Source organism: Chryseobacterium sp. GTID13 (assembly GCF_056172655.1).
On record NZ_JAOCMB010000002.1, the window covers coordinates 692,058 to 807,400 of the forward strand.

96 protein-coding genes and 15 pseudogenes (2 of these 111 cut by a window edge) are annotated in these 115,343 nt (G+C 38.6%); 50 read left to right on the forward strand and 61 right to left on the reverse strand.

The window, feature by feature from the left end; translation table 11 throughout:
- The 8 genes and pseudogenes from N4G44_RS03455 to N4G44_RS03490 all read left to right on the forward strand — a co-directional run.
- A protein-coding gene (locus N4G44_RS03455) for a hypothetical protein (protein WP_474924628.1) crosses the window boundary here: on the forward strand, positions 1-90 show its 3' portion. It extends 546 nt beyond the left edge of the window; only the last 90 of its 636 coding nucleotides appear in the window; its start codon lies beyond the left edge, outside the window; the stop codon is at positions 88-90.
- Between the two features lie 191 nt (positions 91-281).
- On the forward strand, positions 282-1,778 hold the full coding sequence (locus N4G44_RS03460; protein WP_474924629.1) for a hypothetical protein: 1,497 nt from the start codon (positions 282-284) through the stop codon (positions 1,776-1,778).
- 78 nt (positions 1,779-1,856) lie between these two features.
- Entirely contained in the window at positions 1,857-3,992 is a 2,136-nt protein-coding gene (locus N4G44_RS03465) for an endo-beta-N-acetylglucosaminidase H (protein ID WP_474924630.1), read from the forward strand.
- A gap of 56 nt (positions 3,993-4,048) precedes the next feature.
- The gene (locus tag N4G44_RS03470; protein WP_474924631.1) at positions 4,049-6,463 is read left to right on the forward strand and encodes an endo-beta-N-acetylglucosaminidase H; all 2,415 of its coding nucleotides are present in this window, start codon (positions 4,049-4,051) and stop codon (positions 6,461-6,463) included.
- A 140-nt stretch (positions 6,464-6,603) separates the two neighbouring features.
- Complete coding sequence (locus N4G44_RS03475; RefSeq protein WP_474924632.1) at positions 6,604-6,948, forward strand: hypothetical protein; 345 nt, start codon at positions 6,604-6,606, stop codon at positions 6,946-6,948.
- Positions 6,945-7,478, forward strand: a complete 534-nt coding sequence (locus N4G44_RS03480; RefSeq protein ID WP_474924633.1) for an ROK family protein — start codon at positions 6,945-6,947, stop codon at positions 7,476-7,478. Before N4G44_RS03475 ends, N4G44_RS03480 begins: the two co-directional genes overlap by 4 nt.
- Before the next feature lie 4 nt (positions 7,479-7,482).
- Positions 7,483-9,752: pseudogene (locus tag N4G44_RS03485) on the forward strand (GH92 family glycosyl hydrolase).
- A gap of 48 nt (positions 9,753-9,800) precedes the next feature.
- Complete coding sequence (locus N4G44_RS03490; protein WP_474924634.1) at positions 9,801-10,298, forward strand: cupin domain-containing protein; 498 nt, start codon at positions 9,801-9,803, stop codon at positions 10,296-10,298.
- A gap of 336 nt (positions 10,299-10,634) precedes the next feature.
- On the opposite strand, the pseudogene N4G44_RS03495 reads toward N4G44_RS03490, so the two are convergent.
- The 5 genes and pseudogenes from N4G44_RS03495 to N4G44_RS03515 form a co-directional block, all read right to left on the reverse strand.
- Positions 10,635-13,318 (reverse strand): annotated as a pseudogene (locus tag N4G44_RS03495) (TonB-dependent receptor domain-containing protein).
- A 68-nt stretch (positions 13,319-13,386) separates the two neighbouring features.
- Entirely contained in the window at positions 13,387-13,665 is a 279-nt protein-coding gene (locus N4G44_RS03500; protein WP_474924635.1) for a hypothetical protein, read from the reverse strand.
- Positions 13,666-13,764: 99 nt separating this feature from the next.
- Positions 13,765-14,391, reverse strand: a complete 627-nt coding sequence (locus tag N4G44_RS03505) for a hypothetical protein (RefSeq protein WP_474924636.1) — start codon at positions 14,389-14,391, stop codon at positions 13,765-13,767.
- Between the two features lie 80 nt (positions 14,392-14,471).
- Positions 14,472-15,157: pseudogene (locus N4G44_RS03510) on the reverse strand (response regulator transcription factor).
- Positions 15,158-15,318: 161 nt separating this feature from the next.
- Positions 15,319-16,865, reverse strand: a pseudogene (locus tag N4G44_RS03515) (sensor histidine kinase).
- 202 nt (positions 16,866-17,067) lie between these two features.
- Between N4G44_RS03515 and N4G44_RS03520 the strand changes: the two are divergent.
- Positions 17,068-17,556 carry an SRPBCC family protein gene (locus N4G44_RS03520; RefSeq protein ID WP_474924637.1) on the forward strand — a complete coding sequence of 163 codons (489 nt, stop codon included), beginning with the start codon at positions 17,068-17,070 and terminating at the stop codon, positions 17,554-17,556.
- A 257-nt stretch (positions 17,557-17,813) separates the two neighbouring features.
- Here N4G44_RS03520 and N4G44_RS03525 read toward each other — a convergent pair whose 3' ends face one another.
- From N4G44_RS03525 to N4G44_RS03545, 5 genes are all read right to left on the reverse strand, one after another.
- Complete coding sequence (locus N4G44_RS03525) at positions 17,814-18,155, reverse strand: hypothetical protein (RefSeq protein WP_474924638.1); 342 nt, start codon at positions 18,153-18,155, stop codon at positions 17,814-17,816.
- A gap of 8 nt (positions 18,156-18,163) precedes the next feature.
- Positions 18,164-18,337, reverse strand: coding sequence for a hypothetical protein (locus N4G44_RS03530; protein ID WP_474924639.1), 174 nt, complete (start codon positions 18,335-18,337; stop codon positions 18,164-18,166).
- Positions 18,338-18,392: 55 nt separating this feature from the next.
- Entirely contained in the window at positions 18,393-20,438 is a 2,046-nt protein-coding gene (locus N4G44_RS03535; protein WP_474924640.1) for a S9 family peptidase, read from the reverse strand.
- Positions 20,439-20,601: 163 nt separating this feature from the next.
- Entirely contained in the window at positions 20,602-21,342 is a 741-nt protein-coding gene (locus tag N4G44_RS03540; protein WP_034724052.1) for a uroporphyrinogen-III synthase, read from the reverse strand.
- A gap of 12 nt (positions 21,343-21,354) precedes the next feature.
- A complete protein-coding gene (locus N4G44_RS03545) occupies positions 21,355-22,023 on the reverse strand; it encodes a DUF4271 domain-containing protein (RefSeq protein ID WP_474924641.1) in 669 nt (222 codons plus the stop codon).
- A 78-nt stretch (positions 22,024-22,101) separates the two neighbouring features.
- Between N4G44_RS03545 and N4G44_RS03550 the strand changes: the two are divergent.
- The 4 genes and pseudogenes from N4G44_RS03550 (at position 22,102) to N4G44_RS03565 (ending at position 25,498) form a co-directional block, all read left to right on the forward strand.
- Positions 22,102-22,817: pseudogene (locus N4G44_RS03550) on the forward strand (polyprenol monophosphomannose synthase).
- Complete coding sequence (locus N4G44_RS03555; RefSeq protein ID WP_474924642.1) at positions 22,814-23,185, forward strand: DUF4296 domain-containing protein; 372 nt, start codon at positions 22,814-22,816, stop codon at positions 23,183-23,185. The pseudogene N4G44_RS03550 and the gene N4G44_RS03555 overlap by 4 nt, the downstream one beginning before the upstream one ends.
- 59 nt (positions 23,186-23,244) lie before the next feature.
- Positions 23,245-24,374: pseudogene (tgt, locus tag N4G44_RS03560) on the forward strand (tRNA guanosine(34) transglycosylase Tgt).
- Positions 24,375-24,443: 69 nt separating this feature from the next.
- A pseudogene (locus N4G44_RS03565) lies at positions 24,444-25,498 on the forward strand (LptF/LptG family permease).
- On the opposite strand, the gene N4G44_RS03570 reads toward N4G44_RS03565, so the two are convergent.
- Positions 25,492-26,208, reverse strand: coding sequence for a biotin--[acetyl-CoA-carboxylase] ligase (locus N4G44_RS03570; protein WP_474924643.1), 717 nt, complete (start codon positions 26,206-26,208; stop codon positions 25,492-25,494). The pseudogene N4G44_RS03565 and the gene N4G44_RS03570 sit on opposite strands and share 7 nt — an antisense overlap.
- A gap of 85 nt (positions 26,209-26,293) precedes the next feature.
- Between N4G44_RS03570 and rsfS the strand changes: the two genes are divergently transcribed.
- From rsfS to N4G44_RS03625, 11 genes are all read left to right on the forward strand, one after another.
- Positions 26,294-26,662 carry a ribosome silencing factor gene (gene rsfS / locus N4G44_RS03575; protein ID WP_040993372.1) on the forward strand — a complete coding sequence of 123 codons (369 nt, stop codon included), beginning with the start codon at positions 26,294-26,296 and terminating at the stop codon, positions 26,660-26,662.
- A gap of 16 nt (positions 26,663-26,678) precedes the next feature.
- On the forward strand, positions 26,679-28,694 hold the full coding sequence (ftsH, locus tag N4G44_RS03580) for an ATP-dependent zinc metalloprotease FtsH (protein ID WP_474924644.1): 2,016 nt from the start codon (positions 26,679-26,681) through the stop codon (positions 28,692-28,694).
- 136 nt (positions 28,695-28,830) lie between these two features.
- The gene (locus N4G44_RS03585) at positions 28,831-29,412 is read left to right on the forward strand and encodes an LUD domain-containing protein (RefSeq protein ID WP_048501305.1); all 582 of its coding nucleotides are present in this window, start codon (positions 28,831-28,833) and stop codon (positions 29,410-29,412) included.
- A 24-nt stretch (positions 29,413-29,436) separates the two neighbouring features.
- Positions 29,437-30,309, forward strand: a complete 873-nt coding sequence (locus N4G44_RS03590) for a phosphatidate cytidylyltransferase (protein ID WP_474924645.1) — start codon at positions 29,437-29,439, stop codon at positions 30,307-30,309.
- Positions 30,310-30,313: 4 nt separating this feature from the next.
- Entirely contained in the window at positions 30,314-30,967 is a 654-nt protein-coding gene (locus N4G44_RS03595; RefSeq protein WP_048501303.1) for a phosphatidylserine decarboxylase family protein, read from the forward strand.
- Between the two features lie 233 nt (positions 30,968-31,200).
- Complete coding sequence (locus N4G44_RS03600; RefSeq protein WP_474924646.1) at positions 31,201-31,614, forward strand: transposase; 414 nt, start codon at positions 31,201-31,203, stop codon at positions 31,612-31,614.
- A 3-nt stretch (positions 31,615-31,617) separates the two neighbouring features.
- Positions 31,618-31,893 (forward strand): helix-turn-helix domain-containing protein, encoded by a 276-nt coding sequence (locus tag N4G44_RS03605; RefSeq protein WP_474924647.1) that lies wholly within the window; start codon positions 31,618-31,620, stop codon positions 31,891-31,893.
- Positions 31,894-32,487: 594 nt separating this feature from the next.
- Entirely contained in the window at positions 32,488-33,231 is a 744-nt protein-coding gene (locus N4G44_RS03610) for a helix-turn-helix transcriptional regulator (RefSeq protein WP_474924648.1), read from the forward strand.
- A 176-nt stretch (positions 33,232-33,407) separates the two neighbouring features.
- Positions 33,408-34,433: a hypothetical protein gene (locus tag N4G44_RS03615; RefSeq protein ID WP_474924649.1), complete on the forward strand. Its 1,026-nt coding sequence runs from the start codon at positions 33,408-33,410 to the stop codon at positions 34,431-34,433.
- Positions 34,433-35,200, forward strand: a complete 768-nt coding sequence (locus N4G44_RS03620; RefSeq protein ID WP_474924650.1) for a hypothetical protein — start codon at positions 34,433-34,435, stop codon at positions 35,198-35,200. Before N4G44_RS03615 ends, N4G44_RS03620 begins: the two co-directional genes overlap by 1 nt.
- Positions 35,201-35,289: 89 nt before the next feature.
- Positions 35,290-36,060: a sterol desaturase family protein gene (locus N4G44_RS03625; protein ID WP_474924651.1), complete on the forward strand. Its 771-nt coding sequence runs from the start codon at positions 35,290-35,292 to the stop codon at positions 36,058-36,060.
- On the opposite strand, the gene N4G44_RS03630 is transcribed toward N4G44_RS03625, so the two are convergent.
- From N4G44_RS03630 to N4G44_RS03645, 4 genes are all read right to left on the reverse strand, one after another.
- Positions 36,057-36,401, reverse strand: a complete 345-nt coding sequence (locus N4G44_RS03630; RefSeq protein ID WP_474924652.1) for a DUF1801 domain-containing protein — start codon at positions 36,399-36,401, stop codon at positions 36,057-36,059. The two genes, N4G44_RS03625 and N4G44_RS03630, sit on opposite strands and share 4 nt — an antisense overlap.
- 27 nt (positions 36,402-36,428) lie before the next feature.
- Positions 36,429-38,261 carry an ABC transporter ATP-binding protein gene (locus N4G44_RS03635; protein ID WP_474924653.1) on the reverse strand — a complete coding sequence of 611 codons (1,833 nt, stop codon included), beginning with the start codon at positions 38,259-38,261 and terminating at the stop codon, positions 36,429-36,431.
- A gap of 191 nt (positions 38,262-38,452) precedes the next feature.
- Positions 38,453-39,373 carry a M28 family peptidase gene (locus tag N4G44_RS03640; protein WP_474924654.1) on the reverse strand — a complete coding sequence of 307 codons (921 nt, stop codon included), beginning with the start codon at positions 39,371-39,373 and terminating at the stop codon, positions 38,453-38,455.
- 370 nt (positions 39,374-39,743) lie between these two features.
- Positions 39,744-40,133 (reverse strand): DUF4293 family protein, encoded by a 390-nt coding sequence (locus tag N4G44_RS03645; protein ID WP_474924655.1) that lies wholly within the window; start codon positions 40,131-40,133, stop codon positions 39,744-39,746.
- Between the two features lie 145 nt (positions 40,134-40,278).
- Between N4G44_RS03645 and rho the strand changes: the two are divergent.
- Both rho and N4G44_RS03655 read left to right on the forward strand, forming a co-directional pair.
- Positions 40,279-42,089, forward strand: a pseudogene (rho, locus tag N4G44_RS03650) (transcription termination factor Rho).
- A 471-nt stretch (positions 42,090-42,560) separates the two neighbouring features.
- A complete protein-coding gene (locus N4G44_RS03655) occupies positions 42,561-43,157 on the forward strand; it encodes a superoxide dismutase (protein WP_260540813.1) in 597 nt (198 codons plus the stop codon).
- 71 nt (positions 43,158-43,228) lie between these two features.
- Here the strand turns inward: N4G44_RS03655 and N4G44_RS03660 are convergent, their stop codons facing one another.
- Positions 43,229-43,648, reverse strand: coding sequence for a DUF6146 family protein (locus N4G44_RS03660; protein WP_474924656.1), 420 nt, complete (start codon positions 43,646-43,648; stop codon positions 43,229-43,231).
- Between the two features lie 55 nt (positions 43,649-43,703).
- On the reverse strand, positions 43,704-44,891 hold the full coding sequence (locus N4G44_RS03665; RefSeq protein ID WP_474924657.1) for an endonuclease/exonuclease/phosphatase family protein: 1,188 nt from the start codon (positions 44,889-44,891) through the stop codon (positions 43,704-43,706).
- 245 nt (positions 44,892-45,136) lie between these two features.
- On the opposite strand from N4G44_RS03665, the gene N4G44_RS03670 reads away from it, so the two are divergent.
- Positions 45,137-48,004 carry a carboxypeptidase regulatory-like domain-containing protein gene (locus tag N4G44_RS03670; protein WP_474924658.1) on the forward strand — a complete coding sequence of 956 codons (2,868 nt, stop codon included), beginning with the start codon at positions 45,137-45,139 and terminating at the stop codon, positions 48,002-48,004.
- A gap of 36 nt (positions 48,005-48,040) precedes the next feature.
- Entirely contained in the window at positions 48,041-49,432 is a 1,392-nt protein-coding gene (locus tag N4G44_RS03675; RefSeq protein WP_474924659.1) for a M949_1556 family lipoprotein, read from the forward strand.
- A gap of 334 nt (positions 49,433-49,766) precedes the next feature.
- Here the strand turns inward: N4G44_RS03675 and N4G44_RS03680 are convergent, their stop codons facing one another.
- From N4G44_RS03680 to N4G44_RS03705, 6 genes are all read right to left on the reverse strand, one after another.
- Positions 49,767-49,976, reverse strand: coding sequence for a hypothetical protein (locus N4G44_RS03680; RefSeq protein ID WP_474924660.1), 210 nt, complete (start codon positions 49,974-49,976; stop codon positions 49,767-49,769).
- A 156-nt stretch (positions 49,977-50,132) separates the two neighbouring features.
- Complete coding sequence (locus N4G44_RS03685) at positions 50,133-50,603, reverse strand: DUF6702 family protein (RefSeq protein ID WP_474924661.1); 471 nt, start codon at positions 50,601-50,603, stop codon at positions 50,133-50,135.
- 58 nt (positions 50,604-50,661) lie between these two features.
- Positions 50,662-51,414 (reverse strand): LOG family protein, encoded by a 753-nt coding sequence (locus N4G44_RS03690; protein WP_474924662.1) that lies wholly within the window; start codon positions 51,412-51,414, stop codon positions 50,662-50,664.
- 8 nt (positions 51,415-51,422) lie between these two features.
- A complete protein-coding gene (locus N4G44_RS03695) occupies positions 51,423-52,136 on the reverse strand; it encodes a nucleotidyltransferase family protein (RefSeq protein ID WP_474924663.1) in 714 nt (237 codons plus the stop codon).
- 77 nt (positions 52,137-52,213) lie between these two features.
- The gene (locus tag N4G44_RS03700; protein ID WP_474924664.1) at positions 52,214-52,630 is read right to left on the reverse strand and encodes a RapZ C-terminal domain-containing protein; all 417 of its coding nucleotides are present in this window, start codon (positions 52,628-52,630) and stop codon (positions 52,214-52,216) included.
- 130 nt (positions 52,631-52,760) lie between these two features.
- Positions 52,761-53,780 (reverse strand): aminoglycoside phosphotransferase family protein, encoded by a 1,020-nt coding sequence (locus N4G44_RS03705; RefSeq protein ID WP_474924665.1) that lies wholly within the window; start codon positions 53,778-53,780, stop codon positions 52,761-52,763.
- A gap of 217 nt (positions 53,781-53,997) precedes the next feature.
- Here N4G44_RS03705 and xrtF point away from each other — a divergent pair, with 217 nt between their 5' ends.
- Complete coding sequence (xrtF, locus tag N4G44_RS03710) at positions 53,998-54,528, forward strand: exosortase family protein XrtF (RefSeq protein ID WP_474924666.1); 531 nt, start codon at positions 53,998-54,000, stop codon at positions 54,526-54,528.
- Positions 54,515-54,951, forward strand: a pseudogene (locus tag N4G44_RS03715) (exosortase F system-associated membrane protein). Before xrtF ends, N4G44_RS03715 begins: the two are co-directional and overlap by 14 nt.
- 84 nt (positions 54,952-55,035) lie before the next feature.
- On the opposite strand, the gene N4G44_RS03720 reads toward N4G44_RS03715, so the two are convergent.
- The 19 genes and pseudogenes from N4G44_RS03720 to N4G44_RS03810 all read right to left on the reverse strand — a co-directional run bounded on the left by N4G44_RS03720 (position 55,036) and on the right by N4G44_RS03810 (position 79,731).
- On the reverse strand, positions 55,036-56,037 hold the full coding sequence (locus tag N4G44_RS03720) for a cation diffusion facilitator family transporter (RefSeq protein WP_474924667.1): 1,002 nt from the start codon (positions 56,035-56,037) through the stop codon (positions 55,036-55,038).
- 51 nt (positions 56,038-56,088) lie between these two features.
- A complete protein-coding gene (locus N4G44_RS03725; protein WP_474924668.1) occupies positions 56,089-57,081 on the reverse strand; it encodes an aspartate-semialdehyde dehydrogenase in 993 nt (330 codons plus the stop codon).
- 66 nt (positions 57,082-57,147) lie between these two features.
- Positions 57,148-57,579: a hypothetical protein gene (locus N4G44_RS03730; protein ID WP_474924669.1), complete on the reverse strand. Its 432-nt coding sequence runs from the start codon at positions 57,577-57,579 to the stop codon at positions 57,148-57,150.
- 84 nt (positions 57,580-57,663) lie between these two features.
- The gene (locus N4G44_RS03735) at positions 57,664-60,357 is read right to left on the reverse strand and encodes a TonB-dependent receptor (RefSeq protein WP_474924670.1); all 2,694 of its coding nucleotides are present in this window, start codon (positions 60,355-60,357) and stop codon (positions 57,664-57,666) included.
- A 209-nt stretch (positions 60,358-60,566) separates the two neighbouring features.
- Entirely contained in the window at positions 60,567-61,427 is an 861-nt protein-coding gene (gene nadC, locus N4G44_RS03740) for a carboxylating nicotinate-nucleotide diphosphorylase (RefSeq protein WP_474924671.1), read from the reverse strand.
- 12 nt (positions 61,428-61,439) lie between these two features.
- Positions 61,440-63,011: an L-aspartate oxidase gene (gene nadB, locus N4G44_RS03745; protein ID WP_474924672.1), complete on the reverse strand. Its 1,572-nt coding sequence runs from the start codon at positions 63,009-63,011 to the stop codon at positions 61,440-61,442.
- A 30-nt stretch (positions 63,012-63,041) separates the two neighbouring features.
- Complete coding sequence (locus tag N4G44_RS03750) at positions 63,042-63,668, reverse strand: NAD(P)H-dependent oxidoreductase (RefSeq protein WP_474924673.1); 627 nt, start codon at positions 63,666-63,668, stop codon at positions 63,042-63,044.
- 130 nt (positions 63,669-63,798) lie between these two features.
- On the reverse strand, positions 63,799-65,385 hold the full coding sequence (locus N4G44_RS03755; RefSeq protein WP_474924674.1) for a T9SS type B sorting domain-containing protein: 1,587 nt from the start codon (positions 65,383-65,385) through the stop codon (positions 63,799-63,801).
- 134 nt (positions 65,386-65,519) lie between these two features.
- Positions 65,520-66,059, reverse strand: coding sequence for an L-type lectin family protein (locus N4G44_RS03760; protein WP_474924675.1), 540 nt, complete (start codon positions 66,057-66,059; stop codon positions 65,520-65,522).
- A 250-nt stretch (positions 66,060-66,309) separates the two neighbouring features.
- Positions 66,310-68,562 carry a T9SS type B sorting domain-containing protein gene (locus N4G44_RS03765; RefSeq protein WP_474924676.1) on the reverse strand — a complete coding sequence of 751 codons (2,253 nt, stop codon included), beginning with the start codon at positions 68,560-68,562 and terminating at the stop codon, positions 66,310-66,312.
- 158 nt (positions 68,563-68,720) lie between these two features.
- Positions 68,721-69,197: a ribonuclease HI gene (gene rnhA, locus N4G44_RS03770; RefSeq protein WP_474924677.1), complete on the reverse strand. Its 477-nt coding sequence runs from the start codon at positions 69,195-69,197 to the stop codon at positions 68,721-68,723.
- A 79-nt stretch (positions 69,198-69,276) separates the two neighbouring features.
- Positions 69,277-70,865, reverse strand: a pseudogene (gene dnaB / locus N4G44_RS03775) (replicative DNA helicase).
- 203 nt (positions 70,866-71,068) lie between these two features.
- Complete coding sequence (locus tag N4G44_RS03780) at positions 71,069-73,192, reverse strand: T9SS type B sorting domain-containing protein (RefSeq protein WP_474924678.1); 2,124 nt, start codon at positions 73,190-73,192, stop codon at positions 71,069-71,071.
- Positions 73,193-73,292: 100 nt separating this feature from the next.
- Complete coding sequence (locus N4G44_RS03785) at positions 73,293-75,431, reverse strand: T9SS type B sorting domain-containing protein (protein ID WP_474924679.1); 2,139 nt, start codon at positions 75,429-75,431, stop codon at positions 73,293-73,295.
- A 91-nt stretch (positions 75,432-75,522) separates the two neighbouring features.
- A pseudogene (locus N4G44_RS03790) lies at positions 75,523-76,757 on the reverse strand (MFS transporter).
- 93 nt (positions 76,758-76,850) lie between these two features.
- Complete coding sequence (locus N4G44_RS03795) at positions 76,851-77,213, reverse strand: hypothetical protein (RefSeq protein WP_474924680.1); 363 nt, start codon at positions 77,211-77,213, stop codon at positions 76,851-76,853.
- A gap of 69 nt (positions 77,214-77,282) precedes the next feature.
- A pseudogene (locus N4G44_RS03800) lies at positions 77,283-78,781 on the reverse strand (GH3 auxin-responsive promoter family protein).
- A gap of 130 nt (positions 78,782-78,911) precedes the next feature.
- Positions 78,912-79,160 (reverse strand): hypothetical protein, encoded by a 249-nt coding sequence (locus tag N4G44_RS03805; protein WP_474924681.1) that lies wholly within the window; start codon positions 79,158-79,160, stop codon positions 78,912-78,914.
- 178 nt (positions 79,161-79,338) lie between these two features.
- On the reverse strand, positions 79,339-79,731 hold the full coding sequence (locus tag N4G44_RS03810; RefSeq protein WP_474924682.1) for a hypothetical protein: 393 nt from the start codon (positions 79,729-79,731) through the stop codon (positions 79,339-79,341).
- Between the two features lie 259 nt (positions 79,732-79,990).
- On the opposite strand from N4G44_RS03810, the pseudogene mfd reads away from it, so the two are divergent.
- The 8 genes and pseudogenes from mfd to pth all read left to right on the forward strand — a co-directional run bounded on the left by mfd (position 79,991) and on the right by pth (position 88,807).
- A pseudogene (mfd, locus tag N4G44_RS03815) lies at positions 79,991-83,358 on the forward strand (transcription-repair coupling factor).
- A gap of 355 nt (positions 83,359-83,713) precedes the next feature.
- Positions 83,714-84,535, forward strand: coding sequence for a hypothetical protein (locus tag N4G44_RS03820; protein ID WP_474924683.1), 822 nt, complete (start codon positions 83,714-83,716; stop codon positions 84,533-84,535).
- Between the two features lie 6 nt (positions 84,536-84,541).
- Positions 84,542-85,357 carry a hypothetical protein gene (locus N4G44_RS03825; protein WP_474924684.1) on the forward strand — a complete coding sequence of 272 codons (816 nt, stop codon included), beginning with the start codon at positions 84,542-84,544 and terminating at the stop codon, positions 85,355-85,357.
- Positions 85,358-85,364: 7 nt separating this feature from the next.
- The gene (locus N4G44_RS03830; RefSeq protein ID WP_474924685.1) at positions 85,365-86,108 is read left to right on the forward strand and encodes a hypothetical protein; all 744 of its coding nucleotides are present in this window, start codon (positions 85,365-85,367) and stop codon (positions 86,106-86,108) included.
- Between the two features lie 149 nt (positions 86,109-86,257).
- Positions 86,258-86,419, forward strand: a complete 162-nt coding sequence (locus tag N4G44_RS03835; RefSeq protein WP_474924686.1) for a hypothetical protein — start codon at positions 86,258-86,260, stop codon at positions 86,417-86,419.
- Positions 86,401-87,129, forward strand: coding sequence for a hypothetical protein (locus tag N4G44_RS03840; protein WP_474924687.1), 729 nt, complete (start codon positions 86,401-86,403; stop codon positions 87,127-87,129). Before N4G44_RS03835 ends, N4G44_RS03840 begins: the two co-directional genes overlap by 19 nt.
- Before the next feature lie 97 nt (positions 87,130-87,226).
- On the forward strand, positions 87,227-88,159 hold the full coding sequence (locus tag N4G44_RS03845) for a hypothetical protein (protein WP_474924688.1): 933 nt from the start codon (positions 87,227-87,229) through the stop codon (positions 88,157-88,159).
- Between the two features lie 84 nt (positions 88,160-88,243).
- On the forward strand, positions 88,244-88,807 hold the full coding sequence (gene pth / locus N4G44_RS03850; protein ID WP_474924689.1) for an aminoacyl-tRNA hydrolase: 564 nt from the start codon (positions 88,244-88,246) through the stop codon (positions 88,805-88,807).
- Between the two features lie 142 nt (positions 88,808-88,949).
- On the opposite strand, the gene N4G44_RS03855 is transcribed toward pth, so the two are convergent.
- From N4G44_RS03855 to N4G44_RS03900, 10 genes and pseudogenes are all read right to left on the reverse strand, one after another.
- Positions 88,950-89,585 (reverse strand): carbonic anhydrase, encoded by a 636-nt coding sequence (locus N4G44_RS03855; RefSeq protein ID WP_474924690.1) that lies wholly within the window; start codon positions 89,583-89,585, stop codon positions 88,950-88,952.
- 45 nt (positions 89,586-89,630) lie between these two features.
- Positions 89,631-91,222, reverse strand: a pseudogene (locus N4G44_RS03860) (SulP family inorganic anion transporter).
- 139 nt (positions 91,223-91,361) lie between these two features.
- On the reverse strand, positions 91,362-91,661 hold the full coding sequence (locus N4G44_RS03865) for a hypothetical protein (protein WP_474924691.1): 300 nt from the start codon (positions 91,659-91,661) through the stop codon (positions 91,362-91,364).
- Positions 91,662-91,684: 23 nt separating this feature from the next.
- Positions 91,685-92,353 (reverse strand): carbonic anhydrase, encoded by a 669-nt coding sequence (locus tag N4G44_RS03870; protein ID WP_474924692.1) that lies wholly within the window; start codon positions 92,351-92,353, stop codon positions 91,685-91,687.
- A gap of 342 nt (positions 92,354-92,695) precedes the next feature.
- A complete protein-coding gene (locus tag N4G44_RS03875; RefSeq protein WP_474924693.1) occupies positions 92,696-97,036 on the reverse strand; it encodes a T9SS type A sorting domain-containing protein in 4,341 nt (1,446 codons plus the stop codon).
- Positions 97,037-97,044: 8 nt separating this feature from the next.
- On the reverse strand, positions 97,045-97,626 hold the full coding sequence (locus N4G44_RS03880) for a hypothetical protein (protein ID WP_474924694.1): 582 nt from the start codon (positions 97,624-97,626) through the stop codon (positions 97,045-97,047).
- A 371-nt stretch (positions 97,627-97,997) separates the two neighbouring features.
- Positions 97,998-98,549: a serine acetyltransferase gene (locus N4G44_RS03885; RefSeq protein ID WP_474924695.1), complete on the reverse strand. Its 552-nt coding sequence runs from the start codon at positions 98,547-98,549 to the stop codon at positions 97,998-98,000.
- 10 nt (positions 98,550-98,559) lie between these two features.
- Complete coding sequence (locus N4G44_RS03890; protein WP_474924696.1) at positions 98,560-99,273, reverse strand: glycosyltransferase; 714 nt, start codon at positions 99,271-99,273, stop codon at positions 98,560-98,562.
- Between the two features lie 17 nt (positions 99,274-99,290).
- Complete coding sequence (locus N4G44_RS03895) at positions 99,291-99,710, reverse strand: hypothetical protein (RefSeq protein ID WP_474924697.1); 420 nt, start codon at positions 99,708-99,710, stop codon at positions 99,291-99,293.
- Positions 99,711-100,274 (reverse strand): DapH/DapD/GlmU-related protein, encoded by a 564-nt coding sequence (locus N4G44_RS03900; protein ID WP_474924698.1) that lies wholly within the window; start codon positions 100,272-100,274, stop codon positions 99,711-99,713.
- Between the two features lie 43 nt (positions 100,275-100,317).
- Here N4G44_RS03900 and N4G44_RS03905 point away from each other — a divergent pair, with 43 nt between their 5' ends.
- Both N4G44_RS03905 and N4G44_RS03910 read left to right on the forward strand, forming a co-directional pair.
- Positions 100,318-101,292: a ketoacyl-ACP synthase III gene (locus N4G44_RS03905; protein WP_474924699.1), complete on the forward strand. Its 975-nt coding sequence runs from the start codon at positions 100,318-100,320 to the stop codon at positions 101,290-101,292.
- A 29-nt stretch (positions 101,293-101,321) separates the two neighbouring features.
- On the forward strand, positions 101,322-101,555 hold the full coding sequence (locus tag N4G44_RS03910) for a phosphopantetheine-binding protein (protein ID WP_040993432.1): 234 nt from the start codon (positions 101,322-101,324) through the stop codon (positions 101,553-101,555).
- A gap of 127 nt (positions 101,556-101,682) precedes the next feature.
- Here N4G44_RS03910 and N4G44_RS03915 read toward each other — a convergent pair whose 3' ends face one another.
- Genes N4G44_RS03915 through N4G44_RS03930 form a run of 4 tightly spaced genes read right to left on the reverse strand, consistent with a single transcriptional unit; the run spans position 101,683 to position 104,239 of the window.
- On the reverse strand, positions 101,683-102,852 hold the full coding sequence (locus N4G44_RS03915) for a glycosyltransferase (protein WP_474924700.1): 1,170 nt from the start codon (positions 102,850-102,852) through the stop codon (positions 101,683-101,685).
- Complete coding sequence (locus tag N4G44_RS03920; RefSeq protein WP_474924701.1) at positions 102,852-103,355, reverse strand: hypothetical protein; 504 nt, start codon at positions 103,353-103,355, stop codon at positions 102,852-102,854. Before N4G44_RS03920 ends, N4G44_RS03915 begins: the two co-directional genes overlap by 1 nt.
- Positions 103,331-103,690 (reverse strand): glycosyltransferase family 2 protein, encoded by a 360-nt coding sequence (locus N4G44_RS03925; RefSeq protein WP_474924702.1) that lies wholly within the window; start codon positions 103,688-103,690, stop codon positions 103,331-103,333. Before N4G44_RS03925 ends, N4G44_RS03920 begins: the two co-directional genes overlap by 25 nt.
- Positions 103,691-103,696: 6 nt before the next feature.
- On the reverse strand, positions 103,697-104,239 hold the full coding sequence (locus N4G44_RS03930) for an acyltransferase (RefSeq protein WP_474924703.1): 543 nt from the start codon (positions 104,237-104,239) through the stop codon (positions 103,697-103,699).
- A gap of 104 nt (positions 104,240-104,343) precedes the next feature.
- Here N4G44_RS03930 and N4G44_RS03935 point away from each other — a divergent pair, with 104 nt between their 5' ends.
- The 10 genes from N4G44_RS03935 (at position 104,344) to N4G44_RS03980 (ending at position 112,053) form a co-directional block, all read left to right on the forward strand.
- Entirely contained in the window at positions 104,344-105,114 is a 771-nt protein-coding gene (locus N4G44_RS03935) for a class I SAM-dependent methyltransferase (RefSeq protein ID WP_474924704.1), read from the forward strand.
- A 130-nt stretch (positions 105,115-105,244) separates the two neighbouring features.
- Complete coding sequence (locus N4G44_RS03940; RefSeq protein ID WP_474924705.1) at positions 105,245-106,273, forward strand: acyltransferase family protein; 1,029 nt, start codon at positions 105,245-105,247, stop codon at positions 106,271-106,273.
- Positions 106,274-106,303: 30 nt separating this feature from the next.
- Entirely contained in the window at positions 106,304-106,426 is a 123-nt protein-coding gene (locus tag N4G44_RS03945) for a hypothetical protein (protein WP_474924706.1), read from the forward strand.
- 17 nt (positions 106,427-106,443) lie between these two features.
- Complete coding sequence (locus tag N4G44_RS03950; protein ID WP_474924707.1) at positions 106,444-108,171, forward strand: HAD-IIIC family phosphatase; 1,728 nt, start codon at positions 106,444-106,446, stop codon at positions 108,169-108,171.
- Positions 108,168-108,329: a hypothetical protein gene (locus N4G44_RS03955; RefSeq protein WP_474924708.1), complete on the forward strand. Its 162-nt coding sequence runs from the start codon at positions 108,168-108,170 to the stop codon at positions 108,327-108,329. Before N4G44_RS03950 ends, N4G44_RS03955 begins: the two co-directional genes overlap by 4 nt.
- 32 nt (positions 108,330-108,361) lie before the next feature.
- Positions 108,362-109,075 carry a class I SAM-dependent methyltransferase gene (locus N4G44_RS03960; protein ID WP_474924709.1) on the forward strand — a complete coding sequence of 238 codons (714 nt, stop codon included), beginning with the start codon at positions 108,362-108,364 and terminating at the stop codon, positions 109,073-109,075.
- 4 nt (positions 109,076-109,079) lie between these two features.
- Positions 109,080-109,319, forward strand: coding sequence for an acyl carrier protein (locus N4G44_RS03965; RefSeq protein WP_260540758.1), 240 nt, complete (start codon positions 109,080-109,082; stop codon positions 109,317-109,319).
- Positions 109,319-109,696: a VOC family protein gene (locus N4G44_RS03970; protein ID WP_474924710.1), complete on the forward strand. Its 378-nt coding sequence runs from the start codon at positions 109,319-109,321 to the stop codon at positions 109,694-109,696. Before N4G44_RS03965 ends, N4G44_RS03970 begins: the two co-directional genes overlap by 1 nt.
- Before the next feature lie 395 nt (positions 109,697-110,091).
- A complete protein-coding gene (locus tag N4G44_RS03975; RefSeq protein WP_474924711.1) occupies positions 110,092-111,120 on the forward strand; it encodes an MBOAT family O-acyltransferase in 1,029 nt (342 codons plus the stop codon).
- Between the two features lie 6 nt (positions 111,121-111,126).
- Entirely contained in the window at positions 111,127-112,053 is a 927-nt protein-coding gene (locus N4G44_RS03980; protein ID WP_474924712.1) for a hypothetical protein, read from the forward strand.
- Between the two features lie 159 nt (positions 112,054-112,212).
- On the opposite strand, the gene N4G44_RS03985 is transcribed toward N4G44_RS03980, so the two are convergent.
- The 5 genes and pseudogenes from N4G44_RS03985 to asnB all read right to left on the reverse strand — a co-directional run.
- Positions 112,213-113,151, reverse strand: a complete 939-nt coding sequence (locus N4G44_RS03985; protein WP_474924713.1) for a glycosyltransferase family 2 protein — start codon at positions 113,149-113,151, stop codon at positions 112,213-112,215.
- A 2-nt stretch (positions 113,152-113,153) separates the two neighbouring features.
- Positions 113,154-114,089 carry a glycosyltransferase family 2 protein gene (locus N4G44_RS03990; protein ID WP_474924714.1) on the reverse strand — a complete coding sequence of 312 codons (936 nt, stop codon included), beginning with the start codon at positions 114,087-114,089 and terminating at the stop codon, positions 113,154-113,156.
- A complete protein-coding gene (locus tag N4G44_RS03995) occupies positions 114,086-114,787 on the reverse strand; it encodes a glycosyltransferase family 4 protein (protein WP_474924715.1) in 702 nt (233 codons plus the stop codon). The genes N4G44_RS03990 and N4G44_RS03995 overlap by 4 nt, the downstream gene beginning before the upstream one ends.
- Before the next feature lie 23 nt (positions 114,788-114,810).
- Entirely contained in the window at positions 114,811-115,236 is a 426-nt protein-coding gene (locus N4G44_RS04000; protein ID WP_474924716.1) for a hypothetical protein, read from the reverse strand.
- Positions 115,236-115,343, reverse strand: a pseudogene (asnB, locus tag N4G44_RS04005) (asparagine synthase (glutamine-hydrolyzing)) (it continues 1,694 nt past the right edge of the window). The gene N4G44_RS04000 and the pseudogene asnB overlap by 1 nt, the downstream one beginning before the upstream one ends.

Below are 115,343 nucleotides of genomic sequence, written 5' to 3' on the forward strand. Positions count from 1 at the left end.
TTACAGAAGGAGTCTATTTTCCTTATTGATAACTGGTGCTCAGAATATGAACAGAAGATCCGAAGGCTGGGCGGAATAGGCTTTTTTTAGGCGGGATAGGTCCTGACGGGCATATTGCTTTCAACATCAAAGGTTCCGATCCTTATTCCACAACAAGGCTCACTTCCACTAATTTTGAGACACAGGCCGTAGCGGCAGGAGATCTTGGAGGCATTGAAATTTCCAAAGAAAGACTGGTAATTACCATTGGTCTGGAAACCATTACCTATAACAAGAACGCAGTGGCCATTATCTTTGCAGCCGGAGAAGCAAAGGCTCCCATGATAAAAAATGCACTGGAACTTCCGCCGTCCAACCTTTATCCTGCTTCTGTTCTTGCATGCCTTCCGAATGGCAGGTTTTACATTACATGGGGAGCTGCCGGGATGCTGAATGATTATATTGATGATTATTACCGATCAGGAAGCTGGTCCCAGGAAAAAACAGACAAAGCTGTCATGTCCCTGACCCGGAAGCTGAATAAATATGCGGAACATCTTACATTGCAAGACCTCAGGGAAGACCAGTATACACAGCTTATTCCTGATCTGGGGGAACATACAGTTCCGTCAGTCATTGATTCTATCACCAATAAAATCAAAAGAGGAACAGAAAAACTCAGTAGCGAAGTTTTTTACCATACGGGACCCCACCATGATGATATTTCTTTAGGATTGCTGCCTTATATTCATTATCAGTCGCGTAACGAGACTAATGAATCCCATTATTCGGTGCTTACCTCGGGATTTACAGCGGTAACCAATAAGTTTTTAATAAAGCTCCTTGATGATACTTTTTCTTTTCTTCAGAAAGGAGAAATAGAAATGCTGAAATATCCGGATTTCTTTGAAACAGGATACAAAAATAAAAAAGATAAGGATGTTTATCATTACCTGATTAACATTGCCTCCGGGAATGCTTATGAAAGATCCAGAGCTGTTTCCCACAGGATGGTAAGAAATATCGTTGAGCTGTGGGATCTGAAAAACACCCGCGATCTGGAAAGAAAGATCAGCGAAATTATTTCTACCGTAAATTTAAGTTATGACGGTCAGAATCCCGAGCTTAAGATCCGTATTTTGAAAGGAATGATCCGTGAATATGAAGAAGAGCTGGTTTGGGCACATTTTGGGGTAAGAACCAAAAATGTCCACCATTTGAGGCTGGGTTTCTATACCGGAGCTATTTTTACAGAGAAACCCAACAGGGAAAGAGATGTTATTCCTGTGCTGCAACAGCTTAGGGATATTAATCCTACAGTAATAAGCCTGGCTTTTGATCCGGAAGGTAGCGGCCCGGACACCCATTATAAGGTACTGCAGGCAATTGCTGAAGCAGTAAGGGAATGGGGGAAAGAAAAAGACCTTTCAGATGTTAAAATCTGGGGATACAGAAATGTCTGGTATCAGTTTAATGCAGCCGATGTGACCCATATTTTTCCGGTATCGCTGAATGCGATGAGTACGATGGACGAAAGTTTTACCAACAGCTACATGAGCCAGGTGGATGCTTCTTTTCCAAGTTACCGTTACGACGGCAAATTCAGCCATCTTTCCATTCAGACCTGGGTAGAACAGTTGAAAGATGTTCAGCTGGTTTTAGGAAAGCCTTATTTCTACAACAATGAAAGTCCGCGCCTCAGGGCTACACATGGACTGCTCTTTTTCAAAGAAATGGGTGTGGAAGAGTTTCTGAAATCTGCGAGGGAGCTGGAGAAGTCAACGGAAGGAATTTTCTGATTTTAATTGATGCTGCAAAATTAAATTTCAACGACGAAATTTTAGATAATACCAAACAACATTTAATAAAAAAACATTATGAAAAAAGCCATTACTATGTTGATCGTAATGATCATTCATGCCATTCCTGTGCTGAATGCGCAGCAGCTTAGCCCTACGGGAATATGCTATGTAGAAGTAAACAACAACAATATCCTGAATGCGGGTTCATACAAACTGCAGACATCAGGTAAATATTTGTTTAATGTCGTCAATATTTTTGCTGCCAATATCAATTATGATACGGGCAGAGGCAGACCCTACCTATACTGTAACAATAACGTTACAAAAGTCCTGACCAATGCAGATACCTACATAAAACCGCTTCAGGCAAAAGGAATGAAGGTAGTGCTGACTATTTTGGGAAACCATCAGGGAGCAGGGATTTGTAATTTTCCAACCCGTGAATCAGCTAAGGATTTTGCCCAGCAGCTTGCCCACACTGTGAATACTTACGGTCTGGACGGAATCGACTTTGATGATGAATATTCCGATTATGGAAATAATGGAACAGGACAGCCCAATGCAAGCTCTTTTGTGATGCTTGTACAGGAATTAAAAGCCTTATTGCCGGATAAAATGATTACTTTTTATTACTATGGACCGGCATCTTCAAGACTTTCATGGAACGGACTTAGAGTAGGAGACTATGTCAACTACAGCTGGAATGCGATGTACGGAACTTTCTCTGCACCAAACGTCCCACCCCTTACCAATGCACAGATCTCTCCGGCAGCTGTTTGGCTGGGAAATACTTCCAATTCCACTACAACCAGCCTGGCTACCCAGACGAAGAACGGCGGATACGGAGTATTTATGTGGTATGATCTGCACGGAACCAATGAAACATCACAGCTTTCAGCCGGTACACAGACACTGTATGGAGAACAGACGATCTTAAGCACAGCTTTACAGTCATGGACGCAGGGAACCAATTGTGATGCCCCTATAGGATTATTTACAAGCAACCTTACGGGAACAAGTGCCAAATTAAACTGGTCGGCAGTAGGAACCAGCACCTATGATGTAGATTATAAACCGGCTGCTTCTGCCACATGGACGAACGCTGCAACGGGTACCACTGCTACCTCCGTAACCATTTCAGGATTGACAGCCAATACAGAATACGACTGGAGAATCAGAACGAACTGCAGCGTAAAGAGTACCTATATGTTTGCTCCCAGATTCAACAGCGGGACAGGAACAGCTCCTTCCGGATCTACCTCTCTTTCCCTTGATGGAAGCACAGAATCAGGTGCAGCGGGAAACCTGAACTTAACCGGTTCGGCATTATCGTTGGAAGGCTGGATAAAGCCATCTTCTTTTAAATCTGCATCACCTTATATTTCGTCTCTTTGGGGAACGGAGGTAAGCGACAGCAATTCTGCATTTTTAAGACTGGGCGATGCCAATATTGCCAATAATAAGCTTCAGTTTGTTTTGAGCATCAATAATGTACAGCAAAAGTTAACCGCTGCCACAGCATTGAATGCCAACACATGGTATCATGTTGCGGCAACTTATGATGGCTCAACCATGAAAATTTATATCAATGGAGTTCTTGATGCGAGCAAATCCCAGACGGGGAGTGTCAATTCTAACGGAGCATTTAATGTAGGATATTTGTATAATACATCAAGGAATTTCAATGGTAAAGTAGATGAGGTACGTGTTTGGAAAAGAGCATTAAGCCAGACAGAAATCAGCCAGAATATGTGTAATGTGACCCTTCCGGCTACTTCTCTTGCTGCTTACTGGAAATTTAACGAAGGAAGCGGTTCATCTGTTCAGGACAGCTCAGGAAACGGAATTACCCTGACATTAACGGGAGTGGATGCTTCCAACTGGGGAACAGATATACCATGTCCGGCAGGCTCTGCGGCAGCAAGAAATCAAATTGCAACAGGCTTGGAAGAGGTTACAGCTAAAAAACAGGTAAAATTATACCCGAATCCTGTAAGCAAATCTTCTCCGTTTACAGTTTCAGTTCCGGAAGAATACAACAAAGGGAAATTAACGGTATATAGCCTTACCGGTAACCCTCTGGACATAAAAACCATCAATACAGGAGATCAGCAGTATGATCTTTCAAGGCTTAAAGAAGGCACTTATATTATCCAGTTTGAATCTCAGAATGGTGGCCTTAAGCAGACTGAAAAATTAATTATAAAATAAAAAATCACCATCACCGGGCTCCGGCCCGGTGGTTTTACCGAAACTAAATTAATACTATGAAAAACAAATCTATTCTTGCCGCCCTGATCTTACTGGTCGTTCATGGGGTATCCTTGCTTAAAGCCCAGCAGCTCAATCCTGTAGGGGTCTGCTATGTCGAAGTGAACAACAATAATATGCTGAATGCAGGATCGTATACTTTACAGAATACAAACAGACAGCTTTTTGATGTGGCTATTATCTTTGCCGCCAATATCAACTATGATGTTTCCAAAAGCAGAGCTTATATTTCGAATAACAATAACGTAACTAAAGTACTGAATGACGTCAATACCTACGTTCGTCCCTTACAGCAGAAAGGAATTAAAGTACTTCTGGACATCCTTGGAAACCACCAGGGAGCCGGAATTTCAAATTTTCCGACCCGGGAAGCCGCACGTGATTTCGCACAACAGCTCGCTCATACTGTATATACCTATGGTTTGGATGGGGTGGATCTTGACGATGAGTATGCCGGCTACGGAAACAACGGAACGGGCCAGCCCAATAGCAGCTCTTTCGTCATGCTGCTGCAGGAGCTTAAACTTGCCATGCCTGATAAGCTGATTACTTTCTATTATTTAGGACCTGCCACTTCAAGACAAAGCTACAACGGTGATGCCGCCGGAAATTATATCAATTACAGCTGGAATCCTTATTATGGAACGTACAGTGCGCCTTCCGTGCCGCCTCTTACCAAGTCCAAGCTTTCTGCCGCCGCTACATGGATACAGAATTCAAATCCTCAGTCTACTTCTGCTGCTACACTTTCCACTTTGGCTACCAATACAATCAATGACGGTTACGGCGTTTTTATGTGGTATGACCTTAACGGAGTTAATAATGCAAGCTATTTAAGCACCGGATCGAATATTCTTTACAACGAAAATACCCTTCTTACCGGGCCGCTTTATTCCTGGAGCCAGGGGACCGCTTGTGATCCACCTCTTGGGCTGGAAGCGGCTAACCTTACAGGAACTTCAGCTACCTTGAAATGGACTTCAAACGGAAGCATAACCTATAATATTGATTATAAACCTGCCAATTCAACCACCTGGATCAATGCGGCCAATAATTATTCAGGAAGCAGCATTACCATCAGCGGTTTGACAATGAATACGGAATACGACTGGAGAATCCAGTCCAATTGCTCTGCAACACTTACCAGTACCTATTTATTTGCACCAAGATTCAATTCGGGAAACGGATGCGCAACGCCTTCAGGCCTGAAATCCGGAAGCTTTTTGGGAACGACCACTAATGTGTCATGGGATGTGGTACCAGGTGCATCTTCATATAATTTACAATACAAAACAGCTGCAGCCACTACATGGATTGATGTTCAGAATATTTTTGCAAATTCTTATACCCTTCCGGGCCTTACAGAAAATACAAACTATGTCTGGAAAGTACAGGCTGTATGCGGAGGAGGCAATATAAGTACCTATTCTGCCGAAGCTTCATTTAACAGTGGATTTGCTCCTGTACAGAGTCCCGGGGCGAGATCCCTCTCTTTTAACGGAAGCACCAACTACCTGAATGCTGGGCAGTTTAATCTTAGCGGAAATGCTATAACGTTCGAGGGTTGGGTAAAAGTAAATGCCTTTAAAACAGCGTTTCCCTATATTTCATCGGTAATTGGCATTGAAGTGGGCGATAATAATTCTGCAATGCTGAGATTTGGCGACGGAAATCTGGCCAATAACAAGCTGCAGTTTATATTAAGCTTCGGATCTGCCCAGGTAAAACTGAACAGCGTTGCAGCATTAACAACCAATACATGGAATCATATAGCTGCCACCTACGATGGATCAACCATGAAAATCTATATCAACGGGGTTCTTGATGCCAGTGTAGCGGCTTCCGGAAATTTTACGGCAAACGGAATACTTTATCTTGCAAGGAACTATGATAATTCGCGTACCCTTAACGGATTTCTGGATGAATTCAGAGTTTGGAAAAGAGCATTGACTGCTTCAGAAATTCTTGCCAACAACTGCAACGTTCCGGCCGCTTCTCCCAACCTTGAAGCGAACTGGAAAATGAACGAAGGCAGCGGAAACGGAGCCCTTGATGCTACGGCAAACACTCATTTCGCAACTCTGGTCAATATGTCAGCGACAAACTGGAGAACAGATGTAGCCTGTGCCGCAGCGCTTTCCACGAAAGATATTGATTCAGAAAAAAATAATGTAGCTTCTGTATATCCCAATCCGGTTAAAAAAGGAAATGATATTCACTTTACGATTAAAGATAAAACTGCCGGCGAAATTGCTTTATATGATATGGCAGGAAATTTAATCATAAACCGGAAAATTGATAAAAATGATACGCTGATCAGTACCGGGAATTTATCAGCAGGAACTTATATTTATAAGATCAATTCAAAAGACGGTAAGATGAAATCTTCAGGAAAGGTGATCATAGAATAAAAAAATTAATCCTCAACAGGCGTATAAAAAGTAGAAATAAAATTAGGGGATTTTAGGATGGCAGACGGGAGGTAATGACTTTCCTGTCTGTCCCTTTTAATGAAAAAGCATAATTTACAGAACATAAAGAAAAGAATATAATGCAGAATATAGTAGGAATAGACATCGGCGGTTCGCACATCACGATGGCGCAGGTTGATCCTGAAAAACGTGAAATTATCAGTTCTACCTATGTAAGAGAACATGTTGACTCCTTCGGGGCACGCGAAACCATTTTTTCTGCCTGGATCTCAGCCATCGAAAAAGTGATCCATAACCTTGTCAGAAATGAGCTTCTCATCGGTATAGCCATGCCGGGACCTTTTGACTATGAAAATGGAATTTCGCTGATGCAGCAGGGAAAATTTATAGATATTTATCAAGTCAATATCAAAGACGAATTAGCCCGGAGACTTTCCGTTTCCCCGATCAGATTCATTTTGTGAATGATGCGGGAGCTTTTCTTGAAGGAGAAGTGTTTGGCGGCTGTGTACAGGAGTATAAAAAGATTTTTGGTGTAACCCTCGGAACAGGTCTGGGAACGGCGTTCTATGATGGAGAAACAGCTTCGGATGAAGATTTATGGGATTCGCCTTTCAAAGATTCTATCTGTGAAGATTACCTGGCAACACGCTGGTTCGTTAATCAGTATGCCGCTTTGACCGGTGGAACCATATCAGGAACCAAAGATTTATTGGATCAGCCCGAAGAAATACAAACCAGAATGTTTAATGACTATGCAGATTCGTTTGCCGAATTTATAGTGAAATACGTAAAGGATTACAATCCCGAAGTACTGGTCATAGGCGGAAATATTGCAAAAATATATCCTTATTTTAAAAAGAGGTTAAATCAGCATTTGGCAGAGCATAAAATCGATCTTCCTATTAAAATTTCTGCTATTTTTGAAGATGCGGCTATTCTTGGTGCTGCAGGGTATGCTTTGAAGAAAGCCAGGATCAATTTAACAAAATGATATCATGAAGTTTTTATTCTCAAGTTTTTTTATTCTATTCAATATTTTGGCATTTGGCCAGGAAATATCCCTTGCTGATTATGTAAACCCTTTAATGGGAACACAGTCCAAACCTTCCTTGTCCAATGGAAATACCTATCCCGCCATAGGGCTTCCCTGGGGAATGAATCTGTGGACTCCGCAAACGGGGAAAATGGGTGATGGATGGGCATATACCTACGATGCAGACAAAATAAAAGGCTTTAAACAAACCCACCAGCCATCTCCCTGGATGAATGATTATGGTGCTTTTGCAATCATGCCGGGTGTGGGTAAACTAAAATTTAAAGAAGAAGAACGGGCAAGTTGGTTCAGCCATAAAGCTGAGGTGGCGAAGCCTTACAGCTACAGCGTTTATCTGGCCGATATTAATGTTACTACAGAGCTTACTCCTACAGAAAGAGCAGCTTTCTTCAAATTTGATTTTCCTAAGACAGACAGCGCCTATATCGTTATTGATGCCCTGAATAAAGGATCTTACATCAAAATCCTTCCTAAAGAAAGAAAAATTCTGGGGTATACCACTAAATATTCCAGAGGAAAATATAGCAATTTCAAAAACTATTTTGTTGTCCAGTTTGATAAGGATTTTGATCTGACGAACACCTGGAAAGACAGTGTTCTTGTGAAAAACCAGCTGGAAATCACCAGTGATCATGCCGGTGCCATTGTTGGTTTTAAATTGAAAAACAAAGAAAGCGTTTACGCAAGAACAGCGTCCTCATTCATCAGCTTCGAGCAGGCAGAACTTAATCTTAAAAGAGAAATCTCAGACAGGAATTTTGAACAGGTAAAAACAGATGCAAAAAATATCTGGAACAAAACCCTGGGAAAAATTGAAGTAAAAGGGGGTACGGATCAGCAGATGAGAACCTTTTATTCCTCGCTGTACAGAACTTTATTCTTTCCTCAGAAATTATACGAAATTGACGCTCAGAACAAAATAAAACACTGGAGCCCTTATAACGGGAAGATCTTAGACGGGAAAATGTTCGCAGGAACCGGCTTCTGGGATACCTTCCGTGCTCTTTACCCTTTCCTGAACCTTGTATATCCAGGTATGAATGTAGAAATGCAGGAAGGTTTAGCCAATACGTTCAAGGAAGGAGGTTTTCTTCCGGAGTGGAGCAGCCCCGGATACTCTGATATTATGATCGGGAACAATTCTGCCTCAGTGGTTGCGGATGCTTATATCAAAGGACTTCGCGGATATGATGTGGAAACCCTTTGGCAGGCTGTAAAACACGGAGCCAATAATGAAGGCCCGATCGATGCTGTAGGCCGTAGAGGAGTGGAATATTACAATACTTTAGGCTATGTTCCTTATGATGTAAAGATCAATGAAAATGCTGCCAGAACCCTGGAATATGCCTACGATGATTTTGCTATTTATCAGCTGGGAAAAGCATTGGGAAAACCGGCTTCGGAAATTGATATTTATAAAAAAAGAGCGTATAATTATAAAAATATGTTTGATCCGCAGACAGGCCTGATGCGCGGTAAAAACAAAGATGGAAAATTTCAGTCGCCATTCAATCCGTTTAAATGGGGGATGCCTTTACCGAAGGCAACAGCTGGCATTATACCTGGTCTGTTTTCCAGGATATTGACGGTTTATCCAAGTTGATGGGCGGGAAAAAGAAATTCGAAGCCAAACTGGATGAGGTATTCTCACTTCCGCCGGTATTTGATGACAGCTATTACGGAAGTGTGATCCACGAGATCCGCGAAATGCAGATTATGAATATGGGGCAGTATGCTCACGGAAATCAGCCGATCCAGCATATGATCTATCTGTACAATTATGCCGGGGCGCCTTATAAAACTCAGTATTGGGCAAGACAGGTGATGGATAAACTTTATTATGCAACGCCGGATGGCTACTGTGGGGACGAAGATAATGGTCAGACTTCCGCCTGGTACGTATTTTCTGCCTTAGGATTTTATCCGGTGACTCCAGCTACAGACCAGTATGTTTTGGGAGCACCGCTTTTCAAAGAAGCTGTGATTCATTTGGAAAACGGCAAGAAAATTGTAATAAATGCCGCGGAAAACAGTGCAGAAAACCTATACGTTAAGTCATTAAAAGTAAATAATCAATCATATTCGAAGAACTGGCTGAGTCACAAAGAATTGATGAAAGGGGCTGTCCTGGAATTCCAGATGGACCATACGCCAAATAAAGAAAGAGGATCACAGGAAAAAGATTTTCCTTATTCGATGTCGAAAGAATAATCATCACAACCTTTATATTTAAAAATAATTTAGAAAGAAATACAATTTATGAATGCAGAGAAAACAGAAATATTCGATAAAGTAGAAAAAACGCTTGAATCACAGGGATTTACTATCGCGTCAAAGGATAATACCAGACCTTGGGGTGGATTTTTCGTGATCGATGAAAACCAGGCGCAGGATTTTGCCAATCAGTATTTTGACGGGATTGATGTAGAAAGCCTGAAAATAGGAGGAAAACTAAGCCCAAAGATTCTTGTTGTTGCCCCGAACGCCCGTTTAAGCTGGCAGTACCATCACCGCAGAGCCGAGATCTGGCAGGTCGTGGAAGGTACGGTTGGAATAAAAACCAGCAATACCGATGAAGAGGGCGAGCTGAAAGAATACCGTCCAAAAGATCAGATCAAGCTTCAGCAGGGGGAAAGACACAGACTGATAGGTTTAGACGGATGGGGCGTAGTGGCTGAAATATGGCAGCATACCGATGCCTCAAATCCTTCAGATGAAGATGATATTGTAAGAGTACAGGATGATTTCGGAAGATAGATATCTGTAAAAATAAAAAAGACTGTTTTTAAAACAGTCTTTTTTTGTGTCAAAATAACCTATAAACCAAGTTTACTTTTTTAAATATTTGTGTTTTTTTAATTTTTCAAATGTTTAAGGTTATTCCTACATCTGTATTTTATTTCATCATTTTTGTTCTTGTAAACGTTCCCGTTTGGAATTACTATCATCATTCTTATTGGGTTGGTTTTACAGTTACAAAGTAACAATATTCTAAAATAAAATTTCCTATAAACAGTGTCGATATTTATCGACATCTTGTAGAAGTTTATCGACAGAAATCATCGATATCCATCATAAACTTTGTTTGAAAGCTTAGAAAGTTACATCCAGTCCCACATAAAAGTTAGCTTTCATGATAGGCGCATATACCATTCCTCCGTCAAAATAATTTCCAAAAGGATTCCTGAAATCTACAATGGCATTTTTCTGATAATAAGACGTAAGGTTTTCACCTCCTGCATAAGCCCTTAGCTTTTTATTGAAATTCCTGGAGATCTGAGCATTCAGTACAGCATAAGAATCAGAGTACGCAGCAAGCTGAAACTCTGCCGGATTGCTTGTTGTATCAGGAAGCCTTTGTTTTCCTACCCAATTCAGCGTTGTATCAAAGCTCCAGAATCCTCCTTTATTGCTTTTATTGGTTGAATAGGCAAGGTTTACAAAGCCTCTGTGTTTCGCCATGAACGGAACTTCTCTTCTGCCGTTCAGATAATCAGCCTGAACATCATAATATTTGTAGGCCAGCCTTACATCAAAATTTTTGAAAGGTGTAAGATCCCACTGGGTCTGGAAAGAATTGGCAAAAGACTTTCCTTCCAGATTATAAAAGGTAAGCTGCTGTGGAGAACGGTCGAGGTCAACAAGCACCTGATCCTGGAAATCCGTTCTGAAAAAATCTGCAACAACCGAAGATTTTCTTCCGAAAAGCTTAAACTCCTGTTGTAAGCTTGCCCCATAGTTCCATGCTATTTCCGGTTTCAATCCATAAATATTTCCGCCATTCTGTAAGATCTGAATGCTTCTGTTCGATGCGAAATACTGTTGGTTTTCAGCAAAAACATTAGCCGTTCTGAACCCTCTCCCTGCAGAAAGTCTTAAGATGGTCTGGGGGTAAAATCATATTTAAAATTAAGTCTCGGGGTAAACTGGGTTCCTGCCAGATTATGGAAATCTGCTCTGGCTCCTGCTACTAAAGTATACTTTAATCCTGTTAATGTATATTCTGCAAAAATTCCCGGAACGATCTCATTTCTCTTCATATCGTCTGTTAAATAAGTTTCCTCATAACCGTCATATAAAAAGCTGGCTCCGGCCTTGTACTTATGGTTGGTATTCCCGATAATGCTTTCAAAGATTAAATTTGAATAATAGGTATGCTGTTTCCCGGCATAATTTCTCAGTCCGAAAAAGCTGTCCTGCTGATGGTAAACATACTGATTCATCCATCCCAGGCTTTGGTAAGGCTTTCCTTTGAAGATATATCCTGTTTTATTCCAGACCTGGAATCTCGAAATATTAATGCCTACCCCGTAAGCTCCCTGCTTGTCCTGACCCAGTTTCTTATCAAAACCAATTTGTCCGGCAGTCCTTTCATCCCGGATAAAATTGATTCCGAAATGCGATCCGAATCCCGATTTTTCAAGATCATTATAATTAAGGAGATATGCTGCATTAATCTGCGTTCCTTTCGGTCTGTCAAGAAAAGTATCGTGATTCATGTCCGTATCCCCGAAAGTTCCGTTTCCATGCAGTAAAAAGGTCTGTGACCATTTCTCATTGATAGGGGAGACACTGGTAATATTGGCTTCCGCTCTTCCGTTGAAATCAGCGAAGATATTTAATGAAGTTTCAGGTTCTTTGGCATTTTTCAGAAGTTCTGTATTGATCTGTCCCGTGATGCTTTCATAGCCGTTCGTTACCGTACTTCCGCCTTTTGTCAGCTGGATACTCTCGATCCATCTTCCGGGAATGAAATTCAGCCCGTAGGCCGAAGCCAGCCCTCTGATTTCAGGAAGGAGTTCCTTGGTTAAGCTGGTGTATTTTTGGTCAAGACCGAGCATTTTAAGCTGTTTGGTACCGGTAACCGCATTACTGAAAGAAACATCTACAGTTGCGTTGGTTTCAAAGCTTTCAGACAGGTTACAGCAAGCTGCTTTTAATAATTCTTTCTTATCAATATTAAAAACAAGACCCGCTTCCTTTTTACTTAATGCCGTGGCAGCCTTCGAACCGGTAACTGTTACCCCTTCAATGCTTTTTTCGGGCTGTTCATGAGTTTCATTAAGGGCTGCTGCATGTTCCTTATGATCGTCGTGTTTTGCACCTTCTTCATAGTGGACATTTGGATTGGCTTCTCCGAACGGAATATCCCTGTCGTACAGGCAACATCCGGGAAGGCTTTTGTAAACCGTATCGGAGGCTTTGTATTTTTCATTGTCATGTCCTGCATCGGCAATTGCTTTTAAAATTTTATCCGATGAGGTTTTTGAAGGATCAAAATCTAAGGTTACCGTTTGTTTTTCCGCACTCCATTCTGCGGAATCTGCACCGGCTTCTTTTGCGGTTTTTTCTATTCTTGCTTTACATGAAGCACAGTTTCCTTTTACATAAAACTCATTTTCTTTTTTTAAATGATGCTGATGAGCTTCTGCAATGGAAGGCTGAAGATCTCTTTCATAGTGGCAGCATCCCGGCAGACTTTTATAGGTTTCGTCGGAGGATTTGAATTTTTCATTATCATGGCCTGCTTCGGCTACTTTCTTTAAAATTTCATCTGTAGAAACCTTGCTGTCAGTTTCCAATGTTAAAGTTTGAAGATCAATAGAATACACAGCAGTTTTAGCACCTGCCTTTCTGGCTGCTGTTTCTATTCTGGATTTGCACATATCGCAATTTCCCTTGACTTTAAACTGGCTTTTTGAAAGATTTTGAGCAGATATAAAGTGTGCAGACAGGATCATTATACCAAGTATAAACCTGGAAATATATAATTTCATTTTGTTTAAAAATTTAGATTAATTAAAAACGGTCCATTAAATTATTTAACGAACTCACTGTGTGATAATTAACCTATTTTTGGCGGCTGCCAGATTTCTTTTAAACGGTCTGATAAATGGGGTGGTGAATAATGGAACTGTGGATTCTTATTAGCCTTGTAATAAGACAGTTCAAAGTGTAAATTCTTCGAAAAAGGGGTCTCTATGTAAGTATAGCATGCAACACATGTTGAGCAGCAGTCGTCATTACATGAAGACTTTGTTGTATTGTTTTTGCTGTCTTTGGAAGAGTGGTTTTTGCAGCAGTCGCTTTTGCCGGTCTCTGCTTTACAGCAGGTATCCTGCATAGATTGAGAGTAGAAGCTATCTTTGGGAACCAAAAAATTCCCAGACAAAAAATAACTGCAAATAGGTGAAACAGCTTCATCTCTGCAAAAATACAAAAATTAAGACAATGGATCACCAACTTTTAAGGCACAATTGTGCCAGGGTTCTCCATGTGCAGGATTAAATTTAGGTTTTTCACCGGTTGGTGCCGGTGCTGTTACCGGGCCGGGAACATTCTGTGCAGCACTCTGAACAGGCTGTGGTGCCGGAGCGGGTTTACTGTTGAGAGGCTGTCCTACAGGAATATCACATCTGTGGCCTGGCTGTCCGTGTGGAGGGTTCATTCCAGGAGCTGTCTTAACAGGTTTTGCATTATTGTCGATCGCCACTTTGCCTGCTGAGATGGAATTGGCATCTATTTTAATGGAATTGTTAGGGTTTTGGCCGGGTGTTGTCTGGATAGTCGCCGGATTTACATTGAGCGGCTGCCCTACAGGGATATCACATCTGTGGCCAGGCTGCCCGTGGGGAGGATTTTTAATTCCCGGAACTACTGTGGCAGAAGCCGGATTTGGGTTAGACTGTACGCCTGCCTGATCCATCAGTGCAGTTTTGGAAGTTGAATTAATTGCCACATTGGGCTGCTGAATACCCGCTTCTTCTTTTATATAAGTGGGTCTTTCATCTTTTTTGCAGGAAACAGCTAATGTTGAAATGGCAATAACGCCTAAGAATGTATTTTTCATATCCCAATCGGTATGAAACAAAATTAGCAAAACATTTTTAATTGTTTTGCTAATTTTATATTTATAATTGGTATTTAGACTTAATTTTTAACCAAAAGCCTGAATCCTTCACCATGAACGTTGATGATTTCCAATCCTTCGTCATCTTTTAAAAGCTTACGGAGTTTGGCAATATATACGTCCATACTTCTTGCGGTAAAGTAATTTTCTTTTTTCCAGATTTTTCTCAATGCAAGGTCTCTCGGCATGAAATCGTTTCTGTGGATACAAAGAAGTTTCAGCAGTTCATTTTCTTTTGGAGAAAGTTTGTATTCTTTATCGCCTACTTTCAGCTGTCTCAGCATAGAGTCGAAGAAAATATTGCTGATCTTGAACTGCTCCTGCTCTTCATTTTCCAAAGTAGAGCTTCTCTGCAGGATAGCTTTGATCTTGTATAAAAGAAGTTCCGTATCAAACGGCTTTGTGATATAATCATCTGCACCCAATTGGTATCCTTTAAGGATATCTTCTCTCATATTTCTTGCCGTAAGGAATATGATAGGGGTATTTTTATCAATTTTTTTACGTCTTCAGCTAATGAAAACCCATCTTTCTTAGGCATCATTACATCAAAAATACAGATATCAAACTCATTTTCTGTAAATTCTTTCAAGCCCTGCTCTCCATCAGTTGCAAGGGTTACCTCAAAGTTGTTGATCGTTAAATAATCCTTCAGCACAGCCCCGAAACTCTGATCATCTTCTACTAATAATATTCTGTTGCTCATGATTTTAATAATTATAAATTAATAATTAAAAATTAAGAATGAACGTTCTCACTCTATCTTCCTATATTTTGTTATTTGGTTTCTATTTTATTATTGATAAATGATGATCGATTATTGATTCTTTGCGGAAATTTTATCATTCATCACTTATCATTTATACTTTAGCTCATCGGCAGCTTGATCGTAAACGTACTCCCTTTATCTTTATGAGATTCTACGAGGATCTGCCCTTTATGAAGCTCTACAATTTTCTTTACATAAGAAAGTCCCAGTCCCTGTCCTTTTACATTGTGAATGTTACCGGTCTCTTCCCTGAAGAATTTTTCAAAAATTTTGGTTTTGTTCTGGGTTTCCATTCCCATTCCTTTATCGGATATTTCTATGATGTACCAGTCTCCTTCATTTCTTGTTTTTACATCAATCTCAGGGGCTTCCGGTGAGTATTTGTTGGCATTATCCAGTAAATTTACCAGCATATTTGAGATGTGGAATTCATCTATTTTGAAGATATAATTGGTCGCATTGAATTCCTGTCTCAGGGAACCATTTCTCTGCTGAACAATAAGGTTGAAAGATTCTGTTGTTTTCTTGATCAGCTCCCGTACATTGGTTTCTTTTAAGAATAATTCTACCTCGTTTCTTTCCAGCTTAGACATATTCAGGACGTTTTCTACCTGCTTTTTCATCCTTAAATTTTCCTGCTTGATCAGCTCCGAATAATATTTTACCTTATCGGGATTGGTTGCAATCTTGTCATTGGCCAAAGAATCCGTGGCTACGGAAATCGTTGCCAGAGGGGTCTTGAACTCGTGAGACATATTATTAATGAAATCTGTCTTTACTTCCGCCAGCTTCTTCTGTCTCATCATATAGTTGATGGAAATAATATAAATTCCAAGAATGGTCAGCAATGACAGGAAAGTTCCCAGGAGCATCGGCCAGTTGTTCATGGCAAGGGAGTATTCTTTTTTAGGAAATACCAAAGCCAGACTGTATAAAGTCCGGTCTTTTGTGTCTGTGAAAAGGGGATATGAATAGGTATTATTATCCTTTTTTCTTTGTAAGCTTTGTTTACAATACTGGTGAGGTTATTGTTTTTATCGGTAACTCCATATCCGAACTTTGCGGAAATCCCCCTTATTTTCAGTTCCTTGGTGATCACTGAATCAAGAACCTTATCGTCAACCCTTTTTGTAATAGGTAGATTATTTCCGTAAATCTTAGCAAATTCCTTTATGGTGTAATCTCCGTTTTCAATATCATTATTGATCTCTGCGGTAAGCTGCTCAGGTTTGGTAGTGTCCCTTTTTATTTTGTACGCGGCTTCGTCACTGTAAAGAGTGGTCCATTTTATAGAATCTCCTCTCTGAGAAATAGGAAGCTGTGTTTTTTCTATAATATTTTTGGAATAGATGATCTGCCTTTGGGTTCCGGAATCCTCTACCTGCTGTATCGTAGTCAGAGAGGGTTGCTTACTGTTGGCAAGTATATTATTTCTGAAATTTTTATTGTTTTCATTCATGTATTTTTCCACCTCAATTTCAGAAACATTTTTTACAGTGCTTTCTAATGCGGTATATACTTTGCTTGAGAAATCCTGTTCCAGGACATTGTAATATCTTTTCAGCCAATAAAATTGGAGCGTAACAAAAACAATCAGTGAGATTGTCATAAACACCGAAATTATTGGGATGAATTTATTATTCATTATTTGATTTTAATATATATTGGAGAAAATGAATGTTAAAATTAATTATTTTAAGACTTCATAAACAAAAAACGAGCCAAAAAATTGTATAATTTCTCTTAAAAGGGAGTTTTTTAACAATTATTTATGAATTTAAAATTACTTGTCCTATGGAAAGTCCTGTAAACGTTTAAATAGCTAGCTTTAATAAAAATAATTATTTATGGAACCTGATATCATTTTTAACAAAGATTTTGATTCGAACAGCGTATATGTCATGAAAATATATGATGCTGATGTTTCAAAAGTATGGGATTATTTTACCAAATCGGAATTATTGGATCAATGGTGGGCCCCGAAACCCTGGAAATGTGAAACCAAAACACAGGATTTCAAAGATGGAGGAACCTGGCTGTATTCAATGGTTGGCCCGGAAGGGGAAAGACATTATGCAAAAGTAAATTACGGTGAAATTATGGAGCACCGAAGCTTTGATGGAGTAGATGCTTTCTGCGATGAAAACGGAAACATCAATGAAGACTTTGCACAGTCGAAATGGCTGTTCGGCTTTACGGGAGTGGAAGAGGGTACAAAAGTGACCATCAATATTCACTTTCCAACCCCTGAAGCTATGAAGCAACAGCTGGAAATGGGATTTGAAGAGGGATTTAAAATGGGACTGACACAGCTTGCTGATTTGCTGATACGATGATGTGCTGATTGGTTGATTTGCTGATTTGATGATTGGTTGATGTGATGATTTGTTGATTTGCTATATTAATCCTTTAGGTTTGGCTAAAGCCTTTGGATGTTTGAAAAAGCAAAACGGGCTAAAGCCCGTTTTTATTAAATATTTTGTGGATATTTTGTATCGGATGGAGGTGTAATAAATACATATTGTCTATATATTTTCCTCCATTGTTGCATTTCTGCATCTACACATCATCACATCAACCAATCATCACATCATCAAATCAGCTCTTCTTCCTGAAAATATTGTATAATCGCTTTTTTCATCAGAAGAGACTGTTCGTTCGGCTTTAGTTCCGGAAGCTCTTCCAGCTTGTCAAAATGAGGATAACCATCATCATCGTAATGGCTAAATTTGTAATATCCAAAAGGTTCCAGCAGCCTGCAAACTGCAATATGGATTAAATTTACCTTATCATCTTTCGTGAATTTCTGCTGACCGCTTCCCAGCTCCTGAAGACCTATTAAAAATAAATAAGTTTCAATGGGAGCATCCTTTTCGGTGTCAAAATTTTCTATAAAGAACTGTTCTATTTTTTGCCAGTATTCGGATTCATTCATAGTATTTGTCATTTATTTTCTTCAGCTTTTTTTGCATCTTCTTCTCTTGCCTTTTCAAGAAGCTGCTGAAGTTTTTCTTCCTGCTTTTCTTTAAAAGTTTCCCGTTTTTCTGCTCTGCGGATCTTATCTTTCTGTATCAGATAATAAATAATGGCTATTGCAAAGAAACTTAATAATAACATGGTTTTGTGTTTTTAAAGCTGGAAAAATTAAAAACTATTTTTTATCAATTATCATCTATCGATTATTATCTATCTTCAGTAAAAACGCATATTCCAGCGCATCTTCTTTCAGGGATTCAAATCTTCCGCTTGCTCCGCCGTGGCCCGAGCTCATATCCGTTTTGAATAGTAAAAGATTATTATCTGTTTTCAGCTCTCTTAATTTTGCAGTCCATTTTGCAGGTTCCCAATATTGTACCTGGGAATCGTGAAGGCCTGTTGTGATCAGCATGTGAGGATAGTCTTTCGCTTCCACATTGTCATAGGGCGAATATTCCTTCATGTACTGATAATATTCTTTATCATTCGGATTTCCCCATTCATCATATTCCCCGGTTGTCAGTGGAATGGTTTCATCCAGCATTGTGGTCACGACATCTACAAACGGAACCTGTGCTACAATTCCGTTAAAAAGCTTTGGCTCATAATTGACCACAGCTCCTACAAGAAGTCCGCCGGCGCTTCCACCCATCGCATACATATGTTGTGATGATGTATAATTTTCTTTAATTAAATGTTTTCCTGCATCAATAAAATCGAAGAAAGTATTTTTCTTGTAAAACATTTTTCCGTCCTCATACCATTCTCTTCCCAAGTATTCTCCACCACGGATATGAGCAATAGCGTAAATAAACCCTCTGTCTAAAAGGGAAAGTCTTACATTGGAAAAGCTGGCATCCACGGTATGTCCATAACTTCCATAACCATATAAAAGCAATGGGGTGTCTGCAGATTTCTTCGTGTCTTTATGATAAACCAATGAAATAGGAATTCTTGTCTCTCCATCCCTGGATTCTGCCCAGATTCTTTCGGAAATATAATTCTCAGGGAAGAATTTTCCTCCGAGAACTTCCTGCTGTTTCAGAAGATGAGTGGTTTTCTTCCTCATGTTATACTCATACGTTGAGCTTGGCTGTGTCAATGATGTATAGCCATAACGCAGGACTTCCGTGTCAAACTCCATATTGATCCCGATATAAGCAGTATAGGTAGGATCAGAAAAAGGAAGGTAGTAGGCTTCCTGGGTTTTCTCATCAATGATCTTGATCTGCAGAAGCCCTTCTTCTCTTTCCTCAAGAACAAGGTAATCCCTGAAGATTTCAAAACCTTCCAGCAGAACTTCGGGACGGTGCGGAATTACATCTACCCAGTTTTCCATCCCGCAGTTGTTGATTTTTGTTTTTACAATTTTAAAATTGATGGCTTCGTCTGCATTCGTGATGATATAGAATTCATCTTCGTAATGCTCTACCGAATATTCTAGATCGTCTATTCTGGGTTGGATAATTTTCCACTCTGCAAAAACATTGTCTGAAGGAATGAATCGGTGCTCATCGGAAATGGTACTTGAGCTTGCAATAAAAATGTACTCCATCGACTTTGTTTTGAAAACATTCACATCAAAAGTATCATCCTCTTCATGGAAAATCAGAACGTCTTCTGCAGAATCAGTTCCCAGTTTATGACGATAAACCTGGAATGCGCGCAGGCTTTCATCCTTTCTGATGTAAAAAACGTGTTCATTGTCGTTCGCCCAGACAGCTTTTCCCGTAGTGTTGTGAATCTGGTCCGGTAAAATTTCTCCGGTTACAAGATTTTTAAAATTAATGGTATAGATCCTGCGGCTTACGTTGTCTGAAGAAAAAGAAACCAGCTTATTATCCGGGGACACAGCAACGCTTCCTACTTCAAAATAGTTTTCGCCTTCTGCCAGAATATTAACGTCAACAATAATTTCCTCAGTATTATCGAGGCTTTTATGCTTTCTACAGAAGATAGGATATTCTTTTCCTTCCTCATAGCGTACAATATACCAGTATCCGTTAAAGAAATAAGGAAGAGATTCATCGTCTTTTTTATAGCGGGCTTTCATTTCTTCGAAAAGCTCTTCCTGAAAAGCTTCCGTGTCTTTCATCATAAGCTCTGAGTAGGCATTCTCCTCTTCAAGGTATTTTATGACTTCAGGATTTTCTCTTTCATTAAGCCAGAAATAATTGTCAATTCTTCTGTCACCGTGTTTCTCTAGTATTTTTTCTATTTTTTTTGCCTGTGGAGCTTTCATTCAAATATTTTAAATTTATGGCTTGGTGGATATCCTTATCAGTTTCTTTTCTTAGAAGTTACTGATGGTATTTATTCAATATTAATTTTTGTTCAAATTTAGTTAAAAAAAACCATCTTTCCTGTATTGAAAAGATGGCTGTTTTTATCTTAATAAATAAAGACTATTTATGAAGTGCTTTAATGTACTTTTCAAGGGCCATAGTCATCGATGGGGTTTCCTTTGTAGGAGCCATAAGATCTACCTTTAAGCCTGCTTCTTCTGCAGCCGCTAAAGTCGTATTTCCGAAAACACCGATTTTTGTTTCCTCCTGTTTGAAGTCCGGGAAGTTCTGCTGAAGAGATTTGATTCCCTGCGGGCTGAAAAAGATCAGCATATCATAATCCTTGGCATTGATATCCGTAAGATCGCTGCATACCGTTCTGTACATAATTGCTCTTGTCCAGTCTACATTTGCTGTTTCCATTGTTTTCACAATATCCGGGCTTAAGACATCTGAAGATGGCAGAAGGTATTTTTCAGTTGGAAATTTTTTAAACAGAGGCAGAAGGTCCGAGAAGTTTTTCTCCCCAAAGCTGATCTTTCTCTTTCTATAAACAATATGTTTCTGAAGATAGTTGGCAATTGCCTCAGACTGGCAGATGTATCTCATCGTATCCGGAACGGCAAAACGCAGTTCTTCGGCAAGTCTGAAGTAATGGTCTATCGCATTTTTGCTGGTGAAAATAATCCCGGTAAACTGCGTCAGATCTATCTTCTGAGTTCTGAGTTCTTTGTTGTCAACTCCTTCGACGTGGATGAAAGGACGGAAATCAATCTTTATTTTTTCCTTCTTTGCTATATCCAGATATGGAGAAGACTCACTAGGCGCTGGTTGAGAAACCAATATAGACTTTATTCTCATCATTGACTTTTATTAAAAAAATAACAACTTCCAAAGCAGCAATAAAGGTGCGATTTGGAGGGTGCAAATATACAAAAATTTATAATACCATTTTTCGGGAAGTATGTTGTTTTTGTGAAACAAATAGAAGAAAATCTTAAAAACCGCGACAAATGCAAAGAATCCGAAATAATATAAAAATATTTTATTTCTGTCTACGGGGAAATAATAGTGGGTTACACACAAAATTATCAGTAAAAATGACAGGATGAAGTAAAATTTTGTGGAGGTAAAATAAAAAACAGGCCATTTTCTGCCGTCACCTATACTTTGGTAAAATAAAAATCCCAGGGCAGATTTTGAGGCATAAAAAAATATGACCGCGAGCAAAGTATACCCGAATTTATTAAGCTGATATCCGAAAATCTGCAAATCACCTATATATTTTGGTACTATAGGAATGTATTGTGAAAGTAAAGCAGACAGGGTAAGCGCTGTCACACATGAAGTGATTATCCAGCTCGGAAGGTTATTGCTGGCATCAAAATATTTCTGAAGCAGAAAATCTTTCAGGCTGGCATCCCTTTCGATAATGTTCATCATGAAAACATATAAGAATATGCATCCTATTAAAATAAAGATTACCCAGTCATTATTCTCAGGTATTCTTACATGGTTTATGAAATTTTGTGATAACAGCAAAAGGAATATTTTTTTGCAAAATTATAGATTATTTTGTATAAAATAAAAAGGTTAAATAAACTATCTTTGCAAACTGAAATGAAAAAACTCGTCATTATCCCTACCTATAACGAAAAGGAAAATATTGAAAATATTATTTCCGCGGTTTTTGCATTGGAGGACGATTTTCATATTTTAGTTGTGGATGATTCTTCTCCGGATGGAACGGCCGATATCGTAAGGGAGCTGCAAAAAAGTCTCCTCATTATCTTCACCTGTCGGTAAGGCATGTTAAAGACGGTTTGGGAAAAGCTTATATCCATGGATTTAAATGGGCCATCGAAAATAAATATGACTATATTTTTGAGATGGATGCCGATTTTTCACATAATCCGAATGATCTGCCAAGACTTTTCGAGGCTTGTCTGAATGCAGATATGGCGATCGGGTCACGGTATTCAAAAGGGGTAAATGTGGTAAACTGGCCTATGGGGCGGGTATTGCTGTCTTATTTTGCCTCCAAATATGTCCGGTTTATTCTGGGACTTCCCATTCACGATACCACGGCGGGCTTTGTCTGTTTTTCCAGGAAAGTTTTAGAGGAAATAGGATTGGATAATGTAAAACTGAAAGGCTACGGTTTCCAGATTGAAATGAAATTCCGTGCTTTTAAAAAAGGTTTTAAAATTGTGGAAGTTCCTATTATATTTACCAACAGAATTTTAGGAGAAAGCAAAATGAACGGTGGTATTATTCATGAAGCGGTGTTTGGAGTTTTAAATTTAAAATGGAAATCAATAATCAACAGATTATGAAAAAACTGATCTTCATTTTCGTTATGCTGTGCATGTTCTCATGCGGCGATTATATCGACAAGCCTAAAAACCTGATCGAGCCCGATAAGATGGCCGAGATCCTTGCCGATCTTTCTATAACGGATCAGGCTGTTATTGTATATCCAAACAAAAATCTAGAAGCAGGAACAAGATTTGTACTCAAAGCTCACCATATAAAATCACAGGATTTTATAGAAAGTTTTAGATATTATGTCATTAAAGACAAAATGAAGGATATTGCGGAGGATGCACAGAAAATAGTAGTAAAAAAAGATCCGAAAGCAGATCAATATATCCAGAATAAACTGAAAAAAAACGGGAGTACACCACCCGTTTTTAATAGATAATAATGATGTGGAAACGAGCTCTGTCCTGTACATGGCCGTTGAAATAAAAGAATATACGAATGAAATTTTTTAATATAGAAAAAACTCTGAAGGAAAAGCACGGGCAGGAGAGCTCACTACAGACCACGGGAAGGTTCAGACGCCTATCTTTATGCCTGTAGGAACTGTGGCAAGTGTAAAAACCGTTCATCAGAGAGAATTAAAACAAGACATTAAAGCCCAGATTATCCTGGGGAATACTTACCACCTGTATCTTCGTCCTACCATGGATATTATGCAGGAAGCAGGAGGGCTGCACAAATTTATGAACTGGGATCTGCCGATCCTTACCGATTCAGGAGGTTTTCAGGTGTTCTCACTTTCCAAAAGCAGGAAAATGTCGGAAGAAGGGGTGAAGTTCAAATCCCATATCGACGGAAGCTATCATATGTTCACCCCGGAAAAGTCTATGGAGATCCAGAGACAGATAGGAGCAGATATTTTTATGGCTTTTGACGAATGTACTCCTTACCCTTGCGAATATAACCAGGCCAAATCATCTATGGAGCTTACCCACCGCTGGCTGAAAAGATGTATTGACTGGACAGAAGAAAATAAAGAAATTTACGGTCACAAGCAGAGATTATTCCCGATTGTTCAGGGTTCTACCTATTCGGATCTCAGAAAAATTTCGGCTGAAGTGATTTCTGAAGCCGGAGCAGAAGGAAATGCCATCGGAGGACTTTCTGTAGGCGAGCCGGAAGAGGAAATGTATAGAATTACCGATGAAGTAACGGATATTCTTCCCAAAGACAAACCAAGATACCTGATGGGAGTAGGAACTCCCTGGAATATCCTTGAATCCATCGGCCTTGGAATCGATATGATGGACTGCGTAATGCCAACCCGAAATGCCAGGAATGCAATGCTTTTCACATGGCAGGGGGTGATGAATCTTAAAAATGAAAAATGGAAGCGTGACTTTTCCCCTCTGGATGAGTTTGGAACAAGTTATGTAGACAGAGAATATTCAAAAGCATATCTGCGCCACTTATTTGTGTCAAAAGAATATCTTGCAAAACAGATTGCATCCGTTCACAACCTTGCCTTTTATTTAGACCTTGTAAAGGTAGCGAGAGAGCATATTGTGGCAGGAGACTTCTATGAATGGAAAAAATCTGTAGTACCAGTCCTGAGACAAAGACTTTAAACAGAAAAGATCATGATCAAAATTATAGACAGATATATCATTAAAAAATACCTTGGAACTTTCAGTTTCATGCTGATATTGCTGTCTATTGTCGTATTGGTGATCGATGTGCAGCAGAAAATCCCAAGGATAGAAAACGCAAAAGCATTAGATCCCAAGCTGGATTTAATGTACTTCCTGATCAACTTTTATCCTTACTGGATCATCAATCTCGTGGTGACCTTCCTTTCCATCCTGGTGTTTATTTCCGTGATTTATTTCACCTCCAGAATGGCCAACAACACCGAAATTGTTGCGGTAATCAGTAGTGGAGCAAGCTTTCACAGGTTTGCAAAGCCTTACCTGTATACCTCTCTTTTTATCGCACTGATATCACTTTTAGTCAACCACATGGTGCTTCCATGGGCCAATATCAAGAAGAATGAGCTGGAAGCCTATACCTATAACGCTGCCAATAAAGAGAAAATCTTGGGGACAGGTCCTGCATCCGCCCAGTTGAGCAAAACAGAATATATTTTTGTCAACTCCTGGAATAAAAGAGAAACCAGAGGTTCAGGCTTTGTGTATCAGAAATTTGATAAGACCAGAAAAATGACCTATGAACTTAAGTCATCCGAAGTATACTGGGATAAAGCAAAAAAACAGTTCATCCTTACCAATTATCTGGAAAAAACCATCAATAAAGATAATACCGAAAAGCTGGGCAATGGGGTTGAAATCAGGAAAAGCTATGGACATTCCCCTGAAGAACTTTTCCCGAATGAACTTCTCGGACAGAATAAAACTACTCCCGAACTTATAAAATTTATCGAAAGGGAAAAAGAAAAGGGAAACAGCAACCTGAATTCTTATCTTAACGAGTTTCATCAGAGAACTTCCATGCCCGTTTCCATTATTATCCTGACGTTTCTTGCTCTTTCTCTGGCTTCCCAGAAAAAAGAGGAGGTCTTGGAGTCAACCTTGCCATAGGGATTTCCCTGGCGTTTGTTTTTGTTTTCTCATTTGAAGCTTTAAAAGTGGTCTCGGAAAACAAAAGCCTGTCGCCGGCTGTTGCTATGTGGCTTCCCAATATGGTTTTCTTCCCGCTTACCCTGTATCTTTATCTGAAAAGAGCCAATCAGTAAAGAAGTTTGATTTCTTTATGATAGAAAGATTGTAAACCGTCATTCTCAAGTTCTACCCAGAGCTCACCCTTTTCGTCTGCATTCCGGATAATGCCATTTTGTCTCTCTTTTTCAATTTCGAAGACTGAGATCTCATTTTTACGGTATAAATGCAGGTTGAACTGGTCGATAATCTCTTGTTCGGAAGGAATTTTTTTCAGTTTCTCCGATAAATATTCGTGAAGATTCAGTACGAATTCGTCAAGATCATAAATCTTGCCGGTCTGCGTCAGAAGCGATCCTGCCTGCGATATTTCCTCAAAATGATCCTGCAGGACATTAAATCCTGCTCCTATGATGAAATAATTATTTTGATTAATTTTTTTCTTTTCAATGAGAATTCCGACGATTTTTTTATTTTTAAGGATAATATCGTTCGGCCATTTTATTTTTACATCATGATCAGTCAAATTGGCAAGGAAATCCCGGATCATAACTGCGGTATAGTAATTGAATATAAAATCTGAGAGCAGAACGTTTTCAGCCTTTACAGCCAGCGTATACGCTACATTTTTTCCGGTCGCCGCTGCCCATGTGTTTCCATATTGTCCGCGGCCTTTAGTTTGATTAAACGTATGTAAAGCTATAAAATCCGAGTCTCCGTAAAGTAAAAACCGTGATATTTCGTCATTAGTAGAAGAACACTCTTTTAAATAAAATAATTGACCCATTTAAGAAAACTTTAAGACTTTAAAGGGCTAAAAGTAAGGCTAAAGTAAAAGAAAAACAATAAATTTGCAGATTATAGATATTTTAATGAATAAAACAGCAGAAAAGCAGGCACTAATAGATAAAATTGTTGAAGCCATCCAGGATGTAAAAGGAGAAGATATTATGATTTTCGATCTTTCGAAAATTGAAAATTCTGTAGCGGAAACTTTTATAATTTGTAGCGGAAACTCAAATACGCAGGTTTCTGCACTGGCAGGAAGTGTAGAGAAAAAAGTAAGAAACGATCTTAAAGATAGACCTTGGCATGTAGAGGGTACCGAAAACTCCATGTGGGTTTTGGTAGATTATGTAACAGTAGTAGTGCATATTTTCCAGAAAGAAATACGTGAATATTACGATATTGAGGAACTTTGGGGAGATGCAGCCATTACCAAAATAGAAAATGAATTTTAAATTTTAAAAAGTATAAATGAACAATAAAGGATTCAACTGGTTTTTTCCAATTGCAATCGTGGCTCTTTTGTTATTTTTCGGTTCCAATTTTTTAGGAGGCGACAGTGCAAAATCTATTGATGAGGATGCTTTCTTTAGGGAAATGCAGGCAGGAAAGGTCCAAAACGTTATCATATACAAAGACACAGAGAAAGCAGATGTTTTCCTGACAAAAGCAGCAAAGACGGCAATGGTTAATAAATCGGCCAATCAGAATAATCCTCTTTCTGCATTCGATATGGCTCCAAAAGCAGATTTTTCTGTAAAATACGGAGACCTTCAGCTTTTCCTTCAGAAATTTGATCAGATAAAAGCAGCAGATGCTAAAATCACGACGACAAAAGATTACGGAGCTGGTAAAAATCCATTCATGGATATTCTGGTTTCCGCATTGATATGGATCGCGATTTTAGGACTTTTCTACTTCCTTCTTTTCAGAAAGATGGGTGGAGGCGGAGGTCCTGGCGGACAGATCTTCTCCATCGGGAAATCTAAAGCGAAACTTTTTGACGAAAAAGAACGAATTCAGGTAACATTTAAAGATGTTGCAGGTCTTGAAGGAGCTAAAGAAGAAGTGCAGGAAGTCGTGGATTTCCTTAAAAACTCGGAAAAATATACGAAACTGGGAGGTAAGATTCCTAAAGGTGTCCTTTTGGTAGGCCCTCCGGGCACCGGTAAAACCTTATTGGCAAAAGCTGTTGCAGGGGAAGCTAAAGTACCGTTCTTCTCACTTTCAGGTTCAGATTTCGTTGAAATGTTCGTTGGGGTAGGTGCATCAAGAGTCAGAGACCTTTTTGCCCAGGCAAAAGCCAAATCTCCGGCCATCATCTTTATTGATGAGATCGACGCTATCGGACGCGCAAGAGGAAAAAACAACTTCTCAGGCGGAAATGACGAAAGAGAAAATACCCTTAACCAGCTTCTTACAGAAATGGATGGTTTCGGAACAGACGTAAACGTCATTGTAATGGCTGCTACCAACAGAGCTGATATCTTGGATAAAGCTTTAATGAGAGCCGGACGTTTCGACCGTTCCATCTATGTAGATCTTCCGGAACTGCATGAAAGAAGAGAGATATTTGATGTTCACCTGAAGAAAATCAAGCTGGATGAAAATGTAGACAGAGATTTCCTTGCGAAGCAGACTCCTGGATTCAGCGGGGCGGATATTGCCAATGTATGTAACGAAGCAGCGCTTATTGCAGCGAGAAACAGTCATACTTCTGTAACAAAACAGGATTTCCTTGATGCTGTAGACAGAATCATCGGTGGTCTTGAAAAGAAAAATATGGCGATCAAACCTTCTGAAAAGAGGAGAGTAGCTTATCATGAAGCAGGACATGCTACCATCTCATGGCTGGTAGAACATGCAGCACCGCTTTTAAAAGTAACGATTGTTCCGAGAGGGCGTTCTTTAGGGGCAGCCTGGTATCTTCCGGAAGAAAGACAGCTTACGACGACTGAGCAGATGCTGGACGAATTATGTGCAACATTAGGAGGTAGAGCTGCAGAACAGGTAATATTTAATAATATTTCAACAGGTGCGCTGTCTGATCTGGAATCTGTAACGAAAAGAGCTCAGGCTATGGTTACAGTGTACGGTTTAAGCCCGAATATCGGAAACATATCTTATTATGACAGTTCAGGACAGTCTGAGTACTCTTTCGGGAAGCCTTATTCTGAAGAAACTGCTACGAAAATTGATGCAGAGATCAAATCGATCATCGAAAATCAATACGAAAGAGCCGTTCAGATCCTTACTGAGAATAAAGATAAGCTTGATGCCTTAGCGAATAAGCTTCTGGAAAAAGAAGTGATCTTCCGTGAAGACCTTGAAGATATCTTTGGTAAAAGAGCATGGGATCCCGAATTAACGGAAAGACCTGTTACCAGTACAATTACTACGGCAAAAGAACCGGAGGAGCAGATCATTATTAAAGATAAGGAAGAAGGTAATGAAATTCAGGCCCCGGAAAGCCCGACTCAACTTTAAAAATACTTCCAAAACATATTAAAAGAAACCTGACAGTCTTAGAATTGTCAGGTTTTTTCATATTTAAAGGCAGTTTTTTAGAATCTATTATAATTTATTTCTATTTTTGTATAAAGTTGACTAAAAATAATTTAAGTTGAATTTATTCAAGAAGATTGTAAGCAAACTTACCAACCAGCCTGAGGAAGAGGAAAAACAGAGTCTGGAGAAGCTCGGGGATTCGCTGAAAAATGCGGATCTTGACTATAAGTTTGCGCAATTGTTTACGCATTCAGGAGGATTTTTTAATTATTGTGCCGATGAGGCGGAAGCCCTGCAGACTTTGAATCAGATTGTCAAGATAGAAGGAATCACCAATGTTTTCTGCTGGGATAAAGAACTTCAAAGTTTTTTGAACGTTGTAAAAACTCCGTTTACGTCGGAAATGGAGAGTTCCAATGATGCAGCTTTTATTACCTGTGAATATCTTATTGCCTATGACGGCAGAATCATGCTTTCGCACAATAATATCCTGCATTATCATTCTTCGAGGCTTCCCGGGAAAATCATTATCATGGCCAATGTATCACAAATCGTGAACAACCTGAATGACGCAATGGGGAAAATAAAAAGAAACGGGAATATCAAAAACCTTACTTCCATCAGTGGAGGCCAGTCAAGTCTCGATACTTCTTCCCACACCAATACAAAACTGTTTTTATTGCTGCTTGAAGATTAAGCATCAACTTATAAATTTTACATTTTGGACAAAAACCTTATTCAAAGAACCATTTCCGGACTTGTTTACGTTGCCGTTATCATTCTTTGCACAACACCGCTTGGAGCCGGGCTCATCAACAAGATCCATCCGGGACTTATCAGGCAGGAATACCTGTATTACGGACTGATTAGTCTTTTGCTGCTCGTAGGGACCTGGGAATGCATCAGGATTATGAAATTCGGGAAAGGATACGAAAAATGGATTGTACTTCCCCTTGTTGTTTTTATTTACTATGTTTTTTCCAAAAGATATTTCAACCATGACTTCTTTTTCGATTTCAGGCTGAACGAAATACTGGCAATTTCCCTTATCGTTATTGCCGTAGTTACTTTATTCAAATATCCCAACGAACTTTATTACGACAGCGGAAAGCTGATCTTTACAGTGATCTATGTAGCATTGCCTTTCAGCTTTGCACTGGGACTGCCTAAGTTTTCCAGCTATGACGGTACATTCTCGCTGGAAGTTCTTTTCCTGTTTGTCCTGATATGGAGCAGTGATACTTTTGCCTACCTTACCGGAAAATTTTTCGGGAAACATAAAATGGCCCCAAAAATCTCTCCAAAGAAAACGTGGGAAGGGTATGCAGGGGGCGTTATCTTAACATTGGTTTTATCCTACTTTGTAGAGCACTATCAGCCTGAACTTCGCGGGAACTGGATGGTAGTAGGTTTCCTTGTTGCAGCTTTTGCTCCGCTGGGTGATCTTGTGGAAAGTCAGTTGAAAAGAAATTTCGGGGTAAAAGACAGCGGAAACATTATTCCGGGGCATGGAGGAGTGCTGGACAGACTGGATAGTTTTTTAATCTGCGTTCCTGTCGTATATTTGTACTTTATTTTAGAAAAATTTATTTAATCTCATGAAACTACACAGAGAATCGAAAGGAACGATTACGGTAGCAACAATACTGTTTATCATTATAAGTGTGTTGGCTATTTATTTTCTTAAAATGTGGTCGTTACTGATCATCATGCCATTATTGGTGGTTTACAGCTTGGTATTTTGGTTCTTCAGAGTTCCGGACCGTAATATTCTGGAGCACAGAGAAAATGTGATTGCTCCGGTAGACGGAAAAGTGGTGATGATTAAAGAAGTGGATGAGACTGAATTTTTGAAAGAAAAAGCAATTCAGGTGTCTATCTTTATGTCGCCGCTGAATGTTCACATCTGCAGATATCCGGTGTCGGGTAAGGTGATCTACAAAAAATACCATCCGGGTAAATATCTTGTGGCCTGGCATGAGAAATCATCTACAGAGAACGAAAGAACTACAGTGGCTGTGGAAACAGGAACTAATCATAAGGTAGTTTTCCGTCAGATTGCGGGATATGTGGCCAGAAGGATTGTTTTCTACTGTAATGAAGGAGATCAGGCAAAAGCGGGACATGAGTTCGGTTTTATTAAGTTCGGGTCCAGAATGGACGTATTTCTGCCTTTGGATACAGAAATTATCTGTAAGATCGGAGATATTACAAAAGGAGGTCTGGATGTGATCGCCAGAATGAAAGATTAATAAAAAAATACATCAAAATATTGAAAGGAGAAATTAGGTTTCTCCTTTTGTTTTTAATAGGGAACTGACGGTCTTTTAAACATCATTTTTTCATAATCTGCCCATATGAGTTTTACTACTCGTGCGTAGCGATGAGTAGGCTTATTATAAGGGGAATATAAATGGTATTGATAATTTTGCCTTCACTAACACAAGAGCAATAGTTTTTTTTCCATAAGGTAAACTAATGAAGGATGAATTTAAAAAGCATACATATTGGGAAACTCATACATGAAAGGGTTATTGAGCTTCAGATGCCTGTTGGCAGAATAGAGAAGTTTATGAAATGCAGTGAAGAGGAAATTGAGAATATGTATCTCCAAAGCAGTATCGATACTTTTCTTCTTTTAAGATGGAGCAAGCTGCTGGATTACAATTTTTTCAGAATATACAGTGCACATTTGATTCTTTATGCACCTCCAACTAATCCTAAAATCCCTTCTAAACAAAAAGGCAATCTGCCTGTTTTCAGGAAAAATATATACACTGAGGAAGTGAAGAGTTTTATATTGGAAAAAATCTCCAGTAAAGAAATGACAGTGAATGAAGTGATTCTGAAATACAGAATACCTAAGACAACACTTCATAAATGGATTAAAAAAGCATAAGATATGGGACCGGATTATAAACAGATATATACCGATATTATTGAGGAGAAATTCCCGGAAAAAATTGGCGATATCAAGATTATGCAGAAGATTGAAGGCATCAGCAGTGTAATAGATATTATCACCTTAAACAAAATGATCTTTGGTGAACCGGAACTTTTAATAGAATGCGGAAACCAGAAACTTCGATCCTACGACCACAAATCAATAGTAAATATCCTCGACTATCAGAAAAAAATAAACTTAATAATACAGAAACGGCAAATCATTTTAAGATGAGCCGAAACACCATTTCGAAGTGGAAACGCATATTGAACAGCTAGTCTGTATTTGCCATTAAAAATATTTATAGTCTTATTGATGCTAATTTTCTGATTTGCAGTTGCTTTTTTATTTCATTCCAGCAAATACCCTTTGAGTTTTTTTTATAATTCTTATTTGTTTTTATTTATAAAACAGGCATGGTTATTTGTGTTTTTCATTAAACGGGGATTTGTTTTGGTTATTTTTCATTGAAAAATTTAATTTATTGAAAATAATTCAATATGCAAGCTTGGTAATCCATAAATTTATGTGTACAAATATCTACCTGCGTATTTTATAAATTCACTTTTAATGTTTTAGAATATGATGAAAAAAATTTTTAAAATAATAAACAGTGAAAATGAGGTTTTTGATAACGATTTTGATCGAAATTATGTAAAACTGATCAACCGTTATCTGATATTTCTTTTTTTACTTTTTTTATTCTATTCGGTATTTATTGTGCTTTTCTTTGGAGATGCATTAGCTTCTATATTTCTTATCTGCATTACTCTCTACTGGTTTGTTTTAATATTCATTGAAGGAAAGGTCAAAAGGTTCCGGAAAATTTTGAAAATAAATATCATCATAGTTTTTATAATCCTGACTTTTATAGTGAGCTTTTTCTACGTATATACATCCAGAGATGCCGGCGTTGAGTATTTTTATTTTTCCATTCTGTTTGCGCTGCCTTTCTTTTTCAATTATAAAAAAGATTATTATTCCATACTGTTTATAGTCATCATTATTGCATTAAACTTTATCGGTTGCTTATTTTTTGAACTGAATTTTTTACCGAGAAGCCAATATATGATGAAGGCAGATTTTAAAACCATACGTCTGCTGAATATTATTTTTTCCTTTACCACATTTCTCATCGATATATCTTTCATACACCAGAAAGATAAGCTCATTAACGGATTGATGGAGGAGACGGAAATAAAAGACTCCACTATTGAAGATCTGCTTAAGGTCAATAATGAATTGATGAAACAGCAGATTATTAATAATAATCTTTCTGAAGATAACATTGCTGAAATTTTAGAGCTGGCAGAAACAGATTCACCCCTTTTTCTTGAAAAATTTCAGACCTATTTTCCGGACTTTATACCCAGCCTTTTAAAGATGAACTATAGCCTTATCAGCTCAGAAATACACATCTGCGCATTAATGAGACTGAACTTTGATACCAAAAAAATTGCCCAGTGTACCAACAGCAGTGTAAGAGCAATCGAAAGCAGAAAGTACAGGATAAGAAAGAAGCTGGATATCCCTTCGGATATTAATATCAACAATTTTATACTCAAGATATAAGCCTTCTGTCATGAGTTTTTCTACTCGTGCGTAGATTTGCGTAGCCATATTTTAGTGATGCAGGATTGCTGTAGATAACTTTGCATTTCATAAGCCAAAATAATTTTTTGGTGATATCTTTTTTGAAAACACAATGCAAAAGTTAAAACGACAAATAACTAAAATAATTAAATACAATGATGACAAAATCTACAATTCAAATCAGAATCATATTTCTGGCTTTGTTTCTGGCTTTTGGGAAGTATTATTCACAAACTACCAATGGAGCAGTAGGCATTAATACTACTACTCCCAATGCCAACAGTGTGCTGGATGTAGTATCGGGCAATAACAACAAGGGAATTCTTATTCCCCGCCTTACAGAAACTCAAAGAGATGCCATTGTTATAAACCCTGCAAAAGATGATGGTCTTACCATTTTCAATACCAGTGAAGACTGCTACAATTACTGGAGCCTTGCAGACAGTGAGTGGAAAAGTGTCTGCGGACAAATCGGGAAGTCGGTTTTTACCATAGACTGCTCGAATTCCAAGGCAATGGGAACCTATATTCAGGGCAAAGAATTAACAGCTTCTAATTATTTAAGCATTACTGTTAATGTAACTAAAATCGGAAATTATACAATTACCGGTACAACCACCAACGGCTACAATTTTTACGGGACCGGAGTTTTCCTGAACACAGGTATTCAGACTGTACAGGTGCCCGGACAGGGTACACCCGCAGCGGTACAGGTAAATACAGTGGGACTTTCTGCAAACGGGGTAGATGTTACCTGTACACCTCCTGTTACTGTAAATGTTTTAAGCTCCGCAGGAACGTATTCAATATCTTGTGGAAGTGCTACTGTAAACGGGGTCTATACTAAAGGAACAGCCTTAACGGCGAGTAATACCATTACTCTACCTGTCGTGGTATCTGCATTAGGAAGTTATTCCATCACAACCAATACGGTAGATGGTATTTCTTTCAGTGGATCAGGGACCTTTACTGCTACAGGTAACCAGAATGTAACTTTATCAGGTACAGGAACTCCGACTTCTACCGCAGATAAAGTAATGACCATTACCTCCAATAGTGCAGACGGCGCAACAACATGTAATGTAACGGTAGTAATAACAATTCCTGTAAAAAAGTTCTGCATATCGGGGCTGAAACAGCTTACGGATATAGTGCTTATACAGGGCCTTCCAGAAGCCTGATGGATTCTCCTACCAACTTCGGAACGACAGCATCCAGTATTGTAAAATCCGGAGGATATACCCATACTTCATTAGGATCCAATCCTAGTAATGCTACGTTATTAACCTCATTAAACGCTAAACCGGATATTGTGATTATAGGTTATCCATACACCCCTGATGCGACTGCTGCCGGATATATCGCAAATTATCTGAACAGTAAAGGAGTGGTAATTGCATTTGAAGATGACTCACCTTCTTCCCGAAACATGATGCGGGCAATCTTCTCAGACCCGACAATCACTGCCGGCAACGGAAGCGGTGCAGGTTCGGTGTATACACTTGTAAATACAAATGATCCAATCCTGAACGGACCTTTTGGTGATGTAAGAGGTAAAAACTGGGGTGAAGATGCTTCCACAACGATAAACATATCAGGCTTAACAAGTGGTTTTATTCCATACAGCTATGCTCAGCCTATAAATGATACGACTTCAAGAACCGGTATTTCAGGATTAAGACATACATCATTAAATTTCATCTGGTTTGGGGATGGTGGATTCCTTAGTAATGAAAATGCAAATGGGAATCAATATCCAAGCAACACCATAGAGCCGTTTGTTGCTCCAAGTTCAGGAGGATATTTCCCGGTGCAGAAAACAGTATACGGTTCTGCCGGTAACGGTTACACAGCAGGAAGTATGCAGGTGCAAAATTCAATACTGTTTGCCAATATGCTGGCCTGGGCCATTAAGCAGGCAGAAACTAACGGAATCAATACGCAATAGACAGCGGTTTCCGGATAGCTTCTCCATATAAAAGATAAACACCAATGTTATGGCAGCATTGGTGTTTTACGATTTTTAATATAGAAACCATGAAATACATAAAAGATTTTTTTGACCTGACCTCTACAGGGCTTCTGTATTATTTTTTCCTGGCAGGATTATATTACTGGATATGTTATATCATGTTTAGAAAAATACTGTATAATGCTAAAATCCAGCAGAAAGAAATCAAAAAGAGAGATATTATAAGAGAGATTTTTCATTCCGTGATTTCATCTCTCGTGATGACGTTTCTAATTCTACTGGTAACCGGAACCTCTCTGAATCAATACACCAAACTCTACAGAAATATTGACGAATACTCCATATATTGGCTAGTCGCAAGCATCTTTTTGGGATTGTTTATCCACGACACCTATTTTTACTGGATGCACAGGCTTTTACATCACAAAAAGATCTTTAAATACGTGCATCTTATTCATCACAAATCTACCAACCCCAGCCCGTTTGCTGCTTATTCATTTCATATCGCTGAAGCTGTTGGTGAAGGCTTGATTGTTCCTATTTTGCTATTTATAATTCCTCTGCACCCTATTAGTATTTATATATTTATTATAAGCTCTCTGGCAATCAATATTTATGGGCATTTAGGGTATGAAATTGCCCCGAGATGGCTAAGGGATTCTTTTCTTTTCAACATTATCAATACATCCGTTTATCATAATATGCATCACAATAAATTTAAAGGAAATTACGGGCTGTACTTCAGGTTTTGGGATAAAATAATGAAAACCGAAAATCCGGATTATGTAAAAACATATGACCGTATTCAGGAAAAAAGGTTCGGGAAACAGGGCTAGATATACTGTTTTATATCATCAATGACGTTCATAATGAAAGAAACAGGCAGGTCTTTTTCTATATCAATTAAAAGGATCTTAAACTTCTTTCTGCCCTCCTGAAGAAGTTCAGGATAGTCGAGCTTATCACCGTGATAAAAACTTATATAATGCTGCTTGTACTTTTTGCTGTAATAGAGATAACACAGCATCTTCTTTTTATATTTGAAAAAAGGCAGCCCAAAGCTGAACGTTTCCGTAATGTGATCCGGATCAGATTCCAGGATCATTTTCCTTAAAAACAAAAGAGTACTTCTTTCAGGCTCATCGATTCTGTAGAAGTACTCTTGTATAGGGTTCATTTAAGTGAAATTGAATTCAGTAAACGATTAGTCGAAATTTTGAAGTTCTACCAGCTTGTGATACATACCTTTCTTGGCGATAAGATCGTGGTGGGTTCCCTGTTCTACTATAATTCCTTTCTCCATCACTACAATCCAGTCTGCCTTCTGAATAGTTGAAAGTCTGTGCGCGATAACAAGGGACGTTCTGTTTTCCATCATTTTATCCAAGGCATCCTGAACAAACCTTTCAGATTCCGTATCCAGGGCAGAAGTAGCTTCATCCAGAATCATCACAGGCGGGTTTTTCAATACTGCTCTGGCAATAGAAACCCTTTGTTTCTGACCTCCGGAAAGCTTATTTCCATCATCGCCGATGTTGGAATCATACCCTTCAGGAAGATTCGAAATAAAATTATCTGCATTGGCAATTTTTGCTGCTTCAATTACTTCTTCTCTCGTAGCATCAGGTTTACCCATCAGAATATTGTTGTAAACCGAATCGTTGAATAGTACGGATTCCTGGGTTACCATTCCTAAAAGCTGACGGTATTCCTTTAGTTTTAAATGCTTGATATCAGTTCCGTCAATTAAAATTTCACCCTCATTAACGTCATAGAATCTTGCAAGAAGATTGGCTATTGTCGTTTTTCCGCTTCCGCTCTGTCCTACAAGCGCTATGGTTTTTCCTTTTGGAATAATCAGTGAGAAATTTTTAAGGATCACATTGTCTTTATCGTAAAAGAATCCAATGCTTTTGAATTCAATCTGGTTGTTCAGTGTAGAAATGGAAACCGGTTCCGCAATTTCTTCCACTTTTAAGTCATAGTCAAGAACTTCGGCTACTCTTTCCAGACTCGCCATTCCTCCCTGAATAGAAGAGATTGCACTGGAAAGCTTTTTCGCAGGATCTAGGATCTGGAAGAACATTCCGATGAAAACCAGGAAAGCCTGAGGTTTCATAGTCTGCTCCTCTAAAATCTGAGTTCCTGCATACCAAGTAATGATAAGTATGGTAATAGAACCTAGGAATTCGCTCATAGGAGAAGCAAGTTCCCTTCTTCGGCTCATATCTATGGCGAAATTCTGCCAGTTGGTTGTTGTTTCGTTGAACCTGTTCTTAAGAATCTTATCCGCATTGAAGATCTTGATTACTTTGGAAGATTTTAAAGTTTCGTCTACCAGTGAAAAAAGGTTTCCCAGTTCAGCCTGGGCAAAATGAGCCTGTTTTTTTAAGCTTTTCCCCGTCCAGGAGATCAGCAGTCCCATAACCGGAAAAACCACCAGTGAAAACAGCGTAAGCTGAGGAGACAGTAAAAATAAGGCAATCAATGACGAGATAATCATGAACGGAGCGTTGATGATATCTACCAGTACTCCCATAATTCCACCTTCTACACCTCCGATGTCATTGGAGATCCTGGACATCATATCTCCCTTTCTCTGTTCCGTAAAGAATGAAACAGGAAGCTGCAGGAATTTATTGTACATCGCAGTACGAAGGTCGCGGGTAATCCCCACACGGTAATTTACCAGAAGGAAAGCTCCTATATACCTGAAAATATTTCTTAATAAAAAAGAAACCCCGGTAATCGCACAAAGAACAGCAAGTACATAAACAGCACCATGCTGATCAATCTGGACCTGTACAAAATAATAGGCCTTGTCTTTAATATAATTGAAATAATCCCCGAAAGCTCCGCTCCATACCGGTTCTTTTGACTGTTTTTCAATTGTACCGAACATCAGTCCCAGAATAGGAAGCATGGTTCCCACCGACAGGATATTCAGTAAAGAGTACAGGATGTTGAAAAACATACTTCCGAAAAGGTATTTTTGATGCGGTTTCGCGAAATAAAGTATTCTTTGTAATGGTTTCATTCAATGAAAAATTGGATAGCAAAATTACGTAAAATTAAAGGAAATGACGTTCTTAATCCTGTTTTACTTTAATTAATATGTTTCTGTCAATTGTATTTTGTTACAAACGGTTGTTTAATTTTTCGTGATATATACCATACGGGATACGACAAAACCGCCATTCCGGCGGTCTTGTATTGGTTATCTGTTGTTTAAAATTTCACTTTGTCATTATACTTCGGAGCAAAATTCTGGGGAGTCAGTTTTTCTAAAGTTTTTCCTACATTGTTGATAATCGTGGTTAAATTATCAAAATCTACCACTTTTACATCATCACTTTCATTATGGTAATGGGAAGCTTTCGTCATATCCACCGTAGAGAATGAGTGAGCTATGATCTTTTTCTTTACAAAACTTACATTATCCGATCTGTAAAATAATTTTTGGGCAGCATATGGATCCGGATTGATTTTTAATCCGTTTGCGGCATACTTGTTAAACAGTTCATCGAAATCGGAAAACTCGTCACCTGTCATAAAAAGAGCATTTTTTCCGAACTGGGATTCCGTGGCTACCATTTCAAAATTGAAAAGAGCAGTCATATTATTGTATATCTTATCCAAAGCGGGATCTGTAGAAATCGCTCTTGATCCCAGCATTCCTTTTTCTTCACCGTTGAAGGCCATGAACACCATTGAAAATTCCGGTTTTTTATTTTTAAAATAATCCGCAATTCCTGCTAAAGTAGTAATTCCGCTGGCATCATCATCCGCACCGTTGTATATATTATCTCCGGTTTTATCACTTGTCCCGATATGGTCAAAGTGTCCTGAGAACCCTAAATATTTATCCGTTTTTCCTTTTTTAATTCCGCATACATTATAAGCCTTCTTTCCTTTATACTCAAAAGGAATCAGGTAAGAGTTCCCGGTGCAGTACTCCAGATTGTTCTCTTTAAAAAGTTTGGCAATATATTCTGCTGCCTTATCATTTTCAGGAGTTCCGATTTCGCGGCCTTTCATTTCGTCTGAAGCCAATGTTGAAAGTATGGTGGTTACTCTTTCTTTAGAAACTTCCTGTGCGAATGTAAATACTGAGCAAAAAGACAGGGCCAGATAGGTTAGTTTTTTCATATTGGATATAATTTATAAAATCAGTCGTACTTTTAACGGAAATGTTGCATGAAATGGTATAAAATTAATCTTTAATGTAAAAATTTAATCAAAAGATTGGGTGTGTTTGGACCATTATTGAATATTATGTAATTTTTTTAACGCAAAGTTTAAGTTTCATGCTGCATATCTTAGGATGCAAAGATGGAATCAATCGAAGATTGATTGAATAAGCGTTCGTATTACCAGCGGCTTAATCAACGGCTTAGCCGGCATCTTTGCTCTACTTAAAAAATAATACGCTTCGAATATAAAACTTTGCGTTAAAAAGTCAAGGTATAAAAAAACAGCTCCTTTCGGAACTGTTCTCACTCAAAAAATCGTTGTAAGGCTATCGAAGTCGGTCTACAGATTTTACGAGCCTCTCATCTCTGCGGATATAACTGTTTGCTATAAGCAGACTTATCACCGCGATTAATGGGAAAACCGGCTCAATACCCTTCTCAGGAATCTGGATTCCTCCGGATAAGTTTAGTAACCAGTACGCCAATACGCCAATCAACAAAACGTTTATAATGATGCTGATGGTATTCAGCAAAATTTGTCTTTTTCTGTTTTTAAAACTGAAAATACTCAATGCTCCTGTCAAAACAAGCACAATACAGCTGATATCAATCACCGGAATATGGCCAAAAACGTCAACATCCTGTCCCGTAATGAAAAGGAAAACAGCAGCCAAAACTGCCAAAAGAGTCCATATAGTCTGTATTCTTTGTAACATTGATTATTAAATACTGGGCAAAAATAATATAAATTTTGCACAATTCAAAAATTAGTGTAGATTTGCATTATACATATGTACTTGAAAACAAAAGTCACCGGACTTACTTTTCTTACTCACAATTAATTACATTTTTACATTAAGTATGTTTAACATAGAAACGTTAAGGTCAAAATCCGTAACGGAACTGACTAAAATCTTAAAAGATTTAGGCGTTAAAGTTGCTAGAAACAGCAATGAAAATGATAAAATCTTTGCCGTTCTTGACTTTCAGGCTTCTAACCCTAAAGTTGCAAAAGATTATTTCAACGCCACAGAAACCAGTATGAATACTGAAGAACAACCGGCAGAAAAACCTGCCAAGGCCCCTGTAAAAAAAGCAGCGCCTAAAAGACAGCCTGCCAAACCTAAAGCAGAAGTAAAAGCTCCAGTGGAAGAAACTCCGAAAACTGTAGAAAAAGCAGAAGAAAAAGTACCCGCAGCTGAAGAAATAAAAGCAGAACAGCCTAAATCTGAAACAGCTGTTGCTCCTGAAGAAAACAACTCGTCGCAGGTTAAGAAAAAAGAAAAAGAGTAACTGCCAATACAGGCAATACAGAAACTCACCAGGAAAGAGCAGAAGCTCCTAAAAATGCAGAATCTCAGGAATCTGCTCCATCAGAAGAAAAGCCGAATATCCCTCAATCTCAGGCAAGATCCCAGCAAAAAGGACACAACAATCCGCAAAACAGCGGAAACCAGCATAAAAATCAAAACCAGAATCCGAACCAGAATCAGCACAAACAGCATCATGCTGAAAAGGGCGAAGAACATCATGTTGAACAGAGAAAAGAATTCAATTTCGATGGAATGGTAAGTATTGAAGGGGTTTTAGAGATTCTTCCGGATAATTACGGATTCCTTCGTTCATCAGATTTCAGCTATATTTCATCTCCTGACGATGTGTATGTTTCTACAGCACAGATCCGAAACTTTGGGCTGAAAACCGGAGATACCGTTAAAGGAATTGTAAGACTTCCGAAGGAAGGTGAAAAATATTTCTCATTATTAAAGCCTACGGAAGTAAACGGACGCGATCTTGCCTTCATTAAAGACCGTGTTGCATTTGAATATTTAACGCCTCTTTTCCCTGAAGAGAAATTCAACCTTGCTGGAAATGAATCTACACTATCGACAAGAATTGTGGATCTTTTCGCACCAATAGGGAAAGGACAGAGAGCAATGATCGTTGCCCAGCCTAAAACAGGTAAAACGATGCTCCTTAAAGATATTGCCAACTCCATTGCAGCCAATCACCCGGAAGTTTATATGATGGTCCTTCTGATCGACGAACGTCCTGAAGAAGTTACCGATATGGAAAGAAGCGTAAATGCTGAGGTCATTGCCTCTACATTTGATGAAGCTGCCGACAAGCACGTAAAAGTAGCCAACCTGGTTTTAGCAAAAGCACAGAGAATGGTTGAGTGCGGACACGATGTAGTGATTTTACTGGACTCAATTACGAGATTAGCCAGAGCGTATAACACGGTTACTCCTGCATCCGGTAAGGTTTTATCAGGTGGTGTAGATGCCAATGCGCTTCACAAGCCGAAGAGATTCTTCGGGGCAGCCAGAAAAATTGAAGGTGGAGGTTCATTAACTATTATTGCTACAGCACTAATTGATACAGGTTCCAAAATGGATGAGGTGATCTTTGAAGAATTCAAGGGTACCGGTAATATGGAACTTCAGCTGGACAGAAAAATTGCCAACAGAAGAATTTATCCTGCGATTGATCTTGTGGCTTCAAGCACGCGTAGGGACGATCTTCTTTTAGATGAGGTTACTTCACAGAGAATGTGGATTTTAAGAAAATACCTTTCTGAAATGAATCCTGTGGAAGCAATGGAATTTGTTAATAAAAACATCAGAGGAACTTTAAATAATGAAGAATTCCTGATGTCTATGAATAAATAGATTAATTTAATTGTTTGTTAATAAAAGCACGAAGATCACTGATCTTCGTGCTTTTTTAATGGTAGAATATCAAAGTGAGTTTTTAGAGTATAGAAATAGAAGTGCAGCTCTAAAAGGATTTTAACGCAAAGTTTTATATTTGAGCCGTATTATTTTTAAGTAGAGCAAAGGTGCCGGCTACGCCGTTGATTAAGTAACTGATAATACGAGCGCTTATTCAATCAATCGGAGATTGATTTACTTTGCATTCTTAAATATTGTAGTATAAATATGAAACTTTGCGTTTAAAAAATCACAAGTTTTAGAATATTTGCTTCATTACAATACAATGTTTCATCGGTTCTTTACTTTAAAAATTTAATTCATTCTAAATCAATATATCAATGTTAAAGATTTATTAAAGTAATACCCAGTTTTTGATAATACCTTAAATAATGGCTAAATTTGACTATAACATTAAAAATAAAAATTATGTCATTTGAATTACCTAAATTAGGATATGCATACGATGCATTAGAGCCGACTATTGATGCCAAAACTATGGAAATCCATTATACAAAGCATCACCAGGCTTATATTGACAATTTAAATAAAGCAATTGAAGGAACTGAATTGGCAGGTAAAACGATCGAAGAGATCTGCCAGACAGGAACTGATAAACCTGCTGTAAGAAACAATGGAGGAGGACACTTTAACCACTCTTTATTCTGGGAAATTTTAACTCCTGGAGGAAGCAAAGAGCCTGTAGGAAACGTAAAAGCGGCTATTGAAGCTTACGGAGGTCTTGAAAAATTCAAAACTGATTTTTCTGAGGCTGCTAAAACAAGATTCGGTTCAGGATGGGCTTGGTTGGTTAAAAATTCAGATGGTTCAGTATCTGTTTCTTCTACTCCAAACCAGGATAACCCTCTAATGCCGGTTGCAGATGTTAAAGGAACACCTGTTCTAGGACTGGATGTTTGGGAGCATGCTTATTATTTAAATTACCAAAACAGAAGACCAGATTATGTTGCTGCTTTCTTCAGCGTAGTAAACTGGGATAAAGTAGAGGAATTATTCAACAAATAATTTTCAGCTATTATAAAAATAAAAAGGTTCAGAAGAAATTCTGAACCTTTTTATTTTGGTTTAAGAAAGTATTATCTCATGGCATCACTCCCTGAAAGCCCGTTCATTTTCAGTCCGTATTTCCAGCTTACATAGGCAAAAACCTGATAAAGCTTATATTCGAACTTAATTCCATAATTCTCTTTCGGATCGTAATCTATTCCTGATTCTATAATATTCCGGTATCTTCCTGAATGATAATAAGAGTTCCATTCAGAAACAAGGAATGAGTTTTTGGCTTTCAGATAAGATTCAGAATATTGACTTATAGGTTTGGCCACGGCATTCAGAAAATAATCGAATTGGGTATCGATCACGGTAAGGTCCCATTCTCCGTCTTCATTTTTAGAAGGCTTCATTTCCGATTTTTCTTCTTCCTTCTTGGTGCTGTCCTGGGAAAAACAGCTTAAAGGGATTAAAGCGAAGAAAAACAGCAGAATAAGATTTTTCATAATAAAGGATTGTATAAAAAATAAGCACTCAAAATGAGTGCCTAAGTTGATTTTTTTATGGTTCTTTCTGAAGAATTACAAATGCCGGGAAGTGGTCACTGTATCCTCCTGTAAACTGATCTCCGTTCCAGGATCTGAATGGATAGCCTTTATAATTGCCTTCTTTGTTCACCAGATAAGGGGGAGCGAAGATTTCGGCTTTATATACTGAATATTCTTTTGTTACCTGGTCAGACATTAAATTTTTAGAAACAATGATCTGGTCAAATAAGTTGGGAGCATCCTGGTAAGCCAGTGAAGCAATCCCTTTTTTGTACAGAGGATACATTAAGTTAAGGTAAGGTGTAGTTTCGCTCAGGTCTTTAGGGCTTGCTACAGCTTTTAGATAATTCTTTAAACTTGCGCTTACAGGATCGTCATTAAAGTCACCCATGGCAAAAAGTTTTGTAGAAGGGTCCAGTGTTCTTATGCTGTCCATCTGCTGTTTCAATAAAGCGGCAGCTGCATTTCTTTTCGGTAATGAAACTGCTTCACCACCTCTTCTTGAAGGCCAGTGATTCATGAAAAATGCTACCTTTTCGTTATCAAGGAAGCCGGTTACCACCAGAATATCTCTTGTGTATTCTCTTTTACCGTCATCACCGAAAATTTTTAGTTCTTTTTTCAATGAATTGGTGGGTGTAAATCTTCTTTTCTGGTAAATCAAAGCAACATCAATTCCCCTGTAGTCATAAGAATTGTAATGGATAATTCCGTAGTCGTATTTGGCAAGAGCAGGCTGCTTCACAAGATCTTCAATTACCTGTCTGTTTTCCACTTCAATAAGTCCTACTACTGCCGGTGCTGTTTTTGTATACTGGGCACCCATTTCAGAAATTACTTTGGCTTCATTGGCAAGTTTTGCCTTATATACTTTAGTGTTATAGTTTTTTGCACTACCGGGTGTAAATTCATCTGATCCGCTTTGGTATCTTACTGCTTTTTTACCTTTTAAAGCACCGTCACTCCAGGGACCGTCATGCTTTTCAGCTTCTAAAAATTTGATAGAATCAAGCGGGATACTTCTGTGGAAGGCAGGGTTGCTAATATCTTTGGTGCCATCAATATAATCTGCAGAACGGATCGTGTCCCAAAGGTTTTCTACATTCAAAAAGCCAACAGTAGCCACTTTTCTAAGCTTCCCCTGTTGTGTAAAAGCCATTATTGAAAAAATAACAGCCATAAAACTCATAAATCTCTTCATCCTCTAGAAGTATTAAAATTATTTAAACGACAAATTTACCTTTTTTTAATTCAATGCATTTTAAATATTTGTAAATTTAAAACAAGATAAAACAATTCTCTTATATAATGAATCATAAAAGATTGCAATGTTAAGAAAAAATAAGGTTAAAAAATTGGAAATTCCAAATTTTGATTAAATTTGTGCCCCCAACTTTTAAACTGTTGAGAATTAAGAAGAAAAGTATTAAAAAAAATAATATACTCATGATTAAAAAACTATCATTAGTCTCTTTATTTACTTTACTTCCTGCCTCATTCTATTTTGCGCAGACTACTGTGTTTGCGTATCTTAAGGATGCTGATGGAAAGCCTGTTGAAAAGGCAGAAGTAGATCTTAAAGGGAGCGAAAATGATGTAACGGCTGATAAAATTGGATATTTCCAATTTGTGGATCTACAACCGGGACATTACCAAATTGTGATTACCAAGCCGAATTACGAAACAAAAGTAATGGAGTTTGATGTAGCCAATGAGAAGAGAAAGGATCTAGGGGCCATTACTCTGTATTCTGCTCTTACAAGTGCAGATCAGGGATTAGCCATTATTGATAGTGATGGTGATGATGAAGACAGCAACAGCGGCCAGGCATCTACAGTAGGCTTGCTGCAGTCGTCTCAGGACATTTTCAGCAGAATTGCTGCGTTTGATTTAGGATTTTACTGGTTCCGTCCAAGAGGAATTGACGGTAGAATGGGAGAGACCATGCTTAATGGTATTTCCATGGTAAAATCTGATAACGGAAATGTAGATTTCGGAAACTGGGGTGGTCTTAACGAGATTACAAGATACCCTGAAATCTCATCCAACCATTCTCCTTCTGAATATGCATTTGGTGGAAACAGTTCGGTTGTTTATAAAAACACAAAAGCCAGTGAGTATAGAAAAGGTTTTCAGTTTACTCAGTCTTTAACCAATAGAAATTACAGAAACAGAACTTCTTTAAGATACAGCTCGGGAATGAGCAAATCCGGTTGGGCATTTACTGTAATGGGAGCAAGAAGGTGGGCGGAAGAGGGTATCCAGGACGGAACTTTCTATGATGCCTACGGAACTTATTTAGGAATTGAGAAAAAGTTTAGTGACAAGCATTCAATGACATTCAACTTTATCGGAGCGCCTTACAGAAGATCCACTTCAAGCCCGAGCACCCAGGAAGTATATGATTACAGAGGAGTACACTATAACTCTTACTGGGGATATCAGGACGGAGAGCAGAGAAGTGAAAGGGTGAGAAAAGGTTTCCAGCCGATCTTCCAGATTCAGGATTTCTGGAAAATCGATAAAAAATCAAGTCTTTGGACATCTGTTTCTTATCAGTTCGGGAAAGACAAAGGATCCCGTTTAGACTGGCAGAATGTTCAGAATCCGTCTCCTACCTATTACAGGAACTTACCAAGCTATTACGATTCTTTAGATCCTAATGCTTCCGTTACCAACCCTGATGGAACAACGACCACTGCCCAGGATGCTTACAGAACAGCTCTGGCAGCATGGCAATCAGGAGATACAAGCGTTACCCAGCTGGATTGGGATAAGCTTTACAGAAGAAATATGCAGCAGGCTCCGGGAACCTATTATGGACAGACCGGCAAAAGAGCTTTATATTATATGGTAAATGATGTAAGCGATGATAAAATCTGGAACGCAGCAACACACTTTATCCATAATTTTACCGATACGACTAAATTCTTATTAAACGTATCATATCAAAACTACTATTCTGAGCAGTACAGAGAAGTCAATGACCTTTTGGGAGCTGATTTTGTACTGAACAGAGACCCGTTTGCTGCCACAAACCAGCCTGGAAAATCAGGTTTATTTAATGAAGGTGAAGATAATGTAGCGAAAAGAGTAGGCGACAAAATGGGTTATGACTACATCTTCAGAAGACAGGAAGTGAAAGTGAACCCGGGATTGAAATTCTCAACCGGAAAGTTTGATGTATTTGTTTCTGCCATGGCAGGATATTCATCTTCCAACAGAGAAGGTTTGTTCAAACATTATTTATACAAAGACTCTTATGGAAAAGGAGCTGATTATAACTATTGGAACTACGGTCTGAAAGGACAGGTTATCTATAAGATCAACGGAAGAAACTTCCTTGTTTATAATGGTGCTTATTATTCTCAGGCTCCTTATCTGGAAGATTTATTCGTTAATCCGAGAGTAAACGGATCTGTAGCTCCGGGAGTGAAAAACATGGTGGTGAACGCTAATGACCTTAGCTACGTTATTTCTTCTCCATTCCTGAAATTGAGATTGACAGGTTATTTGGTGGATACGGATAACGAAACTACCGTTCAAAGATTCTTCGCAGACGGTCTTCCATTGAACGGTGTTGATGCGGACGGTAACCAAACTAACGTTCAGAGTGCATTTGTTTCTCAGATCATGACGGATGTGAAGAAAAGAAACATGGGCTTGGAACTGGGGGTTGATGTGAAGGTATTACCTACTTTATCTCTACAAGGTCTGGCAAGTATCGGACAGTATACTTATAAGAATGATCCAATGACTTATTTTGCTTCAGACGCTGTGGGTGCATTTGCCAATGGGCTTCCTTACGCAAGTCTGGGCAAAGCATATATTACAAACTACCGTCAGGGTGGAACTCCTCAGCAGGCATTCTCTTTAGGTTTCCGTTACAATAACCCTAAATACTGGTGGGTAGGTGCGAACTGGAACTATTTTGATCAAAATTATCTGGATCCTGCAGCATTGGTAAGAACAGAATCATTTGTACAGAATGATAATACACACACACCATATTCCGGTTTAACAGAATCTGAGCTGAGAAGGGTTTTACAGCCGAATATGTTACCTTCCTCATTCTTCTTAAATGCTAATGCAGGAAAGTCCTGGGTAATTGGTAAGTATTATGTATTAATTTCTGCGACTGTAAATAATATCTTAGATAACAGAAAGTATATCACAGGAGGATTTGAGCAGACCAGAAATGCTAAATATCCTACTTTCTCTCAGGATCTTGACAGAGAGTTTACTTTGTTTGCACCGAAATACTGGTACACCCAGGGAAGATCATATTTTGTGAATTTACAGTTTAGATTCTAATTATCAGTCAACTAACTACTTTTAAAAATTATTAAGATGAACATAAAGAAATACTTAAGTTTAGTAACAGGAGCTGCCCTTGCAGCCGTTGCTATTACCTCTTGTGTACAAAAAGACGAGTGGGAAACACCACCTATTAAGTGTGAAAACAAATTTCCTTCGCCCAACATCTCTCTTGCAGATTTCAAAGCTCAGGCTCCGGCTACAGGATATCTTTTGATCACGAATGATCAGATTTTTGACGGATATGTAATTTCTTCCGACGAAAGCGGAAATTTCTACAAAACAATTTCTTTCCAGGACAAGGCGGAAAATCCTACTGCCGGTCTTCAGATCGAAGTTGATAAATCAAGCAACTATGCAGATTTCCCTGTAGGAGCACACATCAGAATTAATGCTAAAGGATTAAGACTGGGGATCGACAGAGGAACGGTAAAAATAGGTTCTGTGGACCCTACTTATGCTATCGGAAGAATTCCTGCCTCTTTGGTAAGCAGATATGTTTCCGGGGTTTGTGGTGGTAACGGCCTTGAAGTAGTAAACATTAAGCCGGTTGAATTACCTAACCTTGCTGCAGCTAAGAGCGAGCAGTACATCAATACATTAGTAAAAGTTCCTAACACACAGTTTTCAATCGGTGACATTTACCCTGTAAACAAAACTTATATCGATTACGTTGGGGGTGCAGGGGTAGATACAGACAGAACATTGGAGGATGGTTCAGGAAATTCTACTACGATAAGAAACTCCGCATTCTTTTCTGAAGGAGCTACTTTACTACCGACAGGAAACGGAGATGCTACTTTCGTAGTAAGCCGTTATAACACTACATGGCAGATGCTTATCAGAAATACGAAAGACATTAACTTCAAAGGAACCAGAATAGATGCTACTCCGCCTAAAGGAGGTACTGCAATTACTTATTCAGGATCTTTCCTTGAAAACTTTGAAAGTTATGCTACTACTCCTGCCAACCTGGAAGTATTCCCTAAGTATATCAACGATCCGCTTTTAGGAAACAGATACTGGCAGTTGAAATCATTTAGCGGTAATAAATATATCCAATTGGGAGCCAATTCCGGAACAGGACCATATACTACTTACTTCATCGTACCGGTTGACTTTACAGCTGCAAATACATTGAAATTTGATGTAAACGTTGGATTCTGGAACGGAAATGCCTTAAAAGTATACTATAGTACCAACTATACACCGCTGGGAGATATTACGGCTGCGACGAAAACAGATATTACCTCTGCATTTACAATTCCGCAGACGCCAACCAGTGGTTACGGAACATTAGCTCCTGCGGGAACTTATAATATTCCTAGTACATTGACAGGAAACGGATATATCTTATTCGAATATACAGGAAACGGAAGTGGTGTGACTACAACCGTTCAGTTAGACAATATCCAGATTCAATAATCTAAATCTGATATTTAAAATACAGGCCGTCTTTTGAAAGACGGCCTTTTTCATTTGTCTGGTCTTAAAATAAGTTTACAAGCAACCAGAATCTATTCACTTACGAGATTCATTTTTACCTCATAGTCAATATCACTTTTATCATACTGAAAGGGTATTTGGGGTAATGACCATCCGACATCATAATGATTATAATTTTTATAAATATGATATTTACTCAAAGAATCTGTAATGTCAAATTTATCTAATATGAGGAATCCATTTCTAATATTGAGAGAATCGTATACAACAAGATACTTTCTTCCATTAACAAATTCTCCGTCTTGATGAGAATTTATGATTTCTTTCTCATATTTAAATCTAAAATCATTGCCCTTTCTACGTGCTCTCCATAATAACCAGAAGTTATTTCTCCTACGGTATATTTGGCATTTTTAAGTATTACTGCCATTGGTGGGCTTATAGATTTATACTTTAACATGTAGATAATCCAGCCTATGGAGCAGATTATTATTATTAAGGCAATCTTATTCTCTCTCTTCATTGAATAAAATTATTTTGTTTCCTGATTAACAGCATTTCTTGGTATTTGTGATATAGAATACGATTTAAAAACGGCCTACGAAGAAGTGCTCAGTTAAAGATAAAACAAAAAAACCACCGCATCTGCAGTGGTTTGTTATTTTAAAAGGTATTCCGTTTAGAAAGAAACTTCATTCACTTCCTTTCCCCGTTGGAAATTCATTACTTTCTGGCTTCCTTTATAGGCAATGCTCACTACGTTGAACTGCTTAGGAAAGGCGCTTAAAAGAATGGTATTCTTAATTTTCATAGTGCTGATGTCCGATACGCCGCCGGTTTCAAAATACACCCATACAGTTTCTCCGCTTACCTGACTTCCGGTGAAGGTTATAGTTTTTGGAGAGCCATTAATGTACACATCAAAATTATTGTTCACATATTTTTTTACCTCTGCTTCAAATCCTGCTGTATTAGGATTAATCTTAATAGCATCAGAAATATGGTTGGTATTTATTTTTGTGGTAAACTTCAATGTTTTGCTTCCATCTATATAATCAACTTTTGTCATTGAAGAGAAAAAGTCTACATACATAAAACTCATTAACACAAAAAATGTTAAAATCCCCGATATATATAAAAGTTTTTTCATCTTAATTAATAGATTTACAATCATACTTGCTTTATAAAGGTCACAAATAATATGCCAATTAGAAATTTACATTCACAGAATACTTATCGTAGAATGCCTTAATATGAGCCACTGCCTCATCAGCCGTATCTACCACACGGTATAAATCAAGATCATCTGCGGCAATCATTCCTTCTTTTAACAGGGTTGCCTTGAACCAATCCAGCAGACCGCCCCAGAATTCACTTCCTACCAGAACAATCGGGAATTTACCGATTTTATTGGTCTGAATAAGGGTCATGGCCTCCGTAAGCTCATCCAGAGTGCCGAAGCCTCCTGGCATTACAACAAATCCCTGGGAATATTTTACAAACATTACCTTTCTGACGAAAAAGTAATCGAAGTTCATAGAATATGATTTGTTGATGTACGGATTAAAGTGCTGTTCAAACGGCAAATCGATATTAAGCCCGATGGATCTTCCTTTAGCATTAAAAGCGCCTTTATTTCCTGCTTCCATAATCCCCGGTCCGCCTCCGGTAATAATCCCGAAGCCCAGTTTGGTGATCTTTTCAGCAATTTCCACAGCCATTTCGTAATATCTGCTTTCAGGCTTCAGCCTTGCAGAGCCGAATATAGAAACACACGGTCCTATTTTAGCCAGCTTCTCATAGCCGTCAACAAATTCGGCCATTACCTTGAAAACCATCCAGCTGTCTTTGGTAATGGTTTCGTCCCATGTTTTCTGTCTGAGACTATTGTGAAGTTTTGTTTCGTTTATATCAAGGGCAGGATTTACTAAACTTTCATCCCTGGTTCCATCCATTTCCATTTCAAAAATTATTTAAAATATTTTTCGGCTACTATTACAGATTCGGGTCTCCCTACATCTACCAGAATGCTGTCGTGTACAAATCCGTGGATATGTTCAGTCTGCATCAGGTCCAGATACTCTTCCATAACAGAAAATTTGCCGGTTCTCTTTATTTTTCCAAAGATAACGGGGTTGATACAGTGAACGCCGCTGAATGCAAGTGCTTTAAAGCCTTTGTTGAATTCCGCAAGCCTCTGTTCTCCGGACTGAACATTAAGCCAGCCTCTTAAAACCATATCATCATTAAAAAGCAGTTTTCTTGAGCTTTCCCTGTCGGAAACTGCTAAAGTAGCAAAATCTTTTATCTTTTTGTGATACTCAACAAGATCGTCAATATTGATATCCGTTAAAATATCTGCATTCATGATTAAAAAATCTTCCCCATGATCGAGAAATTTTCTAGCAAAAATCAAGCCGCCTCCGGTTTCCAGCAGTTCATTGGTCTCATCCGAGATCTCAATGTTGCATCCGAAATTACTGTTTTTATTCAAAAATTCAACAATCTGATTTCCAAAATGATGGATATTGATCACAAAATCCTTTATTCCGAAGCCTTTAAGATAATTGATATTCCTTTCCAAAAGCGGGATGCCGTTTACCTTAGCCAGAGCTTTGGGATGATGATCCGTAAAGGGTTTGAGCCTGGTGCCTTTTCCGGCAGCGAAAATTAAAGCTTTCATAGTATGATATGAGTAATGAGTGATAAGTAATGAGTAATTTCAGGGCTGATGAACAAGTAAATATTACTTATTGCTCATTACCCATTATTCACGTTCAGTTGGTGCTGTTCATCGTGGTGAAGACTTATTTCTGTTCCTTCAGGGTATTTTTCTTTGATGAATTCAGCAATTTTGATCGCAGAGTATACAGATCTGTGCTGGCCACCCGTACATCCGAAATTGATCTGAAGGTTTTCAAAACCTCTTTCCAGGTAATTATCGATATTGATTGAAATAATGGATTTTACCAGTTCCAGGAATTTCGGCATCTCTGTTTTCGTTTCAAGATATTCCTGAACCCCGATGTCATTTCCTGTCTGAATTTTGTATTCCTCAATTCTTCCGGGATTTAAAATTCCCCTGCAGTCAAAGGTAAAACCGCCTCCGTTTCCTGAATCGTCTTTAGGAATTCCTCCTTTTTTGTACGAAAAGCTGTGTATGTCGATGTGTAGCATTGTTCTTTATTTATTATTTAACCATTAAGGTTTATTTAGTTTATATTGATCAGCCTTCGACTCCGCTCAGGCTGACATTCTAAAATTACCCACTTATCTGTGAATTTGGTCAGCTGAGCGGAGTCGAAGGCTAGGTATTTAATATCGCATTAATTTTTAATTCCGATTTTTCCGTACCCAGCTGGTCTATTACTTTTTTCAGCTCCGGATAATTGCTCATCTGTTCCCATGAATTTGCAAACATTGTGATATTTTCAATTCCTTTTTCCAGGCTAATCATAAAATGTTGCTTTCTTTGGATCAGTCCTCTGAAGCCGTAAGCTCCGAGTACCTGCAGGAATCTCATCATCTGAATTGGTTTTACCGAGTTTCTTAGTTGGTGTTGAACTTCCTGATCTTCAAACTGTCCGATGTAATAATCAAGCATTTCGCTTTTAAAATCTTCCGGAAAATTAGCTTTAGCCTGAAAGAGGAAAGAGATCACATCGTACATTAAAGGGCCTTCCATAGCAGACTGATAATCGATGAACGAAACTTTAAGATCTTCATCAACCATAATATTCCTTGCCTGGAAATCGCGGATCATGATTCCCCTCGGTTCAAGATTTTCAATGAGTCCGGAAATTTGTTTAAACTCTTTTAACAGGTCAGATTTACGGTATTCAAGCTCGAGAACATCGGCTACAAAGTTTTTAAAATAATAAAGATCGTGGGTTACGGGAAGTTCATCATAACTTTCATATTCAAAAGTCCTTGAAAAATCGATTTTTCCTTGCGTACTGGTCTGAAGCTGAAAAAGTTTTTCCAGAGTCTGTTTTACCAGTGCTTTTACCCTGGAAGAAAGTCCTTCTGCAGCAATTATTTCAGAAAACGTTTGTGCTCCGAGAAACTCCTGGATGTATATTTTTCTGTCTTCTGAAACAGCAAAAATTTCAGGTGTATTAAGGTGAAGTTTAGAAAATAAATCAGAATAATAGAGGAAGCTTTCGTTTTCCGGAATGTTTTCATTGCTGGTAACAATGTATTTTTTTGTGCCGGACCGGGCCAGGAAATTTACCCTCGCGGAACCGCTTTGAGCCAGCGTAACAAACTCAGAAGAAGGTTCATTCAGGTATTTTTCAAAAAATCGTTTTGCGTTTTCGGAAGTCATAATATGGAAACAAATATACTAATTTAATGGGAGTTTATAAATTGAGGGTTTCGGGTTTTGGGATCCGAGGTTCGTGGTTGGGTTTGAGAGTTTGAGGATTGTGAGCAAATAGTTTTTATAAATTTAAAATCTTATGTCTGATATCTGGTATCTGCAATCTGATATCTAAATAAATCTTTTTTAGCTCAGGTTTCAGTCTAATTTTTATCTTTGTACCATGCTAAAGGATTTTAAACCAGTATTAAACATTCTGCTGAGGTTCATTATTATTTACCTTGTACTGCTTTTTGGGTATCAGTTTTACCTGAATGCGGGTAAAGAGGGTGGACTGGATCCTTTTTCCCGAATGATTGCCAATCAAGTGGCATCTGTCCAGAATGCTACAGGTTTCCCGACGCTGCTTTATGATGATGTGAAAAACGAACAGGTTTGGTTTTATGTAAAGAAAAATTATGTAACAAGAATGGTGGAAGGCTGTAATGCTGTTTCTGTAATGATTTTATTCTTAGCTTTTGTTTTTGCATTTTATAAAGGGACCAAAACCTATATTTTTGCTCTTGCCGGACTGATTCTGCTTTATATTATGAATCTCCTGCGAATAATAGGACTGAATGTCGTCATGGTAGATCATGCGGAATATGGAAAAATGTTCCACGATTTTATTTTCCCTGCCGTGATATACGGAACGGTAGTGGTTCTTTGGCTGGTATGGATTAAATTCTTTGCTTTAAAAAATGAAAATTCTTAACTGGTTTTTGGTCATAGCAGGAATCTGCGGGCTTATAAGTGTACGGATATTGGAAGACAAAATATTCTATGACCCTTTCCTGGAATACTTTCATGAAGCCAATAAAAATATTCCGTTTCCCGGGTTTGTATGGGGGAAATTAATAGCAGGGCATCTTTTCAGATTTATCCTTAATCTTGGTTTTTCCTGCCTTATTATTCAATGTCTTTTTAAAAACCGCCAATGGACGGTGCAGGCAGCTTTGCTGATTACCATTATTTTTGCGATTACTTTTCCGATCTATCTTTACTGCATCTATGACCGATTCGATATTGGTTATCTTTTTTCTTTTATATGAGAAGATTTGTCATTCAGCCACTGGCTTTACTTTTGATTGTCCCGATGTTCTATTACAGAAAACAGTTGGGAAAAGCAGGTAAGTAGCAGTAAGAAAGTTTCGGGATGCGGGTTTCGTGATTCGAACTGACAAACAAACTCTAAAACCTTAAAACTCTCTGACTCTCAAACCTAATCTGCGGTGTGTTTGTCTACGCTGGTTACATTCTCTGGTGTCCATTCTACTCTTTTTACAAAATCTTTTTCGCGGACAGGGCAGTCTTTGATCTGGCATACTGGGCATGATATTGGTTTGCAGTCGTCCATATGGAAATTGAATTCCACACTTCTTTTGGTGTTTTTAGCCAAAAGAATAATCATTTTTTCCATTTCGTCATGGGCTTCCCGAAGGCTGTAGTACCAAGGTAAGGTAATATGGGCATCAATATGAAGATTGGCTCCGAACTGCTGGATCTTCATATTATGGACGTCTATCCACTCTGTTCTTCTGTTTTCCTCGAGTACCCTGATAATCTGGTTAAGCAGATCGGGATCCTGCTCATCCATAATACCGCTTAACGATTTTCTAACGATTTTATAGCCAACAAAGATAATGTAAAGACCAAAAATAAGAGCAACAACGGAATCCAGCCAGTAGATCTTTGTAAAGTATACCACTACTAAACTGATCACGACTCCTAATGTGGTAATAGTATCAGACTGGAGATGCTTTCCGGATGATATAAGAACCAATGAGTTCTCTGCCTGACCTTTTTTAATAGAAATATATCCCAGAAGATAATTGACAACAGCAGTTGCAGCGATGATCCATATTCCGAGATCAAGCTTGGCCAGTGTTTTTCCTATAATAAGGCTGTTGACCCCTTCATAGATGATCATAATCCCTGCTATAGCGATTAGGGCACCTTCGATACCGGAGGTTACAAATTCTACTTTTCCGTGGCCGTACGGGTGGTCTTCGTCTTTAGGTTTGGCGGCAAGATGAAGGGAGTAGAGTCCCATAAATGCGCTGATGACATTCACAACGCTTTCCATAGCATCAGAAAATACAGCATCAGAGTTGGTAAGCTTCCACGCGATGATCTTTCCTATAAATAAGATGACCCCGAAAACGGCAATCAGCCTTTGGAATCCTATTTTGTCTTTACGGGTATTGGTCTTTTTATTTTCCATAGTTTGATAAAAAAAGAATCTCAATTCTGAGACTCTTTTTATTTTGTTAGTTTAAACTAAGTTGTTGGCTGATAAGTATTCTGCAATCTGTACAGCGTTCGTTGCTGCTCCTTTTCGCAGATTGTCTGCCACGATCCAGAGGTTGAGCGTTTTAGGCTGCGAAAGGTCCCGTCTTATCCTTCCGACAAATACTTCGTCTTTGCCTTCGGAGTAGAGCGGCATCGGATATTCGTTGTTTTTCACATTGTCCATTACGACAACACCTGGCGTTTCAGATAAAATTTTTCTTACTTCATCAAGGTCAAATTCATTTTCGAATTCAATGTTTACACTTTCTGAGTGGCCTCCCTGAACAGGAACCCTCACTGCAGTTGCTGTAAGATTGAATGTATCATCCCCTAAGATTTTCTTAGGCTCTTTCATTAATTTGATCTCTTCCTTAGTGTAATCATCATCGCTGAATACATCGCAGTGAGGAAGAGCATTTTTGAAGATCTGGTAAGGATAAACTTTAGCAACGCTGTGATCTCCGCTGATTTCGGCGTTAAGCTGATCAACGGCATTTTTCCCTGTTCCTGTTACAGACTGATACGTAGAAACAATCACTCTTTTCAGGTCATATTTCTTATTTAATGGGCCCAGAACCATTACCAACTGAATGGTAGAGCAGTTCGGATTGGCAATGATTTTATCTTCTTTTGTTAAAACATTGGCATTGATTTCCGGAACGACCAGCTTTTTGGTTGGGTCCATTCTCCATGCTGAAGAATTATCAATCACCGTGGTACCAGCTTCGGCAAAAAGAGGGGCAAATTCAAGAGAAGTATCTCCTCCGGCAGAAAAAATGGCAATATCCGGTTTGGCAGCTATAGCGTCTTTCATGCTTACAATGGTAAATTCTTCCTGTTTATACTTCACCTTCTTGCCTACAGATTTTTCGGAAGCTACCGGAATTAATTCTGTTACAGGGAAGTTTCTCTCCTCCAAAACTTTAAGCATAACTTGTCCAACCATTCCTGTTGAACCTACTACAGCTACTTTCATTGATTTAATTAAAAATTTAAGGTTAAACTTTTACAAAGTGATCAACTCAACTTTGTCTTTTATGTTTTAAGCCCCAAAGACTCTTGTCCAAGGGAACGCGAATGCAAATAAACCTGCAGCGATAAGTCCCATAATAACAATTCCCAAAGAAATCGTGTCATTGGACTTCACTTTTTTGTTGATGATCGTCATCAATACTGCAGCGATCAACATGGAGAACGGATGTTCCACATACTGGAATCTCAGGTCAGCGTTTTTCATTACTGATCCCATATCCAATCCTTTTGTGAAATTAATCACAAGCATGATGATTCCGATTAAAAACTGAACGTGGAAGAAGATCATTGTAAAGAGAGTCATCTTCTTTAAAAATTTGTTCACTTTACCACTAAAGCCGAACATTGTGGCTAAAAGGGCAATAATAAATAATGATACCAAAGCAAGTTCAAGATACCCAAATCCTTTGTGTGCATTAAGCAAAATCTTGTAAAAATCCATATTCAATTTTTTGTACACAAATATAGCAAAAATCCCGGCGAAAAGCCGGGATAGATATTTATAAAATCTAATATTGTGATCTTATTAGAATCTGTAAGAAAGAGAAGCAGCCCAAGTTCTTCCGAATCCGAAATAAACGTTGTTGCTAACATCTAAACCTTTGTAGAAATTTTTAGGATTTGCATTGTAAGCATCAAGCTGTTGTTGAGCTGTTAACCCTCCTGCAATATCTTTATAGTCTGATAGTGTTTTTTTGTTTGAAGATCTTAAATCTGAAATATAAGTAGTATCAAATAAGTTATAGATATTTGCTGTAACTATTAGTCTGCTACCATTGTTCAAATTAAATGTATAAGAAGCTCCAATATCTGTAAGGTTATAAGAAGGAGCCTTCAAAGATCCTTTTTCTGCTCTGGCAGCTGGTACAACTCCATCTTTAATAATATAGCTATTATTGATACTAAACGTTCCGTACAAATTATCATAATATCTCCAAGTTGCGAAAACATCAAGGTTTTTAACAGGCTTCACTGTTGCTCCTAATGCAGCTGTTGTTTGTGCAGCATCTCCAACTTTCAGTCCATCCAAGGCCAAAGTAACTCCGTCCACTCCGTTTGTAATAATTGGATCTCCGTTTACGTCAGCTATTCTTCCTGTTGGGTTGTTTTTATATTTCCAGTTTCCTAGGGAAAGCATTCCATTTACTTCTAACCAGTTTAAAGGTTTGTAGAATGTCTCTAGTTCAACACCCATGTGCACTTCTCGTACACCTGTTAAACTTGCGGTACCATTTGTACCGGGAGTACCATCAGCATTATTATAAGCAATACCCGTAACACGTACAAATCTGTCTTTCCAGTCTGTGTAATATCCGTTCAGATTGGCTCTGAATTTGTCACTTTTGAATCCGTAACCGATTTCTACAGAAGATACTTTCTCATTTCTTATATCTTTGTTTTCAATTTGCTGATACAAAGAACCAAATGTTTTAGTTGGTAATGAATAAGGGAAAATAGCATTTTGATTCGGTTGTTTAGAATAAATACCAGCATTTACGAAAACATTGTGATGTTCGTCGATGTTATAATTCACACCAGCTTTTGCATTATATCCAAATCTGAATTTTTGATCAGTTGTTTGGCTTACCGCTTGTCCTTGCTGTGTAGTAGATATACCAGTAGGAACGGCAGATGTTCCATCCCAAACCCATTTATCAATTCTTTGGTTGCTCTGCTCAGATGCAGAACCCTGTACGAAAGCTGAAATTTTATCATTCGTATATTCTAACTGTCCGAAAACACCACCCCAAAGAACTTTACCATCATAATTTCTGTACACAATCTGTGATTTGTCTTTTACAGCAGCGGCAAACGGGTTTGCAGAAGGTGTTGGATTGTATGATTGTGTAACGGTATAATATGGGAATTGGTTATAGTTACCAGCTTCGCGGTATTCCTTGTTTCCTAAGAAGTCAGTAACAAGACCTGGGTGATAACCATAGTAGTATCTTGCGTCAATCCCTACTGAGAAATTCCAGTTATCATTAACTTTATGTTGGAAATTAGATAAAATTCCATACCAGTCATGTGAGTTTACACTAGCTCTTCTTGTGATACCATTAGAACTTGTACCAATAAAAGGAGTTTTGTTATTGGCTCCGAAATCGGCAACTGCTTGTCCTGTGTTCCATGCATAAATGTCATCAAAACGAATCAAACCGTCTGCGGTTTTTGGTAGAGCATTAATATTTTTTCCGTTGATAGAACCTAAAACCCCAGTTCCACCACCTCTACCCCAAGAAGCATATCCTACCGTAGATAATTTTGATTTTTCAGAAATGTTCCAATCCCAGTTGATGGATGCAACAGGTTTGCTATAGTAATTTACACTTTGTGAAAATTGTCTGCCATTCAGATATCCCCAGTTAGAATTGTATTTTCTATTTGGTTTATCAGATAAAACACCATCTAATCTTCCATCACCCATATCTAAATCGGTTGCGATGGTGTTGTTAAAGGTTTGGTTATGCCATTGTGGAGCACCTGTAAAGGTAAACTGGAAATCATGTTTTTTATTTGGCTGGAAACCTAAAGCGAAATAATAATTGTATGCTTCAAAATCTGAACCGTCAATGTACATTGCTCCAGCTGTTCTACTCATCAAGAATGAAGTAGACCATCCTTTTGCGGATTTTCCTGTATTATAAGAAAATAAAGTTTTAAGATAACCGTCATTACCAAGACCTAAAGTTACATTACCTTCTCTCTTCTTATCTGCAGCTCTTGTAATAACGTTAACTGTACCTCCAACAGAAGCAATTGCTAATTTTGAAGCTCCTAAACCTCTTTGTATCTGCATTGCTGAAGTTACATCAGAAAGTCCTGCCCAGTTAGACCAATATACAGTACCTCCTTCCATATCATTAACAGGAACTCCATTAATCATTACTGCGGTATTAGAAGTATCAAAACCTCTTACGTTCATACGTCCGTCTCCAAAACCACCACCACCTTTTGTAGCATAAATGGAAGGAGTTGTTGATAAAATCTCAGGAAATTCTTGATTTCCTAATCGTTGTACAATCTGTGCTTCCTTAATGGTTGAAACTGCTACCGGTGTTTTTCTATCCTTCGCAATATCAGCAACACCAGTGATTACAACTTGTTCAATGTCATTGGATTTAGTTTTCACTGTATCCTGAACTTCTTGAGCATAATAAACACTAGCTGTAGATAAAGTAATTACTACGGATAGCATCGATTTGTTGATTAATTTCATAATCGTTAGTAATAGTTAGATTTAATTTTCTGCAAAATTCGCGAAATAAAATTTAACTAATATTAACTGTATGTTAATTTTTACTCAATCTGAATAAGATTTAAGTTGTTGATTTTCAATGCAATGAATAATAATTGAATTTTCACATGAAGAAAATCATATTATTGAGTTTTTAACAAATAGGTGCTGTTTTTATTAAAAATATAACGCTATTTCACGGCTTTGAGACTCAAATCGATATTTTCAGCTGAGTGGGTAAGGGCTCCGGCAGAGATATAAGTAACTCCTGTTGATGCAATTTCTTTTAACATATCACGGGTGATTCCACCTGAAGCTTCCGATTCACATGATCCATTGATCATTTCTACAGCCTGCTTCATCATGACAACATTCATATTGTCGAGCATGATCCTGTCTACTTTGGCTTTAATGGCTTCCTTAACTTCCTCCAGGCTTCTCGTCTCAACTTCAATTTTTAGCTTTTTCTTATGGGTCTTGATATAATCTTTTGCCATTTTAACAGCATTGGTAATGCTTCCGTTATAATCGATGTGATTGTCTTTCAGCATAATCATGTCATACAGACCATATCTGTGGTTGGTTCCGCCGCCTATGGCAACAGCCCATTTTTCACATACCCTGAAATTGGGAGTTGTTTTTCTGGTATCTAAAAGCTTTGTTTTGGTTCCCACCAGCCTGGAATCCCAGTCATGAGTAAGGGTTGCAATTCCGCTCATTCTCTGCATGCAGTTCAGGACAAGCCTTTCTGTTGATAGAATTGATCTTGCGCTTCCTGTTACAATAAATGCAACATCGCCTATTTTGGCAGCCTGCCCGTCTTTAATGAAAATTTCGATTTTTAAATCCTTATCAAAAGTTTTAAAAATAATCTCCGCCAGTTCAACACCTGCTAAAATACAGTCCTGCTTTACCAGAAGTTTGGCACTCTGTTTCAAATCCTTTGGGATTGTGGAAAGGGTAGAGTGGTCACCATCCTGAATGTCTTCTTCCAGGGCATTTTTAATGAATGTTTTTAATACTTTATCTGTAGCGTAGCTTGGTCTTTTCATTATATTTTGCTTTTAAGCTAAATCTTTATTATAAAATGCTCCTTTATTTTCCGTCATTTCCATAGATTGGGTAATGATGAGGTGGGCAACTGTCGTAAGGTTTCTTAATTCAGATAGTTGTGGCGAAAGAATAGAGTAGTGATAGATCTCGTCCACGGCAGCTGCAATTTCCTGATGTTTCTGCAAAGCCATATTCAGACGTTTGTTGCTGCGTACAATACCTACTAAATCGCTCATCATTTCCTGAAGCTGCTTTCTGAGGTAACTTACGATTACCATTTCATCCATAATCTTCATTCCTTCTTCATTCCACTCCGGAACAGCCTTTAAATCATCGAAATTAAAATTGTTTTCATTCAGAAGGTCAACTGTTTTTATAGCTGCATTATGCCCGAAAACCAAACCTTCGAGTAAAGAGTTTGATGCAAGCCTGTTGGCGCCATGTAATCCTGAATTGGTGCATTCTCCCACTGCAAAAAGATTCCTTATGGAAGACTGCCCGTCTCTGTCCACTTCAATGCCGCCCATGAGATAATGACAGGCTGGAACCACGGGAATCAATTGTGTGAAGGGATCAATTCCTTCATCTTTACATTTTTTATAAATATTGGGGAAATGTTCTAGGAATCTTTCATGATTCATTTGCTTACAGTCTAAACCGACAAATTCGTCTCCGGTAATTTTCATTTCGGCGTCGATGGCTCTTGCCACAATATCCCTTGAGGCTAATTCTTCACGCTCATCATATTTGTGCATGAATTTTTCACCTCTTTTGGTTCTCAATTTGGCTCCGTCACCACGAACGGCTTCCGAAATTAAAAACAACATACCATCCAGTTTACTGTAAAGGGCAGTCGGGTGGAACTGATAGTACTGCATATTGGAAACTTTACCTTTTGCTCTCGCAACGAAAGCAATTCCGTCACCGGTAGCAATGGTAGGATTGGTGGTATTTTTGTAAACATGTCCCGCTCCGCCTGTGGCAACTAATGTTATTTTCGAGGTTATTTTTTTGATGATTTTTGATTTTTCATCTAAAATATAAGCTCCATAGCAGTTAATTTCGCCTTCACTTATTTCTTTTCCCGGAACATGGTGCTGGGTAATGATATCGATAACGTAATGATGGTCGAGGATCTCAATATTAGGACTGTTGTTGGCTGTTGCCAGAAGGGCTCTTTCAATCTCAAATCCGGTAATATCTTTATGGTGAACGATCCTGTTTTCAGTATGACCGCCCTCTCTTCCCAAAGCAAATTCTCCGTTTTTCATATCGAAATTGGCACCCCATTCTACAATTTCATTGAATCTTGTAGGGGCTTCCCTTACCACCATTTCTACCACATCGCGTTTGTTTTCTCCGTCTCCGGCACGCATGGTGTCTTCAATATGTTTTTCGAAATTATCATTTTTAAAATCGGTGACTACGGCCAGTCCGCCCTGTGCATATTTGGTATTGCTTTCGTCTTCATCAGATTTTGTTACGATGATGATCTTGGCATCAGGGAGCTGTTCAGAAACTTTAATGGCATAGGAAAGTCCCGAGATGCCGGAACCAATTACTAATACATCCGCTTTTATCATATGCTTGCTTTAGGTACGATCATTTAAATATTAAATAAATTTAAACAATTTTTCGTTTGGTTTTCTTACTTTTTTCATGTGCTGGAAATGGTCTTCTTCGGAACGGTAGCCTAAAGCCAGGGTTACAGTCACTTTTTCTGTATCCGGATTGATATTGAGAATCTCTTCCATCACATCCTGGCGAAAGCCTTCCATAGGACATGAATCTATATTTTCAATAGCGGCGGCGTACATCAGATTGGCCAGTACTATATAAGATTGCTTTTCGGCCCAGTTGAAAATCTCCTCCTGTGTTTTTTGGGTAATATGCTGGTTAATGCTTTTTCTGAACAGATCCAGCTTTTCAACAGGAGTTTCCCTTACTTCAGAAATGTGGTTAAAATAGCCATGAATATAATTTTCCTCAATGGTTTTCTTTGAAATGATAACGATGAGGTGTGAGCAGGTGGAAATCTGCGACGGATTATAGAAAGCCGGAATTAATTTCTGCTTCATTACCTCGCTTTCTACTACCAGTATTTTATAGGGCTGAAGCCCGAGTGAGCTTGCGGAAAGCTTCCCCGACTCAAGAATGTTGTGAAGGGTGTCCTGAGGAATAATCTCATGATTAAATTTTTTCACAGAATATCTTCTGCTTAAAGCTTCCAAATAATTCATAGGACAAATTTAAGAATTGAATATGAATAAAGTGGGTTTATAATGAAATATCTCCTTATAAGAAAAAACAAAAAAGATCACTTCAAATCTGAAGTGATCCCGGGTATTTAAAAAAATAATCAATTTTAATTTATTCTCTGTTCTTTACCATGATCCAGCCAGAGAATTTAATAGGGGTATTCTTGCTGTTGTTTTCGTTCCATGTGATAGAGTACCAGTAATTTCCCGTAGGAACTTTTTTGCTTCCGTTGGTGGTGCCGTCCCAAACGTATCTGTTGGATTTATCGGCCTGGAAAAGCTTGTAGCCATATCGGTCAAAGATTCCGATTTCCAGATTCTTTTTATTGGAAAGGGCCGAATAATCAATGGCATCATTTATCCCGTCTCCGTTTGGAGTAATCACGTTTATCAGATTAGGAACGGTAATATTGATCTGAATAGGTTCGCAATCATAGCTGTCCTTTACATATATTTTGGTTTCACCTCTCGGTACACTGTTAAATATATTGGAATCCTGCCATTGAATGTTGTCCATTGAATATTGGTAAGGCGGCGTTCCTCCGTTCACAAAGACAGTCACTGTACTTCCTGAAATATCAATGTTGGTCACTACAGGCTGCTCCGAAGCATATACTTTTACAGTCTGTAAAGTAATACAGTCTCCGGTCTTCAGCTTCACCCAATAGGTTCCTACACCTACATTAGTTATGGATTGGGTAGTAGCTCCTGTGCTCCATTCATAACCGTTGAAACCTGGTCCCGCATCCAGAGTGGTTTTATCTTCAATACAGATGATCTTATCTTTAAGTACGCTTGAATAAACCGGTGAAAGTACTGTTAATGTCACTTTCGCAATTGAATAACAGCCCTGTGCATTAAATACTTTTACATACACTACACCTGATGGGGCGGTATAGGTCAGGAAGCTTAAAATTTCATTGGTTCCGTTTACTGCATCTGATAAAGAAGGGTAATATTTTTTAGTAGCTCCTGTCAGAGTAGTTACCGTAGCATTGCTTAGATTGAATGTTCCCAGAGAAGGATTGGTTTCAAGGAAGCATGATCTTAAATTAGCATCGGTTACTGGTACAATCGGGTTGAGGTTTAAGGTAACTTTTGCCACGCTTACACAACCCTGAGGTGTGGTCACTTTTGCAAATAATATGGCGGCTCCTGAAGCATAGGCTGTAGGATTGGGAATCTGGTTGATCCCGGCATTCAGTTCGGCCATTGTATTGTAAAATTCCATAGTGCAGCCTGGTACTGTTGTTAATGCTGCCGTGGTAAGGTCAAATGTTGCGGTACCTGCATTATTGTTATTACAACCTGTAAGTGAGGCGTCGGTTGCTGCAAACGGGGTTGGATTCAGTTGTATGACTCCGTCTCCATTGTCACAGAGCGTGGAGGTTGGATCTTTAATGACCACTTTGATAGTTGTATTTCCGGAATAGGCAAAGTTTGCCGGATTGGCAATAGGCGTTGAGCTTCCTAAAATATAATAGGTAAATATGTAATTGGCAGGATTGTTAACGAACTGTGAATTGAAAGATGTTAAATCTACAGTTCCTGTTCCTGTTGCCGGATTGGTACATACAAATGGCGTTACCGTAGCATTCAGAATCGGAACTTTATCTACGAAAACTTTAACATTTTTGATAGAATGTCTTGCACTGGCACCTCCTGTGGCTGCAGAAAATCCGAAATATCCCTGGCTCATTCCTATGGCTCCACCTGAAGGGGCAAAGGATTGGTCAACAATAAGAACTCCATCCAGTTTTATTTTTATGATCCAGTTGGTAGGATTGGTAAGATCTGTTTCCCCGTTTACCTCTACATGTTTGAATGTAGGACCTACAAACGGCTGAGTAGCAATAAGATCAGGGAGTGGAATGTACTGCCCGGAGTGTTGTTGTATTCAATATTGTTTCCGGCAGTATTATTGGTTCCGTAGAGTAAATGGATTTTACTCATCTGTCCTTCCGTGGTATTGTTGAAAATATCAAAGCCTACCATCAGTCCGGATGCGTTTCCGGGAATTCCGAGCCCGCCACCGGATACAAATCCTGTTGGAGGATTGGCAAGATACCAGAATGTAAACCCGTCTCCTCTTCCGAACTGTGCTGTTCCGTTTCCATCGATTCTAAAATCAAATTCTACCTTCCATTTATCGCAGTAGCTTAATGTGATAGGAGTGGCCAGCTTTATAGCGCCATACAGATTTCCGTTATCTGTGGTAAGCCTCACAAAGTCAGTATCTACGGCTGCATTGGAAACAAGGTCCCAGCCGGTAGTGTTCACCGGGTTTCCTGTAAGCTGATAAGTCTGGGAAAACAGCTGTCCTGAAAAGCATAGAAAAATAGTTAAATAATAAAGGAGTAGTTTTCTTTTCATATGAAGCGATTAGTTTTTGAGGTTATTCCTGTAAATATATTTATTTTCTTCTCTCGGATATAATGTATAATTGTCAAATGATTAGTAAAAATTGTCAATTTTACAAGTAATTTTTAAAATTTATAAAAAATGATTAAAAATAAAATATATTTTATTTGTTGAGTTAAGATATGATAAGCCTTTATTCCGAAAGCTCAATAGTATTAAAAAAATCACTCCGGTAAAGGAGTGATTTTGTATGATAAACCCATTATTCTCTGTTTTTTACCAATACCCAGCCTGAATATTTCGTAGGCGTATTGTTTTTATCATTTTCATTCCATGAAATAGAGTACCAGTAGGTTCCTGTAAGGACTTTTTTGCCGGATGCAGTTCCGTCCCACTTAAAGTCTCTCAGTTTATTGGCTTCATACAATTTATTGCCGTATCTGTCATATACTATGAAAACAAGATTTTTCTTGTAGGCCAGTGCAGAATAGTCAATGAAGTCATTTACGTTGTCGCCGTTTGGTGTAATGGCATTAATCAGATTAGGAACGGTAATCTGAACTTCAACAGGTGAACAGTTATAAAAATCTTTAACGTAAACCCTGGCCTCTCCTCTGTGCAGTCCTGTAAATGTATTCGAATCCTGCCAGTCGATTCCGTTTAAGGAATATTTATAAGGTGGTGTACCTCCTGAAACATTCACAGTCACTGTTGTATTGTTAATATCGATGCTTGTAATAACAGGATTTGCAGAAGCGATAACTTTTACCATCTGCAGTGCAATACAGTTTCCTGTTTTCAGCTTTACCCAATAAAGTCCAACACCTACACCCTGAATAGAAGGAGTAGTTGCGCCTGTACTCCATTCGTAGCTATCAAAGCCCGGGCCTGCATCCAGATCGGTTCTTCCGTCGATGCAGATGATTTTATCCTTTAAAATGGAGGATGTCACTGGCGGCAGTACTATAAGATTCACTTTTGCTATACCGAAACATCCGTTAGCATCTGTTACCTTTACATAGATGGCAGTGCTTACCGACATATATTGGGAAGGATTCACAATTTCATTGGATCCGCTTAAGGCATCTGCCACACTTGTGTAATATTTCTTTGTAAAGCCGCTGCTTAATGTAGTTACATTGGCAGAAGTAAGATCAAATACGGCGCTTGTAATATTATTCTGCAGGAAGCATGATTGTAATGTGGCTTCTTTTACCGGGGTTTCAGGGAAAAATGTTAATGTAATTTTTGCAGTACCGGTACAGCCCTGTGGAGTTGTAACTTTTACATAGACTTCTCCGGGTGCAGAAGTGTAAGTGCTGGGATTTGCAATTTCGTTGGTGTTGGCATTCAGGTCATTCAGGGTTTTATAATATTTTCTGGTTGCACCTGCTACATCCGTTACGGCAGCATTATTAAGGTTGAATATTCCTGTTCCTGCTTTATTATTGTTACACGTCGTTAAAGTTTTGTCGGTGAGGGTAAGTGGGGCCAGAACCAACAGTATTTTTCCGTCCGGATTATCACATAATATTCCTGCATTATCTTTTACAATTACCGTAACGGTAGTATTCGTATTGAACTGAAAATTAGTAGGATTGGTAATAGGAGTTGAGCCCTGAAGGTAAGTAAATGTATAGCTTGAAGGATTGCTTACAAACTGAGAGTTGAAACTCGTTAAATTTACAGACCCGAATCCTGTGGCAGGATTTGGACAGAAGGACTGTGTTGCCGTATTTTGAAGAATTGGAACTTTATCGGTGTAGATTTTTACATTTTTAATGGAATGTCTTGATCTTGCAGCTCCTGTAGAAGCTGAAAACCCAAAATATCCGATAGTCATTGCAGCGGCTGCTCCTGAAGGAGCGAATGACTGATTACAGATTGTCGTACCGTCAAGCGTTATTTTTATGATCCAATTAATAGGGTTTGCCGGATCTACCTGCGCTGTTACTTCAACATGTTTGTATGTTGTACCCTGGAAAGGTTGTGTTGTATTCAGGTCCGGTGAGTGAAAAGAGCTTCCGGCAGTATTAAAAAATTCTATATTGTTAGTATCTGTCGTATTGGCAACCTGTCCGTAAGCAACATGTACTTTGCTCATTGTGGAGCCTGTTGTGTTGTTGTAGGTATCAAATCCTACGATAAGGCCGACTGCATTTTGAGAAACGCCGAGACCGGAGCCTAATACACTGGCAACGGGTGGATTGGCAAGATACCAGAATGCAAGCCCGTCTCCGTTGGAAGTTTGGTTGGAATCCATCCTGAAATCGAATTCAACTCTCCATTTATCACAGTATTTTAAGTTGATCTGGTCATTAAGACGGATTGATCCCGACTGGTTATTGGTATCCGGGGTGAGCTGGACAAAATCACCCATTACCTGGGTAGGGGCAACCATTGTCCATCCGGTAGTACTTACAGGATTTCCGGTTAGCTGATAGGTTTGGGAAAACACTCCTCCTGACAAGAAAAGCAGAAAGAGGGAAATGTACGACAGTAAAAATTTATTCATTGACGTGGGATTACTTTAATTAGACACTGTAAATATATTAAATCCCGGGTAATTAATGTTTATTTAATGTTAATTTTACTGAAAATGATAATGATTTATTAACAAATGATAAGAACATTAATAAAATAATGAACAATATTAATGTAAATTTATATTTATTAAAAAAGAGAATTGTTTTCAAGCCCTTCAAAGTAAGTGTCAACTTCCAGATCAGATGAGCTTGCAGCAGCTACAGCCAGTTTGTCGCAGAGTTCATTTTCAAAGTGACCGGCATGACCTTTTATCCAGTGCATATGCGGTTTGTGCTTATTGTACATCTCAATGAATCTTTTCCAGAGGTCAGGATTTTTTACATTTTTCCAGCCTCTTTTAATCCATCCGGCAATCCAGTTTTGATTCACGGCATCTGCTACATATTTGCTGTCCGTGTAAATGTGAATGTCGTTCTCCGAAGATTTTAGTTTTTCCATAGCAGTAATGACAGCGAGCAGCTCCATTCTGTTATTGGTCGTCTTTCTGAATCCTTTTGAAAATGTTTTCTGATAATTCTTTTCAGGTACGCGCATGAGGATGCCATAGCCTCCCTTTCCGGGATTTCCGCTGCATGCACCGTCGGTGTAGATTTCTATTCTCAAAAGTTTAAGGTGTATTATAAAATGAGTATCGGTTTTTCAACTGAGTACTAAGCTGTTATTTAATTTAAAATAGGCAACACTAAAAAGGGAAATCATCATCGTCATCAAAATCATTCATAGATGATCCTGAAAGTTTTGAATTGTCCGGCAGATCAAATGCGGCACCAGGCTGGATGGTTGTTTTAATCTTATCAAAACCACTCGGCTCATTAGATCCGAAATTGGAAGGATAGCCTCCCATACCACCATCAAAAGCAGCTTCAATATCTCCGAATTTGGCGAAGTGTTTAAGGAATGACAATCTTACATCCGCTGTTGCACCATTTCTGTGTTTGGCAATAATTAATTCAGCCTGGTTTTCCGTTGAAGTTTCCTGGCCTTCTTCATCATTATCCCAAACAGCAATTTTATAATATTCAGGTCTGAAAATAAATGATACGATATCTGCATCCTGCTCAATAGCTCCGGATTCCCTGAGGTCGGAAAGCTGAGGTCTTTTACCGGGACGGGCTTCCACACTTCTCGATAGCTGGGAAAGTGCAATAACAGGTACGTTAAGTTCTTTGGCAATGGCCTTTAATGAACGGGAGATCATGGAGATTTCCTGTTCACGGTTTCCGACTCCTTTTCCTCCGCCTCCTGCGGTCATCAGCTGAAGGTAATCCACCATGATCAGCTTTACGCCATGCTGCATTACCAGTCTTCGGCATTTTGCCCGGAAGTCGAATATGGAAAGGGAAGGAGTTTCGTCAATAAAAAGTGGGGCGTTCTCAAGTTCGGAGACATTGGAGAACAATCTTTGCCATTCTTCATCATCAAGCGTTCCTTTTCGCAGCTTTTCGGAAGAGATTTTCGTTTCAGAGGCAATCATCCTGGTGATAAGCTGTACGGATGCCATCTCCAGGGAGAAAAGCACCATCGGGATTTTGTGGCCTACGGCTATATTTCTGGCCATTGACAGAAGGAATGCTGTTTTACCCATCGCCGGACGGGCCGCGATAATGATGAGGTCGGAATTTTGCCAGCCTCCTGTTTCTTTATCAATATCTCTGAATCCTGAAGGAACTCCGGAAAGCCCTTCTTTATCTTTTAAGGATTTAATCGTATCAATAGCCTGTTTTACCAATGAATTGGCAGTGTCGAATCCTTTTTTAATCGTACCGTTGGTAATTTCAAAGAAAGATTGTTCAGCCTTATCCAAAAGCTCGAATACATCAGTAGATTCTTTATAAGATGAATCGATTACGTTAGCAGAAACATTAATAAGGCTTCTTAAAATATATTTTTCAAGAATAACACGTACGTGATATTCAATATGGGCTGATGAACTTACTCCCATGGTAAGGTCGATGATGTAATGGTCACCGCCTGCCTGATTGAGTTTATCTTCTTTTTTCAATTCCTGGATAATCGTCATCAGGTCCACAGGATGGTTACCTTCGTACAGCTTTAAGATGGTAGAAAAAATAACCTGATGTCTTGGGTCATAAAATACCTCAGGAGTAAGAAGGTCAATAGAGTGGTCAAGCCCTTTTTTGTCTATTAAAAAGTTCCGATCACCAGTCTTTCAAAATCTACAGCATTGGGTGGCATTTTTCCATCCGCAATAGACAGTTCTCTTGCAAAGTTTCCGTGTGTAAGGGAGGATAATGTTTCTTTCTGCGCCATAATGCAAAGATAGTTTATTTAAGAAAAATAATAACTAACAACTTACCCGCAATCCTCGGTTAACCTACAATAAATGGGATAAATGAGTGTTAGTAAAAAAATCGGGGTTCAAAAATAAAAAATTTTAACAAGAAATCTTCATCAGGATAAAATAAAAAAGACTGTCGGTTAAGACAGTCTTTTGTTGTGATATGAAAAATAGCTTATTCTTTATTTTTTACGAGTATCCATCCTGAATATTTGGTTTCAGTATTGTTTTTATCATTCTCGTTCCATGAGATGGTATACCAGTAAGTTCCGGTAGGGATTTTCTTGCCGGAAGCTGTTCCGTCCCATTTGTAATCTCTCATTTTATTAGCTTCGTAAAGCTTGTTTCCGTATCTGTCATAAACAATGAATACAAGATTTTTCTTATAAGCCAGAGCCGAATAGTCGATCTCGTCATTTACCTTATCTCCGTTTGGAGTGATGGCGTTAATCAGGTTCGGAACAGTAACGGTAATCTGCACAGGATTACAATCGTAAGAATCCTTCAGGAAGATTTTGTTTTCTCCTCTGGGAAGTCCGCTGAATGTATTGGTGGTCTGCCAGTTGGTACCGTCTATTGAGTACATGTATGGCGGAGTTCCTCCCGAAGCATTTATCGTAATGGTATTGTTGCTGATATCTACGCTGGCAATTACCGGCTGTGAAGAAGCAAATACTGTAACAGTCTGTAGCGTGAAGCATTTTCCTGTTTTCAGTTTAACCCAGTAAACTCCTATTCCTGCATTGGTGATAGCTTGAGTGGTAGCACCTGTGCTCCATTCGTATCCGTCAAATCCAGGTCCCGCATCCAATGTTGTTTTATCTTCAGCACAGATCGTTTTGTCTTTCAGAACTGCAGATTTTACAGGAGGAAGAACTTTTAACGTGATCTTGGCGATATCATAACACTGATTGGCGCTGGTTACTCTTACATAAACTTCAGTGCTTGTAGTGATATAAGCAGTCTGAGGAGTAATTGGATTGGTTTCTGCCTGTGCATCGTTTAATGTTTTGTAGAATGCCTTTGTTTGCCCTGCTACTGCTCCAACGTCGGCTTGTGTAAGGTCAAACTTGGCCTGCGTAACATCATTTTCAATATAGCATTCTTCCATTACCGCATCTTTCAATGTGACTACCGGATGGAATGATAATGTAATAGCTGCTGTAGCAGTACATCCGAATGCGGAAATTACTTTAACATATACTATTTTCTCAGCTGAAATATAAGCGGTAGGATTAGTAATCTCATTGGTATCGGCGTTCAGGTCAGCCAGAGTAGGATAGTATTTTTTCGTAACTGTTCCGGTAAATACATCTGCTGTGGTCAGATCAAATTTCCCTGTACCTTCACTATTATTGTTACAGGCGAAAATAGTAGCATTTCTCGCTGTAATGCTGGCATTTACAAATTTAAATTTACCGCTGATGAAACATTTGTTGACAGTGCTGTTTGGATTGTCCGGATCAAAATATCGAACTCTGTAGTAATAGGTTGTTGTCCCGTTTACCGTAGCTATGGTAAGTGGATTGGTTCCTGCAATAAGGTCATCGATATTATTATGGTAAGTAACCTGGAAATTAGGGTTGTTTCCATTGATAATACCAGAGGTAAGGGTAGTGAAGTTAAATTGTGAAGGAAGTCCACATACCATGATCGTTGAAGGATCATCCGGATTAGCTCCCGGGATACCAGGAGGAATGAATGGGTTAGGTGCCAGAACAGGATCGTTAAATGCTGAACTCAGGGTAGCGGTACCGCCCCAGGTCAGTTTAAACCCGTCCGGAGAGCTTCTGAAATTGTCTACAACCAAATAATAGGTTTCTCCGGCTTGTACCTGCATATAAGGGCTCCACTCAGCCGAGTTTCCTGCATTTCCATTCGTGTTAGGTGGTGGAGGTGGTGGTAAGGTTAAAGTAAGTCCCGTGTTTCCGGTTGGTGTACTTCCGTTATAGTTACATCTGAGCGGGGTTACAAAAACATTATTCCCAGTCTGTAAGGAGGCACAACCATTGCTGGTAGGGCCATATACTGCAAAATCATAATCATCGGAATCAGTATTAGGATCAATAACAAAAGTTAAAGTTCCGGATGTAGCAATAGTAAAAGTATACCATAAGGAGAAGTTTTCACTTCTGCCCAGACATCCGTTTGCTGATAAATTCTCAGCAATATTTCCGTTTCCAAATGGAGTTGCTGAAAACTCGGAGTTTCCGCAGAGAGGAGTTGCTGTAACGCAGTCCGACTGTGCATAAAATACCTGTGCTATAAATAAGATTAAAAGAAGTAATGTTTTTTTCATGTTTAAAATGATTTTTGTGAAACAAGATTTGAGTAAAATAAGTTATCAGCATTTATGTTAAAAAACCGCCCCGGAGAGCGGTTTTTATTTTGATAAGAAATTATTCTCTGTTTTTTACCATTACCCATCCTGAGAACTTGAATGGGGTGTTCTTTTTATCATTTTCATTCCATGTTACGGAGTACCAGTAGGTTCCTGTAGGAACTTTTTTGCCGGCTACCGTTCCGTCCCATTTGAATCCGTTGGTTTTATCAGCCTGGTGGATTTTTGTTCCGTATCTGTCAAAAATACTCAATACAAGACCTTGTTTTCCAGATAATGCCGAGTAGTCTATTACGTCATTTATGCCGTCTCCGTTCGGAGTGATCACATTAATAAGGTTTGGAACCACAACTGTTATATCAATAGGTTCACAGTCGTAAGCATCTTTTACATAGACTGTATGATCTCCTCTGGAAACATTGGTGAATATATTGGAGTCCTGCCAGTTAATATTATCCATTGAATATTGGTAAGGTGGAGTTCCTCCGATAACATTTACAGTTATAGAAGTGTTGGCAATATCAATGCTTGAAACAACAGGCTGCTCGGAAGCGTATACTTTCACGTTCTGTATTGTGATACAGTCTCCGGTCTTTAATTTTACCCAATAGGTTCCTACACCTACGTTGGTAATAGACTGGGTAGTGGCTCCCGTGCTCCATTCGTATCCGTTGAATCCAGGGCCTGCATCCAGCGTGGTTTTATCCTCAACACAGATGATCTTGTCTTGCAGTACACTCGAGTAAACCGGAGAAAGTACAGTTAAAGTTACTTTTGCAATGGAATAACATCCCTGTGCATTAAATACTTTTACATAGATCACTCCTGATGGTGCAGTGTAAGCTAGGAAGCTTAAAATTTCATTCGTTCCGTTTACTGCATCTGTTAAAGAAGGATAATATTTTTTAGTAGCTCCTGTTAAAGTCGTTACTGTAGCATTGCTTAGGTTGAATGTTCCCAGAGAAGGATTGGTTTCAAGGAAACAAGATCTTAAAGAAGCTTCAGTTACCGGAACCAGCGGATGGAATTTCAGGGTAATTTCAGCTGTTGCTGTACATCCGAATTCATTGGTTGCTTTTACATATATTTTTCCCTGAGCTGAAACAAACTGATATATAGCGGGGCTGGTAATCTCGTTCGTTCCTGCGTTCAGATCGAACATCGTAGGATAATACTTTAATGTATGGGTTGGTCCTGCTCCTATAGCAGCTGTAGTAAGGTCAAACATTGCCGTACCCGCACCATCATTGCTACAACTGGTAAGCGTAGCATTATTTAAAGTAAAACTGCCGTCCCTGAATTTAAATTTCCCGGTAATAAAACAGCCGTTCATAGGGTTTGTTGGGTTCGCAGGATCCTGATACACAATTCTGTAATAGTAAACCTGGGTAAGGCTCACTACTTCTGACGTAACAGGATTTCCTCCTGTGATGGCGTCATTGGTATTTTTGTGATAAGATACTTTGAAGTTTGGACTGTTCCCGTTGATAATTCCCGTACTTAATGAAGTAAAATTGAATGGAGTAGCAAGTGAACATACTGTTACTTCATTCGGATCATTAGGGTTAGCAGCCGGAAGTCCCGGAGTAGTAAACGGAAACGGAGCCAGAGAAGGATCGTTGAATGCAGAACTTAAACTTGCTGTACCCGACCATGTCAGGGAGAAACCATCCGGTGAACTTCTGTAGTTGTCCACAACAAGATAATAAGTCTCACCGGCCTGTACTACCATATGAGGACTCCATTCAGCCTGGTTTCCTGCACTTCCGTTCGTGTTTGGCGGTGGCGGTGGCGGGATGGTCAGCAATAAGCCCGTATTTCCCTGGGACGAACCTGTTCCGTTGAAATTACATCTCAGCGGGGTTACAAAAATGTTATTGTTGTTCAATGAAGTACAGCCATTTGTTGTAGGACCGTATACTGCAAAGTCATAGTCATCGGTATCAACGGTAGGATTAATTACAAATGCCAATGTTCCCGAAGTTGATGCCGTAAAGGTATACCATACCGAAAAGTGCTCATTATCCGTATCACTCAGACACGAATTGAGACCAATACCTTCCAGGACATTTCCCGGTCCTGATGGTGTATAAGAGATATCCGAGTTTCCGCAGATAGATATTGCACTAATACAATCTGACTGGGCATATAAGATGCGTGAGCAGATGATTAGAAAAACGAGTAATGCTTTTTTCATAAAGGGGGATTTAAAAAAGACAAATATAAAAAATTATTAAAGTTAAATTAAAGTTTTTGTGATATATTTAATAGAAATGGGATATTATTGTTTAATAATTCATTTTTCTCAGCTTGGGATTTGTACCCGCCACAAGAAGAGCTACCAAAACCGTCATACTTCCCCCGAAGACTACAGACCGCACTACGCCCAGCAATTTTGCCATCAGACCGCTCTCGAACTGTCCCATTTCATTGCTGGACATGATAAATATGGAATTTACACTCAACACCCGCCCGCGAATATGATCCGGAGTTTTCAGCTGCACAATAGTTCCTCTGATCACCACTGAAATTCCGTCAAGCATTCCGCTCATAACAAGGAACATAAATGATAACCAGTAAAGCTTTGATAAGCCAAAACCAATAATGCAAAGTCCAAAACCAGCAACCACAGTAAGAAGGATTTTTCCCTGGTTTTTTCTTAACGGAACAAGTGCCAGTAAAGTGATAATGCACATAGAGCCTATATCTGAAGCCGCATTCAGAAGACCGAAACCTTCCGCTCCTGCATCTAAAATATCAGTAGCAAATACCGGGATCATGGCAACGGCTCCTCCAAAAAGAACGGCAAACATATCCAGGCATAATGCCCCTAAAATCTCTTTCGTTTTAAAAATATATGAAATTCCTTCCCGCATGCTTTCCACAACATTTACATTCTCCTTTTTATATTCAGAGGGCTGCTGTTTTAGCTGCCAGAAAAATAATGATGCGACAAATATTAAAGAAATGATCACAACAAGCGTCCATTTTACCCCAAAATAGCCTATGAGGAGCCCTCCCACAGCATGGCCGCATACGGAAGAAATCAGGAAGGTAGCCTGGTTCAGGGTTACTGCATTCGGAAGGTTTTCCTTTTTGACGATTTTTGGAATCATGGAAGGAACAATAGGCCCGATAAATGCCCTTGCAATTCCTGTGAAAAAGATGACACCATATATAAAATAAGTGATTTCATGACCGTTAAAGTGCATCTCTACATTAAAAAATGCAGGAATCAGGAGCAGACCGATCAGGAAAATGTAAGCATAATTACAGATCAGGAGCAGGCGTTTTTTTCATTCATGTCAATAACATGCCCTGCATACAAAGCACAGCTTACCGCAGGAATAACTTCTGAAAGTCCGATAAGGCCTATTGAAAAAGGATCTTTTGTTAACTGATACACCCACCATCCTAATAAAGTCGCGAGCATTCTGAAGGCTAAAACAATAAAAAATCTTCCCGTAAGAAGATTTCTGAATTCAATATTTTGCAATGTTTTTAACGGTGTAAAGGAAATCATGCACAAAAATAGCCCTAAATATTCATTTAAGGCTGTTGATATGCTGGTTTTTTAAATGATAAATCAAATAAGTCCCGAAAGATAAAATCTATTTTAGTCTGCTCTCAATGCACTGATCACGATGGCTGCAACACCTGCTGCGCCAATTACGGTAGCACCTGCTGTTACTCTGGCTTTAGATCTGTCTTTTACAGCGGCTACATTAGATTTAGGGATAATCACTTCTGCACTGTCCTTTTTTCCTGCAGTTCCGATCAGGTTATCGCCGTCAACATTTCGGAATAGCATTTTCTTTTTCGGAGAACCATCTTTCAGGGTAACAACATACACTTTTCCAGCCTGTAAATTAGAATAATTGTTTTTGGAAATATCCTCGCTGTATTTTGTGGTAGCGCAGGATGAAATGACAAATAAAGAGGTTAGTAAAGATGATTTTAAAAGTACAGATGCTTTCATTATTATTTTTTATTTTTTCAAATTTATAATTTTTTTCGAATATATGTTTTTGGAATTGAAAAAATATCTTTAAAGTTTGTAAATTTCTAACTGATCTGCAATTTTTCTGTCATTCGCAAGTCTTGGGATTTTATTTTGGCCTCCCAGCTTGCCCTGCGATTTGGCATACTCATGAAAAGCATTCTTTTTCAGCGTTGTAATCACAAGAGGCTGAAGAATATTTCCCGTGATGAGATCGTCGTAATAAGTATTTCTTGCACGCAGCTGGCGATCCAGCTCGCCCCTGAATAACTCTAAATCCTCCGGATTTTTTTCGAATTCTATCAGCCATTCATGGTAGGGAAGTCCATGTGCAGGATTTACCTGAGGGGCAAGGTGGAATTCTGTAATCTGAGCTGCATATTTTTCCAGTGTTGCTTTTATGGCTTCTTCCACTTCAAAAGCAATCACGTGTTCCCCAAAAGCAGAAGTGAAATGTTTTGTTCTTCCGCTTACCAGAATTCTGTATGGATCTTTATCTATAAATCTTATAACATCACCTATTGAATAAGCCCATAATCCGGAATTCGTAGTAAGAATCAATGCGTAGTCCTTATTCAATTCCACATCTTTTAAAGTGAGTCTCCGTGCGTCAGGTTTTCCATACTCTTCCAAAGGGATGAACTCATAAAATATCCCGTGATCCGTTAAAAGAAGCAATCCTTCTTTCGTATAATCATCCTGGAAAGCAAAAAAACCTTCAGAAGCGGGAAAAGTCTGTATGATATCAACTTTTCCGCCAAGCAGATCATTCATTTTATCGCGGTAAGGCTCATAATTTACTCCTCCTGTAACAAGAAGCTGGAGGTTAGGGAAAAGCTGTTTGATCTTCTTCCCATGTTTTTCCGTCAGTTTTTCAAAATACATGACCAGCCATGGCGGAATTCCGGAGATCAGGGTCATATTTTCATGTTCCGTTTCTTCAATGATCTTATCTACCTTGGCTTCCCAATCTTCCATCATATTGGTTTTCCAGCTTGGCAAACGGTTTTTTTGAAGGTATTTAGGGATATGATGGGCCACGATTCCTGAAAGTCTACCTGTTTTTATTCCAAAATTTTCCTTTAATTCGGGGCTTCCCTGCAGGAAGATCATTTTTCCGTTGACAAAATCTGCATTGTTTTTCTTCGCAATATAATGGAATAGTGCGCTTTGTGCTCCCGCTACCTGAAACGGCATTCCTTCTTTAGAAATAGGAATGTATTTTGAGCCTGAGGTAGTTCCCGAAGTTTTTGCAAAATATTCAGGAGTTTCGGTCCAGAGAATATTGGCCTGCCCCTTTTTTACCCTTTCGATGTAGGGTTTCAGATCCTCATAGTCGGAAACAGGGACTTTGTTTTGGAAATCCTTTATAGAATGAATGTTTTCAAAATCATGCTCCCTTCCAAAAAGAGTTTTCTGAGCTGTTTTAACTAAAGACAGCAAAAGAGCCTCCTGATTTCTCACTGAGTTTTTTTGAATTCCCCTGTTTTCTGAACATGCTTTTTTGCCCAGGCCAGCGCCACATTTTTCTTGAAGAAATTTAACATGCCTCAAATTTATAAATAAGTACAGAATATAAAATTATTTTTTCAACAGGATATGCCATAAAAAAACCGGTGAATGAGTTCACCGGTTCTTCGAAATTTGATTATGAAAATAACAACTATATGTTAAAGTTTACTTGTTTGCTTTATACCTTTTGTCCGGAGTACCGTCTTTTTTAAGGTGTTTGTTTTCCTTATATCTTTTATCCGGTGTTCCGTCCTTTTTCATTTTAGCTGCAGGTGTTGCAGTTTTTACTGCAGGAGCTTTTACTGTTTTTGTAGTCGTTTGATGAGGGGCTGCCGGTGTTGCCGGAGCAGTTTGCTGTGCGGTTGCAAATCCTAGTCCTAGGGCCAGAGACATTGCTGTTAAAAATTTTTTCATGAGGAGTACTGTTTGTTTTTCTTGAGTAAAGGTATACAAAAAACAGGCTGAAAAAACAGTAATTACAATCCTTAACTAAAGTTTATTACTGCTTAAAAAAACTTAACTCAGTATATTAAAATAAGAAAAGCCTGCTCCGTGGAAGAAGCAGGCTTTCATTATAAGTATGAATAGTTGATTAACGTGTACAGTTGGCGGTCCATGTTTTACCGTCTTTCATGTATAGAATTTTCAATTCATTATTGTCAATTCTGATATAAGATGTAGCAGTGGAGCCAACCATTACAAGAGTATGGTCACCCTGCTGTTGAAATTCCACTCCGTTAAGATCCGGAATGCTGTTCGAGAATGCAAAATTATATTTCGTTCCGCTGGCGATCTTCGTTACGAATACGCTTCCGTTGTCTGTGCTGTTGGTAGTAGATCCGTCATTATATGATATCTTTCCTTTATAGGTTCCTGCAAAAAAGTCATTGTTTACAGGGTCATCGTCCTTGCTGCACGATGCAAAAGATAATGTGGCGACAAATACCAACATAAAAATTCCTAAAATTCTGATTGCTTTTTTCATAATCTTATTTTTTTAAAAAGTTTTGATAAGGTGGAATTTTCAAACACTATGCCATGCCGGATTATTGGTATTTTTTTAACTTTTAATTAAATAAATTGGTAAAAAATTAAGATTTGGGTATGTAAATGTGGTATTAGCTTGTGTTTTCTGTAATCTTCTGTTGGTGAGGGAAGAAAAAAATATCCCTATCTTTGTTATCAGATAAACGGTTTCGGAAAACTTCCGAAATCGCTTTTGTCGTTCATATTATTACTATTTTATGCAGCTAAAACCTATTCACGAAAAGTTTCTTCCCGACCTCCTTCAGAAAGAATTTGGAAAAGAAATCTTTACCCAGTTAGAAAAAAGCCGGCATATTTCCGTAAAGGGAAGCGCTGGATCTTCGGTTTCCATTTTTGTTGCTGAACTATTTTTAACACAGAAGAAAACCGTTCTTTATCTGGTAGATGATAAAGAAGATGCGCTGTACGCCAATACTGAAATGGAAGACCTGCTTGGGAAGGATAAGGTGCTTTATTTTCCGGCCACCCATCTTGAACCTTACCAGGTTGAGAAAACACAGAATGCCAACCTTGTTCTTCGTACTGAGGTTTTAAATAAGATCAATTCCGGGAAAGCCCCTAAAGTGATTGTGGCCTACGCAGGAGCCTTATCTGAAAAGGTGTTGAAGAAAGAAGATTTTAAAGCCATCTCTCATCATATAAAAGTTGGCGATCAGCTGGACTTTGATTTTGTTGATGAGCTGCTGAACCACTACAACTTTCAGCAGGCAGATTTTGTATCTGAGCCGGGAGAATTTTCTGTGCGGGGAGGTATCGTCGATGTGTTTTCTTATTCCAATGAGAAGCCTTACCGTATCACTTTCTTTGGAAATGAGGTAGAAAATATTAAGACCTTCGATATTGAAACACAGCTTTCCATAGATAAAGTAAAGGACTTTCAGCTGGTTTCCAATATGAATTTCTCAGTAACAGGAACCCGGGTTTCATTACTGCAGCTGCTGTCTGAAGAAAGCTTTGTAGTTTCCAGAAATGGGGCTGTTGGTATGCAGAAGATCAGGACTTTTTATGAGAAATCATTAGAGAAATATGATACTTTAAGTAAAGATATTGCCCACAGGACGCCGCAGGAACTCTTTATTTCGGACCAGGATTTCTTGTTTGATTTTAAGAAATTTAAAACCATTGATTTTGCCGGGACTCCTATTGAAGGTCTTAAAGAAATCACGGGAATTAAGCTGGAACAACTCCCGCAGCCGTCTTTTCATAAAAATTTTGAGCTGCTGATAGAAGATATCGAAGAAAAACAGGCGGAAGGTTTCGATACCTGGATTTCTTTTTCTACCGAAAAGCAAAAAGAAAGACTGGAGTCTATATTTGAAGAGCTGGAACATGAGCTTCCTTTTAAAAGCTTTAAATCTGAGCTTCATGAAGGTTTTGTAGATAACGGACACAAAATTCTGGTCTATACAGATCATCAGATCTTCGACCGCTATCAGAGGTATAAAGCAAAAAATACCTTTGCAAAATCCGAGCAGCTGACCCTGAAAGACCTGATGTCGCTGAAAATAGGGGACTATATTGCCCATATTGATCATGGAATAGGAAAATTCATGGGATTGGTAAAGGTTAATAATGACGGGAAAATTCAGGAATGCTTTAAACTGACATACAAAAACGGTGACTTATTATATGTAAGTATCCACTCGCTTCATAAGATTTCGAAATATAACGGTCCCGACGGAAAGGAAATTGTGCTGAGTAAGCTCGGTTCTCCCGCCTGGAAGTCCCTGAAACAGAAAACAAAAGCTAAAGTAAAACAGATCGCCTTTGACCTGATCAGGCTGTACGCGGAAAGAAAAACAGCAAAAGGCTTTGCCTATACACCGGATTCTTATTTGCAGAATGAGCTTGAAGCCAGTTTTATCTACGAAGATACTCCTGACCAGGAAAAAGCAACGATTGATGTAAAACGGGATATGGAAGCAGATACGGTGATGGACAGGCTGGTTTGCGGTGACGTTGGTTTCGGAAAAACGGAAGTGGCTATCCGGGCTGCATTTAAAGCGGCAACGGACGGAAAGCAGGTAGCGGTCTTGGTGCCTACTACTATTCTTGCGTTTCAGCATTACAGAAGTTTTAAGGAAAGACTGAAAGACTTCCCCGTTAATGTTTCTTATGTGAACAGATTCAGAACGGCCAAACAGAAAGCGGAAGCATTAGAAGGTCTGAAAAATGGAAAGGTAGATATTATCATAGGCACACACCAGCTGGTAAGCAGTTCGGTTAAGTTCAAAGATCTTGGGCTCCTGATCATCGATGAAGAGCATAAATTCGGAGTTTCTGTAAAAGATAAGCTGAAAACACTGAAAAATAATGTAGACACCCTTACCTTGACGGCTACTCCTATCCCGAGAACGCTTCAGTTTTCCCTGATGGCGGCGAGGGATCTTTCCGTTATTAAAACGCCGCCACCGAACAGGCAGCCTGTCGATACGCAGCTGATCGGATTTAATGAAGAAATTTTAAGAGATGCTGTGTCTTATGAATTACAGAGAGACGGGCAGGTGTATTTCATCAACAACAGGATTGAAAACCTTAAAGATATTGCCGGACTTATTCAAAGGCTTGTCCCGGATGCCAGAGTCATTACCGGGCATGGGCAAATGGAAGGTAAACAGCTGGAAAAAATGTCCTTGATTTTATGGAAGGGAAGTACGACGTGCTTGTATCTACAACAATCGTTGAAAGTGGAGTGGATGTTCCCAATGCCAACACCATATTTATTAACGATGCCCACAGGTTCGGAATGGCAGACCTCCACCAGATGAGAGGAAGAGTGGGGCGAAGCAACAGGAAGGCTTTCTGCTATCTTATTACGCCTCCATATGATATGATGACTTCCGATGCCAGAAAACGGCTTGAGGCTATTGAGCAGTTCTCGGACCTGGGAAGCGGGTTCCAGATTGCGATGAAAGACCTTGAAATCCGGGGTGCAGGAGATCTTCTTGGAGCCGAACAAAGTGGATTCATTAATGAAATGGGCTTTGAAACGTATCAGAAGCTGATGCAGGAAGCGCTGGAAGAATTAAAAGATGATGCGGATTTTGAAAACCTATTCGATAATGAGGAAGACAGGCAGAAACTGTTCAAATCTGTGAAGGATGTGAATATTGATACCGACCTGGAGCTGATGCTTCCGGACTTCTATATCTCGAATACAGAGGAAAGATTATTGTTATACCAGAAAATTGCAGAAATTGATAACGAAAAGGATCTTTATCAGTTTGAGCTTGAACTGATCGACCGTTTCGGGGCTTTGCCGAAAGAAGCGGTAAACCTGTTGAAAAGCGTTGCCTTGAAATGGCTGGCCGCTGAGATAGGTTTCGAAAAGATCGTCATGAAAAATGGTGTATTCCTGGGGTACTTCCCTGCGAACCCTCAGGATAAATTCTACCAGACAGACAGATTCAGGCATATCATCAGTTATTTAACCCAAAACCCTGCGGAAGCTCAGCTTAAAGAGAAGATTGGCAAGGAAGGAAACCTGCTGATGATGAGAAAGGAAAAGGTGAAAAATGTAGATGAGGTTAACGTACTTTTGAAAACGGTTATCGGACATCATTAAGAAGAAAATTCCTCTTTTTAATAAGTGAAAAATAAGAAAGGCTTTAAAATTTACTTTTTAAGGCCTTTTTTTATTGAAAAAAACATGATTTTTACCCATGAATAGTATGCCCAATTTCGGATTCCCGGGCATTTTAAAATCACAATATGATGAGAAAAAATAATGCTGTATCGGCGGCTGGTATTGGGTTCGGATGATGCCGGGCTTTTAAAGCAGATAAAAAAAGAACGTTTTGTAGTAATAATTCTACTTTTTTGTACATTAAATTCTATAACATAATCGCTTTATTTATACGGGTTTACAGGCTTGTAAATGATTTTTTATGATTTAAATTCATAACTTTGCAGTCCTTATTATGAAAAGAATTATCTATTGTTGCGCGGCCGGGCTTTTATCGCTTTGTGTTAATGCGCAGGTGGGAGTTGGGACAAGCTCTCCAAAATCCACTCTCGATGTCAACGGGAAAATTACCTTAAGAAAAGAACTTAGAGCAGGCGGTACATCCGACAATGTCGGGGATGCAGGACTGAACGGCCAGGTTTTGGTTTCGCAGGGAGAAGGGCTGCCTCCAGTCTGGAAATCATTAAATGTTTCCTTTATGGAAGAAGGGCAGTACAAATTGATCAATTCGTATCTGTCATCGGATCAGACGGGTGTTACAGCGCTTTCAAACGGTATTGCGGCGGACAATGTTTATAAAAACAATGTTGGAGATGATATTACAGATACATCGAAAGGAAAGTGGACAAAAATTACCGGACTTGAAAACAATTTTATTATTAAAAACGGAAGAAACAGACTTACGTACCAGTTTCAGACCGGGATAGAGATGAAGGCTCCCAGTGCAACAGTTTCCGAGTCTGTTACCTTTACCTGTGGAGTTTTCAGGAACGGGAGACTGGTAGCGGTGCGTCCTGATAAGATTGTTTCGAATAACAATACAGAGAAATCAGGGATCCAGGATTATATTTTCACGCTTAATTATACGGAGCAGAATGTTCCGGTAGGCGCTCAAAAACTTGAGGTGGCGTGCAGAAAGATCAATACATCAAATCTGAACTCGCAGTTTACCATTGGCCGCAACGTGTCTGACCTGAATACGGTTTCCAATGCATTTACCCTTGAATCTGTCATGAAGATAGATGTCATTGAATACGTTACCTATAAAAGCAATTAAATTATAATGAAAAATATTATTTCGATCCTGTCTTTAATGGCAGGGCTGTCTCTTTCTGCCCAGGTGGGAATCAATACGGATTCGCCAAAAGCAAAACTGGACGTTAATGGTGATGTTAATCTCAGAAATAAAATCGTTGTCCTGAACGTTACAGACAATACTTTGTCCCAGGGTAATAATGACCAGATCCTTGTTTCTCAGGGAGAAGGATATCCTCCGATCTGGAAGTCGCTCCGTATTCCGGAATATGAACCGAATAAATTCTATCTGATATTCAACAATTCTTTCTCAGATACAACGGGTATAAAGTTTACGAGCAGCGAACAGTCGAGCATTACTGCCAAAAACACTGCTTTTATTAAAGGAGCAGACATTTCCAGCCTTCCGGGATTTAAGAAAATTACAGGTCTGTCTAATTCTATCAGTGTGTTCAGTACCGAAAGTAAGACGTATTTCCAGTTTGAAACAGTAGTACAGGCTAATCTTCCTGTGAATGGGACTCCGGATATTTCCATAGATTATGCGTGCGGTATTTTTGTGGATAACAAACTGGTTAACCTCAGACAGAGAAATTTAAAGGCAAGTAGTGCCTCAAGTACTTTTATTACCCATAACCAGATCGGAATGGTGGCTAACCTTTCTAAAGGACAGCATGATGTAAGTGTTGCCTGCTCAAGACTGGGTTCTTACAGGACGACAAGTGATGTTGTACTGGCCATAGGAATCAATGCGGATACCAATATCAACAGTTTTATTACCCAGTCTTCCCTGAAGGTTGATGTATACGAAATCCCTCAGGTGTTTAACCCTATTATAAATTAATTCAGGCATGAAAAAGATTATTAAAATATCATTATTGCTGTTTGCCGCATGGATACCTGCACAAGTTGGAGTGAATACTTCTAATCCCGTTAATATGCTTGATGTAAATGGAGATTTAAACGTTAGAAAAGAATTAAGAACGGGCGGAACCAATCTGTTGAAAGGCTCTGCCGGATCAGCGGGAACTATTCTTCATAACAATTCAGAGCTGAATATAAATGACTGGAAAAGTATAAAAATTGCCGATGGACAGGGAAGTATGTCTGTATTTTCACTGAATACCGTTGCGGATCAGACAGGAGCCTCCTTTTCTTCTCCGAACGGGGTAACTACGCCTTACTCGGAAGGGACAACAATTTCTTCTGCCTGGACGGTTCTTCCGGGAACTGCGGATACTTTCTCTATTACCAATGGAGTGAACAAAGTGGCTTTTACCTTTCAGACTACAGCTCAGAAAACAGGAAACGCCAATGCCTCTTCCGGTTTTGCATGCGGAATCTTTGTAGATAATACCCTAAGAGCGGTTAGAACCGATGTATTGATAGGTTCTGAAGGGAGCTATAAAATCTTCAACCTGAATGCAACGCTGGTGAACCTTATGCCTAAGAACAATTACAGTGTAAAAGTTGCCTGTACAAAGAGAAACCTGAATGCGGGAACTTTAGGAATCGGGAGAGCTGTAAATACAGATTATCTGAATAATGAAATGTCTCAGTCTGTTCTTACAACTTCCGTATTACAGCCTTATTAATTTCAGGATCCATCATAACAATAACCTAAAAGCAAAATGTTTTTAGGTTTTTTTGTAAAAAGATGCAGATTGTTATGAATTTGTTGAATAAGTGAATGTTTTCATCAAAAAAATGAATTATATTTGTCAACTCACTAAAATATTTTTTCATGGGAAAAAACTATCTTTTTAAAATCGTTGCCGGAGTACTTTTCGGATTGATGGTTTCGTGTAACAATTCTTCTGACGATCAGTTCGAACCCAGCGCCAATGACGGTGGGGGCGGGAACACCCCAACTCCCCGGCCAGAGTTTTGGAAAAGATTACGGTAAACAATAATGTTCAGGAAGAATATACAGTTAACGGCACCGTTTTTCAGAAAGGAATGCTGAAAGATGGAACCACCAATAACTATTATACAGGTACGGTAACGTACATCAATAATAAAATCGGTAAGATAAAATTTATCGGAAGTATAGCCGGGAGCACTACCTATGAATTTAGTGTAAGTGAAGACAGCAAAGGCAATGTATACAGTGCGACATGTACCGGAACTGCTTCCACATTGATAGATTCTTTCGTAAGCGATTACACTTTTACTTATGATGCCACCGGTAAAAAGCTGGTGAAAATCCTTGAAAAAAGAAAAGTATCCGGAAATACAGCATATAGCGTATTTACGGAAATGAGTTTCACCTACAACGGAGAGAATATCTTTAAGGCAGAATGTGCCAGAGGAACGCTTACAGGAACAGGAGCACCGAATATGGCTACTGCCAAGATGACGGTTTACAGCTACCAGAACTATGATTCTAAAGTAAATCCTTTCTCTACAATTCCCAAATCTTTCTTTACAGCATGGAGCCTGGTGCGTCCCGAGAATTTTTACAGAATTTCTCCCAACAACCCGACATCGGTATATGTAATGCCGCCAAGTCCTGCCCCTGGAGTAAATACCCCTATGACGTATCTGTATGATGCATACAACTATCCTGTTTCAGATAAAGATCAGGTACTGAAATATATTTACAGAACTTTGTAACAACCAATTGATTATCGGTTTTATTGGAATATAAATAAAAACATAACTTTTGTTCAAAAAAAGTTATATTTGTCAAAAAATAAACAATTACCTGGAAATGAAACAGCTTTTCTATTTTATTTTATTAATCGCAGGATTTTCTTCAATACATTCCTGCAAAGACATGCTAGACGAAGATGGGGATCCATTATTGGACCTGAACGATACAGGAGGACTTCATGGTCCGAGAGCATTATACAGAGAAATTACAGACAAAGATACATTAGCAGAATATCAATACAGTGGACTTTTGGTAACAAGAGTAATCACAGATAGTGCTTCAATTACCAATATTGCATACAGCGGAAACAAAGTAAGCCAGATTACCTTTAACGGTTTCCTGGACCTGGATGGTAATGGAAAACTGGATAAAGACAGCGTTTCTTACAGCCAGTTGTTTACTTACGGGCCAAACGACAAACTGCAGATTATTTCTGAGAACCGTTCAGTGTTCAGAAGACCTGCGCCTGTACCGCCGGCAACCACTCCGGGGCCTCAGACTCTTTTAAGAAAAACAAAAATCCATTACGAGATAAAGTATAACGCTTCTACTGCAAAGCTGGATTCTATCATTATGAAAAATGGTCCTGATGTTCCCGGAACACCGTTTGACTATATCAGCTATTCTAAAACAGGGTATACCTATTTAGGGGATAACGTATCCAGAGTAGTAAGAAATTACGGACCTATGGCCGGAGGTGTAATGGGAAGACCTACCAGCAGATTTGCGTATGACTTTGTAAATTACGACACTCAGATCAGTCCATTTACATTGCTTCCTACAGTGTATAAAATTTCAAGACTTTTATCAACTGATTCGAATGATAGAGAAAGTCATATTCTGTCTCCGAACAATCCTAGGAAAAGGTCTGTGACAGATCTTTTACCTCCTATCCCGTCTCCGATCAACTGGACAACCAATTATAACTACGATCCACAGACTTATATGACGAAAGGGTATGGTGTCAACTACATTTACAAGCCTTTCTAAAGATAATCTTTAAAATACAGGCCCAATCTTTTGTAAGATTGGGCTTTTTATTTTTTATCCCTTAATTTTGCAAAAAATTTCTCAATGAAATATTTAATAGTCGGGCTTGGAAACAAAGGCCCTGAATACGAAAATACACGCCACAACATAGGATTTAAAGTAGCTGATAAAATAGCAGAAACCCTTGAAGCATCATTTAATACCACCAACTTCGGATGGATGGCGGAAGGAAAATATAAAGGAAGAAAAGTGTTCGTTCTGAAACCGGATACCTATATGAACCTGTCCGGGAATGCTGTAAGATTCTGGATGCAGAAAGAAAATATCCCGTTGGAAAATATACTGATTATTACTGATGATCTTGCCCTTCCGTTCGGGACATTAAGGATGAAGATGAAAGGTTCTGATGCCGGCCACAACGGATTGAAAAGTATTAATGAAATGCTTAATACCCAAAACTATGCAAGGTTGAGGTTCGGGATTTCTGCAGACTTTTCCGAAGGACGCCAGGTAGATTATGTGTTGGGAACCTGGAATGAAGAAGAATCCGAAAAACTTCCTGAAAGAATTGAAAAATTCTCTAAAGCCAGCCTTTCTTTTGTATTTGCAGGGATTAATAATACGATGTCTGCATTCAATGGGAAATAAGAAACTTATACATTACATATCGGCTTAAAATAAAGACCATCGGAGATATCCGATGGTCTTCTTTTGCACTTTTAAAAATTAATTTCCAATCTAACTATTACATGATTTTCATGTATAGGTAATAAATGTGCAGATTTTATTCTTACAGCCAGGTTACAACCCCTGTTTCAACATCATAATTAGCTCCGACTATTTTGATTTTACCTTCATCTTCAAGCTTTTTAAGCGTTGAACTTTGTGTACGGATATCTTCTATTGCACTTCTTACGTTTTGCTGGTTTAATCTTTCCAGAAGCGAACCGTTTTTTGATGAACGCTCTTCACCCTCCTCAATAATCTCATTGATGATTGGATCGAAATGATTAATTAAGTGGTTCAGATTATCCATTCCCATTTCCTGGATCTGTGCTGCGTCCAGACCGCCTTTTAATGCTCCGCATTTCGTGTGTCCTAAAACAACAACAAGCTTGGAACCTGCAACGTTGCAGCCAAATTCCATTGAGCCTAGAATATCCTGATTGATAAAATTACCGGCAATTCTGATGCTGAAAATGTCTCCCAATCCCTGATCGAAGATAAGTTCTGCGGAAGTACGGCTGTCTATACAGCTTAAAACAACTGCAAATGGCCATTGCCCTTCACGTGTGGCATTTACCTGTTCCAAAAGATCCCTGTTGGCCTTCAGATTATTAACAAATCTTTGGTTTCCGTCTTTTAAAAAGTTTAATGCTTTTTCAGGAGTAATGGTAGATTGAGTTTCGTATGTATGTGCTTTCATATGATTTTTTATTCTTTTTTAAGTTAAAAATTTTGGTTTTTGAGCTTACATAGCTCTTCTGTGAGTAATAAGGATGTGAGAATCTTCATCGGTTTCATAATCCTTATATGAAGTTTTGAAGCCTAACAGTTCGACGTTAATGTCTTCTTCTTTTGCCCTGATATTGGCGAAATCCTGGATCATTTCCAGTACGTCCGTGGCAATATATGAAGTTCCTCTTGCATCGATGGTTACAGTGGAATTGGGTTTGATGTTTTTCAGCGTTTTTTGATCGCTGCTTTATTAAGGAAAGAAACTTCCTCAGCAAGCTTAATATTAATTCCGTCTGCATCATCCAGCTTTTCCCTGCTCAGATAGTAAGCCCGTTTCATATTTCCCTGAAGGATATAGAATATTGAAATGGCCAGACCGATACCTACTCCCTTGAGAAGATCGGTAGCCACCACCGCTACTACGGTAGCTACAAACGGGATGAACTGGAATTTACCAAGGTGCCAGAAATGTTTGAAAGTAGCAGGTTTTGCCAGTTTGTATCCTACCAGAATCAGTACCGCGGCAAGAGTAGCAAGCGGGATCAGATTAAGGATAAACGGAATACTAAGCACACAAACCAGAAGGAGTATACCATGAATCATCGCAGACATTTTTGAAGTAGCCCCTGCATTGGCATTGGCAGAACTTCTTACCACTACGGATGTCATGGGCAGCCCTCCGATAAATGAACTTACCAGATTCCCGATTCCCTGTGCTTTAAGCTCAAGGTTGGTATCGGTGATTCTTCTCTGCTTATCCAGCCTGTCCGATGCTTCAATACAAAGCAGCGTTTCAATAGAAGCTACAATGGCAATGGTTGCCCCTGCTATCCATACCTTTGGATTGGTGAATCCATTAAAATCAGGCATCGTAACAAGATTTTTGAAATCATCCAATGATTGGGGAACGGGTAGTGAAACCAGATGCTGGGTACCGATCGCCAATGAGCTTCCGGACAGTTTGAATGCTTCGTTTAAAAGTATTCCTGCCACTACTGCTACCAGTGCTCCCGGAAGCATTTTCATTCTTTTTAAAGCCGGAATCTTGTCCCAGGCAATAAGAATACCTACTGAAACCAGGGTAACCAGGATAGCTCCCGGATGTACTGCCCCTAATAGTTCTGTAAAATACCCGAAATTAAGGCCATTATCAAAAATAGATTCATGCCCTTCATAATCTTTATCGAATCCCATGGCATGCGGGATTTGTTTTAAAATAATAATAATACCGATAGCGGCAAGCATTCCCTCAATAACGTTATTTGGAAAGTAATTGGAAATACTTCCGGCCCGGATAAATCCTAAAACCAACTGGATAAGCCCGGCAATGATTCCGGCACAAAGGAACAATTCAAAAGCTCCCAGGTCTGTAATAGCCGTTAAAACAATGGCTGTAAGACCTGCAGCAGGTCCGGATACTGATATATTTGAATTACTGATAAATCCTACAACTAATCCGCCTACTATACCGGCGATCACACCGGATAATGGCGGTGCTCCTGATGCTAAAGCGATTCCAAGACATAATGGAAGCGCAACTAAGAATACAACAAGCCCTGAAGGGAAATTCTCCTTGATTCCTCCTATAAATGATGTTTTTTTCATGATGTTTTTGAAAAATACTATAACCGATCGATCTGTCCTTAGATAATCAATTATAAAAGATTGGAAATTTAATTTTTAAGCATGCGTATCCGATATCAGTGTTGATATGAATACTATAAAAAGCTAACTATACTTAAAATTAAGCTTCCGGAGGCGGAGAAAATATGGTAAGAAGCGGCGACAGATGAAAGGAATCATCGATCAGCTCAAAAGAGACGCCCTGAAGGTCAGGTTCGGAAAACTTTACATAATCGAATACGTCTAAAGTTTTCGGAAGGGTCTTTTCGTAAACAATAAAAGAGGATGGGTGAGAATGTGGTTCTTCTTCATTGATGATTACATTGGTCCTTGCAATATCCCAGCCCGCAACAGCAGCAATGCCAGGCAGTGCTGTGAAGTTCAGGAAAAGGGTCAATACAATAATACTCCAGAATTTCATCTTACATTCATTTTTTGGAAAAACTAGTCTGTTTTTCTGCTCATTACCCAATCGGAACCTGTAAGGTTGTAGATTTTTTGGATGTCTTTGAGGATTTTCTCGAAATCAATCTTCAAATCAATAATCTTACCTGTTCTAAGGTCAAATACCCAGCCGTGTACAATAGGATATTCTTCTAAAATATATCTTTCCTGTACGCAGGCCATTTTGATCACGTTGATGCACTGCTCCTGAACATTCAGTTCTACAAGCCTGTCATAACGCTTTCCTTCATCTTCAATAGTATCCAGTTCAGCCTGGTGCAATCTGTAAACGTCACGGATGTTTCTCAACCACGGGTTTAATAATCCTAAATCCTGAGGAGTCATTGCTGCTTTTACACCCCCGCAGTTGTAATGTCCGCACACGATAATGTGTTTTACTTTAAGGTGCTCTACTGCATATTGAATAACTGCTGTGGAACTCATGTCTAAAGTATTGACAACATTAGCAATGTTTCTGTGGACAAAAACTTCGCCGGGTTTTGCACCCATCAGTTCTTCCGCTGTAGCTCTGCTGTCCGAACATCCGATGTATAAATAATCAGGGTTCTGGGTTTTTGCCAGCTCATGGAAGAATTCCGGATTCTCTGAAACTTTTGATTCTACCCATTTTCTATTGTTTTCGAAAATAACTTCGTACGATTGTGACATAAATTAAAATTAAAAGTTTGTAATTATTTATTTCGTTTAAATTATTTTCAAATTCAATAGATCAAATCAATAATCATACAAAAATATAATTTTTGCAGTAAAGACAAATACTTTTAACAAAGTTTAATATTAAAATATGCTTAAAATCATATTTAAAGTCACTGTTTTAATAGTATTTCTTTACAAGGCAAAGCTGGAAAACCAAATAATTTAAACTCAAAACTCACATAAAATTACAAACTATAAATGATAAAATTGAAAATACAGATTAAAATATTATTAATTATATAAAAAAACCGCCACAATTTGCATTGTGACGGCTTAATTTACAGGTTATAATTACTATTCTTTAATAATTTTCACTACTGTTTCAGAATTGTTGATTCTTACTACATAAGCTCCTGATACTAAAGAGGAAAGATCTGTTCTTTCGTTTTCAAATTTTCCTGATTTTACCAGCTGGCCGGACAGGTTGTAAATCTGATAATAATATTCTTTAGCAATATCATTTCCTTTGATGTACAACATATTCTTCACAGGATTCGGGAAGAACTCAAGTTTGTTCTGAGCTACTTTTTCCACGATCATTGATTTTGCAAGAACATTTGTTGCTTTAGCTAAAGCATTTGGCGCGACAGGAATGGCGAACGGCTCATATCTTCCGATTTCTTTTCCATTGGCATCGTATTTAATTTCAGCACAACGGCAGGACATCGCTGCCTGAGGACGGAAACCGAATGTTGGCGTTAAGAAATAATAAGGATTGGAAGTTGTTTTAAATAGCATCCCTAAAGAGCTTCCACCACCACCTTGACTGGCAGATGTCCAGATACCGGAATACTGGAAAGCTTTTAAACCTGAGGTGCCATTAAGATAATCGCTCATCGCATTACCTCCGTTAAAACCTCTTATACCGGTATTAGGGAACAAACCTATATTATATTCCGGTCTGTTTAATATATATCCATAAGCTACGGCTCCTTTTCCTGAATAATAGGCATATAGAGTACCGCCGATATAGTTATATTTAGCCGGGTCGTAATTTTCATACTTCACCGTTGCATTAATATCTCCCGGATCTATACCATAAGCAGTATTAAATTGCTTATTGTAGAACCAAGGTGTATTTCCTTTTGAAATAAAATTACCAAGGATAATTCCTGTAGAAACGCTTTCAAGATCTACTACTCTCCAGCCTGCAGGACATGGATCGTATGCAGATTTTTCGGTAGCGTGGCCCCATCTTTCCGGCATATTTCCATTCTCATCAGAAACCCAGTCTAATTTTGCTGCATCGGTTTGATATAGATAATTTAGTGGGTTGTTAACAGAATACTTTACTATTTTCTTCAGTTTATCTGCTTTTGAATCGGATGTAGAAACATTAGCTGCCGCTGAATAGGTAGGGTAAGCCTGAGTATAAGAAGTTAAATAATCTGATTCAGGCATATTAGCTGTATAAGGTATCGCCCCGGTAGTAGCATTGGCAGGGTTATTTTGTCTGAATACATTATAAGCAGCGTAATTGGTTCCGTAGTTATAGTAAGACGGTCCCGGATTGTAAAACACAGGCAATGGATCTTTTCTTCCCCATTGATAGTGTAAGCCACCACTTTCACTTATTTGAGCTAATCTGGCTAGGGTGGCAGGATTTCCTGTAGGAAAGCTAGCTGTAGTAGGAGCAGCCAGTCCTGATGCAAATACGGAACCGGACGGTTCGTAAATATGTTCATTCACTAGCTTATCTCTGGCTCCGAGATCTCTGTCCATAAAGGTCGTTTTCATAGGTACCCCTGCACTGGTCATCGGATCTACAAACTGCTCGTTAGCAGGAATAACCCCTCCGTTCCCAGCGTTTTCAGGATCTACATCATATTTTGTGATGACAGTTCTTGGTGCCCATATATGCCAGCTCCATAATACCGGATCATTATGCTTGTTTGCTGACCAGGTTCCATTACCCATGTGGAAGGCAACCACAGCATTACCATATGTTTTTGGATTTAAGGTAACTCTTAATATAGCATTCTCTATAGGACCGTCGCCACCTATAATTTCCATTGTTTTGATCAGACTCGTATTGGTGGTCCAGACAACGGATGAGGTTTTCGTTCCTTCTGCCGGGAAAGAGAAGTCTGTGCTTAAATGGAGCTTATACATTGCATATGCCTTTCTTAAAGGGATATCAATAATTCTGTCATTATCCCTGTTTGGATCTATATTATTTCCGTTTGGATTAGGTGTTACCAGATCAGAATTGGTATATTCTACATAACTGTTTGGAAGTTTGGTCCATGATTTTAAGGTTTCAGTAGAATATAGATCGCTTCCTGAATAAACATATTGAGTATCAAATTCCTGCGACATAGAAGCAGCGTTAGGGTCATAAATACAACGAACACCACCATTGCCTGTATAAGCACTGCTTGAAAATCTATGCCATCCCGGTCTTGGTTTGGATCCGCTTAAAGGATCTGATATTAAAGCTAATCCGGCAGCTCCGAATGAAGGATAACGTACCCCGTTGATAACCTCAGAGGCAGTCATGAATGTAGACGTCAATAAGCCTCCATCAGCACTTTGATCCTGGAAATTAAGAACAGGTGTGATCCATCCGGTTCCATATTTTAGAGGGCCAGTTGCATTAGGGTAAGATTCATAATTTCCGTTGATAGGGAATTTACCCAGATTCATTCCGGAAACTCCTGCGAAATCAAATCCAAACTGAGGATAAACCTTTATACCCGGATAATCGGCATTCAATGAAGTTGCATTGAATTCCGGATCAACAGTATTACCGGTATGTTTTCCCCAAGGGCTGTATCTGTTTTCATCAGGCATTGGAGTAGAAGAGTTTCTCCCTCCTGAGAAGTAGCTTGAAGGAACTCTCCAGTTACAAGGACATGGATCATATGGTGATTTCAATGCATATCTGGTACTGGCTTCGCCAACAACTGCATCGTCTATATCGGAATAGTTACCCTGACGTGTGTCTCCCCAAAGATCCCATGCAACGATGTTTTCACGGTAAGGAGGTTCATATTTCTTATATTTTTGTTTTGAGAACCATGTGGTGATTCCTACCGATGTCCAGCTGTCATTGCTGTTTTGCTTTAAAAAGTCTTCGCCGTCATTTAACAATGCCTGATCTTTTTTAGCCACATAAATTGGAGTTGCGATAAAGCTGATCGGGTTCTGGATAGAAAATCTGATGTTTCCGTTAGGAGTATCCGTTCCGGTATTGATCTGGGAAGAGTATTTATTACCTCTTACCTTGATGAATTTGGACTGGAATGCCGGATCATTATAATTCAGATTGATCTCTCCGCTAATTGGATACAGGCTCAAGTCTTTAAGTCCGAATGGCGGGAACGGGTCTTTTCTTCCCCACTGATACTGTAGCCCGGCCGATTTGTGCCATTCGTTTCCTACGAAACTTCCACTGGTAGCTCCAAGGTTTCTGTCCATCCACTTCCAGTTCGTTACCACATTTCCGTTTTTATCTTTTTCGAAACCATGGTGGTAGGTGCTTCCGTCTTCAGGATCGTCGGTAACCCATACGTGCCATGACCAGTAGATCTTATCATCTACTTTGTAAGATATTACTGCATTACCTTCTTTTATCTTATTGATCATTACTTTGATCCTGGCGTTTTCTCCCATACCTTCTAAAGCAACGGATTTTATAAGTCCCGGCTCATCTTCCCAATAAAGTCCTGCTTTTGCAAGTCCCTGCTGCGGAATAGGAGTATAATTGCCTGTGTCATCCTTCATAAAATCGCCACCCTTGGACCACATTTCGTAGGCTTTTTTTACAGGAATATAAAGACCGTCAACATTGGCATTATTATTTTTCTTATCCTTACCGGTGAAGATATAGCTGTTCGGTGCTTTGGTCCAGTCAGCATAGTCAGATTGGGCACCGGCATTGAGAGTAAAGCAGGTAACAGGACATTCCTCCGTAGTCGGATTGGTAAAAATTCCTACATACTTTATGAATTTATTGATCTCACTTTCTATATCCATCAAAGGCCTTGAAGGGCCGTTCCAGCCGGCGATCACTTTTCTGTTTCTGATTGCACCCACACCGTATATGGAAGCCTGAGACGTATTGCTTAAAGAAAAGTTTTCTGAACCCGGACCTCTCTGTTTGTCATTGAGCGGAGGATATCCGTAATCATTAGTAGTATTATAGTTGCTGAGGGCAGTAAGAGAAATATACTGTCCGTTGGCTTTATAAACTCTTAGTCCTGTGACTTTACTGATCACAATAACAACAGGCTGCTGGTTGGCAAAAACATCACCCAGCTTTTCATTAATATAATTGTAAAGGTTATAATACCGGTTAACAAGGGCATTAGGATTGGTAAAATCCAGATAGCCTCTTCCCCAGGCCTCTCCTCCTTCTTCCGGAGGCAAAAACCAGTTGCTGAAGTTGATAAAGAAACTTTCATTAGAGAATTTTCCTGCAAACATATAAACCGGATCATGATAGGAGAACTCGAAAGGACTTGTATCACTATTCTGGTAAATGAATTTTTGGGAACTTGCTATAGTAGCGAGATTATTAGGGTTGGTAATGTTAACAACCGGTGAATTGGCGTTGGCATTATCCAATGCTGCATTTCCCTGGAAAGATAAAACAATGTCATCCAGTTTTCTTACCAGATGCTGGGAAGTCACCCTGTCTTTTACTCCCGAAACGGTTCCGTTGGAGTTATATAAAACAGTTCCGTTTTTTTAGGGGTGAATAGAATGGTGTACTGGTTTTCATCCAGATCACAATTGGCGTAAGCATAATTCGACTGCTTGTAATGGCTTACGGTTTTATCCCATATAACGGACTGCCAGTTGGTGATGGTAGCATCCGAGCTTAATTCAACCTTAACGGAGTGCGTGTTCAAAGCCGATTGAGGCAATTCAAAATTTGCTGTAAGCTCTTCATTATATTCGTAGTTACCTGCAAAAGTTTTACACCACAAAGAGACCCAGTTGTTTTGGGCATCTTTGTACTTGATGGTAACTTTTACATCTCCGGCGGTAGTGGGCTTTTGAAAGTTTCCCTTCATTACTACCAGTCCTTTTTCATTCACATTTTGTGAAATAACGATAAGAGGATCCAGATCATAGACACTCGGAGGAAGAGGTGTCATATGTTTGAACCCAATATTGGTCTCACCAGGCCAGGGGACAGAGGCTGCCTTTGCCAATGCATGAGACGATGCAATACAAAATACTGCAGCAAAAATCTTTAATGTCGATTTTTTTTTCATACGTGTAGAATTAAAAGTGTTTTATAAATGAATAGTTTGGTACAGGATATTTGAATACATGGGGCTTACAGTTAATACCAATCCCAAGTTGATTACCGGGATTGAATGATGTAGGCCTTAAGTATTCTGATATTGTATGAAGTTATATAAGGAAGATGAGGCAATGCAGAAGACTGCCTGTATTTAGTGCATAATTTTTTTCATGTTATTGTGTTTTTACGTTGTTGTGTTTTTATAATAGTAATTAAGTCAAAACCTTAATTTTAATTATCCTGAAGCAAAAGTCGATAAAAAAATATTTTTCTGCAACAGATAAAGTAATTTTCAGGGAAAACGTTGTATAAATTTATAAATATATACAGGCTGTTTTTCTATATTTTATTATTGATATAAGACTCCGTAGCGCTTTCTGCGGGATAAATTACTCCTGGGTTCCCAACCACTACAGAATTGGCAGGAACATCAAAATTAACATATGAGTTGGGTGCAATCAGAACATTGCTTCCAATAGTGATCCCACCTACAATAACGGCATTGGCTCCTATCCAGACTTCGTCAGAAATGGTAGGGAAACCCTGGAGCTTACCGCGGTTTTGCTGACCGATAGTTACCCCTTGCGCAATATTGCAGTTTTTGCCGATTTTAGCTTTAGGATTAATTACCAAACTTCCCCAATGCCCCAAATAGAAACCTTCCCCGATTTCGGTTTCAGGATAAATCTGGTAACCGTATTTGATCTGGTAATGCCTCAGGACAAACTTCCAGAATATCCCTGAAACAGGTTTTTTATTATATTTCTGAGCTTTTCTTAGGATATAGATAAAATGCAGGTTAGGGTTGATGCATTTTTTCAGGATCTCCAATGAAGAGAGCCATTTTCCGCTTTCCCGGTAAAAATCTTTCTGTATAGTTGTATAGCTCATTTTTACTGTTTTATAATTCATCAATGATTTCCTGAAGCTGTGCCACGGATTTCTGAAGTACAAACGGCAGATCAGTCATAGCAATTTCTTTTTGGTAATGATCTGCAAGTTCGGGATGAGTAAGGATCTTTTTCATGCCCTCATAGATTCCATCCTCTGAATTTGGGGTAATGATGCCTAATTTCCCATCCTGAAGAAGATCTTTAATTCCGGAAACATCTGTGGAAACAATAGGCTTATTCAAAATCAGAGCTTCTGCAATAATGGTAGGGAAACCTTCATGCCTTGAAGACATCACATAAAAATCTGCTTTTTTAAGGTATGGATAAGGATTGCTTCTGAAACCGAGCATTTTTACCGTATCCTGAAGACCTAGCTGATTCAACTTTGCCTGGATATTCTCAAAATCAAAACCGTCGCCAATAATGATAATCTGATGCTTCAGTCCTTCGTCGATCAGTTTTTTATGCACATCGAGAAGCCTGTCGTAACCTTTCTGCGGGTAAACAGTTCCGATGGTGATAAAAGTAGGAAGACTACCGGAAAAAGGATAATCATCGATTGCCGTATTTGCTTTATTTAAAGTATCGTCCTTATCTATCGGGTTAAATATTTTAATAACGGCCTGTTTTTCCATGTCGTTTTTCGCAGACTTTTGCATTTCCTCTTTCAGTTTGTTGGAAATAACCAAAATTCTGTCGAACCTGAAAAGCTGTCTGATCACATCAGGCGTATACTCCTTCAGGTTAAAAATATCATTCTGGATCCAGATGATTTTTTTGAATCTTTCTGCGGGCTGGAAAGAAGCTCTCTGTACATACCATGAATAGCTGCTATTTCCACATCATATTTTTTATTCTTCAGAACGAACCGGTAAAGAAGACCGGGGAACCAAAGGAACATTTTCTGGTAAAGAACCCTGAATGCCTTCACCGGAATTTCATGAGGCCTGTTGGTAGTAATCATTTCCCCTTTAAGCAGGTAGTACAGGTTAACCCACGACGGAACTTCCTTGATGTACATTCCGGTGTACAGGTTAATCAGCAGATCAATTTCATATTTGTCCTCAGGCAGGTTTTTGAGAAAGTTGACAAGAACTTTTTCTGCACCGCCATGTCGCAGAGAGCCTATACGAATAAGGACTTTCTTTTTTTGTGGCATTTATTTTTTTACAGGTTTATAATGGTGAGGGAGATTGTTGATGAGGTATTTTTCTAAGGCAGACCGGTCAGCTTCTAACTCCAAAGGGTAAACGGTGTTGTTGGCCAGTAATTTTTCGCCATATTGGTCAATGGTGCAGATAAATTTTGCAGGAGCCCCCGCATACACCGAGTTATCAGGAATAGAACTGCTGACAACACTTAACGAACCTACAATACAATTGCTTCCGATAGAAACCCCGGGTAAAAGAACAGTTCCTTTTCCAATAAATGTATTGTTACCGATTTTTATTCTTCCGAAAGTTCTTCCGTTTTTATATTTCTCGATTCTTTTGGTTACCCGGCCGTCCCCGCCGTGATTAATGAAAGAGACACCTTCTGCAATTGTTACATTATCACCCATTTCTATAAGAAAACATTCTGAGCCAAAGTTGGGAATACCTTGAACATACAGATTGTCACCAACCTTCATACCCTGATGTATCGCTATTTTTATAGCAGCATTTTTCACCATGTCCTCGTATAGGGAACGGACTTTCAAGATGATTCTGAATAGGAGCACCATTATTGTGAATTTGTTTTTAATTTTACAAAGAAAAAGAATTTCTATGATAAAAGTTTCCAAAATAGAATATTATTTACCTGAGCAGGTTCTTACGAATGAGGACCTTGAAAAAGAATTTCCTGAGTGGAGCTCCGGGAGAATTCAGGAGAAAATAGGAATCACGCAGCGACATATTTCCTCAGACAGCGAGACCGTACTGGAGCTTGCCGTAAAATCCTCCGAAAAACTTTTTGAAAATTATGACAGGAATAAAGTAGATTTTATTCTTTTCTGCACCCAAAGCCCGGATTATTTTCTTCCCACAACTGCCTGTATTCTACAGGACAGGCTTAGCCTCAGAAGAAATATCGGAGCCACGGATTTTAATCTTGGCTGCTCCGGATTCATTTATGGACTGGCTTTTGCTAAAGGATTAATAGCGGCCGGTATTGCAAAAAGTATTTTACTGATCACATCAGAAACTTATACGAAGCATATCAATCCGAAAGATAAGGCCAACCGAAGCATATTCGGGGACGCATCCGCCTCGATGATTGTAGAAAAAGATGAAAATGCTGCGGATTATCAATTCTGTCTGGGAACAGACGGTAGCGGTGCCGAAAACCTTATTGTAAAGAAAGGAGCCTTCAAAACAGATTTTGAGCTCAACCCGGAAAATGAGTTTCCTCCGGAAAACATTTATATGAACGGTCCGGAGATTTTTAATTTCACCATTGAAAATATTCCGGGACTGGTAAAAGAAACTTTGGAAACAAACGGGCTGACTATGGAAGATATTGATCATTTTGTCTTTCATCAGGCCAATTCTTTTATGCTGAATTATTTAAGGAAGAAGATCAAAATACCGGCAGAAAAGTTTTATGTTGACATGGAAAACACGGGGAATACAGTATCAGCCACTATTCCTATCGCTTTGAAAAGCATGATGGATAAAGGCATACTGAAAGAAGGAGAGAGAGTATTAATGGCGGGTTTCGGAGTAGGATATTCCTGGGGAGCTACGGTGCTGGAAATTTAAAAAATTAGAAGTAGTAAAATTTTAAACATATGAAAATATCCGTTTTTTTAGAGAAATTACAAGAAGAATTAGGAGAAGACGAAACATTAACCATTGAAACCAATCTGGAACAGCTCGAAAGCTATGATTCTATCAGTCTGCTTTCTGTGATCGCATTTGCTGATGAAAATTTCGATAAAAAAATTGACACGAAGGATTTCAAAGATGTGAAAACTGTTTCTGATCTCATGGATGTTATTGGTAGAGAAAACTTTGAAGATTAATGAATCCGTTTTCTTAAAAAGATAAAATAATCCTTATACAGACGCTTCTTCCGGTTATCGGGAGAAGCTGTTCTGTAAGAATGCTTTGAACAATTACTGAAAAAGTATTGGTTTAAATTGAGTTCAGTTACTGATTTTTTTGGTAAAGATCTTCAAGGATTCTTTCCACTGCATCAAAAATTTTCTGGTTGTCGAACTGGTCTTCAATGTTTTCCAGATTTTTCTTTATTCTGGCAATAAGCTCAGGATCTGTCAAAAAAGCTTTCATAGCGGCATACATCTCATCTGTCTCATAATTGATGAGGTAGCCGGTTTCCCGGTCTTTAATCATCTGTCCCACATCTCCCGTATCGGTAGCAATGATAGGTTTCTGAAGAATTAAGGCTTCAGCAATTACCAACGGCCATGCTTCGGATTCGGACGGAAGGATGAAGTAGTCTGCATTTTTTACGTAAGGATATGGATTCATCCTGTTGCCGCTTAAAATAAATGTATCCTGAACATTATTGATGCGGATCTGTTCTGTAAGGTTCTTCATTTCTTCACCGCTTCCTACAACGATAACACTGTGGTGAAACCCTTCATCGATCAGTTTTTTATGAGCATCAATCAGCTTATGGTAACCTTTTCTGTTGTGAAGACGTCCCACCGAGACAAAAACGGGTCCTTCAGGCAGATCTTCTATCTTTTCCTGAGCTTTTCTCTTGATTTCTTCGATAGGAATAGCATTAATCACCACACTTTCTTCAGGATATTTAAGCTCCGGGTAATAGGTGTGCATCAGGTCTTTAATTTTCTGTGAACAGTAAATCATATGATCAAACTGTGGGAAATTCTCAAGAATGTTGGGCACCAAAGGCTGCAAAGCAGGCAGATTGATCTCCGAGTGAAACCAGCCTATTTTTTTGGAAGCTTTGTTGCTGGATCCGGTGACGGAGGAAAATGCTGAATACGTAGGTGCAATCTCGATATCAAATTTTTTGTTCCCTAAAATACGGTTAGATATTTTATGATTTTTCAGCGCCCGGGAAAGCTTCAGACTTCGGCGGACAAGCTGTAGTTTATGAATCAATGGATTTTTGGAAAAATCTTCTTTTCCGTCCGTAAAATATATTTTTTTAACATGTTTCGGAAATTCATTTCTCAGCTCACCCTGATTCATGTTCAGGCAAACGGTGATATCAAATTTTTCAGGATCAAGATTGTGAAGGATGCTGAGGATTACTTTTTCTACCCCACCCATTTCCATGGAACGGTGTCTGAAAAGAACTTTTATTTTCTGATTTTCTGCTGACATTACCTGAAAAGTTTTTGTAAAGTAATGGAGATTTTTCTTTTTATCCTATACGGAACCGAATTCTGATATTCAAGAAGCTTGAAAATTTGCTCTTGTCCGGGATAAGTTTCGGGAATCTTCACTCCATTAATGCTTGTGATATTCCTTCTCTTCATAGCATTGAAAACTACCTGCGAGAAATATTCGTAAGACCTGGATTTATTGTCATTCTGGGAGATACCTCCCTGGTGTGTTCTGTACAGATAATTGGTATCATCAATGAAATAAACATCACCTTTTTCATACAGTTTTAAATAAAGATCCTGATCTTCTGAAATTTTAAGGTCAGGGTTCATTTTTTCAGTCTGTTCATAAATATCTTTTCTGAACGTTACAAAATGAGCGATCTGGATAGGATAGTTAAAGAAATACGGGTCCTTGTTCTGAACCTGCATGGCAGATTTGAAAGGAGCAATGGGTTTCAGATCCTTATCACAGCTCATAAACCTGGAATAAGCCAGCACAACATTTTTTTCTGTGTAAAAACTTTCACGGCTTTTTCAACGGCTTCAGGAAGAATAGCATCATCAGGGTCTACGAAACCACAGATGTCGCCGGAAGCAAGCTCAATGAGTTTACTTTTGGTAACGCCAACACCAGAGTTTTTTTCATTTTCAAAAAATTTAAACCGTTCATCTCCTGCGATGATAGCTTTAATCTGCTTTTTCTCTTCTTCAGATGAAGCATCATCCAGAATTATAGCTTCCCAGTTTTTATAGGTTTGTGCGAGTAACGAACTGTAGCAGTCCTTAAAAAGCACAGCATTGTTGTAGTGGGCAATAAGTATGGAAAATTTCATCTGAATTTAAAGGGAGTTGAATATTAAATCCTGTTTATTGACGACCTGTGTATTGGGTGGAATGTCTTTATATACCGTACATCCTGCCCCGATAATGCAGTTGTCGCCAATTGTAACCCCTTTCAGTACTGTCACATTGCTTCCCAACCAGCAGTTATTGCCTATTTTTATAGGACCTTTCGTAAATTTTGAATGATGAAGCCTGAATTCAGGAGAGGTTTCGTAAGCATGGTTGTGATCATACAATTTGACATTTTCACCAAACAAAGTATTTTCACCAATTGAAATATGTTCGAGGCAATTGATCGAACAGAAGTTATTCATAAAAAAACGGTCTCCTATTTCCAGGCTGGCACCTTTCGCCACCAAAATACAGGTATAGTTTCTAAATTCTGCGGATTTTCCGATGCTTACTTTTTCCAGATCTTTGTCCAGAACAAAGCGGTTGCCTACCCCCAGTCTGATATTTTCAGAAAATACTTTTGGATTCTTTTTCAGGCTGGAAAGCAGCTGTTTTCTGTAGATTTTTTCGAAAAAACTGTAGAACATAGTAGTGCTTTTATTTTTTTCATTTCATTTGAGTAACACAAATATATCTGTTTTTAGATAAATGAAAAAAAAATATTTATTTTTGCGGAATTAAAGACAACACAGTGAGCGAAATAACAAGAGTTCTCAAAACATTTATCGGCTATCTGAAAAGGCCTGACCTTTACCCGGAACTGGGCCGGAAAATCATTAAAAATACAGTGAACAGAGGCAATGCTTTCAAAGGCAAGGAAAAAACAAATTCCTGGGCTGCAGAAAGAGCAATTTCCCAGGAAGAAGCTGTTTTAAAACTATTCGGTCTTGAAACCGGAGCGTTCCGTACGGATTATGCGGATATCTTAAAAACAGCAGAGCAGAAGGAAAAAGCATGTCCTGTAAAAATGGGAGGGCCCGGAGCACTGGAACTGATCTACTATGCCTGCGAATTTGCAAATGCAAAGAACGTGGTGGAAACAGGTGTTGCTTACGGATGGTCGTCGCTGGTTTCGCTTCTTTCCCTGACCAAAAGGGACGGAACGCTGTACAGTTCAGATATGCCTTACCTGGCGCAGGACGGAGATCAGTATGTAGGTTATGTAGTGCCTCAAAACCTTAAAAGCAACTGGAAACTATTCCGTTTTGCAGACAAAGAATCGTTACCTAAAATTTTTGCTGAAAATTCAGTTTTCGATGTTCTTCATTACGACTCTGATAAAAGCTATAACGGAAGAATATGGGCCTATGATGAGCTGTATAAGCATCTGAAAAAAGGGGGTGTATTTATCAGTGATGATATCGGGGATAATTCTGCCTATCAGGATTTCTGTGAAAAACACGGCATAGAAACTACGGTAGTGGAATATGAAGGAAAATATATCGGCGTTTTTGTTAAATAGTTTTTAAAGAACGCCCTATCCTGTTGTGTATTACCGGCAGTGCTTTTCAGTGCTGGCTGTTTCATGACCGCGGTAAAAAGTGTTTTTTATATAACCAAACTATTGTAAAACTGCTGAACAGCTTTTGTGAATGAAGATAAGCCAGATTACCTTTACCAGATTCCTTGCTGCTATAGCCATCGTTATCTCTCATTTCAATAAAGATATGTTTGTCTATAAGACTGATTATATTTCCAATATTTTTCTGAAAGCCAACGTAGGGGTAAGCTATTTTTTTATCCTTTCAGGGTTCATTATGATTGTAGCGTATCATAAGAAAGAGAAAATTGAGTATTTCGGGTATTATAAAAACAGGTTTGCAAGGATCTATCCGCTGTATGTAGTGGGATTGCTGCTTTATCTGATAACCCGGTATTCAAATTTTAGCCTTATTGATTCTTTTTTATACCTGTTCGGTTTGCAGAGCTGGATTCCGGGCAAGGCAATGATCTTAAACTTTCCTGGATGGTCCATTTCTGTGGAATTTCTGTTTTACCTGATTTTTCCGGTGCTGTATAATTATTTTTATTCCAAAAAGAATAAAAGTATCTGGGTGGCAGGAATTGTCTTATGGATTGTTACACAAGTGTTTTCCCATCTTTATGAAGCTTCACCGTCTTATAAAGGACCACATACGGAAAGCCATGAATTTCTGTATTATTTTCCGCTGATGCATGTAAGCGAATTTTTAGTAGGAAATCTTGCCGGGTTGTTTTTCGTGAACCATTTTAGGCAGAAGAATTATGATATTCCTGTGATCCTGATCTTTGCAGCGGTAATGCTTTCACTGATCTTTGTTCCTCTTTTTTATCATAACGGGCTTATGGCGGTGCTTTTCATTCCACTTATTCTTTTAATCTCATGGAATAACGGAATACTGACCAGAATTCTGTCATTAAAACCGCTGGAATATCTTGGTGAATCAAGTTATGCTATTTATATTACCCATATTCCCATTCTGTATATCCTGAGGGAGGTCCTGAAATGGCAAAATTATAAACCTGATATCAACGGTGTGTTCTGGATTTATATAGTTGTTCTTATCATTACCTCGATGCTTTTTTATCAATTTATTGAAAAGCCGCTCAGAGATTATATTAAAAACATAAATATCAGATAAAATTTTTATTTTTGTAAAAACAAAAACATAATGAAAAAAAATACAAACGTTCCCAAAACATATATCTATACTAAAAATCCCGTATTTCCGGAAACCGTTAAAAGAAATAATACGGAACTGCCAGAACTGAGAACCTGTACATTCATATTTTAATATAAAAATAAGAATCCATGTACAAAACGTTTTCGGAACTGAAAAAAGAACTCCGTAAAGATACTTCCCGGCTTAAGAAGATCAGGGTGGCGTTATTGGGTGACACCGCAACACAGTTTCTTAATGTTGCTTTGAAGGGAACTGCCGTAAATGATGGTTTGGAATTTGAAATTTTCGAAGCAGATTTTGGTCAGATTTCCCGCCAGATTCTGGATCCTACCTCAGAATATTATGAGTTTAATGCAGATTATACCATCATTTTCGAATCTTCTCATAAATTACTGAGCCAATATTATAAATCTTACGATACACAGGCTGCATTTGCAGAGAATAAGCTTTCCTATATTGAAGACCTATACAGAAATATTCAGAACAGAACGAAGAGCAGGGTGATCTATTGTAATTTTCCGGTGATCAATAATCAGGTTTTTGGAAATTTTTCAAATAAGGTAGAATCTTCCTTTGTTTTTCAGCTGAATAAACTGAACTATCTGCTTTCGGCGGAGATGGCAGTTAAAAATGATAATTTCTTTATTGCAGACCTCCTTTCCATTCAAAATAAATGGGGAAGAGATTTCATGTTTTCTCCGAATATCTATGTGAATACGGAAATGGTGCTTTCACTGGATGCCCTTCCGATCGTTGCCCATCATATCAACAGTATTATTTCCTCTCTGGAAGGAAAATTTAAGAAATGCCTGATCCTTGATCTGGATAATACGACATGGGGTGGCATCATTGGAGATGACGGCCTGGAAAAGATCCAGATTGGCAGCCTTGGCATAGGAAAAGCATTTACCGAATTCCAGTATTGGGTTAAAGCCCTTCAGAGAAGAGGAGTGATCCTGGCTGTTTGCAGTAAGAATGATGAAGATAAGGCAAAAGAACCTTTTGAAAAGCATCCCGATATGGTGCTTAAAATGGAGGATATTGCTGTTTTTGTGGCTAACTGGGACAACAAGGCGGATAATATCAGAAAGATCCAGAGTATCCTGAATATAGGTTTTGATTCTATGGTATTCCTTGATGATAATCCGTTTGAAAGGAATATCGTACGCGAAAACCTTCCTGAGGTCTGCGTTCCTGAATTACCCGAAGATCCGGCAGAATACCTGGAATACTTGTATGGCCTGAATCTTTTTGAAACCTCCAGTTTCTCTGAAAACGATGCGGAACGTACCAAGCAGTATCAGGTGGAAGCACAGCGTGCAGTTGACCTGGACAGTTTTACCAATGTAAAAGATTTTCTGAAGAGTATGAATATGACTTCTGATGTAAAGTCTTTCGACAATTTCTCGAAACCAAGAGTTTCTCAGCTGACACAGCGTTCCAACCAGTTTAATTTAAGAACGGTAAGATATACGGAACAGGATGTAGACCACCTGATCAATTCTGAAGAACATTATACGCTTTCCTTTACCCTGGAAGATAAATATGGCGACAATGGATTGATTTGTGTAATAGTGCTGGAAAAGAAAGATCCCGAAACCCTTTTCATAGATACATGGCTGATGAGCTGCCGCGTATTGAAAAGAGGAATGGAAGATTTTACACTCAATACTATTGTGGAAACTGCAAGAAAACATGGATTTAAAAAGATTGTAGGAGAATACCTTCCTACGGCAAAAAACCAGATGGTAAAAGATCATTATGAGAGATTAGGATTTGAAAACGAGAATGATAAATGGATGCTGAATGTTGACGATTACCAGCTAAAAGAAGTCTACATAAACATCAAAATATGAAAATAGAACGCCTCATTGAAAGTATTTCCGCAAAAAATGCTATTCATGGTAAAAAGCTCCAGAAGAATTTTGCCTCTCTCTCAGAAGATGAAAATTATGTAAAAGATTATGATGCCTTCATCAGCAAATATAAATTAATCCTTGAAAAAAAGGTCTGACATTTAATGATTCCATTAATTATTATCTTAAAATGATCGGCGATTTTAATGAGGAAATGCTGGATTTTATAAGAACCAATAAATACAGGAATACATCATTTGATGAGGTAAACCAGGCCATGTACAATAATCCGGATGTAATGGTTTCCCATATGCACGGCTTATTGCTTTCACAGTTTTTATGGAAACATCATTATGCGGTTTATCAGTATTTTAAAACCACCATCCAACAGTACCTTCCTGTGAAATCCTATCTTGAAATAGGAGCAGGACATGGTTTATATTTTGAGGCTGCGATGGATAAAATTGGAGACGACTGTACCTTCGAGGCACTTGATATCAGTGAATCTTCACTTGAGCTTACCAAAAGTTTAATTAAAAGTGAAAAGGTAGTTTATCACCTTAAAAACGTATTCGATTATACAGATGAAGATGAGAAGAAAGATTTTATTACCATGGGAGAAGTGCTGGAGCATGTGGAAGATCCGCTGTCATTGCTGAATAAAATCAAAAGTCTGATAAAGCCGGACGGAACCATCTTTATTACCACACCTACCAATGCACCTTCTATGGATCATATTTACCTTTTTAACACGATTCAGGAAATCAGGGACCTGATTCATCAGGCAGGACTTGAAATTGTTGATGAAAGATACTTTGTAAGCGAAGACATCGAACTGGAGAAAGCGGAAAAAAGGAAAGTTGCCACAATGTATGCCTCATTTTTAAAAATAAAAAACATATAATATTATGAACAAAAACGAAATTTTATCAAAATTATCAGAAATTTTCCGTGAAGAGCTGGATAACGAAGAAATTACTTTAACTGAAGAAACTACGGCCAATGACGTTGAAGAATGGGATTCTCTTTCGCACATCCAGTTAATTGTAGCTGTGGAAAAAGCTTTCGGCATACGTTTTACCTCTTCCGAAATCCAGAGCTGGAACAATATAGGCGAAATGGTAAATTCTATCGCTTCAAAGCTATAATGAAATTTCATCATGTAGGAGTTGCCTGTAAAGACATACAGGCTGAACTCCAAAGCATAAGAAAGCTCCATAAGATTATTGAGGAAACTCCTGTTGTCTTTGATGAAAATCAACAGGCAGAACTTTGCATGATCACTGTAGAAGACGGTTTGAATATAGAACTTGTTTCAGGCGCGCCGGTGGAAAACCTTTTGAAAAAAAGAATATCTTACTATCATATCTGTTATGAGGTGGATGATATTGACCAGTCAATTGAAAACCTTACCGAAAATGGCGGAATGCTTATTTCTCCTCCCAAAGAAGCCATACTTTTTAACAACAGAAAGGTTGCTTTTTTAATGCTTTCCTATGGAATTGTTGAACTTTTAAATAAGTAAATTATCATATGCAGTTCACATCATTGGTATTTATACTTTTCTTCTCTGTTTTTTTTGCTGTCTACTGGTGGGTTCTCGGGAAAAATCTCAGGGCTCAGAATCTATTTTTACTACTAGGCAGCTACGTATTCTATGCATATTGGGATTGGAGGTTATTAATACTTTTGATCGGAAGCTCAGTGATTATTTATTATTTGGGATTAAAAATTTCCCGAAGTGAGAATTCGGAGAAAAAAATCTGGCTGAATTTGGGTCTGATTTTTTCCGTTGGTACCCTGCTTTACTTTAAATATTTTAATTTCTTCATTCAATCTTTTACAGATTTGTTCGGAATTAAAAATAATCTGACTTTAAATATAATCTTACCCCTAGGGATCAGCTTTTATACCTTTAGGATGGTAAGCTATCTGCTTGATATAAAGAATAATAAGCTGAAGGCTGAAACGGATGCACTGGCATTTTTCAACTATATTGCCTTTTTTCCGAGTATGACATCCGGCCCGATTGATAAAGGAGGCTTGTTGCTTCCCCAGCTGAAAAAACAAAGGGTTTTTACACTGGAAAATGGTTCTGATGCAGCCAGGCAAATTCTTCTGGGTGCATTTAAAAAACTGGTAGTTGCCAATACTATTTCTCCTGTTACAGAAAAGATATTCCAGGGATATGAGCACCTTTCAGGAAGCACCATAGCTTTTGGAGTTATATTGTTTTTGTTCCAGATGTATGCCGATTTTTCGGGATATTCCGATATGGCCATCGGGTTTGCCAAACTTTTAGGCTTTAAAACCACCAAGAACTTTGCTTTTCCGCTTTTTGCCCAGAATATTGCAGATTATTGGAGGAAATGGCATATTTCTCTTACCTCATGGCTCACAGAATATGTATTCACACCCCTTGTCATTGCTTTCCGGGATTATGATAAAAAAGGATTGATGCTTGCTGTTTTTCTCAATTTCGTCATTATTGGTTTCTGGCATGGCGCCAACTGGACCTTCATCGTTTACGGTTGTCTGCAAGGGTTGTATTATGTTCCCCTGGTTGTTAATAACCAGATCAATAAAAAGAAAAAGCTGTCCAAAACCATTCCTACATTTAAAGAATTGGGAAATATGATCTATACAATGGCTTTAGTATGTTTTGCATTGGTTTTGTTTGTAGCGCCAAGCTTAAAAGACGCTTTTGGAATGTATGGGAAAATTTTCAGTCTTTCACTTTTCTCAATCCCACATTTTATAAAAATTAAAATTTTAGGGCTGATAGGAATTGTCATTCTGATTGACTGGATTAACAAGGATCAGGAACATGGATTAGAGATCAGCAGATTTAAACCTGTTGTAAGAAGGGCATTTTACATTTTCCTTATTTTTATGATTATGTATTTCGGAGTTTTTGGAGACAGCAGCTTTATTTATCAACAATTCTAACCCTGTATGAAAAAATTTTTATTCAAAATATCGTTTTATATTATTGGAATTATTGCCATTTTACTGTTTTTAGGAACGTATGCAGACGGCAATACGGATGATAATTATTTACACTTTACAGGCCCGAAACCCTCTGATATGATTATGGGAGATTCCAGAGGCTCCCAGGCTGTGATTCCCAATGTTTTAGATGATAAACTGAAAGGCCGGGAATTCAATAATTTTTCCCTGAATATTACCGAATCACCTTACGGACAGATTTATTTTGAGGCCATAAAGAAAAAGCTTAACCCTGATACAAAAGACGGTATTTTTATTCTTACTGTTGATCCCTGGAACTTATCTATGGATAAAAACGTGAAAGAGGCAAAAGATTTGTCAGAAAACACTTCCGCATTGGCAGATATACATTTTTATGATGTAAAGCCTAATTATGAATATCTTCTGAAACATTATCCTGAAACCTGGTTTAATATTTACAGAGACAGGGAAGCAGCAGCAAGATCCAGTACGTATTTGCATCAAAACGGATGGATGGAAGTTAATGTAAATGTGGAGCCAGACACTTTAAAGAAAAGGCAAGACCGAAAGGTAGCTGATTATATAGAATTTGTAAAAAGCCAGAAAATATCCCAATATAGACTGGATGCATTTGAAGATATCATTGAATACCTTAAAACGAAAGGAACCGTTTATATTGTAAGAATTCCCGGTTTTAAAGGAATTATGGAAATAGAAAACAAATATTCCCCGGATTTTAGCAAAAGAATAGAATCAATTGCTCAAAAGAAAGGAGTGAAGTTTTTCGATTTTTCACAGCAATACGGGCAATATATCTTTACAGACGGAAACCATATGTACAAAGAGTCAGGGAAAGTATTTACTGCCCAGATCGCTGATTCCATTCTTCTGGATAAGAAAAAGATAAAATAAGAACCTTTTGATTTAAAGGCTGGAAGAGGGAAGATGGATGCCGGAAGTTACTGGCAGGATTTCATTTAAAGTGGGTATCAGCCTTAAAGAAATAAAAAGAACAGTATAGAAGTTCCTTTGATCTCAATAGCTTCTCTCTTCTAGCTTCAGGCTTCCCGCTTAAAACAGATTTTTCCTGAAATTGATATTGAATAAGCCCGAACGGATGCTCGGATAATCCGTAATCAGATATTTACCGATCATAGTCCATTTTTTGACGGGAGGAGCGATGGCAATCTCAAAACTGCGAAGCATCCTTTTGATGTGGAGTTTTACATGATCCGGAACTGTTTTCTCATTCTCGGCCCAATGATTCAATTCTCTCCAAAGCAAAACACGGGTTTGGGCAGGGTTTATCTTCCCTGAATCCACTTTTGTGATCCTGTTGTTTTCATGAACTCCTCTTAAGGCAATCGCTTCATCATTAATCCCTGTATAAAGTTTAAGGTAATAAGCAAGACGTATGGTAATTTCCGAATCCTGGTGAAGGCGGAGAGAAGTCTCGAAGAACCGGTCCATCTTGGAAAGGGAAGATCTTCGCAGGGTTAAAGTATCCAGGTGGATAAGCCCGAAAGTCCCGCGTAAACTGATCAGTCCCAGATACACATCTTCAGGATTGGTTTTCTTGTAAACCGTATCCAGTTTATCCTTATAAATAGGGTAGTACTGTTCCCTGGCTTTCTCCGAATAATATTCTACCCCGATTGCACCATACACACCTTCTACGTCAGGGTTCTTGAAAAGCTCTCTTTCCGCATCGAATCTGTTGGGCAGATAATAATCGTCTGCATCCAGGAATGCTACAAAATCTCCTGTCACCTTTTCCATACCCAGGTTTCTGGAAGCTCCCGCACCGTGATTTCCTTTGTCAGGATGCTGGTAAAGTTTCACTCTGTCATACTTTTCTTCCAGCTTCCGGCAAACCTCCAGAGCATTGTCCGGAGACTTATCTTCAATTAAAATAACTTCATATACTTCTTCGAACTGCAGGGCAGATTCTACGGCTTGTGAAACATATTCTTCAGCATTGTAAACAGGAATTATTACGGATATTTTCATTCTTATCGGTTGAGGTACGTAAAACGGTATTGTGTTTTTAATATCTGAGGATTCTTAATAACCTCTAAAAAGGTACAAAAATATTTATTGAATCCTTTTTTTAAAGATAAATCAAATGATTTGTATGTTAAATAAATCTTTCTTTTGCAATCAGCCGGCAACGGATGGGTATCTGCCCAATCATTCAATGATTTCCATAAAAGAAACTGCCTCTGATTATATTGTGGTGAATACCTTATAATTTTGGTAATCCTGTTATTGTCGTGCACGCCTCTTATGGCAATTGCTTTATCTATAATTCCGGATTTTAAATAGCAGTGATAGGCTAATTTGATAATAAAGTCGGAATCCTGGTGTACACGGAGATTTTCGTTGAAATAGAGGTTGCTTTTTACCAATGCTGTTTTTCTGATGGTCAGCGTATTTAAATGGAAAAAAGTTCCAAAAACTTTAGAGGTTAAACCCAGTAATCCTTTCAGGATCTCTTCACCTTCTGCAGGGAAATTGACCGTAGTTAATGAAACATTTTTAAACTTATCCTGGAATTCTTTTCTGCCTTTTTCGGATAAATATTCTACTCCAATAGCCCCAAAAACCCCTTCTGTTTTCTGATCTTTAAAAATTTCCCTTTCAGCATCAAAACGATTGGGAAGATAATGGTCATCGGCATCTAAAAAGGATATGAATTCACAGCCTGCTTTTTCAAGGCCTAAATTTCTTGTGGCTCCTGCCCCGTGGTTTCCTTTATCAGGATGCTGGTATAATTTAATTCTTGAATCCTTTAAAACCAGTTTCCGGCAGATTTCCAACGAATCGTCAGTAGATTGATCTTCAATCAGTAGAATTTCCTTTACTTCCTCAAAAGGCAAAGCAGAATCTACAGCCTTTTCCAGGAATTCGGAGGCATTGTAAACCGGTATAATTACTGAGATATTCATGCTTTACTGTATATTGCTTTTAATTTTTCGCTGAAAATAACAGGATCGTGATCCTTCCTGATTCTTTCCACTGAATTTCTTGATTTTTCCGGCAGCTGTTCAGGATGGGTAAAAATATCTTCCAGGATATTTTCAAGCTGTATTTTCAGCGTTTTTTTCAACTCCTCCCGTTGTTCTGCGGTGAAATAAAGTGCCTGTTTCAAACGGTTCTGAGGAAGATGGATAAGCCAGCCGCAGCTCTCATTATTAATCTCCGGTAACGCCCGGATGTCCGTCGTAATCACAGGAACGCCTGCTGCCTGCATTTCCAGAACTGAAAATCCATAGGTATCCGACCAGGTGGGTAAAAGACCAATATGTGCCTGTTTAATAAGTTCTATCACCTTTTCGTTGGGGATGTTTTCATAAATTTCGATCCAATCCTCTTTTTTCAACATTTCTTTAGTTTCCAATGCTTCTTTTTCAGAAACTTTGGTTACATAATGATCTGTTTTGAAGGACGAAACAATGCTGAGTCTGAAACTGTATTTTTCTCTTAACTTTTTCAGAACTTCTATCATTTCTACTCCTCCTTTCAGATGGAACTGGGTGCCTACAAATACAAGGTTGAAAGTCTCTGTATTCTGGTAAATCTTTTGTGAATCTCTCGGGATAATTTCCTGAGAAGGATGAATTACAGAAAGCTTGGACTGTATCATTTCCTGAAAAGCAGGATAATTTTTCAGAAGTTCCAGCTGAATATTGGCGGAAGCCTGGGAAATTGAAATAATTCCCAGACAGTTTTTTTACCAATCTGCCTGAGCGCATTTTCCGTTTTTTTATTGCGGATATGCTGAGGTTCAGTCTGCTGGTGGTCATTTTTAGTTTCAGGAAACCTCGGAACAAGCGTTTCAAAAGAAGTTACCCATTTCTGGAAAGAATAATTGATGTCGTTATAAAGATGAAGAATATCGATCTTAGGTTTCTGGTAAAAGAAATATCTTCCTTCAATATCCGTTTTTTTCCTGAGTATAATTTTCTTTAATGTGGACAGTGAATGAAAAAGATTATTGTTCTTTCTCAAAAAAACATATTCGCATTCAGAAACTTTATTTAAAATATTTCTTTTGATGGGATAATCATTTTGTGTCAGTCCTATTTTCATCATTACTGTAAATGATTTTTATTGTTCTGAAACCAAAGGGCCAAAATCAGTAAGCTCCAATGCTGGTGGTGCTGGTTGAGCTTTTTCTGTACCTCGTTAAAATCCAGAAA

What these genes read in the sequence shown, in the direction of transcription:
- N4G44_RS03655 (WP_260540813.1), top strand. Translation starts at nt 42,561, where the DNA reads ATGTCATTTGAATTACCTAAATTAGGATATGCATACGATGCATTAGAG.
- N4G44_RS03600 (WP_474924646.1), top strand. Translation starts at nt 31,201, where the DNA reads ATGAATTTAAAAAGCATACATATTGGGAAACTCATACATGAAAGGGTT.
- N4G44_RS03915 (WP_474924700.1), bottom strand. Translation starts at nt 102,852, where the DNA reads ATGTCAGCAGAAAATCAGAAAATAAAAGTTCTTTTCAGACACCGTTCC.
- N4G44_RS03505 (WP_474924636.1), bottom strand. Translation starts at nt 14,391, where the DNA reads ATGAAAAATACATTCTTAGGCGTTATTGCCATTTCAACATTAGCTGTT.
- N4G44_RS03520 (WP_474924637.1), top strand. Translation starts at nt 17,068, where the DNA reads ATGGAACCTGATATCATTTTTAACAAAGATTTTGATTCGAACAGCGTA.
- N4G44_RS03690 (WP_474924662.1), bottom strand. Translation starts at nt 51,414, where the DNA reads ATGGAAATGGATGGAACCAGGGATGAAAGTTTAGTAAATCCTGCCCTT.
- N4G44_RS03645 (WP_474924655.1), bottom strand. Translation starts at nt 40,133, where the DNA reads ATGTTACAAAGAATACAGACTATATGGACTCTTTTGGCAGTTTTGGCT.
- N4G44_RS03945 (WP_474924706.1), top strand. Translation starts at nt 106,304, where the DNA reads ATGAAAAAAAATACAAACGTTCCCAAAACATATATCTATACTAAAAAT.
- N4G44_RS03685 (WP_474924661.1), bottom strand. Translation starts at nt 50,603, where the DNA reads ATGAAAAAACTTTTATATATATCGGGGATTTTAACATTTTTTGTGTTA.
- N4G44_RS03490 (WP_474924634.1), top strand. Translation starts at nt 9,801, where the DNA reads ATGAATGCAGAGAAAACAGAAATATTCGATAAAGTAGAAAAAACGCTT.
- N4G44_RS03955 (WP_474924708.1), top strand. Translation starts at nt 108,168, where the DNA reads ATGAAAATAGAACGCCTCATTGAAAGTATTTCCGCAAAAAATGCTATT.
- N4G44_RS03540 (WP_034724052.1), bottom strand. Translation starts at nt 21,342, where the DNA reads ATGAGAATAAAGTCTATATTGGTTTCTCAACCAGCGCCTAGTGAGTCT.
- xrtF (WP_474924666.1), top strand. Translation starts at nt 53,998, where the DNA reads ATGCTAAAGGATTTTAAACCAGTATTAAACATTCTGCTGAGGTTCATT.
- N4G44_RS03695 (WP_474924663.1), bottom strand. Translation starts at nt 52,136, where the DNA reads ATGAAAGCTTTAATTTTCGCTGCCGGAAAAGGCACCAGGCTCAAACCC.
- N4G44_RS03675 (WP_474924659.1), top strand. Translation starts at nt 48,041, where the DNA reads ATGAACATAAAGAAATACTTAAGTTTAGTAACAGGAGCTGCCCTTGCA.
- N4G44_RS03930 (WP_474924703.1), bottom strand. Translation starts at nt 104,239, where the DNA reads ATGTTCTACAGTTTTTTCGAAAAAATCTACAGAAAACAGCTGCTTTCC.
- N4G44_RS03810 (WP_474924682.1), bottom strand. Translation starts at nt 79,731, where the DNA reads ATGAAAAAAGCAATCAGAATTTTAGGAATTTTTATGTTGGTATTTGTC.
- N4G44_RS03910 (WP_040993432.1), top strand. Translation starts at nt 101,322, where the DNA reads ATGAAAATATCCGTTTTTTTAGAGAAATTACAAGAAGAATTAGGAGAA.
- N4G44_RS03805 (WP_474924681.1), bottom strand. Translation starts at nt 79,160, where the DNA reads ATGAAAAAATTTTTAACAGCAATGTCTCTGGCCCTAGGACTAGGATTT.
- N4G44_RS03795 (WP_474924680.1), bottom strand. Translation starts at nt 77,213, where the DNA reads ATGAAAGCATCTGTACTTTTAAAATCATCTTTACTAACCTCTTTATTT.
- N4G44_RS03470 (WP_474924631.1), top strand. Translation starts at nt 4,049, where the DNA reads ATGAAAAACAAATCTATTCTTGCCGCCCTGATCTTACTGGTCGTTCAT.
- N4G44_RS03725 (WP_474924668.1), bottom strand. Translation starts at nt 57,081, where the DNA reads ATGAAAGTAGCTGTAGTAGGTTCAACAGGAATGGTTGGACAAGTTATG.
- N4G44_RS03640 (WP_474924654.1), bottom strand. Translation starts at nt 39,373, where the DNA reads ATGAAAAAACTAACCTATCTGGCCCTGTCTTTTTGCTCAGTATTTACA.
- N4G44_RS04000 (WP_474924716.1), bottom strand. Translation starts at nt 115,236, where the DNA reads ATGATGAAAATAGGACTGACACAAAATGATTATCCCATCAAAAGAAAT.
- N4G44_RS03845 (WP_474924688.1), top strand. Translation starts at nt 87,227, where the DNA reads ATGAAACAGCTTTTCTATTTTATTTTATTAATCGCAGGATTTTCTTCA.
- N4G44_RS03620 (WP_474924650.1), top strand. Translation starts at nt 34,433, where the DNA reads ATGGATTCTCCTACCAACTTCGGAACGACAGCATCCAGTATTGTAAAA.
- N4G44_RS03700 (WP_474924664.1), bottom strand. Translation starts at nt 52,630, where the DNA reads ATGCTACACATCGACATACACAGCTTTTCGTACAAAAAAGGAGGAATT.
- N4G44_RS03975 (WP_474924711.1), top strand. Translation starts at nt 110,092, where the DNA reads ATGGTAAGCTATCTGCTTGATATAAAGAATAATAAGCTGAAGGCTGAA.
- N4G44_RS03720 (WP_474924667.1), bottom strand. Translation starts at nt 56,037, where the DNA reads ATGGAAAATAAAAAGACCAATACCCGTAAAGACAAAATAGGATTCCAA.
- N4G44_RS03990 (WP_474924714.1), bottom strand. Translation starts at nt 114,089, where the DNA reads ATGAATATCTCAGTAATTATACCGGTTTACAATGCCTCCGAATTCCTG.
- N4G44_RS03755 (WP_474924674.1), bottom strand. Translation starts at nt 65,385, where the DNA reads ATGAGCCAGGGATATTTCGGATTTTCTGCAGCCACAGGAGGTGCCAGT.
- N4G44_RS03730 (WP_474924669.1), bottom strand. Translation starts at nt 57,579, where the DNA reads ATGGATTTTTACAAGATTTTGCTTAATGCACACAAAGGATTTGGGTAT.
- N4G44_RS03950 (WP_474924707.1), top strand. Translation starts at nt 106,444, where the DNA reads ATGTACAAAACGTTTTCGGAACTGAAAAAAGAACTCCGTAAAGATACT.
- N4G44_RS03595 (WP_048501303.1), top strand. Translation starts at nt 30,314, where the DNA reads ATGAAACTACACAGAGAATCGAAAGGAACGATTACGGTAGCAACAATA.
- N4G44_RS03905 (WP_474924699.1), top strand. Translation starts at nt 100,318, where the DNA reads ATGATAAAAGTTTCCAAAATAGAATATTATTTACCTGAGCAGGTTCTT.
- N4G44_RS03925 (WP_474924702.1), bottom strand. Translation starts at nt 103,690, where the DNA reads ATGAAATTTTCCATACTTATTGCCCACTACAACAATGCTGTGCTTTTT.
- N4G44_RS03635 (WP_474924653.1), bottom strand. Translation starts at nt 38,261, where the DNA reads ATGAAACCATTACAAAGAATACTTTATTTCGCGAAACCGCATCAAAAA.
- N4G44_RS03870 (WP_474924692.1), bottom strand. Translation starts at nt 92,353, where the DNA reads ATGTCACAATCGTACGAAGTTATTTTCGAAAACAATAGAAAATGGGTA.
- N4G44_RS03680 (WP_474924660.1), bottom strand. Translation starts at nt 49,976, where the DNA reads ATGAAGAGAGAGAATAAGATTGCCTTAATAATAATAATCTGCTCCATA.
- rsfS (WP_040993372.1), top strand. Translation starts at nt 26,294, where the DNA reads ATGAATAAAACAGCAGAAAAGCAGGCACTAATAGATAAAATTGTTGAA.
- N4G44_RS03820 (WP_474924683.1), top strand. Translation starts at nt 83,714, where the DNA reads ATGAAAAGAATTATCTATTGTTGCGCGGCCGGGCTTTTATCGCTTTGT.
- N4G44_RS03900 (WP_474924698.1), bottom strand. Translation starts at nt 100,274, where the DNA reads ATGGTGCTCCTATTCAGAATCATCTTGAAAGTCCGTTCCCTATACGAG.
- N4G44_RS03555 (WP_474924642.1), top strand. Translation starts at nt 22,814, where the DNA reads ATGAAAAAACTGATCTTCATTTTCGTTATGCTGTGCATGTTCTCATGC.
- ftsH (WP_474924644.1), top strand. Translation starts at nt 26,679, where the DNA reads ATGAACAATAAAGGATTCAACTGGTTTTTTCCAATTGCAATCGTGGCT.
- N4G44_RS03985 (WP_474924713.1), bottom strand. Translation starts at nt 113,151, where the DNA reads ATGAAAATATCCGTAATAATTCCTGTTTACAATGCTGAAGAATATGTT.
- N4G44_RS03570 (WP_474924643.1), bottom strand. Translation starts at nt 26,208, where the DNA reads ATGGGTCAATTATTTTATTTAAAAGAGTGTTCTTCTACTAATGACGAA.
- N4G44_RS03960 (WP_474924709.1), top strand. Translation starts at nt 108,362, where the DNA reads ATGATCGGCGATTTTAATGAGGAAATGCTGGATTTTATAAGAACCAAT.
- N4G44_RS03605 (WP_474924647.1), top strand. Translation starts at nt 31,618, where the DNA reads ATGGGACCGGATTATAAACAGATATATACCGATATTATTGAGGAGAAA.
- N4G44_RS03735 (WP_474924670.1), bottom strand. Translation starts at nt 60,357, where the DNA reads ATGAAATTAATCAACAAATCGATGCTATCCGTAGTAATTACTTTATCT.
- pth (WP_474924689.1), top strand. Translation starts at nt 88,244, where the DNA reads ATGAAATATTTAATAGTCGGGCTTGGAAACAAAGGCCCTGAATACGAA.
- N4G44_RS03465 (WP_474924630.1), top strand. Translation starts at nt 1,857, where the DNA reads ATGAAAAAAGCCATTACTATGTTGATCGTAATGATCATTCATGCCATT.
- N4G44_RS03625 (WP_474924651.1), top strand. Translation starts at nt 35,290, where the DNA reads ATGAAATACATAAAAGATTTTTTTGACCTGACCTCTACAGGGCTTCTG.
- N4G44_RS03895 (WP_474924697.1), bottom strand. Translation starts at nt 99,710, where the DNA reads ATGCCACAAAAAAAGAAAGTCCTTATTCGTATAGGCTCTCTGCGACAT.
- N4G44_RS03615 (WP_474924649.1), top strand. Translation starts at nt 33,408, where the DNA reads ATGATGACAAAATCTACAATTCAAATCAGAATCATATTTCTGGCTTTG.
- N4G44_RS03885 (WP_474924695.1), bottom strand. Translation starts at nt 98,549, where the DNA reads ATGAGCTATACAACTATACAGAAAGATTTTTACCGGGAAAGCGGAAAA.
- N4G44_RS03965 (WP_260540758.1), top strand. Translation starts at nt 109,080, where the DNA reads ATGAACAAAAACGAAATTTTATCAAAATTATCAGAAATTTTCCGTGAA.
- N4G44_RS03670 (WP_474924658.1), top strand. Translation starts at nt 45,137, where the DNA reads ATGATTAAAAAACTATCATTAGTCTCTTTATTTACTTTACTTCCTGCC.
- N4G44_RS03530 (WP_474924639.1), bottom strand. Translation starts at nt 18,337, where the DNA reads ATGTTATTATTAAGTTTCTTTGCAATAGCCATTATTTATTATCTGATA.
- N4G44_RS03535 (WP_474924640.1), bottom strand. Translation starts at nt 20,438, where the DNA reads ATGAAAGCTCCACAGGCAAAAAAAATAGAAAAAATACTAGAGAAACAC.
- N4G44_RS03750 (WP_474924673.1), bottom strand. Translation starts at nt 63,668, where the DNA reads ATGAATTATTTGGAAGCTTTAAGCAGAAGATATTCTGTGAAAAAATTT.
- N4G44_RS03525 (WP_474924638.1), bottom strand. Translation starts at nt 18,155, where the DNA reads ATGAATGAATCCGAATACTGGCAAAAAATAGAACAGTTCTTTATAGAA.
- N4G44_RS03475 (WP_474924632.1), top strand. Translation starts at nt 6,604, where the DNA reads ATGCAGAATATAGTAGGAATAGACATCGGCGGTTCGCACATCACGATG.
- N4G44_RS03880 (WP_474924694.1), bottom strand. Translation starts at nt 97,626, where the DNA reads ATGAAAAAAAAATCGACATTAAAGATTTTTGCTGCAGTATTTTGTATT.
- N4G44_RS03660 (WP_474924656.1), bottom strand. Translation starts at nt 43,648, where the DNA reads ATGAAAAATCTTATTCTGCTGTTTTTCTTCGCTTTAATCCCTTTAAGC.
- N4G44_RS03835 (WP_474924686.1), top strand. Translation starts at nt 86,258, where the DNA reads ATGGGAAAAAACTATCTTTTTAAAATCGTTGCCGGAGTACTTTTCGGA.
- nadB (WP_474924672.1), bottom strand. Translation starts at nt 63,011, where the DNA reads ATGATAAAAGCGGATGTATTAGTAATTGGTTCCGGCATCTCGGGACTT.
- N4G44_RS03765 (WP_474924676.1), bottom strand. Translation starts at nt 68,562, where the DNA reads ATGAATAAATTTTTACTGTCGTACATTTCCCTCTTTCTGCTTTTCTTG.
- N4G44_RS03630 (WP_474924652.1), bottom strand. Translation starts at nt 36,401, where the DNA reads ATGAACCCTATACAAGAGTACTTCTACAGAATCGATGAGCCTGAAAGA.
- N4G44_RS03855 (WP_474924690.1), bottom strand. Translation starts at nt 89,585, where the DNA reads ATGAAAGCACATACATACGAAACTCAATCTACCATTACTCCTGAAAAA.
- N4G44_RS03995 (WP_474924715.1), bottom strand. Translation starts at nt 114,787, where the DNA reads ATGATACAGTCCAAGCTTTCTGTAATTCATCCTTCTCAGGAAATTATC.
- N4G44_RS03760 (WP_474924675.1), bottom strand. Translation starts at nt 66,059, where the DNA reads ATGAAAAGAAAACTACTCCTTTATTATTTAACTATTTTTCTATGCTTT.
- N4G44_RS03705 (WP_474924665.1), bottom strand. Translation starts at nt 53,780, where the DNA reads ATGACTTCCGAAAACGCAAAACGATTTTTTGAAAAATACCTGAATGAA.
- N4G44_RS03785 (WP_474924679.1), bottom strand. Translation starts at nt 75,431, where the DNA reads ATGAAAAAAGCATTACTCGTTTTTCTAATCATCTGCTCACGCATCTTA.
- N4G44_RS03980 (WP_474924712.1), top strand. Translation starts at nt 111,127, where the DNA reads ATGAAAAAATTTTTATTCAAAATATCGTTTTATATTATTGGAATTATT.
- N4G44_RS03970 (WP_474924710.1), top strand. Translation starts at nt 109,319, where the DNA reads ATGAAATTTCATCATGTAGGAGTTGCCTGTAAAGACATACAGGCTGAA.
- nadC (WP_474924671.1), bottom strand. Translation starts at nt 61,427, where the DNA reads ATGAAAAGACCAAGCTACGCTACAGATAAAGTATTAAAAACATTCATT.
- N4G44_RS03780 (WP_474924678.1), bottom strand. Translation starts at nt 73,192, where the DNA reads ATGAAAAAAACATTACTTCTTTTAATCTTATTTATAGCACAGGTATTT.
- N4G44_RS03830 (WP_474924685.1), top strand. Translation starts at nt 85,365, where the DNA reads ATGAAAAAGATTATTAAAATATCATTATTGCTGTTTGCCGCATGGATA.
- N4G44_RS03825 (WP_474924684.1), top strand. Translation starts at nt 84,542, where the DNA reads ATGAAAAATATTATTTCGATCCTGTCTTTAATGGCAGGGCTGTCTCTT.
- N4G44_RS03940 (WP_474924705.1), top strand. Translation starts at nt 105,245, where the DNA reads ATGAAGATAAGCCAGATTACCTTTACCAGATTCCTTGCTGCTATAGCC.
- N4G44_RS03865 (WP_474924691.1), bottom strand. Translation starts at nt 91,661, where the DNA reads ATGAAATTCTGGAGTATTATTGTATTGACCCTTTTCCTGAACTTCACA.
- N4G44_RS03500 (WP_474924635.1), bottom strand. Translation starts at nt 13,665, where the DNA reads ATGCAGGATACCTGCTGTAAAGCAGAGACCGGCAAAAGCGACTGCTGC.
- N4G44_RS03665 (WP_474924657.1), bottom strand. Translation starts at nt 44,891, where the DNA reads ATGAAGAGATTTATGAGTTTTATGGCTGTTATTTTTTCAATAATGGCT.